This window comes from Streptococcus equinus, from assembly GCF_900104225.1.
Classification (GTDB): domain Bacteria; phylum Bacillota; class Bacilli; order Lactobacillales; family Streptococcaceae; genus Streptococcus; species Streptococcus equinus_D.
Map to the genome: position 1 here is coordinate 115343 of NZ_FNJK01000002.1, position 115343 is coordinate 230685.

A 115343-nucleotide genomic window follows, 5' to 3' on the forward strand; every position below is an offset into this window, starting at 1 on the left:
ATTCTTATTTTGATATGGCTGAGGTTGATTACCAAGATGCTGAGATGGATCTTGAAAGCTTACCGTTTTTTGCAGATCAAAAAGTGGTTATTTTTGATAATCTACTTGATATCACGACGGCTAAGAAGTCTTATTTGTATGATAAGGAACTCAAGCGTTTTGAGGCATATTTGGAAAATCCTTTGGACACGACGCGCTTGATTATTTTTGCACCAGGGAAATTAGACGGCAAACGTCGCTTGGTGAAAATTCTTAAACGTGATGCACAGATTTTTGAAGCGAGTGAATTAAAAGAAGCAGAGCTAAAAACGTATTTTCAAAAATTGGCTCACAAAGAAAATCTGACCTTTGATTCAGGTGTTTTTGAGGCTTTACTTTTGAAATCCAATTATGATTTCAGCGAAATTTTGAAAAATATTGCCTTTTTGAAATCTTATAAAAAAGATGGTCATATTACTTCAGAAGATATTAATCAAGCCATTCCGAAAACACTTCAGGATAATATTTTTGATTTGACGCAGTTTGTCTTGAATGGCAAAATCGACGAGGCGCGTGAGCTGATTCGCGATTTGCGCTTACAAGGTGAAGACGAAATCAAGTTGATTGCTATTATGCTAGGGCAATTTCGTATGTTTTTGCAAGTCAGCATCTTAGCCAGTCAAGGAAAGACAGAGCAGCAGATGGTAGCAACCTTGTCTGATTATCTGGGACGCCGTGTCAATCCTTATCAAGTTAAATTTGCTGTGCGTGATTCACGCACACTGTCAATGACTTTCTTGAAAAAAGCTATTGCTATTTTGATTGAGACAGATTATGCCATTAAGACAGGAACATATGACAAAGATTACCTCTTTGATGTGGCTATTTTAAAAATTGCTCATGAGCATCATTAAGCATACTTAAAAAAGCGGTCAAATAATTTGCTAGTTAGACTTGATTCTTATAAAATGATGATAAGAAATAACGAAAAGAAAGAAGGTAACTAGCATGGCTATTATTTTACCCGAATTACCATACGCATACGATGCGCTTGAACCATACATCGATGCAGAAACAATGACATTGCACCATGATAAACATCATGCCACTTATGTAGCAAACGCCAATGCGGCTCTTGAAAAACACCCTGAACTTGGAGATGATTTGGAAGTTATCTTGGCAGATCTTGACAAGATTCCAGCAGATATTCGTCAAGCGGTGATTAACAATGGTGGTGGTGCTCTTAACCACTCACTTTTCTGGGAATTCCTATCTCCTGAAAAACAAGAGCCGACAGCAGATGTTTTGGATGCGATTGAAGAAGCTTTTGGTTCATTTGATGAGTTTAAAGCTGTCTTTACAAAAGCTGCAACAACACGTTTCGGTTCAGGTTGGGCATGGCTTGTCGTTAACAAAGATGGCAAGCTCGAAGTAACCTCAACAGCTAACCAAGACAATCCAATTTCAGAAGGTAAAAAACCAATTCTTGCTCTTGATGTCTGGGAACATGCCTACTATCTCAAATACCGTAATGTCCGACCAGACTATATCAAAGCTTTCTTTGATATTATCAATTGGGCAAAAGTTGCTGAATTGTACCAAGCAGCAATTGCTGACTAAAAATTAAACATAGTACTCTCTAATCTAGAGGATAGGCATTTGTCTATCCTCTTTTTACGTCTAAATATGATATAATAGCAAGGAATAGGGAGGAATTTTGCATGTCAGGACATAATAAATGGAGCAAAATTAAAAACAAAAAAGGTGAAGCAGATGCTAAACGTGGTGCGATTTTCAATAAATTGTCACGTGAAATTTTTGTAGCTGCTAAAGCTGGTGGTGGCGATCCATCAATGAACGCCAGCCTTCGTATGGTTTTGGATAAAGCGCGTGCGGCTAATATGCCAAAAGATAACATCAATCGTGCGATTAAGAAAGCAACAGATGTTGGCGATACAACAAATTACGACGAAATCACTTATGAAGGTTATGGACCTGGTGGGGTAGCTATCCTCGTTCACACCTTAACTGACAACAAAAAACGTACAGATGCGAACATGCACACTATTTTCACACGTAATGGCGGTAACATGGGCTCAACTGGTTCAGTTGCTTACATGTTTGACCGTAAAGGTTACATTGTCATTGACCGTGAAAATCTAGACTTGGATGAAGATAGCATGCTTGAGTTGATTTTGGATGCTGGGGCAGAAGATTTGAAAACATCAGATGACGCTTTTGAAATCTTCACTGAACCAAAAGAATTTCCAGCCGTTAAAGAAGCTTTGCAAGCACAAAATCTTGAATTCGCGCAAGCTCAACTTAGCATGATTCCACAAAACTATGTTAGCCTTGATCAAGAACAAGCAGACATTTTGGAAACATTGGTCGATAAACTCGAAGATGACGATGATGTTCAAGATGTTTACACAAACATGGCTGACTAATAATGAAAAAAGAACTTCGATTTTTTTCGAAGTTCTTTTTGTGTGTTTATTATTTTACAAACATAGCATCGCCAAAGCTAAAGAAGCGGTAGCGCTCATCGATGGCGTGTTGGTAAGCTTCTAGGACGAATTCACGTCCGGCAAAAGCTGAAACCAACATCACAAGTGTTGATTTTGGTAAGTGGAAGTTTGTTGAAAAGGCATCAACCACTTTAAATTCATAACCTGGTTTGATGAAGATGTTTGTCCAACCGCTGTCAGCTTTGATTTCGCCGTTGAATTTTGAACCGATGGTTTCAAGGGTACGAATTGAAGTTGTTCCAACCGCAACAACACGTCCACCAGCAGCTTTTACGTTGCGAAGGGTTTGGGCAGCTTCTTCAGACAAGCGGTAGAATTCAGAGTGCATTTCGTGTTCTTCAACATTATCAACAGAAACTGGACGGAATGTTCCAAGTCCAACGTGAAGTGTCACGTAGACAAGTTTTACGCCTTTTGCTTCAATTTTTTCAAGCAATTCTTTGGTGAAGTGCAGTCCAGCAGTTGGAGCGGCAGCAGAACCATTTTCTTTGGCATAGACTGTTTGATAACGGTCTGGGTCATCCAATTTTTCGTGAATGTATGGTGGCAATGGCATTTCACCAAGGCTTTCCAAAACTTCAAGGAAGATACCATCGTAGTCGAATTCAACGATACGACCACCGTGATCCAATTCTTCTACAACTGTGGCAGTCAAACGACCATCACCAAATGATACTTTTGCTCCCACGCGCAAGCGTTTAGCTGGTTTTGCCAAAACTTCCCATTGGTCGCCTTCAGTATTTTTCAAGAGAAGCAATTCAACGTGACCGTGTGTATCAGGTTTTTCACCGTAAAGACGAGCTGGAAGAACGCGTGTGTTGTTCATGACAAGAGCGTCACCAGGATTTAGCTCATCAAGAATGTGGTCGAAGTGTGCATCAACCATCTCGTGTGTTTTGTGGTCAATGACTAAAAGTTTAGAACTATCTCGTTTTTCAAGAGGTGTTTGGGCAATTAACTCCTCTGGTAAATTAAAATCAAAATCGTCGGTATGCATAATCTAACATGTTTCCTTAATATTTTATTCTCAACTAATCATTATAACACGATAAGCATTTTCCGTCATCTGGTCGAGTTTTAATTGTAACAATTCTAAAGAGGTGGTATAATGAGAACAACAAAGAAAACGCTTAAAAATTAATGGAAAGTGATGAAAAAAGATGAAAGAAAAAATTGGAGATTACGCGAAATCAATCGTCTATGGCGGTATGGATGGTATTGTTACAACATTTGCGGTCGTTGCTGGAGCGGTCGGTGGTAATTTAGGAGTCACACCGATTGTAATTCTTGGCTTTTCAAATCTTTTAGCTGATGGTTTTTCAATGGCAGTTGGAGATTATCTAAGTTCAACGACAGAAGAATCAGTTGTAAAAGGTAAGGCAGTTAAGAATGCTGGGGCAACTTTCCTTTCATTCATATTTTTTGGCTTGATTCCTCTTTTGTCATATCTTTTGATTAATGTTTTTAGCATTTTCAAAGTCCATACTTTTATGATGGCTTGTATTTTAGTATCGCTAGCGCTAACCTTACTTGGATTTGTCAAAGCTTTGATAACAAAGAAAAGCAAATTCAAAGAAATTTTTAGAACCTTATTGATTGGTTTAATCGCTGCTTTATTTGCTTATTATGTTGGTGACTTTTTAGGGCAGTTAGCTGGAACTAGATAAGGAGCTTCCACTCATCTCAGATGGGTGGATTTTTTTAATGTTGCACTATTTACTCATTAAAAAGTAATTTAGATAATGTAAACTAAAAAGAGTATGAATCTCATCCATTTTATGAGTATTATAATTCAATATTGAAATACAATATATTAGAGAGTGACTTGATTAAAAGTCTGAAAAATACTGACTTGGAATATGTTTTTGTTGATGGCTTGAAGAATCAACTATTTGAAACTATTATTTATTTATCACTCAAGTCACTTGTTTTGGACATAAACTATTTTTCTAAGAATTTTTCTGATAAAGAAGAAGCATATAAGAAATATATTTCCTATCCAAAGCAAAAGAGTGGTATCGATAATTTTTTGTGTGCCATAATTGTGTATATGATGGATTCAGGAAAAATTGTTGATTGTGGAAATCATAATAATTTGTACAACAAAAATATGTCATATAGACAAATGTACGATTCATACATGAATAAATACCAAAAAAGGAGTGAATAAACATGGTACAATTAGAACTAAAAAATGTTTGTAAAAAATATACTGGTCAATCTCGCTATGCGTTAGATCATATTAATTTAGCAGTTGAAAAAGGTGATTTTGTAGCCATTATGGGGAGAAGTGGAAGCGGTAAAACAACATTTTTAAATGCTGCTTCAACTATTGATAGTATTGATAGTGGTGATATTTTTTGTGGTGGTAAAAATATTAGTCACCTTAATGATAATGAGGCAACTGAATTTAGAAAAAATAATGTTGGGTTTGTTTTTCAAGATTACATGTTATTAGATAGTTTAACTATTAGAGAAAATATCGCAGTTGCTTTATCTCTTCAAAATGTTGATAGGGCAAAAATAGACAGTAGAATTGATGACTATGCAATGGAGTTAAACTTATATGACCAGTTAGAAAAATATCCATATCAATTGTCAGGGGGACAGAAACAGAGAGCAAGTATTATTAGAGCAGTTATAAAAAATCCGGATATCGTCTTTGCTGATGAGCCGACAGGAGCATTAGATTTAAAATCATCAGAAGATACAATGAAGTTATTGAGTAAAATTAATCGAGTATTTAATGTCACTATCTTAATGGTTACTCATGATGTTTTATCAGCTTCTTATGCTAACCGAGTGGTTGTTTTAAAAGATGGTCAATTTGATAAAGAAATCATAAAATCAGAATGTGGTTCTTCATATCATGATGAAATTAGCCAAGCATTATCAAAAGTAGGTGAATAATATGATTTGGACAATAACAAAAGCAAATATTATAAAAAATTTTTCACTTTATCGAGTCTATTTTTTAGCTACCATTGGACTTTTAAGTGTATTTACAGCATTTTTAACGTTTACTTCTGATAAGATGACTCTGGCAAAAATAGCAGAGAGCGGGCAGGCTTCAGCGATAGCGAATATTTCGCTTGTTTTTTTGATTGTTTTTTTAACTATTTTTTTGATGTATTTCAATAATTTTTTCATCAAAAGAAGAAGTCATGAATTAGGAGCTATGGCTATTTTAGGATTTTCTAAACAAAAGTTAGTTACCCTACTAACTATGGAGAATCTTGTTATTTTATCGGTGAGTTATCTTATTAGTCTTATTGTTGGGCCGACTTTGTACTCAGTGGTAGTATCTCTTATTATTAATGTTTTAGGAATTGAAATATCAAATCAGTGGTTTATATCATCAGAGATGATTGTAAAATCTTTTGGAATTGTATTAATCATTTTTGTTATTAATTTTTTGATTAACATTAGTATTATCAAAGGTCAATCTTTGATTGAGTTTGTTAATTATTCTAAAAAAGCTGAAAAACAAATTAAGGTGAAAAGGATTCGTTCAATTTTAGCAATTATGGCTTTAGGAGCTGCATATTGTTTGTGTTTAACAAGCATGTTTAGTGTGACACAGCGTATCTGGTTGAAAATAGGGATTATGCCAATTTCATTTTTAGTGATTATTCTTATTTCACTAGGAAGTATTTTTACAATTCGTTATGGTCTAGTTTTTATACTATCCCTTTTAAAGAAAAATCGAAAAAAACTCTATCAACCGGTAGCTAATGTTGTATATCCTAAACTTAGTTTTAGAATTGCAACAAAAAGTAAATTATTAATCATTTTAAGTGGGCTTTTAACATTGACGATTGTTATTAGTGGTATGATGGTAATGCTTATTACTTATAGTGTGAATGGTATTAGCCGTTTAAACCCATCAGTTATTGAATATAATTTACAGGATGAAAATGAATCGGTTAACATTGATAAAATTCTTAGTAAGTATCAAGTAAGTCAATTAGATATTCACCTTTTAAGACTTAATAGCAATCCTGAAATAACTATTACAGATAGTGGACAAACAATACCATATTTTGACTTGGTAAAATATAGTGATTATGAGCATCTTGCTAAAGTTCAAGGAAAAAAAGTATTGGCTGATACATCAGCTCCTCTGTTAATTAACTATTATCCTACTAAAAAAAGTTTAGGAAAAACATTTAAATTTGAAAATGGTAGTGAAGTAACTGTAAAAAAAGTAACAACTGATAATATTTTTAGTTTTGCAACTAGTGTGACTACTCTGGTTGTGAGTGATAAATTTTATGATAATTTGAGAGAAAGTTATCCAAGTAAGGAAATGATAATTAGAACTTTTAATGGGAATGATATTCGTCATAGTAAAACTTTTTATGAAAAATTTAAGAATCTAGATGATGTTAAGAGTAGCTATGAGCGTGAATATCTAGTTAAAACGGGAAATATTTCAACTTATATCTTTATTTCATTTTTATCAATACTGTTTGTTATTTGTACAGGAAGTATTTTGTACTTTACAAGTTTGGTTGAGATTATGGAAAATAAAGATGAATATTCTTATCTAAGTAAATTAGGATATAATGGACAGATGATTGATAAAATTCTTAAATGTGAAATTGGAGTATTGTTTGTTGTGCCTGTTTTAGTAGGTATTCTTAACGGAGGACTATTACTTATTTTTTACAAATATTTATTTACAGACAGTCTAGTAGCAAATCAAATTATTTTTGCTTCAATAGGGACTTGTTTATTAGTATTTTTATTACTTTATTTCATTGTTTTCTTTTTGACAAATCGTTCAGCACGTTCTATAGTTAGAGTTTAAAATATGATACAATGAAGAAAATTATATTTTAGTGGGAATGAGATATGGAACAACTGATTAAAAATGGGAGTAAAAAATACTTAGGGGTCTTTGTTGTACTTTTTCAACAATTAATCACTTTGTTATTGTTGTTTTATGACGAAAAAATTGATGGATTAATCTTTTCTGAAAAATTTGCTATTATTACGATTTTACTTGATGGTATTTTTGTATGGTTAGCTTCAGTTTTACGTCAAGATAAAGATAGTATTTTTAAAAAGATTATTTTTATTATTTCTTTGACTATATGGCAATACTATTTTACAATATCAAATCATGATGTTTTCAATATAGTAGGAATTCTTTTTCAGCCGTTGCTGATGTATGGATATACTGTAGAAATTATTAACTTGATACTATATAATCAAAAAGATTTTAAAAGAAAATTTGATACAGTACTTATTAGTAGTATTTTAGTAACTATATTATGTTATTTTATTAATCCCTCTCTGTTTAATTTGTTATATTTCTTTATATTTGTTTTATTACATTTCTACCCATTGTTATTATTGGTAGTTTATCATTCACATTTTAAGCAGGTTATTAGTCCAGTAAAAAAATCATGCCTCTATTTTGCAATTCTTCTACTGTTCATATTAAGTACTGAGTTTTACGGAGATGTACATGGTGTTAGTCCAATTTATACTAATTTAGGTTGGTATTTATTTCCTTCTATATTGGGAGTAATTTATTATTTTAGAACGATTCATGATAAACTTCGCTTGGAAATAAAGCGATGCTGGGGTGACTATCGACCAAGAGTTGAAGTATCACTGATATTTTTTATAATTGTATGGATAATAGTTATTCGCTTTTTTATCACAGATTTTCTCTTATTTTTTGTTGTTACAAGTATCAATGTATTATTCATTTTGATGGTGCTATCATGGTCGATTTATTATATATCTAAAATGAATGAGCGGGTAATGCTAATCGATGGACAGCGTTTGTCACGTTTTATGAAAACAGAAGAAAGTGTTCGACAGGATTTTTCGAATTACCTTCATGATGATATTTTGCAAAATATTATAGCCGTTAAAAATTTACTAGCCTTGGAAAATCAAAAGCTTGCTAGTCAATATGTTGTTGAGGAATTAAATGATTTAGTTGTTAGTATTCGAAATGAAATTGATTCCTATCATCCTATATTATTGCCAGAGAAAAATTTAAAGGATAATTATCAGATGCTTTTAGCTGAGTTAGTGCAAAAACGTAAGAGCAGTAGACAAATCATTTTTAATTGCTCTGATGACTTGTATTTGCTTCCTCCATATGATGTTATGGTATATCGATTTTTAAAAGAATTGACTAATAACGCAATTAAATATGCAACAAATGACAGTATTGATTTATCTTTAGATATTCAATCAGATACGATAGTAATTAAGCAATGGAATGAATGTTTATGTCATAGAGAATCAATAACTTTTGGACGAGGGTTTAAATCAATTGAAGAAACCTTGTCAGCTTTTGGAGGAAATATTAGTGTTCGGATTAGTGACAACATCTTTGTAGTAAAAATTTTATTACCAGTAGATTGGAAATTATGTTATGAAAATTTTATTGATTGATGATCATAAGCTTTTTGCAAAGAGTATTCAATTGATGTGTGAACAATTTGATGAAATTGATGTTTTGGATACTTTAACGATAAATTTTGATAATCTTGACATTAATTCAGCCTATTATGATATTGTTTTACTTGATATTAATTTAACAAATATTTCTAAGGAAAATGGCTTGGATTTAGCTGAAAAATTAATTCAGAAAAATCCTGAAATGAAGATTGCTATGTTAACAGGTTATGTAAAATCAGTTTATGAGGAACGAGCTAAAAAAATTGGTGCCTATGGATTTATTGACAAAAATATTGAGCCAGATAAACTTTTGAGGGTTTTGAAAATAATTTATTCTGGAAGGAAATATTTTGAGTCTTACCAATGTAAAGAGTATCTAGAAGAATTAACCAAGCAAGAGGTTGTCATTTTAGATTTAAGTCGAAAAGGACATACTATAAAAGAAATTGAGGAGAAGCTTTACATAAGTCGTAGAACAGTATTTAACCATTTGAGTCATATCTATGAGAAATTGTCAGTGAACAATAAGCAAGAAGCTATTTATAAAGCTGAGCAATTAGGCTACTTTATGGATTTTTAACTGTAAAAAGGGTTTGGAATTTAAGTTTCAAACTCTTTTTTTATTTCTCAAAACATTTTCCTTGACACGGATTGGTATATACCATATAATAATTTTAGATAAATGGTATATACCAAAAAAAACAAAAGTAAGAATGAGGAAGTTGTTATGAAAGTGATTAGTGTTAATGATCAAATTGAAGGTGGAAAAGTGGCATTTGCTTTGTTAAAAGGAGCTTTGGAAAATGGTGCTAAAACTTTAGGGCTTGCAACAGGCAGCACACCTCTTAGTTTTTATAAAGAATTGGCAAATAGTGACCTTGATTTTTCAGAAATGACAAGCATTAATCTTGATGAATATGTCGGCTTAGCAGCAGATAACGCACAAAGTTATCATCATTTTATGAAGGAAAATCTTTTCCAATATAAACCTTTCAAAAAAAGTTTTTTACCAAATGGTTTAGCAACTGACTTGCAAGCAGAAGCTCGCCGTTATAATCAAGTGATAGCTGAGCACCCAATTGATTTTCAAATTTTGGGGATTGGTCGAAATGGTCATATTGGTTTCAATGAACCTGGCACACCATTTGATATGACGACTCATATCGTCGATTTGGCTGAAGATACGATTGAGGCTAATAGCCGTTTCTTTGATAGCATGGATGATGTTCCAAAACAAGCTATCTCAATGGGAATTAAATCTATTATGCAATCTAAAATGGTTGTTTTAATGGCTTATGGTAAGGACAAAGCTTATGCTATTAACCAAATGATTAATGGACCGGTTAGTGAAGATTTGCCAGCAAGTGTTCTTCAACAACACTCAAATCTTGTGGTTATTGTGGATGAAGCAGCAGCGAGCGAATTAGACTAAAAAAATGCTTCAGAACATGGTAAAATAGGAGCATGCGTTTAGATAAATTATTAGGTCAAGCTGGTTTCGGTTCACGTAATCAAGTTAAAAAATTAATCAGAAGTCGTCAGGTTTATGTTGATGGTCGCTTAGCTGAGGCTGATAACCTTAATGTTGAGCCAAGTTTGCAGGAAATAACGGTATCAGGTAAACGAGTAGAGCAGTCGACTGAAAAATATTTTATTCTTAATAAACCAGCTGGTGTGGTTTCTGCGGTTTCTGATAAGGAACATCAGACGGTCATTGATTTGATTGATGAGGCTGACCGAGTTCCTAAGCTCTACCCTGTTGGGCGTTTAGACCGTGATACTGAGGGATTTTTATTGATTACTAATAATGGTCCCCTAGGCTTTCGCATGTTGCATCCAAAGTATCATGTCACAAAAACTTATTATGTGGAAGTTAATGGATTGTTAGCTGAAGATGCGCCAGCATTTTTTGAAAACGGGGTGACTTTTGATGATGGGACAGTTTGTAAACCAGCAAGGCTAGAGATAATTGAGACAAGTCTTGAAAAAAGCTCTGCTAATATTAGTATCTCAGAAGGAAAATTTCATCAGGTTAAGAAAATGTTTTTAGCTTACGGGGTTAAGGTTACTTACTTGAAACGATTGAGTTTTGGACAGTTTCATTTGGGAGATTTGCCAGTTGGCCACTATCGTGAATTAACAAGTGAAGAAAAAGAAATCTTGAAAGATTATTTGGATTAATGCCAATGATTTTTCAGGATTTTTTTCGAATAAAAAGGTAAGGAGGTTTACTATGCTATCAGCTCTTGATGAAAATGGACGCTTGATTTCACTCTTAGATGGTATTCCTAAAAAGCAGGCTTTTACTTGCCCAGCTTGCCATATGCCAGTGCGCTTAAAAAATGGCAGTATTATGCGTCCACATTTTGCTCATGTGTCTTTGGAGAATTGTGATTTTTATAGTGAAAATGAAAGTGACGAACATCTTGGGTTAAAGGCGGCGCTCTACCAGTCTCTTTCGCAGACTGAGAAAGTAACTGTTGAAGCTGTTTTACCAGATTTGCATCAGGTGGCTGATCTTTTAGTAAATGACAATTTGGTTTTGGAAGTGCAGTGTTCACGTTTGTCAGAAAAACGTCTTAAGCAAAGGACAGCAGCCTATCATCAGGCAGGTTTTAAGGTTTTATGGCTTTTGGGAGAAAAGCTGTGGCTTGGAAGGCGCTTGACGCCATTGCATCGACATTTTTTGTATTTTTCACAAAATATGGGATTTCACTTGTGGGAGCTTGATGTTAAGCAAGGTCTTATTAGATTACGTTATTTGATTTATGAGGATAGGCGTGGAAATCTTCATTACCTGACAAAGACTTGTCCTTTTTCGGGTAATGTCATGGCATTTCTTCGCTTGCCTTATCAAAAGCAGAAGCTTTCAATGTATGAAGTCAAACAAGATCAAGCTTTATTATGCTATATTCAGAGGCAATTGCTAGCTAGAAATGCTTCTTGGTTGAAAAGGCAGGAAGAGGCTTATTTGCAAGGGAAAAATCTTCTCACACTGCCTTTGTCAGCTTTTTTTCCGCAAGTTAGGCCCCCAGAAACTAAGGCTGGTTTTTGTCAAATTTTACAAGATTTATCAGACTTTTATGAGACCTTCAGGTGTTATTATCAAAATCAAAGTGAAAAAGGTGTTCAAAAACTTTACCCACCAGCTTATTATGGTAGAATGGTTAATAATATCAAGAAAAGGAGAACATAATGTCAGATAATCGTAGTCATATTGATGAAAAATACAAATGGGATTTGAGCACAGTCTTTGCGACAGATGAGGATTGGGAAGCAGAATTAGCAGAGCTTGATAGTGCTTTAGAAGACGCTAAAAAATACAAAGGTCACTTGACACAATCAAGTCAAGAATTGCTAGCAATTACGGAAGATTATCTTGCTTTGTCACGTCGTTTGGAAAAAGTTTATGTTTATGCGTCGATGAAAAACGACCAAGATACCACTGTAGCAAAATACCAAGAATATCAAGCAAAAGCGACAGCCCTTTATGCTAAATATAGTGAGGTATTCGCATTTTACGAACCAGAATTAATGCAATTATCATCTGAAGATTTTGCTACTTTTGTATCTGAGACCCCTGCTTTGTCAGCTTATGCGCATTTCTTTGAACAACTTTTTAAACGTCAAGCGCATGTCTTGTCTCAAAAAGAAGAAGAGCTCTTAGCTGGTGCACACGAAATCTTTGGTGCTGCTGGTGAAACCTTTGAGATTTTAGATAACGCGGACATTGTTTTTCCAGTCGTTTTAGATGATGAAGGTAATGAAGTTCAGTTAACGCATGGTAATTTCATCAGTCTTTTGGAATCAAAAAATCGTGATGTTCGAAAAGCTGCTTACGAGGCAATGTATGCGACTTATGAACAATTCCAACACACTTACGCTAAAACTTTGCAAACAAATGTTAAAGTTCACAATTATGATGCGCGTGTCCATCATTTCAAATCAGCTCGCGAAGCGGCTCTTTCAGCTAATTTCATCCCTGAATCAGTTTATGATACTTTGATTGACCGCGTAAATGCGCATTTACCATTGCTTCATCGTTATGTTGAACTTCGTAAGAAAATCCTTAAATTAGATGATTTGAAAATGTATGATATTCACACTCCGTTATCTGAAATGGATATGAGTTTCACTTATGAAGAAGCATTGAAAAAAGCAGAAGAAGTATTGGCTGTTTTTGGTAAAGATTATTCTGATCGTGTTCACCGTGCTTTTACAGAACGTTGGATTGACGTTCATGTCAATAAAGGAAAACGCTCTGGAGCTTATTCAGGTGGAGCTTATGATACTAACGCCTTTATGTTATTGAACTGGCAAGATACACTTGATAACCTGTTTACTTTGGTACATGAAACAGGTCACAGCCTTCATTCGACATTTACACGTGAAAACCAGCCATATGTGTATGGTGATTACAGTATTTTCTTAGCTGAAATTGCTTCAACAACTAATGAAAATATTTTGACAGAAACATTGTTGAAAGAAGTAAATGATGACAAGGCTCGTTTTGCAATTTTGAATCATTACTTAGATGGTTTCAAAGGGACTATTTTCCGTCAAGCGCAGTTTGCTGAATTCGAAGATATTATCCATAAAGCAGACCAAAATGGTGACGTCTTGACTAGCGAATATCTTAATAATCTTTACGCAGAGTTGAATGAGAAATATTACGGGCTTAGCAAAGAAGATAACCCAGAAATCCAATATGAGTGGGCACGTATCCCGCATTTCTACTATAATTACTATGTTTACCAGTACGCTACAGGCTTTGCAGCAGCAAGCTATTTAGCTGATAAAGTGGTTCATGGCACTCAAGCTGATATTGATCGTTATCTTGATTATCTTAAAGCAGGAAATTCTGACTATCCACTAAACGTCATTGCAAAAGCAGGTGTGGATATGACAAGTAGTGATTATTTGGATGCAGCCTTCAAAATTTTTGAAGAACGTTTAAATGAATTGGAAGCTTTGGTCGAAAAAGGAGCACACCTTTAAAATGCTTTATGAGGTTGGATATTCCAGCCTCGTTTTTTATGTTATAATGGAAAAAAATTTGGAGGTGCTAGTATGGAAATTAGGAATCTAGATGTTAATGATGAAGCGGCTTACCGAGCTTATCAAACAGCTTTAGAAAATGACGATAACCCCTTTATCACGACACGTGAGATTGGTGATTTTAAAACCTTTGTGGAAAATAGCAGAGCGCAAGAAACACAAGCTACTAATCCTGATTATTCAACGATGACTACCTATTATGCCTTTGTGAATGGAAAAATTGCTGCGCGTATATCTTGTCGATGGCAGCTGGAAAAGGGTAATCTTGCGACGATTGGTGGACATATCGGCTATCAAACCTTACCAGAATTTAGACGACAAGGTATCATGACCAGGCTTCTCAGCTTTGCTCTTGAGCAATATGACAGACGTGGCATCAATCCTGTACTTATCACAGCGCGTGAGGACAATATTGCCAGTCGTAGAACCATTGAAAAAGCTGGCGGTATTTTGGAAAATATTATTGACCTAGAAGATGGGTATCGTCTAGCGCGTTATTGGATTACCTTGGACTTGGAGAATTCAGATTAATATTGAAATGAGGAGATAGAAGTGACAACTTTGATTTGGGATTTTGACGGAACTTTAGTGGATTCATATGAAGCGATTGGAGAGGCTTTGAAAGTCACTTATGCGCATTATGATTTGGTTTTTGATGAAGAATGGGTCATGGATTTTATCATTAAAGAATCCGTAAAAGCTTTGCTTTTTCAAGTGGCGAAAGAGCAAGAATTAGATTTTGCGGAGTTATCAGCCTTTTTTAAAAAAGAGCAGGAAGCGCGTGACCACATGATAAAACCAATGCCACATTTGGCAGAGGTGCTTAAACAGACAAAACAAATGGGCATGACTCATTTTGTCTATACGCATAAAGGAATTACAGCCAATGATGTTTTAGAAAGACTTGGGGTGCGTCAGTATTTCACAGAAGTAGTGACTTCAGCAAACGGTTTTGCTCGTAAACCAGAACCAGAGGCTATTAATTATCTTATTAAAAAATACGCCTTAGACAAAGCAGACACTTTTTATGTTGGTGACCGTCGAATTGATGTTGAAGCGGCTGAGAATGCTGGTATTAAGTCCATTAATCTTGGACAACCATCATCAAAAATGAATCAAAATATTGCTGATTTGTCAGATATTATCACCCTTTTTAAAGGGTAAAATAAAATGCTGCCTATTCACATCGGCTTTATTTTGCTATATAATAAGAGTTATGGTTAAATCATATTCAAAAACAGCAAATCACAATATGCGACGTCCCGTTGTTAAAGAGGGAGTCGTGCGTTATATGCGAACACGTCAAAAGCAAAATGAAGGCTTTTTAGCTGAATTGGAAGCTTTTGCACACCAAGAAAATATTCCAATTATTCAACACGAAGTGGTAGCTTATTTCCGTTTCTTATTGCAAACTTTGCAGCCTAAGAATATCTTGGAAATTGGAACTGCAATCGGCTTTTCAGCTCTTTTGATGGCAGAAAATGCACCGGAAGCTAAAATCACAACTCTGGACCGTAATCCAGAAATGATTGCTTTTGCTAAGGAAAACTTTGCCAAGTACGATACACGTAAGCAAATCACTTTGGTTGAAGGAGATGCAGTTGATACCCTATCAACCCTTGAGGGAGAGTATGACTTTGTTTTCATGGATTCAGCAAAATCAAAATATATTGTCTTTTTACCAGAAGTGTTAAAACACTTAAAAGTTGGTGGTGTTGTTATCTTTGATGATGTTTTCCAAGGTGGCGATATTGTCAAACCAATTGAGGAAGTACGTCGTGGACAACGTACCATTTATCGTGGACTTCAACGACTTTTTGACTCAACTCTTGACAATCCAAACTTAACGGCAAGTCTTTTACCACTTAGTGACGGATTGCTAATGATTCGCAAAAATGCTGAGGATGTCACACTTTAAAATTAAGCAACATTTAAGTTAATATGGTATACTAATGGAGTTAAAGACAAATTAAGGAGTTTAATATCAATGGCAAAAAAAGAAAAATCTGGATTTACAAAAATGATCCAAAGCAAGGCCTTTAAAGGCGTTTCTATTGCCGTAGCATCAGCACTTATTGGTGCAGGCGTTACTTACCTTGCGACAAACAGCAACTCTGAAACTAAAGCTCTTGTTACTATGAAAGGTAACACAATTACAGTTTCTGATTTCTACAGCGCAGCTAAAAGTACATCATCATCTCAACAAACAATGTTGAATTTGATTTTGTCACGTGTCTTTGAAGACCAATATGGTGATAAAGTTTCTGATAAAGACGTTACAAAAGCTTATAACACAACAGCTTCATCATATGGTTCATCATTCTCAAGTGCTCTTCAAGCAGCTGGTTTGACAACTGACACTTACAAACAACAAATCCGTACATCAATGCTTGTAGAATATGCTGTTAAAGAAGCTGCCAAAGATAAATTGACAACTAAAAACTACAAAGAAGCTTACAAAGATTACAATCCTGATACAACAGCTACAGTTATTGCATTGACTGATGAAGACAAAGCTAACTCAGTTCATGATCAAGCGACAGCAGAAGGTGCTGATTTCGATAAAATTGCTAAAGATAACACAACAGCTAAGAAAACTGAATACACATTTGATTCTGCAGATACAAAACTTCCAACAGATGTTATGAATGCAGCCTTCAAACAAGATGAAGGGTCAGTATCAGATGTAATCAAAGTGATGAACTCATCTACATATTCATACACTTACTACATCGTTAAAACAACTAAGAAAACAGAAAAAAATGCTGACTGGAAAACTTATAAAAAACGTTTGAAGAAAATCATTATGGCTAAATACCAAAATGACACAAACTTCCAAAACCAAGTTATCGGTAAAGCCCTTGATAAAGCTAATGTGAAAATTAAAGATCGTAGCTTTGCAAGCATCCTTTCACAATATGCTACAAGCTCATCATCATCTTCAAAAGCTTCATCAAGTTCTTCTGCAGCAAGTTCATCAAGCTCAACAGAAGCATCTTCAATAGAAGAATCAAGTTCTACAGATTCAGCTGAATAAGTTACTTGACCAGTCGCTTAAAATACAGTACAATTAAAAGGATTGAGAATCGTTTTTAAAAATTCAGATTCAGAAAAGTGGCGGTTGCTGCGAGCCATGGATGAAGTTAAAAATGTGCTACTCATGATTTCTAGTTTTTGAATTTTGGTGACAAGGTCACTAACAAAGAATGTCAGAAAAACAATTTAACAATAAATGAAGAATGACAAGTTCATTGAAAAGAGGTGGTACCGTGGCGAATGTCACCCTCTGTAAGATGGACTTGTCGTTTTTTTGCCCTTGTTTAAGTAGCATTAAAGAAGATGATGTCAATCTATGGCAAGCGTTAAAATCGCTTAGTAAGAAGAAAAGGAAAGATGTAATGAAACAATTGACTAGTGCGCAAGTGCGCCAAATGTGGTTAGACTTCTGGAAATCAAAAGGTCACTCTGTTGAACCTTCTGCAAACTTGGTCCCTGTAAATGACCCAACTTTGTTGTGGATTAACTCAGGTGTTGCCACACTTAAAAAATATTTTGACGGATCAGTAATTCCAGAAAATCCACGTATCACAAATGCTCAAAAAGCTATCCGTACAAACGATATTGAAAACGTTGGTAAAACAGCTCGTCACCACACAATGTTTGAAATGTTGGGTAACTTCTCTGTTGGTGATTACTTCCGTGATGAAGCTATTACTTGGGGATTCGAATTGTTGACAAGCCCAGAATGGTTTGACTTCCCTAAAGATAAACTTTACATGACTTATTACCCAGATGATAAAGATACTTACAACCGTTGGATTTCACTTGGTGTTGAACCAAGCCACTTGATTCCAATCGAAGACAACTTCTGGGAAATCGGTGCTGGACCTTCAGGACCAGATACTGAAATCTTCTTTGACCGTGGAGAAGACTTTGACCCAGATCACGTAGGTATCAAACTTCTTGCTGAAGACATTGAAAACGACCGTTATATTGAAATTTGGAACATCGTGTTGTCACAATTCAACGCTGATCCAGCTGTTCCACGTTCAGAATATAAAGAATTACCACACAAAAACATTGATACGGGTGCTGGTTTGGAACGTTTGGTTGCCGTTATGCAAGGGGCTAAAACAAACTTTGAAACTGACCTCTTCATGCCAATCATTCGTGAAATCGAAAAATTATCTGGTAAAACTTATGATCCAGATGGCGACAACATGAGCTTTAAAGTTATTGCTGACCACATTCGCTCACTTTCATTTGCTATCGGTGATGGTGCTCTTCCAGGTAATGAAGGTCGTGGATACGTGCTTCGTCGTTTGCTTCGTCGCGCAGTTATGCACGGTCGTCGCCTTGGCATCAACGAAACATTCTTGTATAAATTGGTTCCAACTGTTGGTAAAATCATGGAATCATACTACCCAGAAGTACTTGAAAAACGTGAATTTATCGAAAAAATCGTACGCCGCGAAGAAGAAACATTTGCCCGTACAATCGATGCTGGTTCAAACATGCTTGATCAATTGTTGGCTGATTTGAAAGCAGCTGGTAAAGATACTGTTGAAGGTAAAGATATCTTCAAATTGTACGATACATATGGATTCCCAGTTGAATTGACTGAAGAATTGGCTGAAGACAAAGGATTCAAGATTGACCACGCTGGCTTTGAAGCTGCTATGAAAGAACAACAAGAACGTGCTCGTGCAAGTGTTGTTAAAGGTGGTTCAATGGGTATGCAAAACGAAACATTGTCAAGCATCACTGAAGAATCAGTCTTTAGCTATGAAGAAGAAGTTCTTGAATCTACATTGTCAGTTATTATCGCTGATAACGAACGTACTGAAGCTGTTTCAGAAGGTCAAGCTTTGCTTGTCTTCGCTAAAACACCATTTTATGCTGAAATGGGTGGTCAAGTAGCTGACCACGGTGTTATCAAAAACGATAAAGGCGACATCGTTGCTCGTGTGATTGATGTTCAAAAAGCACCAAATGGTCAAGCTCTTCACACAGTTGAAGTACTTGCAAGCTTGTCAGTTGGTACAACATACACACTTGAAATTGACGCTAAACGTCGTCACAGTGTTATTAAAAACCACACTGCAACTCACTTGCTTCACGCAGCTCTTCATCACGTTATCGGTGACCACGCTACTCAAGCTGGTTCTCTTAACGAAGAAGGATTTTTGCGCTTTGACTTCACTCACTTTGAAGCAGTAACTGCTGATGAATTGCGTCAAATCGAAGAAGAAGTTAACCAACAAATCTGGAACGCTATCCCTGTTGTTACTGTCGAAACTGATATTGATACAGCTAAATCAATGGGTGCTATGGCCTTGTTCGGTGAAAAATACGGTAAAAACGTACGTGTCGTAACAATCGGTGACTACTCAATCGAACTTTGTGGTGGTACACACGTTTCAAATACAGCAGAAATTGGAATCTTCAAGATTGTCAAAGAAGAAGGTATCGGTTCAGGAACTCGTCGTATCCTTGCTGTAACTGGTAAAGAAGCCTTTGAAGCATACCGTCAAGAAGAAGAAGACCTTAAAGCAATTGCTGAAACTCTTAAAGTGCCTCAATTGAAAGAAGTTACTAAGAAAGTAGTAAGCCTGCAAGAACAATTGCACAAATTGCAAAAAGAAAATGCTGAATTGAAAGAAAAAGCAGCAGCAGCACAAGCTGGTGACGTCTTCAAAGATGTTAAAGAAGCAAACGGTCTTCGCTTTATCGCTAGCCAAGTAACTGTTTCTGATGCAGGTGCCCTTCGTACATTTGCTGACAACTGGAAACAAAAAGATTATTCTGACGTTCTTGTATTGGCAGCAGCTATTGGTGAAAAAGTCAATGTTCTTGTAGCAAGCAAATCAAAAGATGTCCATGCTGGTAACTTGATTAAAGCTTTGGCACCAATCGTATCAGGTCGTGGTGGTGGTAAACCAGACATGGCTATGGCCGGTGGTTCAGATGCTGCTAAAATCGCTGACCTTCTTGCAGCAGTAGCAGAAAATCTTTAAGATGACATCAAAAAATATCTTTCTAAAACTCGCTATTGCTTTAATCAGTATGACTATAGCAATTCTTATCTGTGTTCTTATTTCTGATAGTTTACAAAAGCAAGTGAATTGGCCACTTTTGGTTATTCTCTTTGCAGAATGTAGCCTACTAAATAGTTTGATTAAAGCATTGCGAGAAAGAAAATAAACAAAAGAAAGCTCACCTGGAGGTGGGCTTTTTTGGTTAATGATGATATGGTAAAATATTGGTATATTTTTAGAAATTTGGGAGCTGGAGATTTACGATATGAGAAAACTATATTCGCCATTTTTTCTAACGATTTTAGGGTTATCTTTTTTATTATTACTATTTCCAACTGCACGAAAAGATGTGATGGTTAGCTACTTTAGTATCATGGTTGCGAATGTTTTTCATGAATTAGGGCATCTGATAGTTGGCTACTTAAATGGAATTAAACCTTCTTATTTGATAGTTGGCTTTATCAAATTTGATTTTGAAAATGGATTTCGTGTGAGATTTAATGATAACTGGATGTATTATGGTGGTATTTATCGCTACAAGGTTACAAATTATCCAGAAAGAGCCATTCTAAAATTATTAGTTGGTGGTCCATTATTTAGTTTGATTGGTTCTTTGGTTTTATTTTTGAAACTAGATATACTAACAGTCTTTGGCTATTGTAGTTTTTTACTCTTTTTAATAACTGCACTTCCTCTGAATTTTTTTGGTCTGTGTAATGATGGTTTTAAAAGTTATAAGTTGTTAGTGAGAGATAATTTATTTCTTTTATATCAAAACGTCTCTAACCAATTATTGCAAGAATATAGTGATGAGACTTTTGATGAAGTTTCAAAAGTTTGTAGCATTCTAGAGAGTCAAAACGTTCCTGATTATATGATCAATACATTTTTATTGTATCTGATTTATGCGTGGTTATTACAAGGAGAAGTAGCGCAGGTTAGAAATCTTTACCAAAGATTGACTGAGATGGAGCCAAGTAATCAGTTTAACCGAAATTATTACTATTGCTTACTAGTAACTTTAGAATCCTTAATGTACAAAAGGATGTCCAGAGATTTATTTGCTAAAGTTAATCTGGATAAATTGGATAAGATTAGCCAAAAGCGTCTGCGTTATTTATCATGTCTTTATCTGGAAAGAGGACAAGGTATAAGTGAAAGTAAGTTAGTATTTCAAGAAGTTTTGGCATTGTATAATAAACCAAATTCAATTTTAGTTCAAGCAGAACAATGTTTTTTAGCATAAAATATCCCGAAAGCTCACCTGGAGGTGGGCTTTTTTGGTTATAGTTTTTAACTATCAAGTCCATTTAAAATAACTATTTTACGAGGGCTTAGCAGACTGTTATAATAGTCACTAAGATTTCAGAAAATTTTCATAGCAGATAGAATCGAGGAAATCATGAAAGTTTCACTAATTCAGATGTCTATTCAGGAGGCCAAGCCAAAGCAGAATATCCAAAATGTCTTGGCATTATTGGAAAAAGCTCTGCTTGATGAGCCAGATGTGATTGTTTTGCCGGAAATGTGGAATACAGGCTACGCATTGGACCAATTGTTAAGTGTAGCTGATGAGGATGGACAAGAAACAAAAGCTGTATTAGCTGCCTTTGCTAAACAGCATCGTGTAAATCTGGTAGCAGGGTCTGTTGCAACAAAGAAAGAAACAGGCTTTTTTAATACGACCTATGTTTTTAATCGGGATGGAAAGATACTGACTGAATACGATAAGGTACATTTGTTTGGCTTAATGTCAGAAGATGAGTATTTACAATCAGGCAGTAAAGAGAGTGCTTTTGACTTAGATGGTGTCAAAGCTGCTAGTGTCATTTGTTATGATATTCGTTTTCCAGAATGGGTGAGAACCTTGATGGCAAGTGGAGCTAAGCTTTTATTTGTCGTTGCTGAATGGCCAGAAGCGCGTGTAGAACAATGGGAAATTTTACTGCGTGCGCGTGCGGTTGAAAATCAAGCTTTTGTTGTTGCGGTCAATCGTGTGGGTGATGGTCTTGCTGATCATTTTTCAGGGCATTCTTTGGTGATTGATCCTTTAGGGAAGGTGATTTTGCAGGCGCCAGACAATCAAGAAGGTATTTTTACGGCTGACCTTGATTTAACAGAGGTTGAAAAAATTCGAGGTCACATTCCAGTTTTTGAAGACCGCAAACCAGATTTGTATCATTAAAAGGGGGCATTAGGGTGTTTTCACAATCAAATATTTTACAAGAATTACCAGAACAGTTTTTTGCTAGTCTTGTCGCAAAAGTCAATGCTAAGGTGGCTGAAGGTTATGACGTTATCAATCTTGGACAAGGAAATCCAGATCAGCCAACTTACGATTACATTGTGGAGGCTTTGATTGAAGCGGCTAAAAATCCAGCTTCTCATAAATATTCGCAATTTCGTGGGAATGCAAATTTTAAAGAAGCGGCTAGTCAATTCTACAAGGAAAATTATCAGGTAAGTCTTGACAGTGAAAAGGAAATTTGTGTTCTTGGTGGTGCAAAGATTGGTTTGGTTGAGTTTCCTTTAGCAATGATGAATCCAGGAGACTTGCTATTGTTGCCAGACCCAGGTTATCCAGACTATCTTTCTAGTGTTGCATTAGGGAAAATCGAATATGAAACCTTCCCTTTGAAAGCTGAAAATAACTTCTTGCCAGACTTGTCAGCTATTCCAAAAGAAGTGGCAAAACGTGCTAAATTTATCTATGTTAATTACCCTAATAACCCAACGGGAGCTGTGGCGACAGCAGAATTCTATGAGGAATTGGTTGCTTGGGCGAAAAAATACAAGGTCGGTGTTGTTAGTGACTTTGCATACGGGGCTTTGGGAGCAGACGGTTACCAAAATCCAAGCTTTTTATCAACACCTGGAGCAAAAGAAGTTGGTATTGAACTTTACACATTTTCGAAAACTTTTAACATGGCAGGTTGGCGTTTGGCATTTGCTGCAGGAAATGCTGAGATGATTGAAGCTCTTAATCTCCTACAAGATCACCTCTTTGTTAGTATTTTTCCGGCAATCCAAGACGCTGGCGCTGTAGCCTTACTAGATAAAAAAGCGAAGTCAGCCATCGCTGAGTTAAATCACAAATATGATGAACGTCGTCATGCTTTTGTTCAGGCAGCAGAGAGAATTGGATGGCGTGCCTTTGACTCAAAAGGATCATTTTATGCTTGGATGCCTGTGCCAAAAGGTTATGATAGTGAAAGTTTCGCAGATTTACTGTTAAATGAAGCTCATGTAGCGGTCGCACCAGGAAAAGGTTTTGGTGAAGCAGGAGACGGTTATGTCAGAATCGGTTTATTGGTCGAACCAGAACGTCTCATTGAAGCTGTCGAACGTATCGGTAAATTGGGATTATTTGGCAAATATTAGGGAAGATTAATCTGAAAAGATCTACTAAAAGATAATTGTGATATAATGAAAGCGTTAACTATGAAGTCGAAAAGGAGAGCTTTATATGAAAAGTAGATTCAGAAGCTTGCTTTGGTTACGTTGGCAGTTCATGTTGAGCAACAAACTATTTTTATTTGTTGTTTTATCTCCAGTCTTTGATATGGCTTTATTTGCGAATTTACTTAGTTTTACAGATAATGTGGGTTTCATTGGTATGGGACTCAACATGATATATAGTATTACAGCTGGTTCTTTTGTTGCTACTATGATTTCAGAAGAAAAAGAAAAGAAAAATTTAAAGACTTTGATTTTGTCAGGTGTGAAACAGTGGGAATATATATTATCAGTTATTTTTTTTCCAATACTATTTTCCATGTTTTCTGGTATTTTTATACCAATACTATTTCACGTTAAAAGTATTAATTGGGTAATATTTATTACGATAACCGGATTGACAATTATAGTTTTTATTTTACTTAATTTATTAATTGCACTATTATCGAAGAGTCAGAGTCAAACAATGGTATTGAGTCTTGGTTTATTTTTGTTAGCAACTTTTATGCCAATTTTTGCTATAGAAATAAAAGGAATGGATAAAGTAGTTGATTTATCATTTATCGGGGCAAATGATAGGTATTTAAGGGAGTTGCCTAATTACCAATTATTTGATAAAACCTTTATTGCTTTATTGATATGGATTTTATTGACTTCAATTGCCCTTTATTTTGCTTATAAGAAAAATAGAAAAATTGACTAGTTTTATTAGCCAGTCAATTTTTTTGCAGTTTACGACGGAAAAACGACTGTTTATGACATGAACGTTTGGGCTTGAGGTTTTGTGCTAGAATGGAAATAATATTTAACAAGATTGGGAGAACGTTATGGCTAGGATTACTGTTCAAAACTTATCAAAAAAGTTTAAGGATACTGTAGCATTGGATGATGTGTCATTTAGTGTGGCAGAGGGGGAGATTTTTGGATTTCTCGGTCCCTCGGGTGCTGGTAAAACAACGACGATTAATATTTTAACGAATCAATTAAAAGAAGATAGTGGTATCGTTGAGATACTTGGTAAAAAGCCTGAGGAAATCACGCCTGATGATTATTTGAAAATGGGAATCATGAGTGATACGGTGGGCTTTTATGAAAATATGACTGTTTATAAAAATTTAGAATTTTTCGCTCGTTTCCATGGTGTTCCAATGGTTAAAGTTGATGACTTATTGAAACGTCTTGATTTATATGAAGACCGCAATAAAAAGGCTAAAAAAATCTCAACAGGTATGCGTCAGCGTCTTTTGCTTATCCGTGCGATTTTACATGAACCTGAGATAGTTTTTTTAGATGAGCCAACATCTGGTATGGATCCAACTTTATCTCAAAAAGTACATCAGTTATTGTTGGAACTAAAGGCTAAAGGTATTTCGATTTTCTTGACAACTCATAACATGCAAGAAGCCACAAAATTATGTGATAAGATTTCTTTATTGAATAAAGGCAAGATTTTGGAATATGGTAGCCCTGAAGAGATTATCTCAAAATATCGTGTTGATGATAATGTTCACCTTCTTTACAAAAATGGTGAAGAGAAAGTTGTTCCAAGAGACGAGGTAGCTGGCTATCTTAATTCAAATGTGGTCAGTATGCATACAGCAGAGCCTGATTTGGAAACTATTTTTATTAAATTGACAGGAGAAAAATGGCATGGGGAATAATAGATTTATGAGTTTACTTTGGTTACGCTGGCAGTTCATATGGAGTAACAAGCTTTTTCTTATTTCAATCATATCTCCAGTTTTTTATATGTGGTTATTTGGCGCTTTTTTTGATTCTGATATCAACAAATTCCTTGTTGGAATGGGACTTAATATGGTTTATAGTTTTACAGCGGGTTCTTTTGTCTCTACCATGATTTCAGAAGAGAAAGAAAAGAAAAATTTAAAAAGTTTGATTTTATCGGGTGTTAAACAAGGAGAATATATCACGACAGTTATTATTTTCCCAATTATTTTTTCTTTGCTTGCAAGTATTTTAATTCCAATTTTGATGCAGATTAAAGACATGGAATGGTGGAGCTATTTAGTTGTTGTTAGTCTAACAAGCCTTGTCTTTATTTTATTAAATCTTTTAATTGCTTTTTTGGCTAAGAATCAAACCCAAACAACTGTTTGTAGTCTCACTCTAGTGCTTATTGCAAGTTTTTTGCCAATATTTTCTGAATTTGCTAAGTCTGTTAGGACAGTCATGGAATATTCTTTTATCGGAGCAAATGCCAAATATTTTAAAGAATTATCAGATTACCAATTAACAGATAAAACTATTTTCGTATTATTTGGTTGGATTGTTTTAACTTCGATTGCTCTTTATTTTGCTTACCAGAAAAATAGAAAAATTGATTAATATCCATAAATTTGAAAAATAGTGAAAGCATGAATGAAAATTCGTGCTTTTTTAATATTTTATGCAAAAAACACTTGACTTATGAATAAATATACTATAAAATTGTATACATATTTATTCAAGGAGTGTATATTATGAGAGTGTCGATTGTTGGTATCACTGGATACAGTGGTCTAGAATTAGTTAAATTATTGAATAATCATAAAAAAATTACGATTGCTTCGATTCATGCAACTAAGGAAATCGGTCGACGATTGTCAGAGTTATACCCTTACTTAGTTGGTGTATGTGACTTGGTCATCGAAGAATTTGATGCTCAAAAAATCATGGCAAAATCAGATTTAGTCTTCTTTGCCACTCCAAGTGGTGTGGCTAGTAAATTAGCGCAGCCATTTGTTGAGGCTGATTTTCCAGTCATTGATTTATCGGGAGACCATCGCTTGCCAGCTTACCTTTATGAAAAATGGTATAAAAAAACACCAGCAAGTGATGAGGCTCTGAATAAATTTACATATTCTTTAGCTGAATTCACAGATGTTAAGGATAAGAAATTTATTTCAAACCCAGGGTGTTACGCGACAGCAACAGAATTAGCTTTGATTCCTTTGCTAAAAGCGGGTGTGGTTGAAGAAGATTCAATCATCGTTGATGCTAAAAGTGGTTTGACAGGTGCTGGTAAAGCTCTTTCTGAATCAAGTCACTTTGTTAATGTTCATGATAACTATGTGACATACAAATTAAACCGTCACCAGCACATTCCAGAAATTGTGCAAGAGTTGAAGTTGTTCGATGACAAGGTTAATCACATTCAATTTTCAACATCACTTTTGCCAGTTAATCGCGGTATCATGTCAACGGTTTATGTTAAGTTGAAAAAGCCACTAACAAATGCAAATCTTTTTGCTATCTATGAAGATTCTTACAAAGATACGCCTTTTGTTCGTGTGCAAGATGATTTACCAGAATTGCACAATGTGATTGGCTCAAACTTTACAGACATTGGTTTTCTTTACAATGAAGTGACTAATGTACTGACAGTAGTATCTGTTATTGATAATTTGATTAAAGGTGCTGCTGGTCAAGCTGTACAAAATCTTAACCTCATGAATGGCTGGGATGAAACAGAAGGTTTATTGATTTCACCGAATTATTTATAGAAAGGGAAGGACGCTTAAAGTATTTTTGAAAGAATGAGTTTGCTTTAAGTGTTTCAGGTATAGAAAATGAAAGTTATTGAAGGTAATGTTGCAAGCCCGCTTGGATTTTCAGCAGATGGATTACATGCTGGGTTTAAGAAAAGAAAATTGGATTTTGGTTGGATTGTTTCAGAAGTTCCAGCAAGTGTAGCGGGTGTTTATACTACTAATAAAGTTATCGCAGCGCCATTGATTGTGACACGCCAGTCTGTTAAAAAAGCTAAGAAAATGAAAGCTATCGTTGTTAACTCAGGTGTTGCTAATTCTTGTACTGGTGTCCAAGGGATGGAAGATGCTTACACTATGCAAAAATGGACAGCTGAAAAGCTTGGTGTTGAACCTGATTTGGTCGGTGTGGCATCTACTGGTGTTATTGGTGATTTGTTACCAATGGATACACTTAAAACTGGTCTTTCAAAACTTGTTGTTAATGGAAATTCAGATGATTTTTCAAAAGCTATCCTAACAACAGATACCATGGTTAAAACTGTTGCGGTCACAGAAAGCTTTGGACGTGATGAAGTAACCATGGCAGGTGTGGCAAAAGGTTCAGGAATGATTCATCCTAACATGGCAACCATGCTAGCTTTCATCACTTGTGATGCTAATATTTCAAGTGAAACTTTACAACTAGCCCTTAGTCAAAATGTTGAAACAACCTTCAACCAAATTACAGTTGATGGAGATACATCAACAAATGATATGGTTCTTGTCATGTCAAATGGTTGTACTTTGAACGAAGAAATTTTGCCAAATACACCTGAATTTGATAAATTCTCAGCCATGCTTAATTATGTCATGCAAGAATTGGCTAAAATGATTGCTAAAGATGGTGAAGGGGCAAGCAAACTCATTGAAGTAAAAGTCAAAAATGCTCCAAATGCCCTTGATGCCCGTATGATGGCTAAAAGTGTTGTGGGTTCAAGTCTTGTTAAGACAGCGATTTTTGGTGAAGATCCTAACTGGGGACGTATTTTAGCGGCTGTCGGTTATGCGGGTGTTGATGTACCCGTAGATAACATTGACATTTATCTAGGCGATGTTCCAGTCATGCTAAAATCAAGTCCCGTTGAATTTGAAGCAGAAGAGATGCAAGATGTCATGCACGAAGATGAGATTACTATCACTGTTGATTTGCATGCGGGTGAAGCACAAGGAAAAGCTTGGGGTTGTGATTTGTCATACGATTACGTGAAAATCAATGCCCTCTATCGTACATAAAGGGATAAGACTATGAAAGATACAATTGTGATTAAAATTGGTGGCGTTGCTAGCCAAAACTTGTCGCAAGACTTTTTAGCACAAGTCAAAAAATGGAAAGATGCCCATAAAAATTTGGTCATTGTGCATGGTGGCGGCTATGCTATTAATAGATTAATGGAAGATAACCAAGTACCAGTTAAAAAAATCAATGGTCTTCGTGTAACCAGTCAATCTGATATGAAGTTGGTCAGCTATGCTCTTCTTCACATGGTTGGTGAAAATTTGACTAAAAAATTAAACCAATCATCTATTGATAGTATTCAGTTGCTATCAAATATCAAAAGAGTGGTGACAGCTGATTTTCTTGATAAGGAAACTTATGGTTACGTTGGTGATGTCTCACATATTCAGACACCGATTTTGGAGCAAATGCTTGATAATCAAATGTTGCCAGTACTTGCTTCAATTGGTTATTCAAAAGAAGGCGATATGCTCAACATCAACGCTGATTATTTAGCAACAGCGGTTGCGATTGCCTTGAATGCTGAAAAATTGGTTTTGATGACAGATGTGAAAGGTGTTTTGGAAAATGGTGAAGTGCTTGATAGCCTGACTTCGAAAGAATTTCAAGAAAAGATCGATCAAGGCATTATCACTGGTGGCATGATTCCAAAAATTGAATCAGCTGTCAATACCGTTTTAGCAGGTGTTGGTGAAGTATTGATTGGCGACAATCTTGTAACAGGAACTTCAATCATCAGCTAAAACTTAATGTAAATGGGAGAAAGAAATGACGAAACTATTTCAAAATTATAAACGTGCAGCAATTGAATTTGTCAAAGCTGAGGGAAATTATCTTTTTGACCAAGATGGGAAAAAATATCTAGATTTCTCCACTGGAATTGGTGTCACAAATCTAGGTTTTCACCCACAAGTTAAGGCAGCTTTGCAAAAACAATCTGAAGAAATTTGGCATACACCTAACTTGTACCTTAATTCTTTACAAGAAGAGGTGGCTGGCAAATTAATCGGTGACAAAGACTACCTGGCTTTCTTTGCCAATAGCGGTGCAGAAGCAAATGAAGCAGCCATTAAAATCGCTCGTAAGTCCACTGGTAAGCAAGAAATTATTACCTTTGTCAATTCTTTCCACGGTCGTACCTTTGGTTCCATGTCAGCGACTGGTCAAGATAAAATCAAGACTGGTTTTGGTGATGGTGTGCCACATTTCAGCTACGCTACTTACAATGATTTGGACAGCGTTAAAGCTTTGGTAACGGAAGATACGGCAGCTGTCATGTTAGAATTAGTTCAAGGAGAATCAGGTGTTCGTCCAGCTGACAAAGCCTTTGTGACAGCTTTGAGTCAATTCTGTCAAGAAACAGGAATTTTACTGATTGTTGATGAAGTGCAAACTGGTATGGGACGTACTGGTAAGCTCTTCTCATTTGAGCATTATGGTATTGAACCAGATATTTTCACCTTGGCTAAAGGTCTTGGAAATGGTGTTCCCGTTGGTGCCATGATTGCCAAAGAAAAACTTGGTTCAGCCTTTTCATATGGTAGTCACGGTTCAACTTTCGGTGGTAATAAATTAGTCATGTCAGCAGCCTCAAGCGTACTGGATATTATGCTGGCTGACGGTTTCTTACCACAAGCACTTGAAAATGGTAATTATTTGCAAACGGAATTGAAAAAAGTCTTGGCTGACAATCCTAAAGTGACTGACGTTCGCGGTCTTGGCTACATGATTGGGATTGAAACCGGTGAAAACCTAGCGGACTTGGTTGAAAAAGCGCGTGACAAAGGATTAGTTGTTTTAACAGCTGGTACTAATGTTATCCGTCTTTTGCCTCCATTGACTTTGACAAAAGAAGAAATCGACCAAGGTGTAGCCATTTTGGCAGATGTTTTTGCATAAAATTGTTTGAGGCTGAGACCAAGTTCTCAGCTTTTTTAGGTTGACAAATTGTGTGCAATTGTATAGAATTTTCTAATAATAGAAGAGGTGAAAAAATGGCTAAAAAAGTTCTTGTTGTTTCAGGACACCCTGATTTGAAAAATGATTCTTTGGCAAATAAAACCATTTTAAAAGAAATTAAAAAGCTCTACCCAGAAGTTGAATTGGATATTTTGAGCAATTTGTATCCTGATTATCAGATTGATGTGGCTGCTGAGCAAGATAAGCTTCGTTGGGCGGATGTCATTGTTTTCCAATACCCGCTTTATTGGTACATGACCCCATCTTTGATGAATAAATGGATTGAAAAAGTTTTTGTGCATGGTTTTTCTCACGGGTCAAATGGCAATGCCTTGAAAGATAAATACTTGATTGCATCTTTGACGACTGGTGCAGGAGAAGCAGCATATAGTGCTGAATCTGGTACAACGATTGAAGATCTTTTAGTACCAATTCGTTTGACAGCTAAATTGACACAGCTTAACTTTGTTGGTCATGTTGTCACACATGGTGTGTCTTATTCACTGCGTGAGGACGCTGACAAAACCCAAGAAATGATTGCAAAATCTCAAGCACATGCTAAAAAACTGGTAGAAATGATTGAAAGTTTGTAGGAAATAAGGCTCGGTTTTATTAACCGGGTCTTTTTTTGACAAAAATCATGTTCTTTTTGACAATTATCTTTGTATTTTTGACAAATATCCTTGTCATTTTTAAGAGTTAGTGCTATAATCAATTCATCGAAGGGAGGGGATTAGATGTCTTCTAAAGATGATTGGATTTTTATTTTTCTTGCTATCTTTGGTGCTTATCTTACATCAGAAACTCCCAATCCTAGGAGAAATGAATTATTAAGAAGACGTTTTTTGAAAAAGAAACATCTTTTATCAATTACTAGAATGGAGGAAAATTTGGTTTTAAAAAATCGTCTTAAAGAATTGCGTGCGCGCGATGGCCTAAATCAGACACAGCTAGCCAAAATGGCTAAGGTTTCTAGACAGACCATTAGTCTTCTGGAGCGTAACGAATACACTCCATCAGTGGTTATTGCACTACGTATTGCACACATATTCAATGAATCTGTCGAAAATGTTTTTAGTCTTGATGAAGAGGGAGAAGAATGATGAATAAAACAAAACAATTAACAACTAAACAACGTATTTTATTTTATCTAGGCCTTGTCGCCATTAGTACTCTTGTGGGAGGAATTACTGGTGTCTTAGGTTTAGGATTTGATGGCAAGATTTTAAAATTTAATTTTGATAGTCTAGTCTTTTTAGTTCGTGGACTTGCAATAATTTCTGTTCTGCTTAACTTGTGGTTTATATACCAAGCAAATCATTATTATAATCGCAATGAACAGTTGGATGATAATCTTGATGAAGAGGTAAGTTATGATACTTATCGTAAAACGTTTAAGAATTTAGAATTTGCGAATATTTTTTATAATATTTCTTCTGCTTTGGTTCTTTTTCTATTGCTTGGATGTTTGCTTAAATTTCACGATGCTATTGTAAGTGAAGGGCATATGTTTTGGAAAATTCAAATTGTTGATATTGCCTTATTTATTTTGATGGTAGTTCTCCAAATTATTATTTTTAAACTGAATCAAAAAATTCGTCGCTATAAGATTTCGACATTCCCAACCATTGCTGAAGTAAAAGAATTTTTATATTCTTACGATGAAGGTGAGTTGCAAGCTAATTATGAACAATCTTTCTTGATTGTTTTCAATCTCAATTATCGCATCATTCCAGCTATTTACGTTATTTTGTATTTGTTAGCTTTCTTCACATCATTGAATGTTGTGTCAGGAATTATAGTCGTAGTGGCACTTCATATCTATATCAACCTTGCTAACATTCGGTTCGTTAATAAATATTTCAGAAAATAACAAAAATTATTATTGACAGCTCTTTCAATTCGTGCTAATCTAAGAAAGAATTGAATAGTTTTCTTCGGGGCAGGGTGTGATTCCCGACCGACGGTAATGTTGTCTCGTTGATTGCTATTTGCTTTTATTCATTGTTGACGCCTTTTGCTTAACACCAGTTATGTCTGCGAGGAGTCGCCTAAACTAAAAGCAAATCATCAATCAACTTTGTTTGGTCTGACATGCAGATGAGAGAGCTAAGTCCGTGAGCGCAAGCTGATCTGGTGAGATTCCAGAACCGACAGTATAGTCTGGATGAGAGAAGAAGTTGATAGAGTATCAAAGAGTGAGTCTCTTACTTTTTGGAATACTTTTTTAGTTGTCTTTAATTGCCTCGTAGTGTATTGCTACGAGGTTTTTGATTGCAGTTAATAGTTTTGGTGCCGTTTAATACTGGCACAGGAATGACTAATCCCGGGGAAAAGAGTTTTAGCTAGGTAGCTAAGCTTGTTTTTCTTGGGATTTTTTGTTGGAAAGGAGGCTTATATGCACGAAGCTTATATGGCACAAGCAATTGCAGAAGCTAGAAATGGCTTTAGGCAGACCTATACCAATCCTTTGGTTGGTGCGGTCATCGTTAAAGATAATCGTGTGATTGCTCGTGGAGCGCATTTGCAGTATGGTCATGAACATGCTGAGAAAAATGCAATTTTACATTGTGAAGCCCCTGAAGAACTGCTCAATTCAACACTTTATGTAACGTTAGAACCTTGTCATCATCGAGGAAAACAACCGCCTTGTACACAGGCAATCCTGGATTCTGGCATCAAAAAGGTCGTGGTTGGACAACTTGATCCCAATCCTTTGGTTGCTGGAAAGGGGGTGGCCTTTTTAAGAGAACAAGGGATTGAGGTTATTACTGGTATTTTGGAAAAAGAGGCACGAGCACTTAATCCGCATTATAATTTTTATTACGAACATCAGCGTCCTTATGTGGTTTTGAAGCAAGCGGTGAGTTTAGATGGGAAAATCGCAATGTTAGGTAGCAGAACAGCTTTGACTGATGATGAGACTAGCCGTTTTGTTCATGATGAGCGCGATGATTATCAGGCTATTTTGGTCGGGGCAGATACCGTTTTGATTGATAATCCAAGACTATTGGGAGCTGGGACAAGTTTGTATTCGCCGGTTCGCGTTGTTTTGGACGAAGCAGGACGCATTTTTGAAAAACAAGACCTACAGATTTTTACCAATGGTGCGGCTCCGGTACTCATTTTTAGTAGGCGCAAGGTTTCGGATTTGCCTAGTCATGTTAAGGTGATTGATTTGCCGAAATTTTCGATTGCGAATATCTTACAGGCGCTTTATGATGAAAAAATTCAGTCTGTTTATGTTGAGGGCGGAGCAGGTGTTCATGATGCTTTCTTAGATAGTGGACTTTGGGATGAAATCATATCGTATGTAACCCCTAAACTTATTGGTGGTAATGGCAAAGCAGCGATGTCAAGTTTTCGTTTGGTAGAAGAAGTGCTTGAACTACAAGATTTTTCTGTTCAAACAATTGGCAATAATGTCCGTTTGTCAGCTAAAAGGAGGTCAGAATGTTTACAGGATTAATTCAAGAACAAGGGCGCATTAGTCGAATGGTTAAACACCAGCATAATATTAAATTAACTTGTAAAGCATCTCGAAAATTGCTAGCAAATTATAAAATCGGTGATAGTATGGCAATCAATGGTGTCTGTCTAACTTGCGTTGCAAAAGCAGGTGATCTGTTTACGGTGGATATTATGCCAGAAACCTTTAGAAGAACGATTTTTTCAACTTGTCGTATTGGGGATTTGGTCAATTTAGAGCTGGCAATGTCTGCTAATGCTCGTTTTGAAGGTCATCTTGTGACAGGGCACGTTGATAACCTTGCGACACTTGTTCAAAAACAAAGTGATGAAAATGCTATCGTACTTAGCTTTGCTTTTCCAAAAGAACTGGAAGGTCAAATCGTGGGGCAGGGGTCAATCGCAGTTAATGGTGTTAGTTTGACGGTGGTATCTGTCAAGTCAGGACAATTTAGCGTGTCTTTAATTCCACACACAGCTAAAGCAACGAATCTGGCTCAACTTAAAAAAGGCGACAAGGTCAATATTGAGACTGATATTTTAGCAAAATACATGCAGGCACAAGTAGCAAGGATGAAAGGAGAATAAATGTTTAAGGATGTTGAAAAAGCACTTGCTGATTTAAAAGCAGGTAAATTAATTGTAGTGGTTGATGATGATGACCGCGAAGCAGAAGGAGACTTGGTCGGTTTAGCAGAATTGGTAACTCCAGAAAATGTGAATTTTATGACAGCGCACGCGCGTGGCTTGATTTGCGCACCAGTGTCAAAAAGCATTGCTGAGCGTTTGGAACTTTCTCCAATGTCAGAAGACAATACTGACGCGCATGGTACAGCCTTCACTATTAGTGTCGACCACAAGGAGACATCAACGGGTATTTCAGCATTTGATCGTGCTAAAACGATTCAAGCTTTGGCCTCACAAAGCAGCAAAGCTAGCGATTTTCATCGACCTGGTCACATGTTTCCTTTAGTGGGACGAAGTGGCGGTGTTTTGCAACGTCGAGGGCACACCGAAGCTAGTCTTGATTTGGCGCGTTTGGCTGGTAGCACAGAAGCTGCATATATTTGTGAAATTCTAAAAGAAGATGGCACTATGGCCCGCAAGGCTGATTTGCATGCTTATGCTGAGAAGTGGGATTTGACCATGATTGAAGTGGGCGATATTACACGTTATGTGAGTTTTCAAGATAGCCCAAAGGTAAAGTTACCATCGGCTTACGGTGATTTTGAGTTACGTTTGTTTGAAGATGAAGAACACCGTGAGCATGTTTTGCTGTCAAAGGGTGATTTAACAAGTGATGAACCGCTTTTAGTTCGTCTGCATTCCGAATGTTTGACAGGAGATATTTTTGGTTCTTTACGTTGTGATTGTGGCGAGCAACTACATGCGGCGATGAACCAAATTGATAAAGTAGGTCGCGGAGCTATTCTATACCTTCGACAAGAGGGACGTGGCATTGGACTTAAAAACAAACTTAAGGCTTACCAGTTGCAAGAAGAAGGTATGGATACCTATGATGCCAACCTTGAACTTGGTTTTGCACCAGATGAGCGAGATTATCAAATTGCGGCAGATATTCTATCATTTTTGAACATTAAACAAATCAAGTTATTGACTAACAATCCTGACAAGTTAGAGCAACTTGAAAAATCTGGCGTTGAGATTGTTGAACGCTTGCCTTTGCAGATGCCGGCTCATCAAGAAAATCGTGCTTATTTGCAAACCAAACAAGAAAAATTTCATCATTTACTACATATCGTATAAGGAGAAAAATCATGACAACATTTGAAGGAAAATTTATCGGAAAAGACTTAAAGATTGCTATCGTAGTTGCACGTTTTAATGAATTTATCACCTCAAAATTATTGGGAGGTGCCATGGATGGTTTGATTCGCAACGAAGTGGCTGAAGAAGATATTGATGTTTATTGGGTTCCAGGTGCTTTTGAGATTCCATTCATGACCAAAAAAATTGTTGCGACTAGCAAATACGATGGAGTTATCACACTCGGAAGTGTTATCCGTGGGTCAACTAGTCATTATGACCTTGTTTGTAATGAAGTGGCAAAAGGTGTTGGTCAAATCAATCTTACGAGTGATATTCCAGTCATGTTTGGCGTGATTACGACAGAAGATATCGAACAAGCTATCGAACGCTCAGGTTCAAAAGCTGGAAATAAAGGTAGCGAATGCGCACAAGGTGTGCTTGAAATGATTAATTTGGCAAAACAAATGTAATAGAAAAAAAGCTAAGACGATTTGTCTTAGCTTTTATGGTGTTAAGCTTAGAGGTTTAAAGGATCATTTTTTTACTAAAAACATTTTTCCTTGTGTTGGTATGATGATAGCTAGCGCTAAAATGACGAAGACTAGAGTTAACAGTCCAGCTGTGCCATTAACACTGAGAGAATAAAGGTAAGGTGACATGCCTTTTGGTGCGTAGCTTCCCCAGAAGATAAAGCCAGCGACATAGTGCCAGAAGTAGCGGACAAAAACAGCAAGTGTGGCACCGATAGTAGAGTAAATCAAAGCACGTCCTTTATTGTCTTTAGAAAGAGCATTTTGAAATGGCGCAGATAAAAATCCAGCTAAGCCCATTGAGATAAAGGCAATGATGTATTCAATAATAACTTGTGATAAAGCCAAGTACCAAACTTTTCCTAAAATGAAATGAAGTAATCCCCAAATCAAACCAGCCAAAGTTCCATATTTTGGACCACGTCTTAGAGCAAAGAGAACGACAGGGACAGTACCAAATGAAGGGGTGAACCAGCTAGCAAAATCTGGAATATAAGATAAGGCCATGGCAAAAGCAGCAACAAGTGCAGTCTCAATTAAAGCAGACAATTGAGAATTCTTCGACGACATAAAAAAGCTCCTTCTAACACAAAGGAGCTTTTCTGATAATATGTTCAATGCTATTTTAATCACGTTTAAAAAAGTCATATCACAATCCCTACGCTCGTCCTAACGAGATCAGGTTATCAGGATTTCGCAAATGCGATCTCAGCCGATGGCACTCCTTTGTGAATTCAATTTGTTTATAGTCTAGCATGAAAGAAACTTTCTTGTCAAGACAGTTCGAAAATATTTTTTGAAAATTCTAATCAAGGCCATAATTGTAATCATCATCTTGCATAGCTTCAACAGAACCAAGAAGGTATCCGTTTCCGACCTGACTAAAGAAGTCGTGGTTTGAAGTTCCTGTTGAAATACCATTCATGACGATTGGGTTGACATCATTTGCAGTATCAGGGAAAAGCGGGTCTTGCCCTAAGTTCATGAGAGCTTTGTTGGCGTTATAGCGTAAGAAAGTCAGAACTTCCTCAGTCCAGCCAACTTGGTCATAAAGTGTTTTAGTATAATTTTCTTCATTTTCATAGAGTTGGTAAAGCAAATCATACATCCAATCACGTAATTCGTCTTGTTCTTCTTCGGATAATTCATTGAAACCAAGCTGGAATTTATAGCCAATGTAAGTGCCATGAACAGATTCATCACGGATAATTAATTTGATAATTTCAGCGACATTTGCCAATTTATTGTTACCAAGATAATAAAGAGGGGTGAAAAATCCAGAATAGAAGAGGAAGGTTTCAAGGAAAGTTGAAGCAACTTTTTTTTGCAGAGCAGTACCATTTTCATAAATATCATTAATGATTTTAGCTTTTTTCTGCAAATATTCGTTGTTATTTGTCCATTCAAAAATGGCTTCAATCTCTGATTTTGTATTTAGGGTTGAAAAAATAGAAGAGTAAGATTTGGCATGGACTGACTCCATGAATTGAATATTGTTGAGAACAGCTTCTTCATGAGGTGTTCTGACATCTGCACGAATAGCTTCAACACCAGATTCTGATTGCATGGTATCAAGAAGAGTTAAGCCACCAAATACCTTACCAACCAAATCTTTTTCTTGGTCTGAGAGTTTACGCCAGTCATCTAAATCATTTGAGAGAGGAATACGTGTATCTAGCCAGAATTGTTCTGTTAATTTTTCCCAAGTTGATTTATCAATGACATCTTCAATCTCATTCCAATTAATGGCTTTATAATATGTAGTCATGTTTCTGATTTCTCCTAAGAGTAGTTATAAGAAAGCCAGCCAGAAGACTGGCGCTTCAATTGAAGTTCTTTAAGTTGTACCGGTTCAAGTCGTCACATAGCAGTTATCACACAAAACCAAATGACTCGATACTAGTCATTTGATGAAGTTAGTAAGTGAACTAGGGAATCCGCCATAGCGGTTGCCGTCTTGTTATTAGGTCCTTTAGGACCAATAACAAGTGTTCAGTTAAATCACACAGCTTTCACATTGGTTTGAACCGACTTCTTCACCGTCATCAGTGAAGGTACGGATGTAATAAATAGATTTAAGGCCTTTATTAAAAGCGTAATGACGCAAGATAGACAGGTCACGAGTGGTTTGTTTACTTTGTGTTTTCCATTCATAGAGTCCTTCTGGAATATCGCTGCGCAAGAACAAGGTGAGTGATAATCCTTGATCGACGTGTTCAGTAGCTGCAGCATAAACATCAATCACTTTTCGCATATCCATATCATAAGCAGACGTGTAGTAAGGAATTGTATCTGTCGACAAACCAGCAGCAGGGTAATATATCTTACCAATTTTCTTTTCTTGACGTTCTTCAATACGTTGTGTAATTGGATGAAGTGAAGCAGAGACATCGTTGATGTAAGAAATAGAACCATTTGGGGCAACAGCTAAGCGATTTTGGTGATAGAGCCCGTCTGCTATGATAGCATCACGAAGCTCAGCCCAATCTTTACCACTAGGGATAAAATGATCTGCAAAAAGTTCTTTCACGCGATCAGATTTTGGTACAAATTCACCTGTGATGTATTTATCAAAGTAACTTCCGTCCTCGTATTTTGACTTTTCAAATCCTACAAATGTCTGCTTGCGTTCGCGGGCAATCTGATTAGATTCGACTAATGTCCAGTAATTGAGCAACATGAAATAGATGTTTGTAAATTCAATAGATTCCGGACTTCCATAGTGAATATGGTTTTGAGCTAGGTAGGTGTGAAGTCCCATGGCACCAAGCCCAAAAGTATGAGCTTGTTCATTACCATGCTTGATTGTTGGCACAGCTTCAATTGATGACGTATCTGAAACAAAAGTTAGAGCGCGTGTCATAGCTTTAATAGAGCGACCAAAATCTGGAGAAGTCATCATATTAACCACGTTAGTTGATCCTAAATTACATGAAATATCTGTTCCCATTTTGACAAATTCTTGGGCATCATTGATAATGCTTGGTTTTTGAACCTGAAGAACTTCAGAACATAGGTTTGACATGATGATTTTACCATCGATTGGATTAGTATGGTTAGCTGTGTCAATGTTAATTACATAAGGATAACCAGATTCTTGTTGGAGTTTTGAAATTTCCGTTTCCAAATCACGCGCTTTAATCTTAGTTTTAACAATGTTAGGATTAGCAACCATTTTGTCGTATTCTGCTGTGATGTCTACATAGCTGTAAGGAACACCGTACTCACGCTCAACACTATATGGACTGAAGAGGTACATGTCTTCATTTTTACGTGCTAGTTCGTAGAATTTATCTGGCACAGTGATTCCAAGTGACAGTGTTTTGACACGCACTTTTTCATCAGCGTTTTCTTTTTTAGTAGATAAGAAAGCCATGATATCTGGGTGGAAAACATCCAGGTAAACCGCACCAGCACCTTGGCGCTGCCCCAGTTGGTTAGAATACGAAAAGCTATCTTCAAAGAGCTTCATGACTGGCACCACACCAGATGCTGCGCCTTCGTAACCTTTGATAGGAGCACCAGCCTCACGTAGATTTGAAAGGCTAATACCAACACCGCCTCCGATACGTGACAATTGCAAAGCTGAGTTGATAGAACGTCCGATAGCATTCATGTCATCAGTAACTGAAATTAAAAAACACGATACAAATTCTCCACGTCGACTACGACCAGCATTCAAAAAAGAAGGCGTAGCTGGTTGGTAACGTTGGTTAATCATTTCAGTGGCTAAATCACGCGCCAACTCCTCATTACCGTCAGCAAAATAGAGAGCATTAAAAAGGACACGGTCTTCGATATTTTCAAGGTATTGGTTGCCGTCATTTGTTTTTAAAGCATATTGCTGGTAAAACTTGTAGGCTGCCATGAATGATTTGAAGCGGAAGTTGTGAGCTTGTAAATCTTTTGCCAGTGTCTCGATAAACTCTAGCGAATATTTAGCGATGAATTCAGCTTCAATGTAGTCATTTGTGATTAAGTAGCTGATTTTTTCTGAAATATTTTTAAAAGTCATTGTATTTGGAATGACATTTTCAGAAAAGAAAGCTTTCATAGCTTCTTTATCCTTATTTAAGGGGATTTGTCCATTGACTGGACGGTTAATTTCATTATTAAGGCGAAAGTAGGATACATCGCCGAGATTTTTAAGACTCATAAAATATGGCACCAAGCCCATTAATCGGGCCAGGTAATTCCTTTCTAATTAAAGATGGAAGTAATGTAATTAAACAATTTCTTTTAACTTACTTGGTTGAAAGCCTGAGAATACGATATCACCGGCTTTGATAACTGGAGCAGCAGTGAAGCCAAGACTTTTAACGTAATCAATCATATCTGGGCGTTCGTCGATATTAATTTCTTGGAAATCAGCCCCTTCTTTTTCCAAAAGTTTTTTAGTCATTTTACATTGCATGCAATTATTTTTTGAAAATAGTGTAATTTTATTAGCCATTAGGCTTTCCTCCATAAATCGTTATCTTTTTTTAATTCAATGTTTAATTAGAATAGCCAAAATTTGACTAAAAAGCAAACAAAAAGGCTTACAAAAACACTATATGTAGTATCTACATTCTGCAAACGGTACAAAATATAGTAATATCAAGACTTTTGCAGATTCAACAAATAAGGTAACAAGTGGTGTCAGAAAAGCTGACACGCTCTTGTGAATTAATGTTGACAAAATTTTCTGAATTTTGTATAATTAAAACACTATAATTAAAATCGGGGGTCCGTACATGACAGAGTTCTTATCTAAATTTTCTTTCAAAGAGAATGACTATTCTTACCTAAATCTTGAAGAAGCCGTTTCTCATTATGGAGGAAATATCAAAAGAATCCCTTACACTATTCGTATATTACTTGAAAGTTTACTCAGAAAGTATGATGGAGTAGATGTTACAAAAAGTCACATTAAAAATTTAGCAACTTACAATCCTAAAAACATTCAAGGCGAAGTGCCATTCAAACCAAGTCGTGTTATCCTACAAGACTTCACTGGTGTACCAGTTGTGGTTGACCTTGCCTCAATGCGCGATGCCATTGTTTCAAACGGTGGTGATGCAGAACTTATTAACCCTGAAATCCCAGTTGATTTGGTTATTGACCACAGTGTTCAAGTCGACTTCTTTGGCTGTGACACAGCTTTAGAAGATAACATCAACATGGAATTTAAACGTAACAATGAACGTTATGAATTTTTGAAATGGGCTGAGAAATCATTTGATAACTACCGTGCTGTTCCACCAGCAACAGGAATTATCCACCAAGTTAACATTGAATATTTAAGTGATGTTGTCATTGAAAAAGATGGCATGCTTTACCCTGATTCAATGTTTGGTACTGATAGCCACACAACAATGATTAATGGTATTGGTGTACTTGGTTGGGGTGTCGGAGGTATCGAAGCCGAAGCAGCAATGCTTGGTGAAGCGTCATTCTTCCCGATTCCAGAAGTCATCGGTGTGCGTTTGACTGGTAAATTACCAAAAATTGCTACTGCGACTGATTTGGCACTTAAAGTAACACAAGTCCTTCGTCAAGAAAAAGTCGTTGGTAAATTCGTTGAGTACTTCGGTGATGGTTTGTCAAATCTTAGTCTTGCAGAACGTGCGACAATTGCTAATATGGCACCTGAATACGGTGCTACATGTGGTTATTTCCCAATCGATGATGAAACACTTAACTACATGCGTTTGACAAACCGTGATGAAACTCACATCGAATTGACAAAAGAATATGCTAAACGTAACAATCTTTTCTACGATCCAGAACATCAAGCTGAATACACTAAAGTCGTTGAAATTGATTTGTCTACTATTTCACCAAGTATCTCTGGACCAAAACGTCCACAAGATTTGATTGATTTGACACAAGCTAAACAAACTTTCCAAGAAAGCTTGGTACGTGAAGCAGGTGTTCAAGGATTTGGTCTTACAGCTGATGAAATTAATAAAACAGCAACTGTTCATTTTGAAGATCAAGATGTTGAGATTAAGACTGGACATGTGGCAATTGCAGCTATCACGTCATGTACGAATACCTCAAATCCTTACGTGTTGATGTCAGCTGGACTTCTTGCCAAAAATGCTGTTGAACGTGGTCTACGCGTAGCTCCAACAGTTAAAACATCACTTGCCCCAGGTTCAAAAGTGGTGACAGGTTATCTTCGCAACTCTGGTTTGCAAACTTATCTAGATACACTTGGCTTTAACATTGTTGGTTACGGTTGTACAACATGTATCGGTAACTCAGGTAGCCTTCGTCCAGAAGTAGCTGAGGCAATTACAGATACTGATTTGTTAGCGTCAGCAGTTTTATCAGGTAACCGTAACTTTGAAGGACGTGTTAATCCACTTGTCAAAGCTAATTTCCTTGCTAGCCCACCGCTTGTTGTGGCCTATGCACTTGCTGGAAATACTAACATTGATTTGACAACTGAACCACTTGGTTTTGATCAAAATAACGAGCCAGTTTATCTTAAAGACATTATGCCAACAAATGATGAAGTGGCAAAATATGTTGACAAATTTGTCACACGCGAATTGTTCGAACATGAGTATGAACATGTCTTTACAGATAGTGAAAAATGGAACCAAATTCCAACAGAAGAAAGTAAAATTTACCATTGGAATGAAGCGTCAACATACATCCAAAATCCACCATACTTTGATCACTTGGGTGATGATTTGGCTATCAAACCACTTAAAAACCTTAAACCATTGGCTAAATTTGGTGATAGTGTTACAACTGACCATATTTCACCAGCTGGTAACATCGCTAAAAATAGCCCTGCCGCTAAATACTTGACTGAACACGGTGTAGATTACCTAGATTTCAACTCATACGGTAGCCGTCGTGGTAATCACGAAGTCATGATGCGCGGAACATTTGCCAATATCCGTATTCAAAACCAATTAGCCGATGGTAAAATTGGTGGTTATACAAAATATAACGGTGAATTGATGCCAATTTATGACGCAGCAATGCATTATAAAGAAGATAATGTTGATACTTTAGTTATTGCTGGTAAAGATTACGGTATGGGATCAAGTCGTGACTGGGCTGCTAAAGGTTCAAATCTTCTCGGTGTTAAGGCTGTTCTTGCTGAAAGTTTTGAACGTATTCACCGCTCAAACCTTGTTATGATGGGTGTGTTGCCATTGCAATTCTTAGAAGGTGAAACAGCAGAAAGCCTTGGATTAACAGGTTACGAAACATACGATATTAACCTTTCAGAAAATCCTGGTATTCACGATATTATTGATGTGATTGCACGTGATGACTCAGGTGAAAAACACTTTAAAGCCATGGTACGTTTTGATGCGGATGCTGACATCCGTTACTACAAAAACGGCGGAATTCTACCAATGGTTGTTAGAAAGAAATTAGGGGGTGCTTAATATATGACAGGATCAAGTGGATTAAAAGACTTAATCGCCTGTAATACCCGTATTAGCTCGATTATTAATGATAATCTATCTTACGCAGGTTATAATATTTCAGAATTGATGGACAATGACGCAAGTTTCGAAGAAGTGATTTACCTTCTTTGGAACCTTCATTTGCCAAATAAAACACAACTTGATGATTTTGTAAAATTACTTCGTGATAATTACGCTATCAGTGACGCTGTTGTGCAATGTATTATGATTCAATCACGTAATCATTTACATCCAATGAGTGTTCTTCGTTCAACAGTTAGCCTACTCGGAGTTTACAATGTTAATGCGGAAGATAACTCAGAAGAAGCAACTTACGAACAATCTATTCAATTGATGGCAAAAATGCCAACCATCATTGCAACTTTTGCTCGTTTGCGTGAAGGAAAAACACCTGTAGCACCACGTAAGGATTTGTGCTTTGCGGCTAATTTCCTTTATATGCTAAATGGTGAAGAACCAACAGAATTGCAAGTTAAAGCTTTAAATCGAGCTTTGGTTCTACATGCTGACCATGAATTAAATGCCTCAACATTTGCCGCACGTGTTTGTGCGTCAACATTGGCTGATATTTATTCTTGTGTAACGACAGCGATTGGTACTCTTAAAGGCCCTCTTCACGGTGGTGCTAATGAACGTGTCTTTGACATGCTAACTGAAATCCGTGAAATGGGTGATACTAAAGCTTATCTAAAAGAAAAACTTGATTCACAAGAAAAAATCATGGGATTTGGTCACCGTGTTTATAAAACACAAGACCCACGTGAAAAATACCTTCGTGAAATGGCTCAAGCTTTGACAGAAGGAACAGAAAATGAAGTTTGGTTTAATTTGTCTCGTGAAATTGAAGATTACATGAAACATACTAAAGGTTTGATTCCAAACGTCGATTTCTATTCAGCAACAGTTTATCACGTGCTTGGTATTGATAGTTCAATCTTTACGTTGATTTTTGCCATGAGTCGTGTTGCTGGTTGGATTGCTCATATTCAAGAACAACAAAAACATAATAAATTGATTCGTCCACGTTCTCGTTATAAAGGTGAACTTGGTTTGAAATATGTTCCACTTGAAGATCGTTAAGAAAGATTACGAAAGGAAAAAAGGAAAATTATGGCTGATAAAATCACTTTAGAAAATGGCCAATTGGTCGTTTCTAATCATCCAATTATCCCTTTTATTGAAGGGGATGGTGTTGGACGTGACATTTGGAAAAATGCGCGTGCTGTCTTTGATGCTGCTGTTGAAAAAGCTTATCAAGGTCAAAAGAAAGTTGAGTGGCATGAACTTTTAGCTGGTAAAAAAGCGCATGAAGCAACTGGCAAATGGTTACCAGAAGAAACGCTTGATACGATTAAAGAAGATTTGATTGCTATCAAAGGCCCTCTAGAAACACCAGTTGGTGGCGGAATCCGTTCACTAAATGTAACGCTTCGCCAAGAATTGGATTTGTATGCTTGTGTTCGTCCAGTTCGTTATTTTAAAGGAATTGAAAGTCCACTTAAAGAACCAGAAAAAACAAGTATTACTATTTTCCGTGAAAATACCGAAGATATTTATGCTGGTATTGAATGGGAAGCTGGCACTCCTGAAGTGAAAAAAGTCATCGAATTCTTGCAAAATGACATGTCTGTCAGCAAGATTCGTTTTCCTGAAACAAGTAGCATTGGTATTAAACCAATTTCAAAAGAAGGCAGTGAACGTTTGATTCGCTCTGCTATTGAATATGCTCTTGCTAATCAATTAACAAATGTCACAATCGTTCACAAAGGAAACATCCAAAAATTCACTGAAGGTGGCTTCCGAAAATGGGGTTATGAATTAGCAGAACGCGAATACGCAGATGAATTGGCAAGTGGAAAATTGGTTATGAATGACATTATTGCCGATAACTTCTTGCAACAAATTTTGCTTAATCCTGAAAGATTTGATGTTGTGGCTTTGACAAACCTTAATGGTGACTATGCAAGTGATGCTCTTGCTGCTCAAGTTGGTGGTATCGGCATTTCACCAGGTGCTAATATCAACTATGTGACTGGCCACGCTATCTTCGAAGCAACTCACGGAACAGCACCAGATATTGCTGGTAAAGATATCGCTAATCCTTGTTCAGTTCTTTTATCTGGATGCATGTTGTTTGATTACATTGGATGGACTGAAGTTGCTAGCTTGATTTCTCAAGCAATTGAAAAAACATTTGCAAAAGGTCAATTCACAGCAGATTTAGCACAAGGCGGAAAAGCTTGCTCAACAAGTGAATTTGCTGCAAAACTTATTGAAAATATGTAAAACATAACCTAGGACAAGTCTTGTTCTAGGTTTTTTGCTATAATGAGAATAGTTTAAATTTTAGAGGTTGGAGTTTTATGGGCTATTCTGTGACGGATGTCGTTTTTCTATTTTTTATCTATTCATTCATTGGTTGGCTTTGGGAGACCATCTATTGTTCTATAAAAGATAAAAAGTTTGCTTATCGTGGCTTTTTGGTCGGACCGTATTGCCCAGTTTATGGCTTTGCGGTGACAACTGTTTTGTTAGCAACACAGCCCTTTCAGCATAATCTTTTAGGTCTCTTTGTTAGTGGTATGCTTGTGGCAACGATATTTGAATTTATTGCAGCTTGGTTGCTGGAGACCTTTTTCCACATGAAACTTTGGGATTACACCAATGAAGTTGGAAATATTAAAGGTTGGATTGCCCCAAGAATCTCTCTTTTTTGGGGATTTAGCATTGTTATTCTTGTTAAATTTATTCAGCCTGGTGTGATGCGTTTGATAAATCATTTGAATCAATGGATAGCATTAGGGATTGTTTGTCTTATGACAGCTGATTTGATTTGGACAGTCCTTGATACGGTGAAATTCCAACAAGCAGCGCAAGCTTTTGAAAAATATGTTCGTGCAGAGCAAGAAAAATTACGAGAAACGGTTAAAAATGAAGTGGGAGACTTGTCAAAACAAGCCGAAGTCTTCAGTAAGCGTTTGGATAATCTGCGACTTCATATTAACGATACATTAAAAGCAAAAGGAGTACAGCCATTTCGTTTTAACCAACGTCGTATGCTTCGAAACTATAAAAACTTCAGTTTGACTACGGCACCATTCTTTAATGAGCTTCGAAAACAAACAGCGGCTTTGAAAAGAAAAAAGGTTGAGAAAAAAGATTAATCAATAAATGGAAGCGAGTTCAACTTGTTTCTATTTATTTTTGAAAAAAACAGGTAATTTTACAGCTAAAAAATGTCGATTTTCCTTAATTTTTCAAAAAAGAAGGCGCATACAAGTTACCTAACTATTGAAATAAAAAAGGGTTTATGCTATAATCATAGCTTGTAAGGGTTATCATAAGGTAATCCGAAAAAACACAAATAAAAGGAGAACCATAATATGGCTTCAAAAGATTTTCACATTGTTGCAGAAACAGGTATTCACGCACGTCCAGCTACTTTGCTTGTTCAAACAGCTAGCAAATTTGCTTCAGACATCACTCTTGACTACAAAGGTAAAGCAGTAAACCTTAAATCAATCATGGGTGTTATGAGTCTTGGTGTTGGTCAAGGTGCTGACGTAACTATCTCTGCTGAAGGTGCTGACGCTGATGACGCACTTGCAGCAATCGAAGAAACAATGACAAAAGAAGGATTGGCTTAAGAAAATGACAGAAATGCTTAAAGGAATTGCCGCATCTGATGGTGTTGCTGTTGCTAAAGCGTATCTACTTGTTCAACCTGATTTGTCATTTGAAACTGTTACAGTTGAAGATACAAGTGCAGAGGAAGCTCGCCTAGATGCCGCATTGAAAGCATCACAAGACGAGCTTTCTATTATACGTGAAAAAGCAGTAGAAACACTTGGTGAAGAAGCAGCTGCCGTATTTGACGCACATTTAATGGTTCTTGCTGACCCAGAAATGATCAGCCAAATTAAAGAAACTATTCGTGCAAAACAAACTAACGCAGAAGCAGGACTTAAAGAAGTGACTGACATGTTCATCACTATCTTTGAAGGAATGGAAGATAACCCATACATGCAAGAACGTGCCGCAGATATCCGCGACGTTGCTAAACGTGTATTGGCTCACCTTCTTGGTGCTAAACTTCCTAACCCTGCCGCAATTGATGAAGAATCAATCGTTATCGCACACGATTTGACACCTTCTGATACAGCCCAATTGAACAAAAAATTCGTTAAAGCCTTTGTTACTAACATTGGTGGACGTACAAGTCACTCAGCTATCATGGCTCGTACTCTTGAAATTGCCGCTGTTCTTGGGACAAACGATATCACTAGTCGCGTTAAAGATGGCGATATCGTAGCTGTAAATGGTATCACTGGTGATGTTATCATCAATCCAACAGATGAAGAAATTGCTGAATTTAAAGCTGCTGGTGAAGCATATGCTAAACAAAAAGCTGAATGGGCTCTTCTTAAAGATGCTGAAACAGTAACAGCTGATGGTAAACACTTTGAATTGGCAGCTAACATTGGTACACCTAAAGACGTTGAAGGTGTTAACGCTAATGGTGCTGAAGCAGTTGGTCTTTACCGTACAGAATTCTTGTACATGGATTCACAAGATTTCCCAACTGAAGACGAACAATATGAAGCATACAAGGCTGTTCTTGAAGGCATGAATGGTAAACCAGTTGTGGTTCGTACTATGGATATCGGTGGAGATAAAGAACTTCCTTACTTCGACCTTCCAAAAGAAATGAACCCATTCCTTGGATTCCGTGCACTTCGTATTTCTATCTCAGAAACAGGAAATGCAATGTTCCGTACACAAATCCGTGCACTTCTTCGTGCATCTGTACACGGACAACTTCGTATCATGTTCCCAATGGTTGCCCTTCTTAAAGAATTCCGTGCTGCTAAAGCAATCTTTGATGAAGAAAAAGCTAACCTTAAAGCTGAAGGTGTTGCTGTTTCAGACAACATCCAAGTTGGTATCATGATCGAAATTCCAGCTGCAGCAATGCTTGCAGACCAATTTGCGAAAGAAGTTGACTTCTTCTCAATCGGAACAAACGACCTTATCCAATACACAATGGCTGCTGACCGTATGAACGAACAAGTTTCATACCTTTACCAACCATACAACCCATCAATCCTTCGTTTGATTAACAACGTTATCAAAGCAGCTCACGCTGAAGGTAAATGGGCTGGTATGTGTGGTGAAATGGCCGGCGACCAAAAAGCTGTTCCACTTCTTGTCGGAATGGGACTTGATGAGTTCTCTATGTCAGCTACATCAGTTCTTCGTACACGTAGCTTGATGAAGAAACTTGATACTGCTAAAATGCAAGAATACGCTAACCGTGCTCTTACAGAATGCTCAACAATGGAAGAAGTTCTTGAGCTTAGCAAAGAATATGTTAATGTTGACTAATTAACATGAGGAAGCTTTTAACGTTTTTGTTAAAAGCTTTTTTTAATGTTAAAATTTTAAAACTTTTATCGGATTTGATTTAAGTGTCTAGTATTTTTTATAATGGAAAAATATTCAAGAAAGTTATAAAATACAAATAATTGATTAATTGAAAAATTCTCTAAATTCTGATTATACCAAAACATAAGCGGTAATGAGAGAAGTTTTCTCATTTTGTTAGATATTTTATAATTATAACTATTTGACGATACAAAGTTTTTGTCTAAATTTTCAGACTTTTTTCGTGTTTAAATATTGAAAAAAGTTAAAAAAGTGATAAAATGGAGTTATCACATTTAAAAGGAGATATCACTTGACTAAACAATATAAAAATTACGTCAACGGTGAGTGGAAACTTTCTAAAGAAGAAATCAAAATTTACGCTCCCGCAACTGGTGAAGAACTTGGTTCTGTTCCAGCAATGAGCCAAGAAGAAGTAGACTATGTTTATGCATCTGCTAAAGCAGCTCAAAAAGCATGGCGTGCACTTTCATACGTAGAGCGTGCTGAATACCTTCACAAAGCAGCAGATATTTTGATGCGTGATGCTGAAAAAATCGGTGCAGTTCTTTCAAAAGAAATTGCTAAAGGTTACAAATCAGCCGTTGGTGAAGTTATCCGTACTGCTGAAATCATTAACTATGCCGCTGAAGAAGGTGTACGTCTTGAAGGTGAAGTTCTTGAAGGTGGAAGCTTTGATCCAGCAAGCAAGAAAAAAATCGCTATTGTTCGTCGCGAACCAGTAGGATTGGTACTTGCTATTTCACCATTTAACTATCCAATCAACCTTGCAGGTTCTAAGATTGCTCCTGCCCTTATTTCAGGGAACGTTGTTGCCCTTAAACCACCTACGCAAGGTTCTATCTCAGGTCTTCTTTTGGCTGAAGCATTTGCTGAAGCTGGACTTCCTGCAGGTGTCTTCAATACAATCACAGGACGTGGTTCAGTTATCGGTGATTACATTGTAGAACACGAAGCTGTTAACTACATCAACTTTACAGGATCTACACCAGTTGGTGAACACATTGGTCACTTGGCTGGTATGCGTCCAATCATGCTTGAACTTGGTGGTAAAGACTCAGCTATCATCCTTGAAGATGCTGATCTTGACTTGGCTGCTAAAAACATCGTTGCTGGTGCTTATGGATACTCAGGACAACGTTGTACAGCTGTAAAACGTGTTCTTGTTATGGATAGCATTGCTGACAAATTGGTTGAAAAAGTATCTGCACTTGTTAACAACTTGACTGTTGGTATGCCAGAAGATAACGCTGATATCACTCCACTTATTGATACAAAAGCTGCTGATTACGTTGAAGGTCTTATCAAAGATGCTCAAGAAAAAGGTGCTAAAGAAGTTATTTCATTCAAACGTGAAGGTAACCTCATCAGCCCAGTATTGTTTGATAACGTTACAACTGACATGCGTTTAGCTTGGGAAGAACCATTTGGTCCAGTCCTTCCATTTATCCGTGTAAACTCAGTTGAAGAAGCTATCGAAATTTCAAACAAATCTGAATACGGTCTTCAAGCTTCTGTATTTACAAACAACTTCCCATTAGCATTCAAGATTGCTGAACAACTTGAAGTGGGTACTGTTCACATTAACAACAAAACACAACGTGGTACAGATAACTTCCCATTCCTTGGTGCTAAAAAATCTGGTGCTGGAACACAAGGTGTGAAATATTCAATTGAAGCTATGACAACTGTCAAATCTACTGTATTTGATATTGCCAAATAATAGATAAAAGGTTAGAACTTTGTTCTAGCCTTTTTTATTTTTCAGAAATAGAAGTAATGAAAGTTGTTCTTTTTTTGAAAATTTTTAGAAATTATTTCTTTTTTCTAATATTTTTACACTTTTAATTATGAAAACGCATACTTTTTTGGTAGAATGAAATTAACCATACAATAGGAGGTAGAAAATGGTAACACGTAATCAATTTTCAACTTTAGAAATGCGCAAATCAAGTCCGTATTTTTCTGCATTAAAAACTATTGTCGAAACAGCATTTTATGAAAACCAGGTTCACCCAATTAAAACCTTAGAAGAGGCATATCAACTGGCTTCAAATGCTGCAGGTACAGTGATTTTAGACATGCCTGTCATTCATACTAAGGAATTGGGACTGCCTTCCTATGCTCGTGTGTTGTTAACAAATTCTGGTGCAGTCGTTGGACGAACAGCTAAAGCACGTCGAATTTTTGGTCAAGACGAAGATGAAGATGAACGTTTGCTATCCATTGTTAGAAGTGCAGTTTATCAAGCGCATCGTCGTCAATTTTACAAAGCTGATGCTATTGTAGGGTTAGATGAAAAATTCATGGTACGTGCACATTTGATGGTACCTGAAGAAGAAATTAACAATCTTTATTCATGGTTATTGAATTTCCAAATTTTGGATGAAGAGTTTAAGAATCGCTTGAAAGTCTCTAAATCTTACGATGAAGATGACATTTTTGTTTTCTTTGATCCTAAATGGTCTCATCCAGCTTATCCAGATGGTCTAGTTTATTTTGATACTAACCATAACTGTGTTGCTATTTTGGGACTTAATTACTTTGGTGAGTTGAAAAAAGCTACCTTGACACTTGCTTGGGGGACAGCGGCCCGTAATGGCTACGTTTCTTGCCATGGTGGTTTGAAGATTTTCCAAGGTAAGGAAGATGGAAATGACTATGTGGCATCATTCTTTGGTTTATCTGGTTCAGGAAAATCTACTCTAACTCATGCTAAGCACAATGGTAAATATGATATCAAAGTTTTGCATGATGATGCTTTTGTCATTTCAGAGAAAGATGGTTCATCTATTGCACTAGAACCATCCTATTTTGATAAAACCAATGATTACCCAACAGGACACCCAGAACAAGATTTCTTTGTAACAGTACAAAATTGTGGGGTGACTTTGGATGAAAATGGTCGTAAGAAATTGATGACAGAAGATATTCGAAATGGTAATGGTCGAACGGTTAAGTCTCGTTTCGCAACACCAAATCGTGTTGACCATATTGAAGAGCCAATTAATGCTATCTTCTGGATTATGAAAGACGATTCACTACCTCCATTGATTAAGGTTAATGATCCTCTGATGGCAGCTACAATGGGTTGTACTTTGATGACCAAACGCTCAAGTGCTGAAAATATTGAAGGTAATAGACAAACGCTTGTTATTGAGCCGTTTGCTAATCCATTTAGAGTTTATCCTTTGGTTGAGGATTATCAAAAATTCCGTTCATTATTTGAAGGAGATGTTGATTGTTATATCATTAATACCGGAACTTATATGGGACAAAGTATTCCAAAAGAAGTTTCTCTTGGCATAATTGAAAAAATTGTCGATGGCGATACAGAATTTAAAGATTTTGGTCCAATCGAAGGCTTTGAATACTTAGCTTTACCGGAATACCCTGTTCACAATTTTGATAATAAGTACAAACAACTCATCCGCTCTCGTATGCAGTTCCGCTTGAATTATTTGTTATCATTCAACCAAAATAATCCAAAACTTGCTTTGCCAGTTGAAGCTATCTCACGTTTGGAAAGAGTTATTAATAATTTGAAATAAGAAAAGGGAGTGAGACAAATAAAGTCTCCAGTGGAGATTTTATTCATGAGCCTAAAAATTAAAAAGCGAATTAGTAATTTCGTAGAAATTCGATTTCTCAGCAAGTCTTAATTTCTTGTTGCTGACCTAAAACGGTCTATTCCCAGACCGTTTTTGACACTTACTCCGTAAGTTTTATTTCCCGATTAAAAAGGTTCACCGAACCTTTTTAACTCACCCCCGCAAGGCTCAAAAGGTTTGGGGAACCTTTTGAGGTTGGAAATGAAGTCAAGCGTAGCTTGATGTCAAAAGGATTGTAAAATCTGATTTATCAGCGTATTAGAACCCACTCAACTACTGCGTCTTGTAAACAACAACTATATAAATAAAGAAGCTGAGGACTTTTGTCTCAGCTTCTTTAGCTTACTATTTTATTTTTTTAAATGAATTTCTTGTTTCTTGAGGTAAACTTCTGAGACAGGAGCGTATTTTTTCAGTTTTTTCAATTCTTCTTTGTGTGTGATAAAGGTAATCACGACACCAGCTTTCCCCATACGTCCTGTTCGTCCAGCACGGTGTGTGTAAGTTTCTTTGTCACGAGCAAGGTCGAAGTTGATAACATATTCAAGATTATCGATGTCAATACCGCGTGCGACAAGATCAGTAGCAAGAAGTAATGAGAGTTCGTGGTTTTTGAATTTTTCAAGAATAACTTTACGGAACTTCACGTTAATATCAGAAGCTAGTGAAACAGCTTGGACATTGTTAAATTGAAGACGTTCCTCAGTGGCTCCTAAATCAGACAAACTGTTGAAGAAGACTAAGCCACGAAATTCTGGAATATTTGAGAATTTACGAAGTAATTCTAGACGATCACGCTTATCAACAGAGATGTAGTAGTGAGCAATTTGATCTAAAGTCTGATCAGAAAGGTCAATGGTTAAAGTATTTTCAGCAAGAACCTCAGGATCAACTTTATCTGTTGCACTCATGTAAATCATTTGGTGGTCACGTGGAACACGGTGAATGATGTTTTCAACAAAGTGGTACTGTGAATCACTAAGCAATTCGTCAAATTCATCCAAGATGATGGTATCAACATTCATCATCTTAATTTTTTTGAGTTTAACTAATTCAAAGACACGCCCTGGTGTTCCGATAAGAATTTCAGGACCTTTTTTCAAACGTTCGATTTGACGTTTTTGACTAGAACCAGAGATGAAGAGTTGAGTTGACAGATTGAGAAGTTCAGCCCATGTTTTTGTAACCTCAAAAATTTGCCCAGCTAATTCTGTATTTGGTGCTAAAATCAATAATTGTTGAGATTTTTTAGGTTTTAGTTTTAATAATGCTGGAAATAGATAAGCCAAGGTTTTACCAGTCCCTGTTGGACTGATACCAAGTAAATTGTCTCCTTGTGAAATAGGTTCAAAAACTTGTTTTTGAATGTCTGTTAATTCTGTAAAACCAGCATTTTTTAGTTGGTCTTGCCAGACAGATGGAAATTGTGAAATCATAAGTTTCCTTTTCTATGTTTTAAATCTTTATTTCATTATAACATAGAAAAAGCTAAGTTTTTTTATTTAAAAGGCAAGTAAGGGATTTCAATGTTTGAAAAATTTGGAAAAAGTAGTAGAATAGATAGGAAATATTTTTTATTTGGAGTAATAAATGCGTAAAAAACCTATTATTATTGGTGTGACTGGTGGTTCTGGAGGCGGAAAAACCAGCGTTTCTAAAGCAATTTTGGCAAATTTCCAAGATCAAAAAATTGCTATGATTCAACACGATTCTTACTATAAAGATCAAAGCCACTTGACTTTTGAAGAACGTGTATCAACTAACTATGACCACCCACTTGCTTTTGATACTGATTTGATGATTGAACACATCAATGAATTGATTGCAGGTCGCCCAGTAGATATTCCAATTTACGATTACACACTACACACACGTAGTGAAAAAACATATCGCCAAGAACCTCAAGATGTTATCATCGTTGAAGGTATCTTGGTTCTTGAAGACAAACGTCTTCGTGATTTGATGGATATCAAACTTTTTGTTGATACTGATGATGATATCCGTATTATCCGCCGTATCAAACGTGATATGGAAGAACGCGGACGTAGCCTTGATAGTGTTATTGAACAATACACTTCAGTGGTTAAACCAATGTTCCATCAATTCATCGAACCAACAAAACGTTATGCAGACATCATCATCCCAGAAGGTGCTTCAAATGTTGTCGCAATCGACCTTATCAATACTAAAATTGCTGCAATTTTGAAAGATAACGAAGAATAAGTGAAGGGCTGGAAAACCAGCTCTTTTACTTTTTTGAAATTATTTTCAGAAAATTTGTTTTATTTAGATTATTCTGTTGACTTTTACCTTAGAAAGGGGTATTATGTTAAAAAACGAAAAACATCGAAGGGAAAATAAGTCAATGACATTCGCAACAATGACAGTCTTGCTATTGCGTAATGAGGGCTAGTGCAGAAAGAGCATTAGTCCTGTTTGGCTTACCAAGCGGGATAAAAACATCTCGCTTGGCCGTGAGATGTTTTTATTTTTATTTTAATGTTTTTGCTAGAATTAGAAAGAGGTTACTATGCGTAAAGTTGAATTTCTTGATACCACTCTTCGTGATGGCGAACAAACGCCAGGGGTGAATTTTTCAGTTAAAGAAAAAGTTGCGATTGCTAAGCAACTTGAAAAATGGGGCATTGCTTCTATTGAAGCGGGATTCCCAGCAGCAAGTCCCGATTCTTTTGAAGCTGTTCGTCAAATTTCAGAAGCTATGACAACAACAGCGGTATCAGGTTTGGCACGTTCTGTGAAATCTGATATTGATGCTTGTTATGAAGCTTTGAAGGATGCTAAATACCCACAATGTCACGTTTTCATTGCTACAAGCCCTATTCACCGTGAATACAAACTGAAAAAATCAAAAGAAGAAATTCTTGATATTATCAAGGAACATGTTACTTATGCGCGTAGTAAATTTGATGTAGTAGAGTTTTCTCCTGAAGATGCCACTCGTACAGAACTTGATTACTTGCTTGAAGTAGTTCAGACGGCAGTAGACGCAGGTGCTACCTATATTAATATTCCAGATACTGTAGGATTTACAACACCTGAAGAATTCGGTAATATTTTTAAATACCTCATTGAAAATGTAAAATCTGACCGTGATATTATTTTCAGTCCACACTGCCATGATGACCTTGGTATGGCTACTGCTAATACCCTTGCAGCTATTAAAAATGGTGCAGGCCGTGTAGAAGGTACTGTTAATGGCATTGGTGAACGTGCTGGTAACGTTGCTCTTGAAGAAATCGCAGTGGCTCTTAACATTCGTGAAGATTACTACCAAGCAACATCAGATATTATTCTTAACGAAACAGTTAATACGTCAGAATTGATTTCTCGTTTCTCAGGTATTCCAATTCCTAAAAATAAAGCTGTGGTCGGCGGTAATGCCTTCTCGCACGAATCAGGTATTCACCAAGATGGTGTGCTTAAAAATCCACTTACTTACGAAATTATTACTCCAGAACTAGTTGGTGTTAAGCATAACTCACTTCCACTTGGTAAACTTTCAGGTCGTCATGCCTTTGTTGAAAAACTAAAAGAGTTGGAAATTGCTTTTGAAGAAAATGAAATCAAACCGCTCTTTAGCAAATTCAAAAAATTGGCTGATAAGAAAACAGAAATTACAGATGCTGATATTCGTGCCTTGGTTGCGGGTACAGAAATTGAAAATCCTGAAGGTTTCCACTTTGGTGATTTGAAATTAACTTCTAATCCAGATGAAACAGTGACTGCTGAAGTGGTGATGATTAATGCTGAGGATGAAGAAGTTGATGTAGCAGCTGATGGTAAAGGTTCTGTAGAAGCTATTTATAATGCCGTCGATAAATTCTTTAATCAAAAAGTTCGTCTTCTTAGCTATACTATGGATGCTGTAACAGATGGTATTGATTCACAAGCTCGTGTGTCTGTTTCTATTGAAAACATCGATACGGGTACTATTTTCAATGCATCAGGTATTGATTTTGATGTTTTAAAAGCAGGTGCCATTGCTTATGTTAATGCTAATGCTTTGGTTCAAAAAGAAAATGCGGGAGAAATTGGAAAAGCTGTTTCATTCCGTGATGTGCCTACAAATGATTAAGAAAGGATAGAGCGTGAAGAACAGTTTGTTTTCTCGCAAGTGATGATTATGACTAAAAAGATTGTGACTTTGGCTGGTGATGGTATTGGCCCAGAAATTATGGCAGCTGGTTTAGAAGTTCTTGAAGCTGTTGCTGATAAAATTGGATTTGATTACGATATTAATGCTAAACCTTTTGGTGGTGCAGGGATTGACGCTTGTGGTCATCCCCTACCAAAAGATACCTTAGATGCCGCTAAAGCAGCGGATGCTATTTTGCTAGCAGCTATTGGTGGACCAAAATACGATAATGCAACAGTTCGTCCTGAGCAAGGTTTGCTTGCTATTCGTAAAGAATTGAACTTGTTTGCTAATATTCGTCCAGTTCGTATCTTTGATGCCCTTAAACACTTGTCACCATTGAAACCTGAACGCATTGAAGGGGTTGATTTTGTGGTGGTTCGTGAATTGACTGGTGGTATCTACTTTGGTGAACATAAGTTGGAAGATGAAGCGGCACGTGATATTAATGATTATTCTGCTCAAGAAATTCGTCGAATCATTCGCAAAGCCTTTGAATTGGCTCAAGTTCGTGGCAAAAAAGTAACTAGCATTGATAAACAAAATGTTCTAGCAACTTCAAAATTATGGCGAAAAGTGGCTGAAGAAGTTGCTCTAGAATTTCCAGATGTGACATTGGAACATCAATTAGTGGATAGTGCAGCTATGATTATGATTACAAATCCATCACGTTTTGATGTTGTGGTGACTGAAAATCTATTTGGTGATATTCTCTCTGATGAGTCAAGTGTTCTTCCTGGTACTCTTGGGGTTATGCCTTCAGCTAGTCATTCAGAAAACGGACCAAGTCTTTATGAACCAATCCATGGTTCAGCACCTGATATTGCTGGAAAAGGGATTGCCAATCCGGTTAGTATGATTTTGTCAGTAGCTATGATGCTTCGCGAAAGTTTTGGAGAGCTTGCTGGAGCAGAAATGATTGAAGAAGCTGTTGATAAAACCTTTAATCAAGGTATTTTGACGCGTGATTTAGGTGGTCAAGCTTCAACAACAGAAATGACAGCAGCAATTATTGCAAATCTATGAGTTTAAAAGATTATACAGTCCTTGTTTTTATTCTATGGAATGTCTTTGTCTTTATCACTTATGGTGTTGATAAACAAAAGGCTAAGTCTGGCCATTGGCGAATTCCAGAAAAGACATTATTGTGGGAAAGTATTTTACTTGGTGGAGTGGGAGCTTTACTTGGCGGTAAGTTTTTTCACCATAAAACCTTAAAATGGTATTTTAAAGTATGTTGGTATTTAGGGATTATTATTGACATTGCTTTTGTTTATTGGCTTTTAGTCATGTGGCATTGATGGTTAAGGAATAAATAAGAAGACAGTGGAGGAAAATATGAGCGGAAAATCGATTTTTGATAAGCTTTGGGAACGTCACGTGATTACAGGTGAAGAAGGTGAACCTCAGCTTATGTATGTGGATCAGCATTATATTCATGAAGTAACAAGTCCGCAGGCTTTTCAAGGTCTTAGAGATGCTGGTCGTAAAGTGCGTCGTCCAGAGTTAACATTTGGAACAACTGACCATAATGTTCCAACGGTTGATATTTTCAATATTCGTGATTTGATTTCAAAAAATCAAATTGACACTCTTGCCCGAAATGTTGAAGAATTTGGCATTGATGCGGCAACACATGGTACAGAACGTCAAGGAATTGTGCACATGGTAGGTCCAGAAACAGGACGCAGTCAACCTGGTAAATTTATTGTCTGCGGGGACAGCCATACAGCAACTCATGGTGCTTTTGGAGCAATTGCTTTTGGTATCGGAACATCAGAAGTTGAACATGTGTTTGCTACACAATGTATCTGGCAAGTAAAACCGAAAAAAATGAAGGTTGAATTTGTCGGAAAACCACAAAAAGGTGTGTACTCAAAAGACTTTATCCTTGCTCTGATTGCTCAATATGGCGTTGATGCTGGTGTTGGTTATGCGGTTGAGTATTGTGGTGAAGCCATTGATGCTCTTTCAATGGATGAACGCATGACTATTGCTAATATGTCTATTGAATTTGGTGCAAAAATGGGCTTGATGAATCCAGACCAAAAAACTTTTGATTATGTTAAAGGTCGCGAAGCAGCACCAAAAGGTGAAAAATTTGAGCAGGCCGTAGAAGATTGGAAAACATTGGTTTCTGATCCAGATGCTGAATATGACAAGGTTATTACCATTGATGTTTCTGAATTGGCACCGATGGTGACTTGGGGAACAAACCCAGAAATGGGTGTTGAATTTGGTAAACCATTCCCAGAAATTAAAGATATGAATGATGAACGTGCCTATCATTATATGGATATCAAACCTGGTGATAAAGCTGAAGATATTGATCTTGGCTATGTTTTCATTGGATCTTGTACTAATGCTCGCCTTTCAGATCTTCAATTGGCAGCTAAGATTGTTGAAGGCAAACACATTTCGCCAAAACTAACAGCTATTGTTGTTCCAGGATCTCGTCCAGTTAAGAAAGAGGCAGAGCGTCTTGGCCTTGATAAAATTTTTATGGATGCTGGTTTTGAATGGCGTGAACCAGGATGCTCAATGTGTCTTGGAATGAATCCAGACCACGTGCCAGAGGGGGTTCATTGTGCCTCAACAAGTAACCGTAACTTTGAAGGACGTCAAGGTTTCGGAGCAAGAACTCACCTTTGTAGCCCAGCTATGGCAGCAGCGGCAGCTATTGCAGGTAAGTTCGTTGATGTTCGTCAACTATCAGAAGTTCAGTAAAGGAGAGAGATAATGGAAAAATTTACTGTTTACACAGGGAAATCTGTCCCTTTGATGAATGATAATATTGATACTGACCAACTCATTCCTAAGCAATTCTTAAAAGCAGTTGATAAAAAAGGTTTTGGTAAGAATCTCTTGTTTGAGTGGCGTTATCTTAATGATAATTATGATGAAAATCCTGATTTTATCTTTAACCAACCTGAATATCGTGATGCAACTATCTTGATTTCTGGAGATAACTTTGGATCAGGGTCATCACGTGAGCATGCGGCTTGGGCTTTGGAAGATTATGGTTTCCGATGTGTCATTGCTGGTTCATTTTCAGATATTCATTATAATAACGAATTGAAAAATGGAATGCTTCCAATTGTTCAACCTTTGGAAGTTCGTCAGAAATTAGCAGCTCTACCAGCAGGAGAAGAAATTACTATTGATTTGCCAAATCAAGTCATTAAATCATCAGCTGGAGAATTTCCGTTTGACATTGATGGTGAGTGGAAGCGTAAATTGGTTCTTGGCCTTGATGATATTGGAATTACCCTTCAATACGAAGATTTAATTTCAGCCTACGAAAACAATCGACCAAGTTACTGGCAATAAGTTAAAAATCAGTAGGTAAACAAACGAAGCAGTCATTTTAATATAAATTGAGTTGAGATGCCATTGTCTCAGCTCTTTTTTACTCAAATATCATTTTTCAAAGTATGACGAAGTGGCGTTTTTTTGCTATAATTAACCTTATGGAAAATACTAAGAAAATTGAGAATTATGAAATCATGTTAGCGCAAGCAAATGCTTTATTTGCTAACGAGAAGAACTTGTTGTCAAACCTTTCAAATGCCAGTGCGCTTTTAAAAATGACTTTGCCAAATTCTGTTTTTACAGGATTTTACCTTTATAATGGTGAAGAGTTGCTTTTAGGGCCATTCCAAGGTGGTGTATCTTGTGTGCACATTAAGCTTGGTAAAGGTGTTTGTGGAGAATCGGCTGCTAATCGTGAAACAATGATTGTCGCAGATGTCACAAAACACGCTAATTATATCGCTTGTGATTCAGCTGCCATGAGTGAAATCGTTGTTCCTATGGTCAAAGATGGTAAATTAGTTGGTGTTTTAGACTTGGACTCACGTTTGACGGATGATTACGATGCTATTGACCAAGAATACCTTGAAAAATTAGCAGCGATTCTTGTTGAAAAATCATATTGGAATTTAGATATGTTTGGAGTTGAATAATAATGTATCAAGCCCTCTATCGAAAATACCGTAGTCAAACCTTTGACGAAATGGTTGGACAAACGGTTATTTCAACGACTTTAAAACAAGCAGTGGCATCTGGAAAGATTAGCCATGCTTACTTGTTTTCAGGTCCACGAGGAACTGGTAAAACCAGTGCCGCTAAAATTTTTGCTAAGGCTATGAACTGTCCTCACCAAGTTAATGGTGAACCTTGTAATCAATGTGATATTTGTCGCGATATTACTAATGGTAGTCTTGAAGATGTCATTGAAATTGATGCGGCTTCTAATAATGGGGTTGATGAAATTCGTGAAATTCGTGATAAATCAACCTATGCCCCAAGTCGTGCTACCTATAAAGTTTACATCATTGATGAAGTGCATATGTTATCAACTGGAGCTTTTAATGCACTTTTGAAAACTTTGGAAGAGCCAACTGAAAATGTTGTCTTTATTTTAGCGACGACAGAACTACACAAAATTCCAGCGACGATTTTGTCACGTGTTCAACGTTTTGAGTTTAAAGCTATTAAATTAGCAGCTATCCGTGATCATTTGGCTAGCATTTTAGACAAAGAAGGTATTTCTTATGAAGAAGACGCCTTGACCTTGATTGCACGCTGTGCAGAAGGTGGAATGCGTGATGCACTTTCTATTCTTGATCAAGCATTGAGCTTGACAGCTGATAATCACGTATCATTAGCTATTGCAGAAGAAATCACTGGCAGCATTTCAATGACGGCTTTAGATGATTTTGTGGCAAATGTTTTAGCAAATCAAACAAGTCAAGCGTTGGCAAATCTTGAGACGATTTTCGATAGCGGTAAGAGTATGAGTCGTTTCGCAACGGATTTATTGAATTATCTTCGTGATTTATTGGTTGTTCAAAGTGGTGGTGAAAATACTCACACTAGTCAAACCTTCCAAGAAAATCTAGCTGGCCTTCAACAAGAACGCATTTTTGCTATGATTGACCTTGTGACTAAAGCCTTACCTGAAATTAAAAATGGTGTTCAGCCTAAAATTTATGCTGAAATGTTAACCATTCAATTATCAGAATCAGGTAAGCAAGCAGCTCTAGCCCAAGTACCAGAAGGTTTATCAGATGAACTTGCAAGACTACAGTCAGAAATCAAGGACTTGAAAGATGAACTAGCTAAACTAGATAGCTCTGCCATTTCACAAAAAACGCCAAATCGTAAAAAATCTAAGGCAAGTTATCAATACAAGGTTGATCGTGTTAAGATTTTGACGATTATGGAAGAGACAATTGTAGATAGTCAGAAATCAAGAGAGTATCTTGAAGCTCTTAAAGGAGCTTGGAATGAAATCTTAGACAGTATTTCTGCTCAAGATCGTGCTCTTTTGCTTGGTTCAGAACCTGTTCTTGCTAATAGTGAAAATGCTATTTTGGCCTTTGATGCAGCTTTTAATGCTGAGCAAGCCATGAAGCGAACGGACCTCAATGATATGTTTGGAAACATCATGAGTAAAGCTGCTGGCTTTTCACCAAATATTTTGGCTGTCCCGCGAAAAGACTTTAACAGTATCCGAACAGAATTTGCTCAAAATTTGAAAAAACAAAAACAAGCACCCGTTCAAGAAGAAGTTAAAGATGATTCCTTTATTCCTGAAGGGTTTGACTTTCTAGCAGATAAAATTAATAAAGTAGAAGATTAAAAAGAATCCGAGTCATAACTCGGATTCTTTTACTATCGAAAACATGATAATAACTGATAAAAGCAAGTATCTATGCTATAATAAACGTATGACTAAGAGACGTTTTATATTAATGGCACTAATGTGTGCTTTTGAAACTTACTTTTTTAATGAATGTTTATTTGATGGTGACTATTTCTTTGCTTTCTTTTGGGGGCTATTGTTGCTTCGTGATATTCAGCGTGCTTACACAGTTGATAAACTGTTGCAGACCCTGACATCAACTACCAAGAAGAAAGACTGATTTCACCACTGCGGAGTAATTTCTCTTGACCATCGTCAAGTTTAACAATCAGGTGCCCTTGATTAGTAATATCTTGGGCAAGGCCTGTATATAGACAATCATTTTCCATAAAGGTCACTTGTTTGTTGAGAACAAGTGATTTTTCTTTATAGACTTTGATTAAATCCTTTTCTGGAATGGTAAAGAAGAGATTCCAGATTTCGGTAATGAGTTGGTTTCGTGTAATACTTGGTTGAGTAGAAAAAAGTGAGCCGGCTTTTTCAGAAATGTTATCTGGAAAGTCTGTGATGTGGAAATTAATACCAACTCCGATAATAACATCAGTAATCAATCCTGTTTCAACGGATGAAATGGCCTCAGTTAAAATGCCAGCGATTTTTTTACCATTGTAGTAGATATCGTTAACCCACTTGATTTCTGTTTCGATGCCTGTTAGTCGAGAAATGGCTTTTACGATACTTGAAGCAACCATGAGAGTATATGGTTTGACGTCTTCAAAGGGAACATTTGGTTTAAGGTGAAGTGACATGTAAATGCCACCTTGTTTTGAAGCAAAAAATTGTCTGCCAAAGCGTCCCTTAGCTTGTTCTTGGCTAGGAGCTAAGTAGAGATGCGTTTGTTTATCTATATCCATGTTATTTTTAGCATCTAATTGAGTTGATTCGCTTTTTTCATTAAGGGTGACAGCAATTTTAAGATCTTTAGAAATAACTTCTGGAAGAAGTAAATCGCCTGAGATGATTTTGTAGCCACGTTTTTTGATTGAATCAATTTGGATGCCTTTTTCTTCTAAAGCTTTGATAGCTTTCCAAATAGCGGTGCGGGACAGTTCAAATTCATTTGCCAAAGCCTCTCCACTAGTATAATCACTTTGGTCTTGCAAGTAGTAATAGATTTTTTCGTAGGTTTTCATACTCATAGTATAATATATTTTTTCTAAATATTCTTAATAAAACTAGAAATTGTTACGAAATGGTAAGAATTTTTCTATAGGCAATTTAGGTAAAATGTGATACACTATTCTAGTCAATGAGTCCCGATAAGACAATCTAGCGGTTTAATAGTGTGTTATTCTTCGTTAGCTCATCTTGATATACTTCAGTATTATCTGCGATTTCGCTGCCTTGACTAACACGCTATTAACCGCGCCATCTCTTTTTAGATGATTTAGATTGGTACTTTGTAACTCATTAGAAATGTCTGCTTTTGATGCAGGGATTTCGAGAGGGAAAATTCCCGACATTTTAATACTTAGAGGTATTGAAATGAAAAATTAATGATATGGGGGGACATTTTTATGTCAGAACGTAAACTTTTCACGTCTGAATCAGTTTCTGAGGGGCATCCAGATAAGATTGCAGACCAAATTTCAGATGCTATTTTAGATGCTGTGTTGGAACAAGATCCTGATGCGCACGTTGCAGCCGAAACAGCTGTATATACTGGATCAGTTCATGTTTTTGGTGAAATTTCAACAACAGCATATGTCGATATTAACCGCATTGTTCGTGATACCATCGCAGAAATCGGTTATACTAACGCTGAGTACGGTTTTGCTGCCGAATCAGTTGGAGTTCATCCATCATTGGTTGAACAATCACCTGATATTGCACAAGGGGTTAATGAAGCGTTAGAAGTTCGTGGAAATGCCGACCAAGATCCGCTTGATTTGATTGGTGCAGGTGACCAAGGATTGATGTTTGGTTTTGCAGTTGATGAAACACCTGAATTGATGCCATTACCAATTTCACTTTCTCACAAATTGGTTAAAAAATTGGCAGACTTACGTAAATCTGGGGAAATTTCTTACCTTCGTCCAGATGCCAAATCGCAAGTAACTGTTGAATACGATGAAAATGATAAACCAGCTCGTGTAGATACTGTTGTTATTTCAACACAACATGATCCAGAAGCGACAAATGAACAAATTCACCATGATGTGATTGAAAAAGTTATCAAAGCAGTTATCCCTGCTAAATATCTTGATGACAAGACTAAATTCTTTATCAATCCAACTGGACGTTTTGTTATCGGTGGTCCTCAAGGGGATTCTGGTCTAACAGGACGTAAAATCATCGTTGATACTTATGGTGGTTATGCTCGCCATGGTGGTGGTGCTTTCTCTGGTAAGGATGCGACAAAAGTTGACCGTTCTGCCTCATACGCTGCACGCTACATTGCTAAAAATATTGTTGCTGCTGGTTTTGCAACAAAAGCCGAAGTTCAATTGGCTTACGCAATTGGTGTAGCACATCCTGTATCAGTTCGTGTTGATACTTTTGGTACAAATACTGTACCAGAAAGTAAATTGGAAGCTGCTGTACGTCAAGTCTTTGACCTACGCCCAGCAGGTATCATTCAAATGCTTGATTTGAAACGTCCAATTTATCGTCAAACAGCTGCATACGGACACATGGGACGTACAGATATTGATCTCCCATGGGAAAAACTTGATAAAGTTGATGCTTTGAAAGAAGCTGTAAAATAGAAATTGAATCGTTGTACTATTGGTACAGCGATTTTTTTATCTTAGATTTTTTGTTTCTAAAATCTAGGGTAAGTTTTCCTCAATTTTGATAAACTATAAATAGGAGGTGACTTCCATGATCAATCGATTTAACCAAACCTTGACTTATCTTGAAAGTGTTTTAGATTCAGAAATTGATAAGAAAAAAATTCAACAGCTGTCAGGTTATTCCTATCCTATGTTTTCTCGGCTTTTCTCTGTTTTAGCAGAGATGACTTTGTCAGAGTATTTGCGTAAGCGTAGATTGTCAGAAGCGGTGCAGGATTTGAAAGTAAGTTCTGATAAAGTTGTTGATATTGCTATGAAATATGGTTATGATTCAGCCGACAGCTTTAGCGCAGCTTTTAAAAAATTTCATGGAGCAACGCCATCTGAGGTTAGAAATGGCAGGCCTTATAAGGTGTTTCCGAAAGTTCAGTTATCTCTAAAAATTAGCGGAGGAAAGAAGATGAATATTACTATCGAAAATAAAGCAGCTTTTGCTGTTGCAGGCGTCTTGGCAGCGGGAATTGAAAGCGAGGATTGTCCGAAGGTTTGGGATAAATTGTATGCTACTTATGATTCTGACTGCTTGAAAAAATTGGGAAACGCTCAGCTATTTGGAGTTTGTTCAGAACTCTCAGCAGGTAAAGGAATTAGTTATTTGGCTGGAGTTGATGTTACGGATAAAAAACAAGCGCAAAAATTGGGGTTGACCATTTTAGAAGTTGAAGAAGCAGAGTATGCTGTTGTGCCAGTAAGAGGGAATGTTCCCGATTCCATTCATGAAGCTTGGAAGTACGTTCTTGAAGTTTTCTTTCCTGAGAATGGTTACCGTCATTCTGGTGCTCCAGATTTTGAAGTTTATGCTGAAGGCGATATCCATGCTGATGATTACGAAATGGCGTTATGGATACCAATTGTAAAAGAAGGCTGATCTTAAATTCTACCTTGAACCACATAGTTTTAATAAAATCTATATTTCTGTTACACTTGCCATAAAATAGTCATTAAACAAGTTAAAACTCCTGATTTTAAAAGGCTTTTGCTGATAAAGTTTGAAAAAACAAAGTAATAGTTTGAAGCTATAATATTCAAATCCGAAAAAATATGACAAAATCTTAACAAAGTGTCAAAATATTCCCCATAATCAGTTTGTCAAATTGCATAATCTATGATAAAATGAAAAGGTTGAATTCTAGCAGAAAGTTTTGAATGTATGCGTAAAATTGTTATTAATGGTGGCAAACCTTTAAAGGGAGAGGTTGCTATTTCAGGTGCTAAGAATAGTGTAGTAGCGTTGATTCCTGCAGCTATTCTATCTGATGATATTGTTATTTTGGATGGAGTTCCTGCCATTTCCGATGTTGATAGTTTGATTGAGATTATGGAAGTGATGGGAGCTAAGATTAAGAGAGAAGGCGAAACGCTTGAAATCGATCCACGTGGTGTTAAAAATCAACCAATGCCATATGGTAAAATCAATAGCTTGCGTGCTTCTTATTATTTCTATGGTAGTTTACTTAGCCGTTTTGGTGAAGCAACTGTAGGTCTTCCGGGTGGTTGTGACCTTGGACCTCGTCCGATTGACCTTCACTTAAAAGCTTTTGAAGCTATGGGAGCTAAAGTATCTTATGAAGGCGAAGCAATGCGCTTGGCAACAGAAGGTGAACCAATTCATGGCGCTCACATCTATATGGATACTGTTAGTGTTGGTGCAACGATCAACACAATGCTTGCAGCTACAAAAGCAAAAGGGCGTACAATTATTGAAAATGCAGCTCGTGAACCAGAAATCATTGATGTTGCGACATTGTTAAATAATATGGGTGCTCACGTCCGAGGTGCAGGTACTGATATGATTACGATTGAAGGTGTTGACAGCCTTCATGGAACGCGTCATCAAGTTATTCCTGACCGTATTGAAGCTGGTACTTATATTGCTATGGCTGCAGCGATTGGTGAAGGGGTTCGCATCACTAACGTTCTTTATGAACACTTAGAGAGTTATATTGCAAAACTCGAAGAGATGGGTGTTCGCATGACAGTTGAAGAGGACGCTATCTTCGTTGAAAAACAATCAGTATTAAAAGCTGTGTCAGTTAAAACATCACCATACCCTGGTTTTGCGACTGACTTGCAACAACCAATTACGCCGTTGTTGCTAGTGGCTGAAGGTCGTGGTACGATTTTGGATACAATCTATGAAAAACGTACAAATCACGTTGCTGAATTGGTAAGAATGGGTGCGGATATCTCAATTGTTGGCGGACGTATTGCTTATCAAGGCCCTAATAAATTAACAGGTGCACCTGTTAAAGCATCAGACTTGCGTGCTGGTGCGGCACTTGTAACAGCTGGTTTGATGGCAGAAGGTCAAACAGAAATTACCAACGTTGAATTTATTTTACGTGGTTACTCAAATATTATTGAAAAATTAACAGCTCTTGGTGCTGATATTAAATTAATTGAAGAATAAAAAGAGGCCTTAAAGGCTTCTTTTTTTACTCTAAAGGTGCTAAGGTATATCAAACTAATTTTCGAAGTCATGTGTTATAATTAAGTCATGGATATTTGGACGCGTTTAGGACGATATGCTTTTTTTGAAACAGAACGCATGTATTTTCGTCCTTTTACATATAAGGATAGTCAGGACTTTTTTGAAATTTGTAGCAATCCTGATAATCTTCGCTTTATTTTCCCGAGTCGTGCAACGCGTGAAGAAAGTGATTTTCTCATGGTTCATTATTTTATGAAAGAACCTCTTGGGGTTTGGGCAATAGAAGATAAAAAAACTCATAAAATGATTGGCTGTATTCGTTTTGAAAAATTAGATGTTAATCATTTAAAAACAGAAATTGGTTATTTTATGAATCAAGCATTCTGGGGAAATGGGTTAATGACTGAAAGCTTAAAAACACTTGCATTTTTGAGTTTCCAAGAGTTAGGGTTGCAGGAGCTGCATGTGATTGCTCATGCAGAAAATATAGCGAGTCAGCGAGTAGCGCAAAAATCAGGTTTCACTTTGAAACATCAATTTAAGGGAAGTGACCGCTATAGTCGAAAAATGCGCGATTATGTTGATTATCAATTGAGTAAAGGTGACCATCGTTATGAGTAAACATCAGAAAATATTAGATTATCTGGAAAATTTAGCTGTTGGTAAGCGCGTGAGTGTGCGCAGCATCTCGAATCATTTAAATGTTAGTGATGGGACAGCCTACCGCGCTATCAAAGAAGCTGAAAATCGAGGAATTGTTGAGACAAGGCCTCGAAGTGGTACGGTTCGCATCGAGAAAAAACCAGCGGTTCGTATCGAGCGACTAACCTATTCAGAAATTGCTCGCATTAGTGACTCAGAAGTTTTAGCTGGTAAAGCTGGGCTTAGCCGAGAATTTAGCAAGTTTTCAATTGGAGCAATGACGCAAGAAAATATTTTGCGTTATTTGGTCAAGGGTGGCCTATTAATTGTTGGAGACCGAGAAAACATTCAGTTACTAGCGCTTGAAAAGCACAACGCTATTTTGGTAACAGGAGGTTTCTCAGTTTCAGAAGCTGTTATTCGTTTGGCTGATGAACTTGGTATACCTGTTATGGTAACTAACTATGACACCTTCACTGTTGCGACAATGATTAACCATGCGTTATCTAATCTTCGTATTAAAACGGATTTAACAACCGTTGAACAAGTTTATCAAGTTAAAGCAGACTATGGCTTTTTACGCGAAGGTGATACCGTCCGTGACTTTAATACTTTGATTAAGCAAACCAAAAACGTGCGTTTTCCAGTTGTTAATAGTAAGAATGTGGTGATCGGTGTGGTTAGTATGTTGGATGTTGTTGATCAGGAAAATAACGTTGACATCACAAGTATCATGTCTCGAAATCTGATTGTCGCAAAGCCACAGGCAAGTCTAGCCAATATTAGTCAAAAGATGATTTTTGAAGATCTCAATATGCTTCCAGTTGTTGCAGAAGATCTGACATTACTTGGGGTCATTACAAGACGTCAAGCAGTTGAGAATTTGCAGAATCTACAGCATTCTAGTTCATATACATATAGTGACCAGATGTTGTCTAATTTGAAGCAAGAAGACGGTGTTTACCAGTTTATTGTTGAGCCAGCTATGATTGATCATGCTGGGAATTTTGCGCAGGGTGTTCTGACAGAATTTATTAAGGAAATCAGTGTTCGTGTTTTAACTAAAAAACATCAAAAGAATATCATTATTGAACAATTAATGCTTTATTTCTTGCAGGCTGTTCAAATTGATGACCGCTTGATTATTCAACCACGTATTATTACTGAAAAACGTCGTAGCTCAGTGATTGATTTTGAGATTCTTTTAGATGATCAGATTGTTGCCAAAGCTTTAGTAACGACGAAAATCAATTAATAAAGCTTTCGATTCTTGATTTAAGCTATTGAAACAGTGATATTTTTGACAGTTTAGTGATTATCGGTGTATAATTAAGGGTACTGAATTATTTACAGAGTTTATTATAGGAGTATATATTTATATGATTACATTGAAATCAGCGCGTGAAATTGAAGCAATGGATCGTGCAGGGGATTTTCTTGCCTCTGTTCACACTGGCTTGCGCGAAGTGATTAAACCCGGAGTTGATATGTGGGAAGTTGAAGAATATGTTCGTCGTCGTTGTAAAGAAGCGAATGCTCTTCCTCTTCAAATTGGTGTTGATGGATCAATCATGGATTACCCATATGCAACTTGCTGTGGTCTTAACGATGAAGTAGCTCACGCTTTCCCACGTCACTATATTCTAAAAGAAGGTGACTTACTTAAAGTTGATATGGTCTTAACTGAACCACTTAATAAGTCAGTTGTTGACGTGTCAAAACTAGACTTTGACAATGTTGAACAGGTTAAAAAATATACCCAATCATATTCTGGTGGTTTGGCTGACTCATGTTGGGCATATGCTGTTGGTGAAGTTTCAGAAGAAGTTAAAAATCTGATGGATGTTACCAAAGAATGTCTTTATATTGGTATTGAAAAGGCTGTTGTTGGCAATCGTATCGGTGATATCGGTGCTGCTATTCAAGAATATGCTGAAAGCCGCGGATACGGTGTTGTTCGTGATTTGGTAGGTCACGGTGTCGGTCCTACAATGCACGAAGAACCAATGGTACCTCACTACGGTAAAGCTGGCCGTGGTCTTCGCCTCCGTGAAGGTATGGTGTTGACTGTTGAACCAATGATTAACACAGGAACATGGGAAATCGATACTGATATGGAAACTGGTTGGGCACATAAAACCCTTGACGGTGGTCTCTCATGTCAATATGAACACCAATTTGTTATTACTAAAGACGGTCCTGTAATTCTAACAAGCCAAGGAGAAGAAAGAACTTACTAAGATGAAGCGAAAGCAATTCTTAGACAATTTATGGTCTAAATTAGAGTGGCAACCGCTGCAAGTTTATCTAAAACATTATCGCAGTGCTGAGATTGATTTATCAGCAATTGCTGTTGCTTATTATTTGCTGCTGACAGCCTTTCCTTTGATTGTCATTGCAGCTAATATTTTCCCATATTTGAATATTGATATTGATGTTTTGTTGGCATTTATGAAAAAAAATCTACCAACAAATCTTTACCCATCAGTGTCAGCGATTACCATTGATATTTTTTCAAAACCTTCTGGTAGTATTTTGGGAGTTGCCACTTTGACAGCATTTTGGACTATGTCTAAATCACTGACCTCTCTTCAAAAAGCAATCAATAAAGCATATGGTGTTGCACAACACAGGGATTTTGTCATTGGTCGACTAGTAGGTGTTATCGGAAGTCTTTTGATTCTTTTCTTGCTGACTTTCGTTTTAATCTTTTCGACTTTTTCAAAAGCTGTACTGCAAGTTATCAGTTCTTATTATGACATGAGCCATACGGTGGCAACGGTCATTTTGAACTTATCTCAGCCGGTAACTGTGTTGACCATTGTTATTGGATTAATGTTACTATATTTTATTCTACCTAATGTCAAAATTAAACGTATTCGTTATATTTTGCCAGGGACAATTTTTACGTCAATTGTTATCTTGTTCTTGAATAATTTGTTCAGTAGTTATATTCTACGAACATTTGAACGAATGGTAGATATTAAAACGTTTGGATCAGTCGTGATTTTTGTTTTAATGTTGTGGTTCATCTTTCTTGCTCATATCTTGATTTTAGGAGCTATCTTTAATGCGACTTATCAAGAATTAAGACAAGGAAAAATGGAAAGCAGACGAGGTGATTTGCTGTCTATCTTAACACAACGAGGCAAAAAAAAATAACACCTTTTTAGGTGTTATTTTTTATCTTTGAAAACAAGTAATTTACTAAAGACATAGTTTAAAACAATAATTAACACTTGTGAAAAAAGTGTTTCAATAGCATTGACCATTGAGAGCTTATCATTAACAAATTGTCCGATAATGTGTGGGAATTTTGTTACCAAGAAGTAAGCTAACGCTAAATCAAGAACAAGTGTTGATAGGCGAGCAAGAGTGAATTTGACCAAGCGTTCAAACCAACCTTTACGAACTTGATTAAAAACAAAATAATCGTTAGTAAAGAAGGCAAATAAAATGGCAACAATATTGGCAATAACAGCTGAGAAAGTTGCAGAACTTGTCAGTGAAAAGATAACTAAACGTGTTCCCATGTAGACAAGAGTTGTTAGAACACCAAAAAAGAGATACTTAAAAACTTCGCTTGTGATTAATTTTTTCATAGGTCTACTATATCAAATTTTATGAATTTGTGCTATACTTTTAAGCGTTGTCTAGACAACCCTTGGCGCTTATTTCCCTTTCGCCAAGCATATTATAAACGTAGAAGGGTACTTCTAACGTTAAAGGAGAAGATTAATTATGAAAAATTTCACGATTCGTGATTTTGTCCAAGTTGCTCTTGTCGCAGCTCTTTATATTGTTTTAACAATCACACCGCCATTAAATGCTATTTCTTATGGTGCTTATCAATTTCGAGTGTCAGAAATGCTAGTCTTTTTAGCATTCTACAACCGAAAATATATCATTGGTTTGACAGCTGGTTGTATGATTGCTAACCTTTATAGTTTTGGTTTGATTGATGTTCTTGTTGGCGGTAGTCAAACATTTATCTTTTTGACTTTAGGGGTTATGCTATTTAGTCGTTACAAAGATCAATATGTGTTTAATGGTTTGTTTAACAAAGCATTTTTCTATTTTTCACTCTTATTTGCAGCCTCAATGTTTACAATCGCTTTAGAATTGTATGTTGTTGCTGATGCGCCATTCTTGATGACATGGTTTACGTCAGCAGTAGGAGAACTTGCCTCTCTTCTCATTGGCTCACTTATCATGGATAAATTAGGAAAACGCCTTGATTTAACAGCATAATAGAAAAAATGAGCTTCCATTTTTGGAAGTTTTTTTCTATACATAATAAAAAATATAATTCAAAAAAAAGATAAGTTTTAAAAGGTATTTTTTTACAGATGTGATAAAATAGTATATATGAAAGAACGTATTCAAAAATTGGTTGACGAACTCAACCAGTATCGAAAAGAGTATTATACACAAGACCAACCAACGGTCTCTGATAGTGAGTATGACAAGCTCTATCGTGAATTGGTAGAGCTTGAAAAGGCTAATCCAGACTTGATTTTGCCGGATAGTCCGACACAAGCAGTTGGGGGTCTTATTTTAGATGGCTTTGAAAAATATCAACATGAAACACCACTGTATAGTTTACAAGATGCTTTTTCACGTGAGGAATTAGATGATTTTGATCGTCGCGTCAAGGCAGAATTTCCAAATGCATCTTACATGGCTGAGCTTAAGATTGATGGACTTTCAGTATCATTAGTCTACGTAGACGGTGTACTTCAAGTTGGTGCAACACGTGGTGATGGTTCAATCGGTGAAAATATCACTGAAAATGTCAAACGCATCAAAGACATTCCACACAAATTGGAAGAGTCTTTGACAATCACGGTTCGAGGCGAAGCTTATTTGCCGAGAGAATCTTTTGATAAGATTAACGAAGAACGTCGGGAAAGTGGTCAGTCAGAATTTGCCAATCCTCGTAATGCCGCAGCTGGAACACTACGTCAGTTGAATACTGCAGTTGTTGCAAAGCGTAATCTGGCAACTTTCTTGTACCAAGAAGTGGCGTCAACAAGTATGACCACACAAAATGACGTTTTAGAAGAATTGTCTCGTTATGGTTTTTCAGTTAATCCAAAACGCATTACAACATCTTCAATGGAAGATATCTGGGCATTTATTCAAGAAGTGGCTGCAGAGCGTGATAGCCTTCCGTATGATATTGACGGTATCGTTATTAAGGTTAATAGCCTTGCTATGCAAGAAGAACTTGGATTTACAGTTAAGGCACCACGTTGGGCGATTGCTTATAAATTCCCAGCTGAAGAAAAAGAAGCTGAGATTTTGTCAGTAGATTGGACGGTTGGACGTACAGGTGTTGTTACCCCAACAGCTAATTTGACGCCTGTTCAACTTGCAGGAACAACTGTTAGTCGTGCGACTTTGCACAATGTGGATTATATTGCTGAAAAAGATATCCGAATCGGAGATACCGTTATTGTCTACAAGGCGGGAGATATTATTCCAGCGGTACTTCACGTGGTTGAAAGTAAGCGTGATAAGCAAGTCCCAATGCCAATTCCTGAGACGTGTCCGTCATGTGGCAGTGAGCTGATTCACTATGAGGATGAAGTGGCGCTTCGCTGTATTAACCCACTTTGCCCAAGCCAGATTCAAGAGCGCTTAACGCATTTTGCCAGTCGAGATGCCATGAATATTACTGGTCTTGGACCTTCAATTGTTAAGAAACTCTTTACAGCGGATTTGGTTCATGACGTTGCAGATATTTATCGACTAAGTGTCGAAGATTTGCTGACGCTTGATGGCTTTAAAGAAAAATCAGCTGAAAAACTTTACAATGCTATCCAAGCATCAAAAGCTAATTCAGCAGAAAAATTATTATTTGGTTTAGGAATCCGTCATGTTGGTGCTAAAGCAAGTCGTCAGCTCCTAGAAGTTTTTGAAAGTATCGAAAACCTTGTGGCAGCAGATGAAGAAGCTATTGCTAATATTGATGGTCTTGGAACAGTTATTGCTAAGTCACTGCGCAGCTATTTTGCAAAAAAAGAAGCCGAAGAACTTTTGGCAGAATTGAAAAATGCTGGTGTTAATTTTGCTTATCTTGGAAAGAAAGTTTCCAAAGATGCTCAATTAGCTGGTTTGACAGTGGTTCTAACTGGAAAACTCCAACGCTTAACGCGAAATGAAGCTAAAGAAAAGTTGCAGGATTTAGGAGCTAAGGTTACAGGCAGTGTTTCTAAAAAGACAGATATTGTCGTTGCAGGAGCAGATGCAGGATCAAAATTGACAAAAGCCCAAGCTCTTGGAATTGACGTTCGTGATGAAGCTTGGTTAGAAAGTTTATAATCTTTTTGAGGTAATATAATATGGTCAAAAAACAAAAACGAGCACGTTTAATCTATAATCCGACCTCTGGCCAGGAAATTATGAAGAAAAATGTTGCCGAAGTTCTAGATATTTTAGAAGGCTTTGGTTATGAAACTTCTGCCTTTCAAACAACACCTGAAGAAAATTCAGCTCGCAATGAAGCTGAGAGAGCAGCAAAGGCTGGTTTTGATTTAGTCATCGCTGCAGGTGGTGACGGAACGATTAATGAGGTTGTTAATGGAATTGCTCCGCTAGAAAAACGACCAAAAATGGCAATCATTCCAACAGGTACGACAAATGACTTTGCGCGTGCCCTTAAGATTCCTCGTGGAAATCCCGTTGAAGCTGCAAAAATTATTGGTAAAAACCAACTGATTCACATGGATATTGGTCAAGCGCGTGAGGATACGTATTTTATCAATATCGCTGCTGCAGGTTCATTCACAGAATTGACTTACAGTGTGCCCAGTCAGTTGAAAACCATGTTTGGTTACCTAGCTTATTTGGCAAAAGGGGTTGAGCTTCTACCAGGAATTCGTACGGTTCCAGTTCGCATCAAACATGAAAAAGGTGTCTTTGAAGGTGATGTGTCAATGATTTTTGCAGCCATCACTAATTCAGTAGGTGGCTTTGAACAAATCGCTCCAGATGCTAAACTTGATGATGGTAAGTTCACTTTGATTTTAGTGAAAACAGCTAACTTGATTGAGATTTTACACTTGATTCGTTTGGTACTTGATGGTGGTAAACATATTGGTGATAAACGTATTGAATATATCAAGACAGATTCCTTGGAAATTGAACCATTATCAGATAAGAAGATGATGATTAATCTGGATGGTGAATACGGTGGAGATGCTCCAATCAAACTTCGTAACCTTAAAAATCACATTACTTTCTTTGCTAATACAGATGAAATTTCAGATGATGCCTTGGTTTGGGATCAAGAAGATTTGGCACTAGAAGCGATCGCTCAAAAATTCGCTCATGAAGTTGAAGATTTAGACGATTCAATGGATAAATAATTCACGTTAGATAAAGTTATTTTCTTCTATAATAATAGTAGAAAAGGCTTTCAGTTTGGTGTGAAAACGAAGTGAAAAAGTAGTTTTTGGACATTATGTCTAGTTTTGTATTTTCCAACATGGTTTGTATAGAAAATCTACCATAAAATGTTAGTAAATAAGGCTTAAAAAGCCTAAAGGGAAGCGGATTTAGCCGTTTCTCTTTTTGTATCGCAAAAAAACTAAACAAAGGTTAAGTATAGTTCGAGAAAACGTTTCCGAAAATGGTGATTTCGTTGACAATTCACCAAAATAGGACTAAAATAACGAGGTAAAAAATTTTAAAAGGAGATTCATATCATGTTGAATTTAAAAATCTTAGCACTTGGTCTTGCCGTACTAGGAGTTAGTCTTGGTGAAGGTATCCTCGTTGCCAACATTGCAAAATCTGCAGCACGTCAACCTGAAATGTTCAGTAAATTGCAAACAATTATGTTCCTTGGAGTAGCCTTCATCGAAGGTACATTCTTCGTCCTTCTTGCATCTACATTCTTCGTTGGATAAGTCTAACTAAGAACTTTTAAAAAGAAGGAGGGATAAAGTTGGAAACACCTGTAAATCCAACAGCGCATGTCTTTGGTATTGAGTTTGACTTAACCATTTTAGCGATGTCTCTCTTGACGGTGATTATTTCCTTCGGTATCATTTTTTGGGCAACTCGAAAAATGACTTTAAAACCTAAAGGAAAACAAAATTTCATTGAGTATGTCTACGAGTTCGTACAAAATACGATTAAACCTAATCTTGGAGATTACACTCCTAAATACAGCTTGTTGATGTTCACGTTCTTCTTTTTCATTCTGATTGCTAACAACCTTGGGTTGCTAGTAAAATTGGAGTCTGATGATTATAACTTTTGGACATCTCCAACATCAACTTTCATGGTCGATTTTACTTTGTCTTTAATCGTCGCGATTGTTGTCCATGTTGAAGGTATTCGAAAAAAAGGTGTCAAGGCATATTTGAAAGGCTATCTAAGTCCTTTCCCAATGATGCTTCCAATGAACATTTTAGAGCAATTTACTAACGTATTATCACTTGCTCTACGTTTGTTTGGTAACATTTATGCTGGTGAAGTCGTTACTGCTTTGATTGTAGGCTTTGGTACAAAAAGCTTAGTTTTTGCACCATTTGCATTTGCTCTTAACTTGGCTTGGGTTGCTTTCTCAGCCTTTATCGGATGCATTCAAGCATATGTATTCACTATTTTGTCATCTAAATATATCTCAGAAAAACTCCCAGAAGATGAGGATGAATCTTAAGAAAGGAATAATCAATGGAAACACTAATCAATAGTACAAGTATTGGTAATATTATTATTACTGCTGGTTCAGTGATCCTTTTGTTGGTTCTCATCAAACTTTTTGCTTGGGAACAATTGACAGGGATCTTTACCGCTCGTGAAGAAAAAATTGCTAATGATATTGATGGTGCAGAAGCAGCACGTAAAGAAGCAGAAGCTCTTGCTGCTAAACGCCAAGAAGAGTTAGCTGGCGCTCGTACTGAGGCAACACAAATTATTGATGATGCCAAAGAAACTGGTAAAAATCAAGAGGCTAAAATCGTCGCTGAAGCACGCGAAGAAGCTGGCCGCTTGAAAGCTAAAGCTAATCAAGATATTGAACAAAGTAAAGCAGAAGCTCTTTCAAGTGTTAAAAGTGATGTTGCTGATTTGACTGTTCTTTTGGCAGAAAAAATCATGACAACAAACCTTGATAAAGAAGCTCAAAGCAATCTCATTGATAGCTATCTTGACAAGCTAGGAGATGCCTAATGGATAAAAAGACACAAGCTCTTGTTGAGCAATATGCGAAAAGTCTCGTAGAAATTGCTATTGAAAAAGACAGTTTAGCTGAACTCCAATCAGAAACAGAAGCTTTGTTGTCTGTTTTTGAAGAGACAAACTTAGCTGACTTCTTGTCAAGTTTAGTCGTTTCACGTGATGAAAAAGTAAAACTTGTTAGGTTGCTTCAAGAGTCTAGTTCAGTTTACATGAACAATTTTCTTGAGGTAATTTTACAGAATGAACGAGAAGCGTTCTTGAAAGCCATCTTAGAAGGTGTTCAAAAAGATTTTGTTATCGCAACAAACCAACACGATATTGTTGTAACAACTGCGGTAGCTTTAACTGATGAACAAAAGGAACGTATCCTAGCTTTGGTAGCTGATAAATTTGGCGTTAAAGCAGGAAAACTTGTTGAAAACATTGACGAGTCAATCCTTGGTGGATTTGTCATCAATGTTAATAATAAAGTAATTGACACAAGTATTCGTCGTCAATTGCAAGAATTTAAAATGAATTTGAAATAGAAAGTGGTGTGACTTTTGGCAATTAATGCACAAGAAATTAGCGCTTTAATTAAAAAGCAAATTGAAAACTTCCAGCCAAATTTTGACGTCACAGAAACTGGTGTTGTCACTTATATCGGTGATGGTATCGCTCGTGCTCGTGGTCTTGATAATGCCATGAGTGGAGAACTTCTTGAATTTTCAAATGGTGCTTTCGGTATGGCTCAAAACCTTGAGTCAAATGACGTTGGTATCATCATTCTTGGAGACTTCTCTACAATTCGTGAAGGTGATGAAGTTAAACGTACTGGTAAAATCATGGAAGTGCCAGTAGGTGAAGCTCTTATCGGTCGTGTTGTTAACCCACTTGGTCAACCAGTAGATGGTCTTGGTGAAATCAAGACAACTGCTACACGTCCAGTTGAAACACCTGCGCCTGGCGTTATGCAACGTAAATCAGTTTCTGAACCACTCCAAACAGGTCTTAAAGCGATTGACGCTTTGGTTCCAATTGGACGTGGTCAACGTGAATTGATCATTGGTGACCGTCAAACAGGTAAAACATCTGTTGCGATTGACGCAATTTTGAACCAAAAAGGACAAGATATGATTTGTATCTATGTTGCGATTGGTCAAAAAGAATCAACTGTTCGTACACAAGTTGAAACACTTCGTAAATACGGTGCCCTTGATTACACAATCGTTGTGACAGCCTCAGCTTCACAACCTTCTCCATTACTTTACATCGCTCCATATGCTGGTGTTGCAATGGCTGAAGAATTCATGTACAACGGAAAACATGTCTTGATTGTTTATGATGATCTATCAAAACAAGCGGTAGCTTACCGTGAACTGTCACTTCTTCTTCGTCGTCCACCAGGACGTGAAGCTTACCCAGGTGATGTCTTCTATCTTCACAGCCGCTTGCTTGAACGTTCTGCGAAAGTTTCTGATGCTCTTGGTGGTGGTTCAATTACAGCCCTTCCGTTTATCGAAACACAAGCTGGTGATATCTCAGCTTACATCGCAACTAACGTAATCTCAATCACTGACGGACAAATCTTCTTGCAAGAAAATCTTTTCAACTCAGGTATTCGTCCTGCAATCGATGCTGGTTCTTCAGTATCACGTGTTGGTGGTTCAGCACAAATCAAAGCAATGAAGAAAGTTGCTGGTACACTTCGTCTTGACTTGGCTTCTTACCGTGAACTTGAAGCCTTCACTCAATTTGGTTCTGACTTGGATGCCGCAACTCAAGCTAAACTTAACCGTGGACGTCGTACAGTTGAAGTGCTTAAACAACCTGTTCACAAACCACTTCCTGTTGAAAAACAAGTTGTAATTCTTTACGCACTTACTCATGGTTTCTTGGATGATGTGCCAGTAAATGACATCCTAGCATTCGAAGAAGCTTTGTATGATTACTTTGATGCACACTACGAATCAATCTTTGAAACTATCCGTACAACCAAAGATTTACCAGAAGAATCTGTCTTAGATGCAGCTATTCAAGCCTTTAAAGATCAGTCAGAATTCAAATAAGAGGGAGGTAGCATATGGCAGGCTCTCTTAGTGAAATCAAAGGGAAAATTATTTCAACTCAGAAAACAAGTCATATTACTGGTGCCATGCAAATGGTATCAGCTGCAAAATTGACTAAATCTGAGCAAGCAGCAAAAGATTTCCAAGTTTACGCTTCAAAAATTCGTCAAATCACAACTGACTTATTGAAATCAGAACTTGTTAATGGTTCTAAAAATCCAATGTTAGCCGCTCGTCCTGTTAAAAAGACTGGTTATATTGTAATCACATCTGATAAAGGACTTGTTGGCGGTTATAACTCAAAAATCCTTAAAGCAATGATGGATCTTATTGAAGAATATCATGCTAAGGACGATAGTTATGCCATCATTGCCATTGGTGGTATTGGTGCTGATTTCTTTAAAGCTCGTGGAATGAACGTTGTCTTTGAATTGCGTGGTTTGGAAGATCAGCCATCATTTGAACAAGTTGGAAATATCATCGCAAAATCTGTTGAGATGTATAAAAACGAATTGTTCGATGAATTATATGTATGTTACAATCACCACGTGAACAGCTTGACTAGTCAAGTTCGTGTGCAACAAATGCTTCCAATTGCTGAATTGGATGCTGATGAAGCAGCAGAAGAAGGTGTAAGTGGATTTGAATTGGAACCAAATCGTGAAATGATTTTAGAACAACTCTTGCCACAATATACTGAAAGCCTTATTTATGGTGCCATTGTTGATGCTAAAACTGCTGAACATGCCGCTGGTATGACAGCTATGCAAACAGCCACTGATAATGCCAAAAACGTTATTAACGATTTGACTATTCAGTACAACCGTGCACGTCAAGCTGCTATTACACAAGAAATCACAGAAATTGTAGCAGGTGCTAACGCACTAGAATAAAATGTGAGTGCTTTTTAGCCTCATAAAAAAGGGAGAGACTCCCTAAAAAATCTAAAAGGAGAAAAACATGAGCTCAGGCAAAATTGCTCAGGTTGTAGGTCCAGTTGTCGACGTTGCGTTTGCTGCTGGTGATAAACTACCTGAGATTAATAATGCATTGATTGTTTATAAAGATGGCGATAAATCTCAAAAAATCGTGCTCGAAGTTGCTCTTGAACTTGGAGACGGTCTTGTACGTACTATCGCTATGGAATCAACTGATGGGCTTACACGTGGATTAGAAGTTTTTGATACTGGTCGTCCAATCAGTGTACCAGTTGGTAAAGAAACTTTGGGTCGTGTGTTTAACGTTCTCGGGGATACAATTGACCTTGACGAACCATTTGCAGAAGATGCACCACGCGAACCAATTCACAAAAAAGCACCAGCTTTTGATGAATTATCAACATCATCAGAAATCCTTGAAACAGGTATCAAAGTTATTGACCTTCTTGCCCCTTACCTAAAAGGTGGTAAAGTCGGACTATTCGGTGGTGCCGGTGTTGGTAAAACCGTTCTTATCCAAGAATTGATTCACAACATTGCCCAAGAACACGGTGGTATCTCAGTATTTACCGGTGTTGGGGAACGTACACGTGAAGGTAATGACCTTTACTGGGAAATGAAAGAATCCGGCGTTATCGAAAAAACAGCCATGGTCTTCGGTCAAATGAATGAACCACCTGGAGCACGTATGCGTGTTGCCCTTACTGGTTTGACTATCGCTGAATACTTCCGTGATGTTGAAGGACAAGACGTGCTTCTCTTCATCGATAACATCTTCCGTTTCACTCAAGCAGGTTCTGAAGTATCAGCCCTTCTTGGTCGTATGCCATCAGCCGTTGGTTACCAACCAACATTGGCAACTGAAATGGGTCAATTGCAAGAACGTATCACATCAACTAAAAAAGGTTCTGTTACATCAATCCAAGCCATCTATGTGCCAGCCGATGACTATACTGACCCAGCGCCAGCAACAGCATTCGCTCACTTGGATTCAACAACTAACCTTGAACGTAAGTTGACTCAAATGGGTATCTACCCAGCCGTTGACCCTCTTGCTTCAAGTTCACGTGCCCTTGCACCAGAAATTGTTGGTCAAGAACACTACGAAGTAGCAACAGAAGTTCAACGTGTTCTTCAACGTTACCGTGAATTGCAAGATATTATTGCCATCCTTGGTATGGATGAATTGTCAGACGAAGAAAAAACATTGGTTGGACGTGCTCGTCGTATCCAATTCTTCTTGTCACAAAACTTCAACGTTGCTGAACAATTTACAGGTATGCCTGGTTCATACGTACCAGTTGCTGAAACTGTTCGTGGCTTTAAAGAAATCTTGGAAGGTAAATATGATGATCTTCCAGAAGATGCTTTCCGTAACGTAGGTCCAATCGAGGATGTAGTTGAAAAAGCTAAGAAAATGAATTACTAATGAGGTGATACCATGACATTTATGACTGTTCAGGTAGTAACACCAGATGGTATTCGCTATGATCACCATGCTAATTTTATTTCAGTAAAAACACCGGATGGTGAGATGGGGATTTTGCCAGAACACATTAACCTCATTGCTCCGCTAACAGTTCACGAAATGAAAATTCGTCGTACAGATGATGACAATCACGTGGACTGGGTAGCTATCAACGGTGGTATTATTGAGATTAAAGATAATCTTGTGACAATTGTTGCAGATTCTGCAGAACGTGAACGCGATATCGATGTTAGCCGTGCAGAACGTGCTAAACTTCGTGCAGAACGTAAATTGGAACAAGCTCAAAGTACTCACGATATCGACGAAGTACGTCGTGCACAAGTTGCACTTCGTCGTGCTTTGAACCGTATCAGTGTTGGTAACAAATAAACATAAAAAGTCTGAGATTTTATCTCAGGCTTTTTTGTTTTTGCAACTAGTTATTTTGATGTTTTTTTGATGATAGTTTGCTGAAGAAGTTTTAGACTTGTGAACTTTTTTGTTGTCAAAAATGAAATCTGATATAATAGTTTTATGGAAATTTTAAATAGTTCAGTGACTTTAATTAGTCATCTTGTTTTTATTGCAATGACGCATCAAATACTCCGTCAGTTATTTGATTGGTCAAAACTTATTAAGAACACACCTGAAAATATTGGTCGACTTAAAGTATTTATTCTTTTATTGAGTATTGCGATTGGTTACATGGTCAGCCATTTTATTTTAGAAATTATTACTGTAAGTCAGAGTTTTTTCTTTGGTTTTCAATAAAAGCAATAATTGATAAACTATGATATAATTTTGATATTATAATATAAGAATGGAGTTCATTTTGGATAAAATTATTATTGAAGGCGGTAATACACGCCTAGAAGGAGAAGTAATCATTGAAGGAGCTAAGAATGCGGTTCTTCCTCTTCTTGCAGCGACAATTTTACCGAAGGAAGGAAAAACAGTTTTAACAAATGTTCCAATCCTTTCAGATGTCTTTACGATGAATAATGTTGTCCGTGGTTTAGATATTCAAGTCGATTTTGATGAAGCTAACAATACTATTGAAGTTGATGCTTCTGGAGATATTTTGGATATTGCCCCATATGAATATGTTAGCAAGATGCGTGCTTCAATCGTTGTTTTAGGACCAATTTTAGCACGTAAAGGTCATGCCAAAGTTTCAATGCCTGGTGGTTGCACTATTGGAAGTCGTCCAATCGACCTTCACCTTAAAGGTTTGGAAGCTATGGGGGCAAAAATCACACAAGCTGGTGGTGATATTACAGCCACAGTTGATGGTAAACTTAAAGGGACAACAATTTATATGGATTTCCCATCAGTTGGTGCGACACAAAACTTGATGATGGCAGCAACTTTGGCAGATGGTGTGACCGTTATTGAAAATGTTGCACGTGAACCAGAAATTGTTGATTTGGCAATGTTGCTTAATAAGATGGGGGCTATTGTTAAAGGTGCCGGTACTGAAACCCTAACAATTACTGGTGTTGATAGTCTTCACGGTGTTGAACACGATGTTGTTCAAGACCGTATCGAAGCTGGGACATTTATGGTAGCAGCAGCGATGACATCAGGAAATGTTCTTGTTAGAGATGCAATCTGGGAACACAATCGTCCTTTGATTTCTAAATTGATTGAAATGGGTGTTACGGTTATTGATGAACCTGAAGGAATTCGTGTAATTGCTGATACGGCAAAATTAAAACCAGTAACGGTTAAAACACTTCCTCATCCAGGTTTCCCTACGGATATGCAAGCTCAATTTACAGCTTTGATGGCAGTTGTTAATGGTGAGTCAACAATGATTGAAACTGTTTTTGAGAATCGTTTCCAACATTTGGAAGAAATGCGTCGTATGGGATTGCAATCAGAAATTATGCGTGATACTGCAATGATTCACGGTGGTTATGAATTGCAAGGTGCGCCTGTAATGTCTACAGACCTTCGCGCTAGTGCAGCTTTAATTTTAACAGGGATGGTTGCTAAAGGAACAACAACAGTTGGTCGTTTGAATCACCTTGATCGTGGTTACTACAAATTCCATGAAAAATTAGCTAAACTCGGAGCAAATATTAAACGTGTAAGTGAGGCGTAAAAATGACAAGTGGCTGGAAATACGTAGCAAAACAATTAGGATTAGTTCTAGTGGTTGCTCTTTTGGCTTGTTTATTCTTAGCAGTTGGGTTGATGGTAGGATATGGCGTCATTGGTGACGGTAAAAATCCACTTTCTATTTTATCGCTTGATAAATGGCAATCCATTATTGGTAAGTTTACAGGGCAATAAGATATAGTATTTTAGAGCAGCTTTATGGCACCTTTGAAGGTGTGTGAATATCGAAGTGGGATAATCGACTTTATGATTTTGATAAAGTACGATGTTCCACTTTTTTGGTGAAAGGATTTTATGGCTAAGAAATCAAAACTGTCTAAACAGACGAAATCATTTATTTCTTTAATCGTTTTATTAATTAGTATTGGCGCTGGTTGGCTGACAACATCGGATTCAAGTGATCCAGTTAATCAGCTGGTTTCCATGATTACAGGCGAATCAGCTACAAAAGTATCATCAAATCATTCTAGTTCGAATCAAGCAACGCCAAGTCAAGAATTGGCTGAAACAGTTTTGACAGATAATGTTAAGGTTCAGCTTGGTTCAAATTTAGAATGGAATGGGGCAGGTGCTTATTTAGTTAATGGAAACAAAACGTCTTTGAATGCAAGAGTATCAAGTAAGCCTTATGCCAATAATAAGACAAAACTTGTTCAAGGGCAGACAGTTCCGACCGTCGCAAATGCTTTGTTAAGCAAGTCAACACGACAATATCGAAGTCGTGAGGAAACAGGAAATGGTTCAACTTCATGGACACCAGCTGGGTGGCATCAAGTGCAAAATCTTTCAGGGACATATAGTCATGCGGTAGATCGTGGTCATTTGCTTGGCTATGCTCTAGTTGGAGGATTAAAAAGTTTTGATGCTTCAACTAGTAACCCTGATAATGTAGCCACACAAACAGCTTGGGCAAATGAAGCGAGTTCAGAAGATTCAACAGGTCAAAACTATTATGAAGGTCTTGTCAGAAGAGCACTTGATCAGAATAAACGTGTTCGCTACCGTGTGACATTAATCTATGATGGTGATAATATTCTCTCAAGTGGAACGCATCTGGAAGCTAAATCATCTGATGGCAGTTTAGAGTTTAATGTCTTTATTCCAAATGTGCAAAGTGGCTTGACCATTGATTATTATTCAGGTCAGATTAGTGTGAATTAGTCAATGATATTCAACCTTGTCAAATGACAAAAAATTTGCTAGAATGGGTTGTAAATTGAATAGTGTCTTATGAGACTAGTAACCTTATGGCAGTTTAACAGGGAATGGAAGTCGTGACTGGAAGCTTCCTAGATGAAAGTTTGGCGAATTCACTCATGTTAAAGACGATGAATTAAGGTCTGCTAGTCAGATAAAAAACGGATGGTACCGCGTGTCAACGCTCCGCTATGGGAGTGTGGCACGCTTTTTTCGTTTAAAAACATTAGGGGTTTACCCAAGGAAGGAATTTTAATGGATTTACAAGCGCAGTTAGAGGAATTGAAATCATCTACGCAAGCTAAATTAGCTGAAATGCGTGGAAACAATGCAAAAGAACTTCAAGAATTACGTGTGCAAGTTCTTGGTAAAAAAGGATCATTGACAGAATTGTTGAAAGGTTTGAAAGATCTTTCTAAAGAAATGCGTCCAGTTGTCGGAAAACAAGTTAACGAAGTGCGTGATGTTTTGACAAAAGCTTTCGAAGAACAAGCTAAAATTGTTGAAGCTGCTAAAATCAAAGCACAATTGGAATCAGAAAGCTTGGATGTCACTCTTCCAGGACGTCAAGTCAACCTTGGTAACCGTCATGTTTTGACACAAACAAGTGAAGAAATTGAAGATATTTTCCTTGGTATGGGATTCCAAGTTGTTGATGGTTATGAAGTTGAATCTGACTATTACAACTTTGAACGTATGAACTTGCCAAAAGATCACCCAGCACGTGATATGCAAGATACTTTCTACATTACTGAAGAAATCTTGCTTCGTACTCACACAAGTCCAGTACAAGCACGTACTCTTGATAAACACGACTTTTCTAAAGGTCCTTTGAAAATGATCTCACCAGGACGTGTTTTCCGTCGTGATACTGATGATGCTACTCACAGCCACCAATTCCACCAAATTGAAGGTCTTGTTGTTGGTGAAAACATTTCTATGGGTGACCTAAAAGGAACGCTTGAAATGATTATCAAGAAAATGTTTGGTGAAGATCGTAAAATCCGTCTTCGTCCATCATACTTCCCATTCACTGAACCATCAGTAGAAGTTGACGTTTCATGCTTCAAATGCGGTGGTAAAGGATGTAACGTATGTAAGAAAACTGGTTGGATTGAAATCCTTGGTGCCGGTATGGTACACCCACGCGTCTTGGAAATGTCTGGCGTTGACTCAGAAAAATATTCTGGCTTTGCTTTTGGTCTTGGTCAAGAACGTATTGCAATGCTTCGTTATGGTATCAATGATATCCGTGGCTTCTATCAAGGCGATGTCCGTTTCTCAGATCAATTTAAATAATAACTGATTAATGAAAAACGCTTGGAGAAAAGATATGTCAGAAATAAAAGTTGAAAAAGTCACTTTGGATAAATTAGCAATCTTACGAGAACTTAGTATCCAGACTTTTCGTGAAACCTTTGCTTTTGATAATACCGAAGAAGAACTTCAACAGTTTTTCAATGACAATTACACTTTAGAGCAACTTGAAAAAGAAGTTACAGATTCAGAATCTGATGTTCGATTTGTCTTAGTTGATGGGCGTGAGGTTGGTTTTTTGAAGGTCAATTGGGGCGCTGCACAGACAGAACACAAACTTGATAATGCTTTTGAAATTCAACGCATCTATATTCTTAGCGAGTGTCAAGGGCTCGGATTAGGCAAGAAATTATTTGAGCTGGCGCTTGATATGGCTAAGGCAGGCGGATTTGATTGGGCTTGGTTAGGTGTCTGGGAAGGCAATGTCAAAGCTCAAGGTTTCTACCGTAAATACGGCTTTGAAAAATTTTCAGAGCACTCATTTAAAGTTGGCGATAAAGTAGACACAGATTGGCTTATGCGAAAAGCCTTAAAAGAATAAGAGTAGAAAGGGATAAAGAAGCTTACCTGTCAAACGTATTTTGACTGCGAAAAGCTTTTAACACATATTATGTTAGTAAGTTATAAATGGTTAAAAGAGCTTGTTGATGTTGATGTAACAACACATGAGCTTTCTGAAAAAATGTCAACAACAGGGATTGAGGTTGAAGGAGTTTCATCACCATCTGAAGGATTGACAAAATTGGTTGTTGGTCACGTTGTTTCTTGTGAAGATGTTCCAGAAACTCATTTGCACCTTTGCCAAGTAGATACTGGTGATGATGAATTGCGCCAAATCGTTTGTGGTGCTCCAAACGTTACTGCAGGTATCAAAGTTATCGTAGCTGTACCAGGTGCACGTATTGCTGATAACTACAAAATCAAAAAAGGTAAAATCCGTGGTATGGAATCACTTGGTATGATTTGCTCACTCCAAGAACTTGGTTTGCCAGAATCAATCATTCCAAAAGAATTTTCAGACGGTATTCAAATCTTGCCAGAAGATGCTAAACCAGGTGACAGCATTTTCCCATACCTTGATTTGGATGATGAAATTGTTGAGTTGTCAATCACACCAAACCGTGCAGATGCCCTTTCAATGCGTGGGGTTGCACATGAAGTAGCTGCTATCTACGGAAAAGAAGTTCACTTCCCAGAAAAAGAACTTAAAGAAGTTTCTAAAGCTGCAAAAGACGTTATCGATGTTGCTATCGAGTCTGACAAAGTCTTGACTTACAAAGCACGTGTCGTTGAAAACGTGACTGTTAAACCAAGTCCACAATGGTTGCAAAACCTTTTGATGAACGCTGGTATTCGTCCAATCAACAATGTTGTCGACGTGACAAACTACGTGCTATTGTACTTCGGTCAACCAATGCATGCTTTTGATTTGAATAAATTTGAAGACAATAAAATCGTCGCTCGCAATGCGCGTGCTGGTGAAAAATTGGTTACACTTGACGGTGAAGAACGTGAATTAACAGAAGAAGATCTTGTTATCACAGTTGCTGACAAACCAGTTGCTCTTGCTGGTGTGATGGGTGGACAAGACACTGAAATTGATAACAACTCTAAAAATGTTGTTCTTGAAGCTGCTGTCTTTGATGGAACTTCAATCCGTCGTACTGGAGCACGTTTGAACCTTCGTTCAGAAAGCTCAGCTCGTTTTGAAAAAGGTATTAACTATGCAACGGTTGATGAAGCTCTTGATTTTGCAGCTGCAATGCTTACAGAATTAGCTGAAGGTGATGTTCTTTCAGGTCGTGTTGAAGCTGGTTCAGTTCCAACTGATGATGTTGAAGTTTCAACAACCCTTGATTATGTTAACGTTCGCTTGGGAACTGAATTGACATATGCTGATATTGAAGATGTCTTTGCTAAACTTGGCTTTGGATTGTCAGGAAATGCTGATAAATTCACAGTTTCAGTACCACGTCGTCGTTGGGATATTGCTATCCAAGCTGACTTGGTTGAAGAAATTGCTCGTATTTACGGTTACGAAAACCTTCCAACAACACTTCCAGAAGCTGCTGGTACTGCAGGTGAATTGACAGCAACACAAAAATTACGTCGTAAAATGCGTTCTATCGCTGAAGGTGCTGGATTGACTGAAATCGTATCATACGCTTTGACAACACCTGAAAAAGCAACTGAATTCACATTGCAACCAAGCAACTTGACTGAATTGATGTGGCCAATGTCAGTAGAACGTTCAGTTCTTCGTCAAAACGTTGTTTCTGGTATGCTTGATACGATTGCTTATAACGTTGCTCGTAAAAACAGTAACATGGCAATCTACGAAATTGGTAAAGTCTTTGAACAAAAAGGTAATCCAAAAGAAGATCTACCAAATGAAGTTAGCACATTTGCCTTTGCTATTTCTGGTTTGGTAGCTGAAAAAGATTTCCAAACAAAAGCAATTCCAGTTGATTTCTTCTATGCTAAAGGTATCGTTGAAGCAATCTTTAATAAACTTGATTTGACAGTTGATTATGTTGCCGAAAAAGGTCTTGAAAGCATGCACCCAGGTCGCACAGCAAGTATTTACTTGGACGGTCAATTAGTTGGTTTTGTTGGTCAAGTTCACCCACAAACTGCTAAAAACTACAATGTTCCAGAAACTTATGTTGCTGAATTGAACTTGGATGTTATCGAAGCTGCTCTTCAAGCTGATAAAGCATTCGTAGAAATTACTAAATTCCCAGCAGTTTCTCGTGATATTGCTTTGCTATTGCCAAAAGCAACTACTCATAAAGATATTGTCACTGCAATCGAATCAGCTAAAGTGAAACGTTTAACAGACATCAAACTCTTTGACGTGTATGCTGGTGCAAACATTGCTGAAGGAATGAAATCAATGGCATACAGCTTAACATTCCAAAATCCAAATGATAACTTGACAGATGAAGAAGTTACAAAATACATGGATAAAATCACTAAAGTCCTTGTTGAACAACTTGGAGCAGAAGTTCGTTAATCAGTAGATCTAAGATTAGGCTATTTGGGTTAATATAAATAAAACCACCGCTACGAAAGTAGTGGTGGTTTTTGGGTGTTTATCAAAAGTCCAAACCTATACCAGAATTTGGTATAATAAGATTATCTATTGACTTGACGAAGGATTATTATGAAATTATTATATACAGATATTCAGTTTGATATGACTGAAATTTTGGCAAGAGAAGCTGCTAAGCAAGCTGAAGCTGGAAAGCGTGTCTTCTATATTGCTCCCAACTCTTTGTCTTTTGAAAAAGAAAGGGCTGTTTTAGAGCTTCTGTCTGATCAGGCGTCTTTTGCGATTACGATTACCCGTTTTGCTCAAATGGCGCGCTATTTTGTCTTAAATGAACCACAGACGAAGGAGTCTATTGATGACAATGGCTTGTCCATGATTTTTTATCGTGCACTGTCCCATTTTTCGGATACGGATTTGAAAGTTTTTGGGCGTTTGAAGCAGGATACTAATTTTATCAAGCAATTGGTTGATTTGTATAAAGAATTAAAAACGGACAATATGACCGTGCTTGATTTGACGGAATTGCATTCAGCTGAGAAACAGGAAGATTTGGTGAAAATCTTTTTGGCTGTGAATGATATTTTGCTGGCTAATCAATACGATAATCAAAGTAAGATTGCTTTTTTTGCTAAACAGGTGGCTGCTGGGCATTTAGATGCTGCGCTTGAGAATGTGGTTCTTGTTATTGATGGCTTTACCCGTTTTTCAGCAGAAGAAGAGCATTTAGTGAGCCTTTTAGAAGAAAAATGTGCTCAAGTTATTATCGGAACTTACAGTAGTCAGAAGGCTTATAAGGCTAATTTTTCAACGGGCAATGTCTATCAAGCCAGTTTGGATTTTCTGCGTTCCTTGGCAGCAAAATTTCAAACACAACCACAGTATGTTGAGAGTTCGCAAAAATCACAAGAAGCTTTTGCTAAATTATCAAAATTATTTGAAGCTAAACATGACTTCACAACATCAGATATCACATTGACAGATGATGATAAAAAACATTATGCGATTTGGGATGTGATTAATCAAAAAGAAGAAGTTGAACATGTGGCAAAAGCCATCCGTCATAAGCTTTATCAAGGGTATCGCTATAAGGATATTTTAGTTCTTTTGGGAGATGTGGATAGCTATCGTCTTCAAATTGGTAAAATTTTTGATAAATATGATATTCCTTATTATTTTGGTAAAGCTGAGTCAATGAGTGATCATCCTTTGGTGCATTTTATTGATTCTTTGGAGCGCGTGAAGCGTTATCGTTTTCGTACTGAAGATGTCGTCAACCTCCTGAAAACTGGTCTTTATGGTTCCTTCAAGCAAGATGATTTGGATCTTTTTGAGCAGTATTTGATTTATGCAGATATCAAGGGGCAAAGTAAATTTGCTAAAGAGTTTACCATTGCTTATAAAGGTGAGGAGCATTTAGATTTTGTTAATGGTATGCGTGAGCAAATCATGTTACCTTTGTTAACCTTATTTAAGGCGCAAAAACAGCTTGGTTCAAGTTTGCTTGAAAAGCTGATGACTTTCTTGCGTACGATTTCTTTGCCAAATAATTTGGAAAATATGGTAGCTACTTTCTCAGAAAATGAGCAAGAAAAGCACGAGCAAGTGTGGCGAACATTTACAGGGATTTTAAGGCAGTTTCAAACTATTTTTGGCCAAGAAAAATTATCTTTAGATGAATTTCTATCGCTTCTAAGGAGCGGTATGTTGGCTGCGCAGTACCGTGTGGTACCAGCAAGCGTTGATGTGGTTTCGGTGAAATCATATGATTTGGTAGAACCGCATACCAATAAATTTGTCTTTGCTTTGGGGATGACACAGTCTCATTTTCCAAAAATTGCTCAAAACCGTAGTTTGATCTCTGATGAAGAACGTGCTAAGGTCAATGAAAGTACAAATGAACACCAGCGCTTTGATATCATCAGTCGCGAGAACATTAAGAAAAATCATTTTGCTGCTTTGTCACTATTTAATTCAGCAACCGAAGAATTGGTCTTAAGTTTACCTCAAATTGTTAACGAATCTGAAGACAAGGAATCTTCTTATCTTGCGGAATTAGCTAGCTTTGGTGTGCCTGTTTTGGTTAAGGGACGAAATCGCTTGTCGACAGATGCTGAAGACATTGGAAATTACAAAGCGCTCTTATCTCGTGTGATTGAGGTTAATCGCTTGGCTATTGAAGAAGACCGCGAGCTTAGCAAAGAAGAGCAAACCTTCTGGTCAGTAGCTGTACGTTATCTTCGTAAAAAACTGGCTAACGAAGGTGTTGAATTGCCACTGATTAAGGATAATATGCAGACCAAACCAGTTTCTGCCGAAGTGATTGAGACACGTTTTCCAAGTGATCAACCGATTAATTTATCTTCTTCTGCGGTGACAACTTTTTATAATAACCAATACAAGTATTTCTTGCAGTATGTCCTTGGGTTACAGGAAGTTGAGACAATCCATCCGGATGCTAGAAATCACGGGACTTATCTTCACCGTGTCTTTGAATTGGTCATGAAAGATGGTTCAAATCAACCATTTGATCATAAACTCAATCGTGCTATCCAAGCAACGAATTCAGAAGATGCTTTCAAATTTGTCTACGAAGAAGATGAGGAAAGTCGTTATTCATTGACGGTCTTGGAAGATATCGCAAGAAGTACTGCAACAGTTTTACAGCAAGATGCTCAGATTCAGGTAGAAAGTGAAGAAGAACCATTTGAATTAATGATTGCAAATGCTATTCGTATCCGAGGTATTATTGACCGTGTTGACCGTTTGTCAGATGGTAGTCTTGGTGTCGTTGATTACAAGTCAAGTCATAATACATTTGATATTCAAAAGTTCTACAATGGCCTTAATCCACAATTAGTGACTTACATGCAAGCTCTTCGTGATAAGAAGGAGAGAAGTGAGTCTGATAAGATTTTTGGTGCCATGTATCTACACATGCAAGAACCTAAGGTAGATTTGTCATCGGTGGCTACAACCGATAAGATTTTGGAGAATTTGTCTAAAGAGTTGCGCTACCGTGGCTTGTTCTTAGAAGATGAAAAAGGCTATTTATCAAATGGAAATTATCATCTTAATGATTCTGTTTACACGCAAGAAGAGTTAGATATTTTACTAGCTTACAACCAAAAATTATTCCTTCAAGCAGCTGAGCAGATTAGACAAGGACACTTTTTGATTAATCCTTACAGTGAGGATGGTAAGACGGTTAAGGGTGATCAATTAAAAGCTATTACTCGTTTTGAAGCTGATCGTCATATGCCATATGCTCGCAAGTGGTTTAAATTACCAAGAAAAGACAGACGTCAAGGCTTTTTGAACTTGATGCAAGAAGAGGAGGAGAAAGATGACCTTTAAACCTTTTTTAACGGCTGAAGACATTTCTTCTCTACAACAAGAAGAGGCTCAGTCGTCTAAAACACAAAAACGAACTCCTGAACAAATTGAAGCCATCTACAGCTATGGCAATAATATTCTAGTATCAGCGTCTGCTGGTTCAGGGAAAACCTTTGTTATGGTCGAACGCATTATTGATAAAATTTTGCGTGGGATTACTGTAGATCAATTGTTCATCTCAACCTTTACAGTTAAGGCTGCAGGAGAATTGAAAGAGCGTCTTGAGAAAAAAATTAGCCAAGCGCTACAAGCAACAAAGGATAATGATTTAAAAACCTATCTTAATGAGCAGTTGCTAGGCTTGCAAACAGCTGATATTGGGACCATGGATGCTTTTACGCAGAAGTTGGTCAACCAGTATGGTTACACTTTAGGAATTTCACCAACTTTTCGCATCATGACGGATAAAAGTGAACAAGATATTGTTAAAAATGATGTCTTTTCAGATCTTTTCTCTGATTACATGACAGGAAAGAATAAGGATGTTTTCCGTAAATTAGTTCGTAATTTTTCAGGCAATCGCAAAGACAGTTCAGCTTTTCGAGGAATTGTCTACAAGATTTATGATTTCAGTCAAGCAACTGACAATCCGAAAAAATGGTTAGCAGAAGTCTTTTTAAAGGGTGCTAAGACCTACACAGACTTTTCAGCTATTCCTGATCAAGAAGTTTCAGATTTTTTAACTTGCTTACATGACACAGCTAATCAGTTGCAAGACGTAACGGATTTAGAAGATTATAAGCAAAAAACGGCTAAGGGTACACCAACAGCGGCTTATAAAAAGCATTTGAACATGATAGAGCATTTGCATGAATGGGCTATGCATTTTGAGACTTTGTATGGCCGTGATGGTCTTGGTCGTTTGGCTGCTGACGTAGCTGATTTAATTCCGTCAGGTCCAGCAGTGACTGTGGCAGGAGTGAAATACCCCGTTTTTAAAACTCTTCAGGGACGTTTGAATGGATTGAAACATTTAGAAACTATTTTCAACTATCAATCGGAAAGTCTTCCCTTGTTGGAGCTCTTGCAAGCATTTATGCAAGATTTCTCAGAGCAGTATTTGCAAGCTAAAATTCAAGAAAATGCTTTTGAGTTTTCAGACATTGCGCATTTTGCTATTCAAATTTTGGAAGAAAACCCTGATATTCGAGAACTGTATCAAGAAAAATATCATGAAGTCATGGTCGATGAGTACCAAGATAATAACCACACGCAAGAACGTATGCTTGAATTATTATCAAACGGTCATAATCGTTTCATGGTGGGAGATATTAAGCAATCGATTTATCGTTTTCGCCAGGCTGATCCGCAAATTTTTAACCAAAAATTCAAGGATTTCCAAGAACATCCTGAACACGGACAACTGATTTTACTTAAAGAAAATTTCCGTAGTCAATCAGAGGTTTTAGATGCAACAAATAGTGTTTTCACACATTTAATGGACGAAGCTGTTGGGGAAATTTTGTATGATGGCATGCATCAATTGGTAGCTGGTAGCCCCGCACAAAAAGAAGTTCATCCAGAAAATGAGACTCAGGTTCTGATTTACGATACTGATGATAGTAGCGATTTACCAGAAAATGCTGAAGATGAGCAAATCAATCCTAATGAAGTGAAATTGGTGGCTAAAGAAATCATTCGTTTGCATAATGAGGAAGATGTTGCCTTTGAAGATATTACCTTGTTAGTATCATCACGCACACGTAATGATAGCATTTTACAGACCTTTGAGCATTATGGTATCCCTTTGGTAACTGATGGCGGTGAGCAAAATTACCTCAAATCAGTTGAAGTAATGGTGATGCTTGATACGCTTAGAGCATTGGATAATCCGCTCAATGACTACGCTTTGGTAGCTCTTATGCGCTCACCGATGTTTTCTTTCAACGAAGATGACCTTGCTCGTCTGGCACTTCAAACGATAGAAGATGAGCACAAAGTTAATTTGTACCAAAAACTAGAACATGCTTTGGCTAATCAAGGTCAGCATGCAGAATTGGTAACACCAGCTTTACGTGAAAAATTAAAAGATTTCATGACTTGCTTTAGCAAGTGGCGTGATTTTGCCAAATGGCATTCGCTATATGATTTAATCTGGAAGATTTATAATGAGCGTTTTTATTATGATTATGTGGGGAATTTACCACGCGCTGAACAGCGTCAAGCTAACTTATATGCTCTAGCACTTCGTGCCAATAATTTTGAAAAGACAGGCTTTAAAGGTCTATCACGCTTTATTCGCATGATTGATAAGGTTCTTGAAAGCGAAAACGACCTTGCTGATGTTGAAGTGGCACTTCCTAAGCATGCGGTTAATTTGATGACCATCCATAAAAGTAAAGGTCTTGAGTTTAAGTATGTCTTTATTTTGAATATTGATAAGAAATTCAGCATTCAAGATATGATGTCACCTTTGATTTTGTCACGTCAAAATGGTGCCGGTATCAAATATTTAGCTGACATGCGAGAAGAGTTGGATACCGATGCTTTTCCAACTGTCAAAGTTAGCATGGATACATTACCTTATCAGCTCAATAAACGTGAGCTTCGCTTAGCGACTTTATCTGAACAAATGCGACTTTTCTATGTTGCCATGACGCGTGCAGAAAAGAAACTTTATCTGGTTGGTAAGGCTAGCTCTGAAAAACTGGTTGATAAATACAGCGGCAAATCCGAAAATAACCACTTACCAGTAGCAGAGCGCGAAGCCTTTATGACTTTCCAAGATTGGATGCTAGCCATTCATGAGGCCTATAAGGAATTACCATTTACGGTTGAATTCGTCACAGATGACGATCTTACCGAGGAAAAGATGGGGCAGATTGAAGTCAAGTCAGCTATCACACCAGATGATTTGAAAGATAATCGTCAGTCTGAAGATATTGCTGAAGCTTTAGATAGACTAGAGGCTGTTGAAAAGCTAAATACTAAATATCAAGCGGCGATTAATCTTCCAAGTTTGAGAACACCAAGTCAGGTTAAGAAGCTATACGAGCCAGTTATGGATGCAGATGGTGTTGATGTCATGACAAAATCTTATCAGGCTAAACTTACATTTGATCTTCCAGACTTTTCAAAGAAAACAAAAGTAGAAGCGACAGCGATTGGTTCTGCCATGCACGAACTTATGCAGCGTATCGCTTTATCTTCTCAAGTGACTTTAGAGGATATTACGACGGCTTTGACACAAGTCTCAGCTGAAGATGAGGTGAAGTCACGTATTCATCTTGAAAATGTTTTAGATTTCTTTGAAACTTCTGACCTTGGTCAGTTGATTCAGAAAAATATTGACAAGATTTATCGTGAAGCACCTTTTGCCATGCTAAAAGAAGACCCTGAAAGTGGCGAAAGCTTCGTTGTCCGTGGGATTGTCGATGCTTATCTAGTTCTAGAAGATCGTATCATTCTTTTGGATTATAAAACTGATAAATACACAAATAGCCAAGAAATCAAGGAACGCTATCAAGGGCAAATGGCATTATATGCTGAGGCTCTTAGCAAGTCATATCATATTGAACAAGTTGATAAATACCTTGTTTTACTTGGTGGAGAACGTTTAGAAGTTGTAAAACTGTAACATAAAAAAGTGACCGTAAGCATTGTGCCTGCGGTCGCTTTTAGTATAGTATATTGTATTATTGTATATTGAAAAAAATAAAGATGAGTTGGACGAATTAGTTCCAGAATTTAGCAGCAATTTCTTGCCCTTGTTTAATTTTAGCCCATTGTTGTGGGATAGCCAATTCATTTCCTGAATCACATGAGGCAAAACCACATTGATGAGAAAGGAAAAGACGATCTTTAGGGATGATGTGACTAGCTTCTTCAAGCATTTTAAGAGCGCGTTCTTCATCATCAAGGTCAGTTGTTTTACTTGAAAGGAGTCCAAGAACAACTTCAGCGTCTTTATCTTTCAAGCTTTCAAGAGCTTTAAGATCACCAGCTACTTCACTATCCCATTCAAGGAAGAAACGGTCATAGTGTTGGTCTTTCAAGAATTTTGTAGCGATAGCTTCATAAGTACCACCAGCAGCAGAACGGCTTTCGTAGTTACCGCGGCAGTTATGAGTCCAAACTTTTAAACCAAGTTCGTGTCCGTAGTCAGCAACTTCGTTATTAACTGCGATAAATTCATCAGCAAGATCAGCAAGGGCGCTGTTTCCTTCAGCGAAGAATCCAGCAGGGTTTGATTCATCAAAAAGTTCCCAAAGACAGTCGTCAAATTGGATAATTTCACCACCGACTTCTTTGTATTCTTTCAAGAATTCTTTGTAAGCATTGATAAGACCAGCTTTAAGTTCTTCGTTTGTTTTATAAACTTGATCTTCACCAGCAAGTTTATTGAAGACAGTGAATTCTGTATAGGCGTGTGCAGGTCCCCAAATTGTTAGTTTAGTATCAGTATCGCCAGCTTCTTCTTTAACTAGTTTATAGATATCAAGGAAGTGGTGGTTTTTACCTGAAAGTGGTTCAGTGATACGGATACCGATATCTTTACGTGTTTCAAAGTGTCCACCATCGTGGTCTTGGAATGTGTAACCATGGTCAGCAATGTAGCGTTCAATTCCTTTAAGACCCCAGACAAAGTCAAGGTGCCACATAGATTTTGAATATTCACCATCGGTTAAGACATCAATGCCGTTTGCTTTTTCTTCAGCGATAACTTTTTTAATATCAGCTGTTTCAGTTTCTTTATAGCCATCAAAAGCATCGTAGAATGGGTATTTGATATCATCACGATGTTCGATGGCTGTTTTGTATTCACGTAAGTCAGCTGGGCGTAGAAGAGACCCAACTAGTTGAAATTTTGATTTAGCCATGTTATGTACCTCATTTGTTTTTGTGATTTCTATTGTAGCTGAGCTTTTCCATTTTGAAAAATAGTTATTTTTTTAGGACTATGTATAGTTTTAAACTATAACTAAATTTTTCAAAATTTCTGTCTAATTAACTGAAAATTTGATATACTAAGAAAATACAGACGATTTAAAAGGAGATTTGTGATGGATATTTGGGAAAAATTGTATGAAGCAGCTAAAAAGGACTATAATCCTCATTATGTGACACCTTTTATCTATTCAAATCATGTTGTCGCAGCAATTGAGGCTGAAGATGGTCAGATTTTTACGGGATACTGCTTTGAAGCAACATCAGGTGTTTTTCACTTATGTGCTGAACGTGCGGCTGCCTTCAATATGTTTCAACAATCAGGTCAAACCACCATCAAACGTATTATTGCATTTCGGGATAAGCCGCCTTATGGTGAAGGTTCAGGGATGCCTTGTGGTGCTTGCCGTGAATTTTTGATGCAATTGTCGCCTAAAAACAAAGATTTGGAATTTATGCTGGACTATGAAAAGCGTGAAACCATCACTTTGGGGGAACTTATGCCATTATGGTGGGGTGAAGAACGTATGGCAGCAGGCATTGATGATTTAGACTAATAATATAAATACAGCGAGGTTGAGGATGCGAGATAATCACTTACATACACATTTTTCTTACGATTCAGATGCACAGTTTGAAGACTATTTAGACCATTATACTGGTGATATTGTGACAACTGAGCACTATGATTTGTCAAATCCTTATACTAAACAAGATGACATTCCAGATTATGAAGCTTATTCACAAGAAATTGCTGAGCTCAATAAAAAGTATGGTAACCGCATTAAAAAAGGTATTGAAATTGGATATTACCAACCGCGTGAAGCTGACATTTTAGCCTATTTGGCAGATAAGGAGTTTGATTTAAAACTTTTATCTGTTCATCATAATGGGACTAATGACTATCTTGATGACGAAGTGGCTGATATGGATAAAGATGTCATTATTCAAGAGTATCTGGACAAATTAGAATATGCCATTGGTCGTGTGGAGGCTGATGTTTTAGCTCACTTTGACTATGGTTTTCGTATTTTTGATTTGACTGTTGATGACTTAAAAGCTTACGAGCCACAATTAAAACGTATTTTCCAAAAGATGATTGATTATGATTTAGCTTTTGAACTAAACAGTAAATCAATGTATTTATATGGAAAAGAACCTATTTATCGTTATGCCCTAGGTTTAGTTAAAGATTTAGGCTGTCATAAGTATTCGATTGGTTCTGATGGTCACAAGTTAGAACATTTCCGACTAGCCTTTGATAAAATCCAAGATTTACTAGATGAATTTGGCATTGAAGAGTGGGAGATTTTATAAAATCTCTATTAGGTTTAATTTTTAACAAAAAATCCCCTGAGCATAAAGCTCAAGGGACTTTTTATTTAACAATTAGTGAGAAATACGTTTGCGAGCTGCTTTTTTACGATTTTCTTGAATGAAAGCAGCTTTTTCTTCTTCAGGATCAATGATTTTTTTCTTAACTGCGAAAATAGCACCAGCAACAGTAGCAGCTGTGGCTACAACACCAGTAGCAAGACCTTTAGCAAATGCAAATTTTTTAGCCATAATAAATTCCTCCTCACTGATAAGAACAGGGAGTATAAAGAACTTTTATACTCTTTTACAGCAGTAGGATTTGTTTTCTTGTCCTACCACCTTATGTTATAATAATGGTAACGAAAATTGCCTAAAAATTCAAGTGAAAACGTTATATTTACTAAAAAAATCAGGCTTAGGACGGATAAAAAATAGATGTCAAAAAAACTAAAATTGCTAGCCGTGGTAGGACCAACGGCTGTTGGAAAAACAGCTCTTGGAATTGAGTTAGCAAAACAATTTAACGGAGAGATTATCAGCGGTGATAGTCAGCAAGTCTACCGTCATTTAGATATTGGAACGGCAAAGGCAACGCCTGAAGAACAGGCAGCTGCTGTTCATCATTTGATTGATGTACGCGAAGTTGATGAGACTTATTCTGTTTATGATTTTGTTCAAGAGGCAAGTGTAGCTATCCAAGATATTGTCAGCCGTGGCAAACTGCCAATTATTGTCGGAGGAACAGGGCTTTATCTTCAAAGTCTTTTAGAAGGTTACCACTTAGGGGGCCAAGTTGATCAGGAGCAGGTTCTAGCCTATCGTAAAGAATTGGAGCTTTTATCTGATGAGCTTCTTTTTGAAAAAGTGGCAGAGCTTGGTAAGGAAATTCCAGAAATCAATCGTCGACGTGCTATTCGTGCTTTAGAGTTGGCTAAATTTGGTAAAGATTTAGAAAACAAAGAAACAAATTATAATGCTTTTTTGATTGGTTTAAATGATGACCGTCAAGTCTTGTATGATCGTATTAATCACCGTGTTGACCTCATGGTTGAAAATGGTGTTTTGGATGAAGCTAAATGGCTTTATGATAATTACCGTGATGTTCAAGCAGCGCGAGCTATTGGTTATAAAGAACTCTTTCCGTATTTTGCAGGAGAAGAGTCAATTGAAACTTGTGTTGAAAAATTGAAACAAAACACACGTCGCTTTGCTAAACGCCAATTAACATGGTTTAGAAACCGTATGGCAGTTCAATTTTATAATGTTTCAGAAGCGGATTTTAAAGCAAAAGTAAGTGCCGATGTTGATTGTTTTTTAAATGAAAAGAAAATGTAAGGGAGTAAAACGCTCCCTTTCACTTTTGAAAAGAAAATATGATATAATGAGATTTACGGATTAATTAAGAAAAGGGGTGAGTACATGATTGAAACAAGCGAACATCAAGAGCGCGTGATTTTACTAGGTGTTGAGCTACCGGATACAGAAAATTTTGAAATGTCTATGGAAGAACTGGCTTCTCTAGCTAAGACAGCAGGAGCTGAGGTAATCTCTTCATATCGTCAAAAACGTGAAAAATATGATAGTAAATCATTGATTGGTTCAGGGAAATTAGCTGAAATCAAGGCGGTTGTTGACGCTGATGAGATTGATACTGTCATTGTTAATGACCGTTTGACTCCACGTCAAAATGTTAATTTAGAATCAGAACTTGGTGTTAAAGTGATTGACCGCATGCAGTTAATTTTAGATATTTTTGCCATGCGTGCTCGCAGTCATGAAGGTAAATTGCAAGTTCATCTGGCTCAGCTCAAGTATATGTTACCTCGCCTTGTCGGACAAGGGGTTATGCTTAGCCGACAAGCAGGTGGAATTGGTAGTCGTGGACCAGGTGAAAGTCAATTGGAGCTTAATCGTCGTTCTATTCGCAATCAAATTGCAGACATTGAACGTCAATTAAAAGTGGTTGAAAAAAATCGTGAGACTGGACGTGAAAAAAGAACAGAATCGCAAGTCTTTAAAATTGGGCTCATCGGTTACACCAACGCTGGTAAATCAACTATTATGAATGTGTTAACAAATGATAAGCAGTATGAAGCTGATGAGTTATTTGCGACTTTGGATGCCACAACCAAGCAAATTTACCTGCAAAATCAATTTCAGGTGACGTTGACGGATACTGTTGGTTTTATTCAAAATTTACCGACAGAATTGGTCGCTGCCTTTAAATCAACGTTAGAGGAAAGTCGTCACGTTGATTTACTTTTACATGTGATTGATGCTAGTGATCCAAATCATGCTGAACACGAAAAAGTGGTTTTGAATTTGTTAAAAGAGTTAGATATGTTGGACATTCCACGTTTAGCTGTTTATAACAAAATGGATGTTGCTGAGCATTTTGCAGCGACAGCTTTCCCAAATGTGCGTATTTCAGCGCGTGATAAAGAGGCTCGTTCACTGTTACGTCGTTTGATTATCAATGAAATTCGTGAGATTTTTGAACCCTTTAGTATTCGTGTTCACCAAAATCAAGCCTACAAGCTTTACGATTTGAATAAATTGGCTCTTCTTGACCGTTATGATTTTGCAGAAGAGTATGAAACGATTACAGGCTACATTAATCCTAAAAATAAATGGAGACTAGAAGAATTCTATGACTGATTATATAAGCTTAGCTTTAAAATATGGTGGTTTTACATCACTAGATAAAGTGTATTTGCAAAATACTTTAGAAGGTTTGACTAATGAACAAAAATTAAGTTTCATCACGCCACCTCCAAGTGTTATCAATGCTTATTTTGCAGAAATGTATCAAAAGCAATCTCCGCAAGCCGCAACGGATTATTACTTTGAATTATCAAAAGAATTGCATTTGTTAAATGATAAGCCTTCTTTTGATGAACATAAACCGTTTATTCGCTTGAATTTATCAGGAAAATCATATGGTTTTACCTATGAAAATGACAAAGAAGTCGCTCGCGTTTTTTCTGAAAAGAATGAGGCCTTGACGACTGATGTCTTGTTTGAATTGGCACAGGTTTTTCCTCAATATAAGATTTTTGTTGAAGAAAGCAATATTAAAATGTCAAAAATGACTTTTGATGATCAAGAATTAGAAGACTTAACGCCAGAAAAAAGTCTGCTCAGCCATGTTTCAAAATTAAAAGGAAATATGGTTAAGCTAAAAAGTTTTAATCGCGATGAATTGTCAGACTTGCTAGCTCACTATCAAGGGCAAGTTTATTATACGTTTGATCAACGTGAATTTATCGCTTATGTAAAAGTATCGTAAATAGGAAGGATAAGTAAAAACTTCGGTTTTTATAGGTATATATGGAATTACAATTTTTGGGAACAGGAGCGGGTCAGCCCTCAAAGTCACGTAATGTGTCAAGCTTAGTGTTAAAGTTACTTGACGAGATTAATGAGGTGTGGATGTTTGACTGTGGCGAAGGCACACAACGTCAGATTTTAGAAACAACTATCCGTCCTCGTAAAGTGAAACGCATTTTTATCACGCACTTGCACGGTGATCACATTTTTGGTCTTCCTGGCTTTTTGGCAAGTCGTGCTTTCCAAGCAAATGAAGAACAAACTGACCTTGATATTTATGGTCCTGTTGGTATTCGTTCATACGTTTTGAGCAGTTTGCGCTTGTCTGGTGCTCGTTTGCCATACCGTATTCATTTTCATGAATTTGACGAAAACAGTCTGGGCAAAATCATGGAAACTGATAAATTTGTGGTGTATGCTGAAAAACTTGACCATACTATTTTCTGTATTGGCTACCGTGTGATGCAAAAAGACTTGGAAGGAACACTTGATGCAGAAGCCTTGAAGGCTGCTGGTGTGCCATTTGGTCCATTGTTTGGAAAAATCAAGAGCGGTCAAGATGTTGTTTTAGAAGATGGCACAAAAATCATCGCTAAAGATTACATTTCAGCACCTAAAAAAGGAAAAGTTATCACTATTTTAGGCGATACTCGTAAGACTGATGCTAGTGTTCGTCTTGGTTTAGGAGCTGACATTTTGGTTCATGAGTCAACTTACGGTAAGGGTGATGAAAAAATCGCTCGTAAACACGGGCACTCAACAGGAACTCAAGCGGCTCAAATTGCTAAAGAAGCATCAGCTAAAATGCTTTTACTCAATCACGTTAGTGCACGTTTCTTGGGACGCGAATGTAGGCAAATTGAAAACGATGCACAAGCAATCTTTGAAAATACACACTTGGTTAAAGATTTGGAAGAAATTAGCTTATGAGAATAATTGCTATTACGGGAGCAAGTGGTGGACTTGCTCAGGAAATTGTTAAACAGTTACCAGCTGAAGATTTTGTTATTGCTTTAGGGCGTAATCAACAAAAACTTGAAGCTTGTTATGCTAGCCGTCCGAATACTGTTTGGGACACATTAGATATGACAAGTGATCAAGCGATTGCTGATATGGTTGAAAAGCTTTATGTAAAACATGGTCATATTGATGTTTTTATCAATAATGCTGGTTATGGTGATTTCAGTGAGTTTGATGCCTACACGACTGCTCAAATTCGTGACATGTTTGATATCAATACTTTTGCTACGATGACATTTTCACGTTTGGTTGGGCACAAGATGAAAGAAGCAGGGCACGGGCACATCGTCAATATCGCTAGCATCGCTGGTTTGATTGCGTCAGCCAAATCATCTGTTTATTCTGCAACAAAATTTGCGGTTATTGGCTTTTCAAATGCTCTTCGTTTGGAATTAGCTGGTAGCAAGGTCTACGTGACAACGATTAATCCAGGGCCTATTGCAACAACGTTTTTTGATAAAGCAGACCCGTCTGGAGACTATCTAAAAAGTGTTGGACGTTTTGTTTTACAACCTGAAGAAGTGGCTAGACGTACAGTTGCTATCTTAGGTAAAAATAAGCGAGAAGTGAATATGCCCTTGTCAATGGCAGCAGCTCACAAGTTCTACACACTTTTCCCGAAAATTGCTGATTTCTTAGCGAGAAAAGTTTTTAATTACAAATAACCAACTTTCAATTCTACGTAAGAAGTGAGAAGTGAATGATAACAAGTAAATACCAATGGAAAAATATTGAAAAAGAGCCAGATGATGGCTTTTTTGAACTGACAAAAAAAGAAAATATCACTGCCTTAGCTAGTAAGATTCTTTATAGCAGAGGCGTTGATAATGAAGAAAAACTAACACAATTTTTATCAAATGATTTGTCTCGATTGCATGATCCGTATCTTTTACATGATATGGATAAGGCAGTTGCTCGTATTCGTCAAGCAATTGAGAATTATGAACAGATTTTGGTTTACGGTGACTATGATGCCGATGGCATGACAAGTGCCAGCATTATGAAAGAAGCTCTTGAAATGTTGGGAGCAGAAGTTCAAGTTTACCTTCCTAATCGTTTTGTTGACGGTTATGGTCCCAATGAATCTGTTTATAAATACTTTATTGAACAACAAGAGGTTTCTTTAATCATCACAGTGGACAATGGTGTCGCTGGGCATGAGGCGATTAGCTATGCACAAAGCCAAGGAGTGGATGTTATTGTTACTGATCACCATGGCCTTCCAGCAGAGCTTCCAGATGCTTTTGCTATTGTGCATCCCGAACATCCAGATGCTAACTATCCTTTTAAATACTTAGCTGGCTGTGGGGTGGCTTTCAAAGTGGCTTGCGCCTTGCTTGAGTCAATCCCAACTGAAATGTTAGATTTAGTAGCAATTGGAACCATTGCAGATATGGTTAGTCTAACGGATGAAAACCGAATTATGGTTAAAGTTGGTCTTGAAATGCTCAAACAGACAGAACGCATTGGTTTAATGGAGTTGATGAAGGTATCTGATATTGAAATTTCAGATGTCAGCGAAGAAACTGTTGGTTTCAAAATTGCTCCCCAATTAAATGCGCTAGGTCGCCTCGATGATCCTAATCCAGCTGTTGAATTATTGACTGGATTTGATGATGAGGAAGCTCTTAGCATTGCTCAGATGATTAATGCTAAGAACGAAGAGCGTAAAGAAATCGTTCAAAAAATTTATGATGAAGCGATGAGCATGGTTGATTTAGACAAACCAGTTCAAGTTTTGGCTAAAGAAGGTTGGCACCCAGGCGTCCTAGGAATTGTTGCTGGACGTATTTTAGAGCATATTGCGCAGCCTGTCATTGTTCTAAATATTGAAGATGGTATGGCAAAGGGTTCAGCAAGAAGTATTGAAGCTATCAATATTTTCCATGCTCTTGATGAGCACCGAGATTTGTTTGAGGCTTTTGGTGGACATGCTGGTGCAGCTGGTATGACCTTGCCAATTGAAAATCTTGAACAATTGTCACAAGTTCTATGTGATTATATTGCTGAAAACGACATTGATTTGTCTCAGAAAAAGACTTTAGTCATTGATGAAGTACTGGAACTTTCAGAAATTGATTTAGACACTGTAAAAAGTCTTGAGAAAATTGCACCATTTGGTATGGATAATGCAAAACCAGTCTTTGAAATCAAGGATTTTACAGTCAAACAAGCACGTACTATGGGACAAAACGGGGCTCATTTGAAGCTAAAAATTGCTCAAGGCTCAACAAATGTTGATCTTGTTGCTTTCAATCAAGGACATTTAGTACAGGAATTTCAACAAGCGCAAAATCTTTGCCTTGCAGTAACCTTATCTATAAACAAATGGAATGGTCAGACAACTGTCCAGTTGATGTTAGAAGATGCTCGTGTAGATGGTATTCAACTAATTGATATTCGTTCAAAAAATGCGAGCCTTCCAGAACGTGTGCCTGTTTTGAGTCAAGATACCAGCGCTAGTGAAGTCGTTGTTTTAGATATTCCAGAGAATGCTGATGAACTCAAATCGCTTTTTGTGGGACGCCAATTTGATGCTGTGTACTTTAAAAATCACATCAAACGCGCCTATTATTTGACAGGTTACGGGACACGTGATCAATTTGCTAAATTATACAAAACCATTTACCAGTTTCCAGAGTTTGATGTACGATATAAATTAAAAGAGCTAAGTCAATACCTCAATATCCCTGATATTCTTTTGGTAAAAATGATTCAAATTTTCGATGAACTTGATTTTGTAACCATTACTGACGGTGTTATGGTCGTTAATAAAGATGCTCAAAAACGCAGCATCTCAGATAGTCAAATTTACCAACAACTTAAAAAAGAAGTGAAGTATCAAGAATTAATGGCTTTAGGCACTCCACAAGAAATTTACGATTGGTTGATGGATAAGAATTAAGAAAAAACTCCTTTGGATAGCATTAAAATCCAAGGAGTTTTTAAATACTTTTTAGATTCAAACTAAATTAGAAATTAAGAAAATTTAATAAAAATGTTAAACAAGGGTTTATTTTAAGCTTTATTTAAGGTATAATGGTAAGCGTAACCAAAATGGAAAAAGGAGATTGTAATGGATTCAAAGAATTCGAATCAAAATGAAAAGGGAACAAATCAGTTTTCAAACTTTACTGGTAAAGTAAAATCACAATGGAGTAGTTTGAGTAAAACGAAAAAAATTATTGCAGCCGCAGCTGGCGTAGTTGTCATCGGTGGTATTGGTTTTGGCATTTCTCAAGCTTCAACAGGAACATCTGTCGTTAGTGCAGTGACTGGTAGTCCATTAAAAATCACAGTTAATTCAGCAGATGTCATTGTGCCAGAGGATGCTGAAAAAGGTAGTACTTATGTAGCCTATAATATTACTTTTGAAAATAAGAGCAGTCAAAAAATTGAACTTAATTCAGCAGACGTGCAACTTGTTGATGAAGATGGCGAAACAATTTCAAATGAATCTATCTATTCATCAACTGATGATTTTAAAGATATGAATCTGATTGGTACTAGTTTAGGTAAAGGTAAGAAACGAACTGGTTACCTTGTTTATAAAGTTGATCCTAAGAAAAGTAAAGACTATTCTATCGAAGCTGAGTGCACTGTAACAGGTGATGACAGTTATGATAGAAAAGAATCAGAACAATCACTTGAAAAAGTTACCGTTACAGATAATCGAGATAAAATTGAAAAATTGGCATCTGATTATATTAATAAAGTCTTTTTGGCTTCACAGTCAACATCGATTAGTGGTTCAGAGTCAGTAGGATTTAACGCATCGGATGATGTTCAAGTGACAACATTGTCAAATAAGAAAAAAGATGATGAATTCCAACTTGCAAACAACATCGAAGCAGATAAAGCTTTGTTTGTAAAACGTTTTAAAGATGAATTGGGTTCAGAATTTGATTATTTCACACCAAGTGACAGTGAAATGGAAGCATTCGTCAAACAATATATGGAAGCTAATGGTAAACGTGCTCAAGTCGGTGTTTCAATCGAAGAACTTTATCCAACGTCTGCAAAAGTAAAAGTTGAATCAAAATCAATTGACCTTAGTAAGATTGATATGGATGATTTGGTTGATGGTTATCTTGAACAAGCAACTGGTAAAGATTTCTCAGATGATGATGCGGTCATGCAAGATGCTGAAAAATACGTTTTTGCTAGCGTACCAAGTCATTTCGGCTCAACTGAATTAGCGACTGAAACAGATGAAAATACTATCTCTATCTCATTAAAAGATAAAAAATGGTTAGTGGATTCATCTGATAAAGAAAACAACTACGGTTATTCAGGGTTGCAACGTTCAATGTCAGGACAATTTTTCTATTAATAATGATTTAAAAGCTATGATAAGTTGAAGCTTATCATAGCTTTTTTTACTACATTTAGTAAGCGTTTACTAAATGTTTGATATTTAAGAAAAATGGAACTATAATGAACTTGTGAAAACCTTGTTCTTGGGAAATAAATACTTTAAATTCCCAACTTGTTCTTATAAAGAGGAGGTTACTATGTGTACAGCGATAACTTATACAACTAAAGATAGTTACTTTGGTCGAAATCTGGATTTGGATTTTTCATACAATGAAACGGTGACCGTTTGTCCTAGAAATTACCCATTTTCCTTCAAACATCAAGGGGAAAATAATGCTCACTATGCTATGATTGGTATGGCAACAGTAGTGGCTGATTATCCACTTTTTTATGAAGCTGTAAATGAAAAAGGTCTTGGTATGGCAGGGTTGAATTTCCCAGAAAATGCTGATTACAAAGAAGTAGCAAAAGGTAAAGACAATGTTGCTTCCTTTGAATTGATTCCATGGCTTTTATCTCAGTGTGATTCTGTTGCACAAGTTAAAGAACTTTGTCAAAATCTTAATGTCACTAATGAAGCATTTAGTGCGGATTTTCAGCCAAGTCCTCTGCACTGGTTGATTGCAGACCGTCATGAAGCTATTGTATTGGAATCAGTAGCAAGCGGACTCAAGGTTTATGACAACCCAACGGGTGTTTTGACTAATAATCCAACCTTTGATAAACAATTATTTAATTTGAATAACTATCGTCACCTATCACCAAAAGTTTCCGACAATCTTTTCTCAACAGAAATTGAGTTAGATACCTATAGTCGAGGAATGGGTGGCTTAGGTTTACCTGGTGACTTGTCATCAATGTCACGCTACGTTAAAGTAGCATTTACCAAATTAAACTCTGTAGCAGAAGATAGTGAATCAAGTAGTGTCAATCAATTCTTCCATATCTTAAAATCAGTTGAACAACAAAAAGGATTGTGTTATGTGGATGAAAGTGGTAAATACGAATACACTATCTACAGTTCATGTATCAATACAGATAAAGGAATTTATTACTACACAACTTATGATAATTCACAAATCACTGTTGTAGATATGCATAAGGAAAATTTGGATGACAGCAAGTTGGTAACTTATCCATTGGTTAAAGAATGGCAAGTAAATTATCAAAATTGAGTTTAAAAAAATTATCTTCTAAATTCTATTCCTTTTTCTAAAAAATATGCTATAATGAAATGTAAAACATTTTTTGGCAAAAAGCCCATAGAAAGAAGAAAATGGATTTAAAAAATTATATCGCTACAATTGAAAACTATCCTAAAGAAGGAGTCACTTTCCGTGATATTTCTCCTTTGATGGCAGATGGAAATGCTTATAGCTATGCTGTTCGCGAAATTGTACAGTATGCTACTGACAAAAAGATTGACATGATTGTTGGTCCTGAGGCTCGCGGATTTATCGTAGGTTGCCCAGTTGCATTCGAACTTGGAATTGGTTTCGCACCAGTTCGTAAACCTGGTAAATTACCACGTGAAGTAATCTCAGCAGATTACGAAAAAGAGTACGGTATTGATACACTATGTATGCATGCTGATGCTATTAAACCTGGACAACGTGTCCTTATCGTTGATGACCTTTTGGCAACAGGTGGTACTGTGAAAGCTACTATCGAAATGGTAGAACGCCTTGGTGGTATCGTTGCTGGATGTGCTTTCCTTGTTGAATTGGACGGACTAAACGGACGTAAAGCCCTTGAAGGTTATGATACGAAAGTTTTGATGAATTTCCCTGGATAATTATAGTCTAAAACTATAACTACCTAAAGAAATTATATAATTGAAAACTATATCTCCATCTTTTATAATATTACTTAAATATAATATTATAGAGTGGAGATATTTTCATGCCAATAAAACTTGATAAAGAATTACCGGCCTTAGACATTTTGCGCAAAGAGAATGTCTTCATCATGGATAATAAACGGGCAAAACATCAGGATATTAGACCGATGGACTTTCTCATCGTTAATCTAATGCCGACTAAAGAAGTGACAGAGACGCAACTTTTGCGTCTTTTAGCTAATACGCCTTTGCAAATCAATGTTGAATTTCTTTATATGACTAGCCATGAGTCGAAGAATACAACGGCTGAGCATCTAGAAACTTTCTATAAAACATTTGATGATGTCAAGCACAAATACTATGATGGCCTGATTATTACTGGAGCACCTGTTGAAACCTTGGCTTATGAGGAAGTAGATTATTGGGAGGAATTGTGCCAAATTTTTGATTGGGCTAAATCTCATGTTTATTCAACATTGCATCTATGTTGGGGAGCGCAAGCAGGTCTTTATTACAAATATGGGATTAAAAAAGTTTTGTTAGAAGAAAAACTGTCAGGTATCTTTTCTCAAACTGTCAAACAACCTTCTAATCCGATTGTTCGTGGCTTTGATGATTGCTTCATGGCACCGCATTCTCGTTATACAGAGGTTAAGCATGAGGATGTTGATAAGGTGGATAGGTTAGAAGTTATTGCTGAAGGACCGACAGTTGGTTTATCCATTGTGGCTAGTAAAGATTTGCGTGAAGTCTACAGTTTTGGACATTTGGAATATGACCGTGAGACTTTAGATCGTGAGTATAAACGTGATGTTAAAGTTGGAAAAAATCCTAATGTACCAGCGCATTATTATCTAAATGATGATCCTGAGCAAGAGGTTCCAATGAAATGGAACTTGGCTGCAACAACTTTCTTTAGCAATTGGATTAATTACGCTGTTTACCAAGAAACACCTTATCAGATTGAGGAATTGGAAAAGGAACCTTGGTTTTACGGTTATTTGTAATTCACTGATGTATTCATTCGATGTCGTTTAATCTTTGTCAGGTATAGTTTTATAGATGTGATAATCTTTTAGGAATAATATTATGAGTTATTTAGAAAATTACAAATCAGGTAATCTTGTATTACCGAGCGCTTTGCTCTTTCATTACAAAGACATCTTTAAGTGTTCTGATGATTTTTTGATTTGGCAGTTTATTTACTTGCAAAACACGACTAAAATGGATGATTTAGCGCCTAGTCAAATTGCTAGCGCTTTAGACAAAACGGTTGCAGAAGTGAATCGTTCTATTTCTGACTTGACCGCTCAAGGTTTGCTTGATATGAAAACCATTGAGCTGGGCAGTGAGATTGAGGTGATTTTTGATGCCAGTCCTGTTTTAGCCCTATTGGATAAATTACTTGCTGAACCAAAACAAGCACCTGAAAAACAATCTTCAAATCCAGTAAAAGAGTTGGTTGAGGATTTTGAGCGTGAATTGGGACGAATGCTTAGTCCGTTTGAATTGGAAGATTTGCAAAAAACAATCCGTGAGGACAAAACAGATCCAGATTTGGTACGCGCAGCCCTTCGTGAGGCAGTCTTTAATGGCAAGACAAATTGGAATTACATTAATGCGATTTTGCGTAACTGGCGTCGTGAGGGGATTACAACCATGCGTCAAGTTGAGGAACGTCGCAAAGAACATGAAAATTCAAAAGCTGGCAAGGTTTCGGTGTCAGATGACTTTTTGGCAGCGATGGATTTGTGGAGTGACTAATGAGAGTTGGACGTGATCGTTTAAAGAAAATCTTAGCTATTATTGGTGACATGTACCCTGAAGCGCATGGTGAGTTGGAATGGCAAACGCCATTTCAGCTGCTTATTGCGGTGATTTTGTCTGCTCAGACGACTGACAAGGCTGTCAATAAGGTAACCCCAACTCTTTGGAAGCATTATCCTGAAATTGAAGATTTGGCTAAGGCTAATTTAGCTGATGTTGAGGACTGTCTTCGTACGATTGGGCTTTATAAAAACAAAGCTCGAAATATTATCAAGACAGCAAGAGCCATTTTACAAGACTTTGATGGTCAAGTTCCTAAAACTCACAAAGAGCTTGAAACTTTGCCAGGAGTTGGACGTAAAACGGCTAATGTTGTCTTGGCAGAAGTTTATGGTATTCCTTCAATTGCCGTTGATACTCATGTGTCTCGAATCGCCAAACGTCTCAATATTTCAGCGCCAGATGCCGATGTTAAAGAAATTGAGCAGGATTTGATGAAGAAAATTCCTAAGAAAGATTGGATTCTGACGCACCATCGCTTGATTTTCTTTGGACGTTATCATTGTTTAGCTAAGAAGCCAAAATGTGATATTTGTCCTCTTCAAACTTATTGCAAGTATTATAAAGACAATGTGAAAATTAACTAAGCAGCTCGTTTGAGTTGCTTTTGTTGTTTTGTAAGGAGAAGTTGTTTTTGATATAATTAAACTGAATGATATTTTAGAAGGAAGAATTATGCAAACAGTATTATCTCAGCGTTTAGCTGCTGTGGCTGAATTTGTGCCACAAGGAGCACGCTTGCTGGATGTCGGAAGTGACCATGCTTACTTGCCGATTGCTTTAATGGAAGATGGAAAAATAGAGTTCGCCATTGCTGGTGAAGTTGTCAAAGGGCCTTATGAATCAGCTCTTCATAATGTTTCTGGGGCTGGGTTAGCCGATAAAATTACTGTCCGTTTGGCTGATGGTTTGGCAGCATTTGAAGCGTCAGACCAAGTGACAACTATTACGATTTGTGGTATGGGTGGAGGCTTAATTGCAGATATTTTAGCTGCTGGCGCTGATAAATTAGCTTCTGTTGATCGTCTTATTTTGCAACCCAATAACCGTGAAGATGAGCTTCGTGCTTGGTTGATGAACAATGGCTTTAAATTGATTACTGAACAAATCATGACTGAAAATGATAAGTTCTATGAAATCATGGTTGTTGAGCACGGTCAAATGACGCTCTCTGCGACTGACTTGCGTTTTGGACCTTTCTTGAACAAAGAAAAATCAGATGTTTTTAAAGCACGTTGGCAACGAGAATTGAAAAAATTGGAAATTGCTCTTCCTCACGTTCCAGAAAATCGCGTTGACGACCGCGCAGCTATTTCACAAAAAATGACAGCTATCAAGGAGGCTATCGATGAAGGCAAGTGATATTATTGCCCGCTACGAAGCTTATTGCCCACGCGAGCTTTCAATGGATGGAGATATTTCAGGTTTACAAATCGGAACGCTTGATAAGGAAGTTAAGCGTGTGATGATTGCTCTAGATGTGCGAGAAACAACAGTTGCTGAAGCTATTGAGGAGCAAGTTGATTTGATTATTGTCAAACACGCACCGATTTTTCGTCCGCTTAAAGACCTTGTGGCAACGCCTCAAAATCAGATTTACCTTGACTTGGTCAAACACGATATTGCCGTTTATGTGAGCCATACTAATATTGACATTGTCCCTGATGGCTTAAATGATTGGTTCTGTGAGCTTTTAGAAATTACAGATACTGAAATTTTAAGTCCAACAGTTGATGGCTATGGAATTGGTCGTGTTGGAAATATCAAGGAACAAACTTTCTCAGAATTTGCTCTTAAAGTAAAAGACCGTTTCCAATTGGATAGTGTTCGTTTGGTTGCTTATGGCAATCAGGATAAAATGATTAATCGTGTGGCTATTTGCGGCGGTAGTGGTCAAAGTTTTTATCGAGATGCAATGGCAAAAGGAGCCCAAGTTTACATCACAGGTGATATTTACTATCATACGGCTCAAGAAATGATTACAAATGGTATGTTAGCAATCGATCCAGGCCATCATATCGAAGTACTTATGGTCGATAAGTTGCTTGAAAAATTCAATGCTTGGAAAAGGGAAAATCAATGGTCAGTTGAGTTTGTAGCTAGCAAAGCACAAACAAATCCTTTTTATCACTTATAAAAGATTATCTAGATTGAAGAAAAAGTTCAGCTTGGAACAGTCTTCAATCTTTTTTGTTATTGAGAATAAAAAACTTAATCAGGATAAATTCGGCTATTATTCAGAAAGTTCCTTGATGTTCTAAAAAAATGCTGACATTTGTCAGTAAATTTTGTTAAAACCTTGTAAAATCAGGAAATTTAGTGACAGCATTTGCAAAAAATGATAAAATAGTTTCTGATAGTTAATATTGATATTTAATAATAAAGAGGGAGACCTAACTATGAAAGGTATTATTCTTGCAGGAGGATCAGGAACACGTTTGTATCCTTTGACTCGTGCGGCTTCAAAACAACTTATGCCAGTGTATGATAAACCAATGATTTATTATCCACTATCAACATTGATGTTGGCTGGTATCCGAGACATCTTGATTATCTCAACACCAACTGATATTCATCGTTTTGAAGAACTACTTGGAGACGGTTCAGAATTTGGTATTTCACTTTCTTACGCTGTTCAACCAAGTCCAGATGGATTGGCACAAGCCTTTATCATCGGTGAAGAATTTATCGGAGATGACAATGTTGCTCTTGTTTTGGGAGATAACATTTACCATGGAGCAGGTCTAAGTAAAATGCTTCAAAAAGCAGCTAGCAAAGAAAAAGGTGCTACTGTCTTTGGTTATCAAGTAAAAGATCCAGAACGTTTTGGTGTTGTTGAGTTTGATGAAGATTTCAACGCCATCTCAATCGAAGAAAAACCAGAACATCCAAAATCACACTACGCTGTAACAGGTCTTTATTTCTACGATAACGATGTTGTGGAAATTGCTAAAAACATCAAACCAAGTGCACGTGGTGAACTTGAAATCACAGATGTAAACAAAGCTTATCTTGAACGTGGCGATCTTTCTGTAGAAGTTATGGGTCGTGGATTTGCATGGCTTGATACAGGAACACACGAAAGCCTTCTTGAAGCAGCTCAATACATTGAAACAGTACAACGTATGCAAAACCTTCAAGTAGCAAACTTGGAAGAAATTGCATACCGCATGGGTTACATCACAAAAGAAGATGTTTACAACCTTGCACAACCACTTAAGAAAAACGAATACGGAAAATACTTGCTCCGTTTGATTGGAGAAGACTAATGACAGAACAGTTTTTTGGTAAAGAATTAGCAGCACGTAAAATCGAAGCTATCCCAGGAATGATTGAATTTGATATTCCTGTTCACGGTGACAACCGCGGATGGTTTAAAGAAAACTTCCAAAAAGAAAAAATGCTTCCACTTGGTTTCCCGGAATCATTCTTTGCAGAAGGTAAATTGCAAAATAACGTCAGCTTTTCACATAAAAATGTTTTGCGTGGACTTCATGCTGAACCATGGGATAAATACATCTCAGTTGCTGACGAAGGTAAAGTCCTAGGTTCATGGGTTGACTTACGTGAAGGTGACAGCTTTGGTCATGTATACCAAACTGTTATCGATGCTTCAAAAGGTATCTTTGTCCCACGTGGTGTCGCTAATGGGTTCCAAGTATTGTCTGATAAAGTATCATACAGCTACTTGGTTAACGATTACTGGGCACTTGAACTTAAACCAAAATACGCTTTTGTAAACTATGCTGATCCAACTCTTGGTATCAAATGGGAAAACTTGGAAGCAGCAGAAGTTTCTGAAGCAGATAAAAATCACCCAATGCTTAAAGATGTTAAACCATTAAGCAAAGAAGAT

The 115343-nt window shown here is 37.0% G+C and carries 108 protein-coding genes and 3 riboswitches (2 of these 111 running past the window's edge); of the genes, 98 read left to right on the top strand and 10 right to left on the bottom strand.

Annotated features, from left to right (window positions below; all coding sequences use genetic code 11):
• The 3 genes from holA to BLP98_RS03370 all read left to right on the top strand — a co-directional run.
• Positions 1–893: the 3' portion of a DNA polymerase III subunit delta gene (gene holA, locus BLP98_RS03360; protein WP_074482231.1), read on the top strand. 145 nt of this gene lie to the left of the window's left edge; the window shows 893 of its 1038 coding nt (coding positions 146–1038); its start codon lies beyond the left edge, outside the window; its stop codon occupies positions 891–893.
• A 94-nt stretch (positions 894–987) separates the two neighbouring features.
• A complete protein-coding gene (gene sodA / locus BLP98_RS03365) occupies positions 988–1599 on the top strand; it encodes a superoxide dismutase SodA (protein ID WP_074481916.1) in 612 nt (203 codons plus the stop codon).
• Positions 1600–1700: 101 nt separating this feature from the next.
• On the top strand, positions 1701–2426 hold the full coding sequence (locus tag BLP98_RS03370) for a YebC/PmpR family DNA-binding transcriptional regulator (protein ID WP_039697215.1): 726 nt from the start codon (positions 1701–1703) through the stop codon (positions 2424–2426).
• A 49-nt stretch (positions 2427–2475) separates the two neighbouring features.
• Here the strand turns inward: BLP98_RS03370 and queA are convergent, their stop codons facing one another.
• A complete protein-coding gene (gene queA / locus BLP98_RS03375; RefSeq protein WP_074481917.1) occupies positions 2476–3504 on the bottom strand; it encodes a tRNA preQ1(34) S-adenosylmethionine ribosyltransferase-isomerase QueA in 1029 nt (342 codons plus the stop codon).
• A gap of 163 nt (positions 3505–3667) precedes the next feature.
• Between queA and BLP98_RS03380 the strand changes: the two genes are divergently transcribed.
• From BLP98_RS03380 to ribE, 33 genes are all read left to right on the top strand, one after another.
• Positions 3668–4174 (top strand): VIT1/CCC1 transporter family protein, encoded by a 507-nt coding sequence (locus BLP98_RS03380; RefSeq protein WP_074481918.1) that lies wholly within the window; start codon positions 3668–3670, stop codon positions 4172–4174.
• A gap of 158 nt (positions 4175–4332) precedes the next feature.
• Entirely contained in the window at positions 4333–4677 is a 345-nt protein-coding gene (locus BLP98_RS09390; protein WP_074481919.1) for a hypothetical protein, read from the top strand.
• Positions 4678–4679: 2 nt separating this feature from the next.
• Positions 4680–5417, top strand: coding sequence for an ABC transporter ATP-binding protein (locus BLP98_RS03390; protein WP_027967951.1), 738 nt, complete (start codon positions 4680–4682; stop codon positions 5415–5417).
• Between the two features lies 1 nt (position 5418).
• Complete coding sequence (locus tag BLP98_RS03395; RefSeq protein ID WP_074481920.1) at positions 5419–7320, top strand: FtsX-like permease family protein; 1902 nt, start codon at positions 5419–5421, stop codon at positions 7318–7320.
• A gap of 44 nt (positions 7321–7364) precedes the next feature.
• Entirely contained in the window at positions 7365–8930 is a 1566-nt protein-coding gene (locus BLP98_RS03400; RefSeq protein WP_074481921.1) for a sensor histidine kinase, read from the top strand.
• Positions 8911–9516: a response regulator gene (locus BLP98_RS03405; RefSeq protein WP_074481922.1), complete on the top strand. Its 606-nt coding sequence runs from the start codon at positions 8911–8913 to the stop codon at positions 9514–9516. The genes BLP98_RS03400 and BLP98_RS03405 overlap by 20 nt, the downstream gene beginning before the upstream one ends.
• A 147-nt stretch (positions 9517–9663) precedes the next feature.
• Positions 9664–10368 (top strand): glucosamine-6-phosphate deaminase, encoded by a 705-nt coding sequence (nagB, locus tag BLP98_RS03410; protein WP_074481923.1) that lies wholly within the window; start codon positions 9664–9666, stop codon positions 10366–10368.
• Between the two features lie 32 nt (positions 10369–10400).
• A complete protein-coding gene (locus BLP98_RS03415; RefSeq protein ID WP_074481924.1) occupies positions 10401–11117 on the top strand; it encodes a pseudouridine synthase in 717 nt (238 codons plus the stop codon).
• Between the two features lie 52 nt (positions 11118–11169).
• On the top strand, positions 11170–12132 hold the full coding sequence (locus tag BLP98_RS03420; protein ID WP_074481925.1) for a competence protein CoiA: 963 nt from the start codon (positions 11170–11172) through the stop codon (positions 12130–12132).
• Positions 12132–13934, top strand: coding sequence for an oligoendopeptidase F (gene pepF, locus BLP98_RS03425; protein WP_074481926.1), 1803 nt, complete (start codon positions 12132–12134; stop codon positions 13932–13934). The genes BLP98_RS03420 and pepF overlap by 1 nt, the downstream gene beginning before the upstream one ends.
• Before the next feature lie 72 nt (positions 13935–14006).
• Positions 14007–14525: a GNAT family N-acetyltransferase gene (locus BLP98_RS03430; RefSeq protein WP_074481927.1), complete on the top strand. Its 519-nt coding sequence runs from the start codon at positions 14007–14009 to the stop codon at positions 14523–14525.
• 21 nt (positions 14526–14546) lie between these two features.
• Entirely contained in the window at positions 14547–15158 is a 612-nt protein-coding gene (locus BLP98_RS03435) for an HAD-IA family hydrolase (protein WP_074481928.1), read from the top strand.
• 52 nt (positions 15159–15210) lie between these two features.
• Positions 15211–15912: an O-methyltransferase gene (locus tag BLP98_RS03440; protein WP_074481929.1), complete on the top strand. Its 702-nt coding sequence runs from the start codon at positions 15211–15213 to the stop codon at positions 15910–15912.
• Between the two features lie 69 nt (positions 15913–15981).
• Entirely contained in the window at positions 15982–17031 is a 1050-nt protein-coding gene (locus tag BLP98_RS03445; RefSeq protein WP_074481930.1) for a peptidyl-prolyl cis-trans isomerase, read from the top strand.
• A gap of 361 nt (positions 17032–17392) precedes the next feature.
• A complete protein-coding gene (alaS, locus tag BLP98_RS03450) occupies positions 17393–20011 on the top strand; it encodes an alanine--tRNA ligase (RefSeq protein WP_074481931.1) in 2619 nt (872 codons plus the stop codon).
• Positions 20012–20060: 49 nt separating this feature from the next.
• Entirely contained in the window at positions 20061–20198 is a 138-nt protein-coding gene (locus tag BLP98_RS03455; protein ID WP_234792782.1) for a peptidase, read from the top strand.
• Positions 20199–20297: 99 nt separating this feature from the next.
• Positions 20298–21278 carry a site-2 protease family protein gene (locus BLP98_RS03460; RefSeq protein WP_200795909.1) on the top strand — a complete coding sequence of 327 codons (981 nt, stop codon included), beginning with the start codon at positions 20298–20300 and terminating at the stop codon, positions 21276–21278.
• A gap of 156 nt (positions 21279–21434) precedes the next feature.
• The gene (locus BLP98_RS03465) at positions 21435–22217 is read left to right on the top strand and encodes a carbon-nitrogen family hydrolase (protein ID WP_074481933.1); all 783 of its coding nucleotides are present in this window, start codon (positions 21435–21437) and stop codon (positions 22215–22217) included.
• A 14-nt stretch (positions 22218–22231) separates the two neighbouring features.
• Positions 22232–23413, top strand: a complete 1182-nt coding sequence (locus tag BLP98_RS03470) for a pyridoxal phosphate-dependent aminotransferase (RefSeq protein WP_074481934.1) — start codon at positions 22232–22234, stop codon at positions 23411–23413.
• Positions 23414–23498: 85 nt separating this feature from the next.
• Positions 23499–24191 (top strand): ABC transporter permease, encoded by a 693-nt coding sequence (locus BLP98_RS03475; protein WP_074481935.1) that lies wholly within the window; start codon positions 23499–23501, stop codon positions 24189–24191.
• A 124-nt stretch (positions 24192–24315) separates the two neighbouring features.
• Complete coding sequence (locus tag BLP98_RS03480) at positions 24316–25149, top strand: ABC transporter ATP-binding protein (RefSeq protein ID WP_074481936.1); 834 nt, start codon at positions 24316–24318, stop codon at positions 25147–25149.
• Between the two features lie 88 nt (positions 25150–25237).
• Positions 25238–25834: an ABC transporter permease gene (locus BLP98_RS03485; protein ID WP_327084536.1), complete on the top strand. Its 597-nt coding sequence runs from the start codon at positions 25238–25240 to the stop codon at positions 25832–25834.
• A gap of 134 nt (positions 25835–25968) precedes the next feature.
• Positions 25969–26991, top strand: a complete 1023-nt coding sequence (gene argC / locus BLP98_RS03490) for an N-acetyl-gamma-glutamyl-phosphate reductase (protein WP_074481938.1) — start codon at positions 25969–25971, stop codon at positions 26989–26991.
• 66 nt (positions 26992–27057) lie between these two features.
• Positions 27058–28251, top strand: a complete 1194-nt coding sequence (gene argJ, locus BLP98_RS03495; RefSeq protein ID WP_074481939.1) for a bifunctional ornithine acetyltransferase/N-acetylglutamate synthase — start codon at positions 27058–27060, stop codon at positions 28249–28251.
• A 12-nt stretch (positions 28252–28263) separates the two neighbouring features.
• Positions 28264–28998, top strand: coding sequence for an acetylglutamate kinase (gene argB / locus BLP98_RS03500; protein ID WP_074481940.1), 735 nt, complete (start codon positions 28264–28266; stop codon positions 28996–28998).
• Positions 28999–29023: 25 nt separating this feature from the next.
• Complete coding sequence (locus BLP98_RS03505) at positions 29024–30154, top strand: acetylornithine transaminase (protein ID WP_074481941.1); 1131 nt, start codon at positions 29024–29026, stop codon at positions 30152–30154.
• A 95-nt stretch (positions 30155–30249) separates the two neighbouring features.
• A complete protein-coding gene (locus tag BLP98_RS03510) occupies positions 30250–30807 on the top strand; it encodes an NAD(P)H-dependent oxidoreductase (RefSeq protein ID WP_074481942.1) in 558 nt (185 codons plus the stop codon).
• Positions 30808–30951: 144 nt separating this feature from the next.
• Positions 30952–31317, top strand: coding sequence for a helix-turn-helix transcriptional regulator (locus BLP98_RS09530; protein ID WP_234792783.1), 366 nt, complete (start codon positions 30952–30954; stop codon positions 31315–31317).
• Positions 31314–32087, top strand: a complete 774-nt coding sequence (locus BLP98_RS03520; RefSeq protein WP_234792784.1) for a DUF3169 family protein — start codon at positions 31314–31316, stop codon at positions 32085–32087. Before BLP98_RS09530 ends, BLP98_RS03520 begins: the two co-directional genes overlap by 4 nt.
• A gap of 56 nt (positions 32088–32143) precedes the next feature.
• Positions 32144–32397, top strand: a riboswitch (FMN riboswitch).
• Between the two features lie 215 nt (positions 32398–32612).
• Positions 32613–33683, top strand: a complete 1071-nt coding sequence (ribD, locus tag BLP98_RS03525; protein ID WP_074481944.1) for a bifunctional diaminohydroxyphosphoribosylaminopyrimidine deaminase/5-amino-6-(5-phosphoribosylamino)uracil reductase RibD — start codon at positions 32613–32615, stop codon at positions 33681–33683.
• Positions 33668–34270 carry a riboflavin synthase gene (locus BLP98_RS03530; protein ID WP_074481945.1) on the top strand — a complete coding sequence of 201 codons (603 nt, stop codon included), beginning with the start codon at positions 33668–33670 and terminating at the stop codon, positions 34268–34270. The genes ribD and BLP98_RS03530 overlap by 16 nt, the downstream gene beginning before the upstream one ends.
• A complete protein-coding gene (locus tag BLP98_RS03535; protein WP_074481946.1) occupies positions 34271–35449 on the top strand; it encodes a bifunctional 3,4-dihydroxy-2-butanone-4-phosphate synthase/GTP cyclohydrolase II in 1179 nt (392 codons plus the stop codon).
• An 11-nt stretch (positions 35450–35460) separates the two neighbouring features.
• The gene (ribE, locus tag BLP98_RS03540) at positions 35461–35922 is read left to right on the top strand and encodes a 6,7-dimethyl-8-ribityllumazine synthase (protein WP_074481947.1); all 462 of its coding nucleotides are present in this window, start codon (positions 35461–35463) and stop codon (positions 35920–35922) included.
• 63 nt (positions 35923–35985) lie between these two features.
• Here ribE and thiT read toward each other — a convergent pair whose 3' ends face one another.
• The 4 genes from thiT to nrdH form a co-directional block, all read right to left on the bottom strand.
• A complete protein-coding gene (gene thiT / locus BLP98_RS03545; RefSeq protein WP_074481948.1) occupies positions 35986–36552 on the bottom strand; it encodes an energy-coupled thiamine transporter ThiT in 567 nt (188 codons plus the stop codon).
• Between the two features lie 68 nt (positions 36553–36620).
• Positions 36621–36718, bottom strand: a riboswitch (TPP riboswitch).
• 69 nt (positions 36719–36787) lie between these two features.
• Complete coding sequence (gene nrdF / locus BLP98_RS03550; RefSeq protein ID WP_074481949.1) at positions 36788–37750, bottom strand: class 1b ribonucleoside-diphosphate reductase subunit beta; 963 nt, start codon at positions 37748–37750, stop codon at positions 36788–36790.
• A gap of 228 nt (positions 37751–37978) precedes the next feature.
• The gene (nrdE, locus tag BLP98_RS03555; protein ID WP_074482233.1) at positions 37979–40138 is read right to left on the bottom strand and encodes a class 1b ribonucleoside-diphosphate reductase subunit alpha; all 2160 of its coding nucleotides are present in this window, start codon (positions 40136–40138) and stop codon (positions 37979–37981) included.
• A gap of 69 nt (positions 40139–40207) precedes the next feature.
• Complete coding sequence (gene nrdH, locus BLP98_RS03560) at positions 40208–40435, bottom strand: glutaredoxin-like protein NrdH (RefSeq protein WP_074481950.1); 228 nt, start codon at positions 40433–40435, stop codon at positions 40208–40210.
• Between the two features lie 283 nt (positions 40436–40718).
• Between nrdH and acnA the strand changes: the two genes are divergently transcribed.
• From acnA to BLP98_RS03600, 8 genes are all read left to right on the top strand, one after another.
• Entirely contained in the window at positions 40719–43382 is a 2664-nt protein-coding gene (gene acnA / locus BLP98_RS03565; RefSeq protein ID WP_074481951.1) for an aconitate hydratase AcnA, read from the top strand.
• Positions 43383–43385: 3 nt separating this feature from the next.
• Complete coding sequence (locus tag BLP98_RS03570; protein ID WP_074481952.1) at positions 43386–44504, top strand: citrate synthase; 1119 nt, start codon at positions 43386–43388, stop codon at positions 44502–44504.
• 30 nt (positions 44505–44534) lie between these two features.
• Positions 44535–45710, top strand: a complete 1176-nt coding sequence (icd, locus tag BLP98_RS03575; protein WP_074481953.1) for an NADP-dependent isocitrate dehydrogenase — start codon at positions 44535–44537, stop codon at positions 45708–45710.
• A gap of 77 nt (positions 45711–45787) precedes the next feature.
• Positions 45788–46588 carry a putative ABC transporter permease gene (locus tag BLP98_RS03580; RefSeq protein ID WP_074481954.1) on the top strand — a complete coding sequence of 267 codons (801 nt, stop codon included), beginning with the start codon at positions 45788–45790 and terminating at the stop codon, positions 46586–46588.
• 219 nt (positions 46589–46807) lie between these two features.
• Entirely contained in the window at positions 46808–47071 is a 264-nt protein-coding gene (locus BLP98_RS03585) for a phosphocarrier protein HPr (protein ID WP_003064009.1), read from the top strand.
• Between the two features lie 4 nt (positions 47072–47075).
• Positions 47076–48809, top strand: a complete 1734-nt coding sequence (gene ptsP / locus BLP98_RS03590) for a phosphoenolpyruvate--protein phosphotransferase (protein ID WP_074481955.1) — start codon at positions 47076–47078, stop codon at positions 48807–48809.
• 352 nt (positions 48810–49161) lie between these two features.
• A complete protein-coding gene (locus BLP98_RS03595; RefSeq protein ID WP_074481956.1) occupies positions 49162–50592 on the top strand; it encodes an NADP-dependent glyceraldehyde-3-phosphate dehydrogenase in 1431 nt (476 codons plus the stop codon).
• 184 nt (positions 50593–50776) lie between these two features.
• The gene (locus tag BLP98_RS03600; protein WP_074481957.1) at positions 50777–52420 is read left to right on the top strand and encodes a phosphoenolpyruvate carboxykinase (ATP); all 1644 of its coding nucleotides are present in this window, start codon (positions 50777–50779) and stop codon (positions 52418–52420) included.
• Positions 52421–52830: 410 nt separating this feature from the next.
• Here BLP98_RS03600 and BLP98_RS03605 read toward each other — a convergent pair whose 3' ends face one another.
• The gene (locus BLP98_RS03605) at positions 52831–53916 is read right to left on the bottom strand and encodes a DEAD/DEAH box helicase (RefSeq protein ID WP_074481958.1); all 1086 of its coding nucleotides are present in this window, start codon (positions 53914–53916) and stop codon (positions 52831–52833) included.
• A 154-nt stretch (positions 53917–54070) separates the two neighbouring features.
• On the opposite strand from BLP98_RS03605, the gene udk reads away from it, so the two are divergent.
• From udk to BLP98_RS03650, 9 genes are all read left to right on the top strand, one after another.
• Positions 54071–54703, top strand: coding sequence for a uridine kinase (gene udk, locus BLP98_RS03610; RefSeq protein ID WP_074481959.1), 633 nt, complete (start codon positions 54071–54073; stop codon positions 54701–54703).
• Between the two features lie 307 nt (positions 54704–55010).
• Complete coding sequence (locus BLP98_RS03615; protein ID WP_074481960.1) at positions 55011–56576, top strand: 2-isopropylmalate synthase; 1566 nt, start codon at positions 55011–55013, stop codon at positions 56574–56576.
• A 48-nt stretch (positions 56577–56624) separates the two neighbouring features.
• On the top strand, positions 56625–57662 hold the full coding sequence (leuB, locus tag BLP98_RS03620; protein WP_074482234.1) for a 3-isopropylmalate dehydrogenase: 1038 nt from the start codon (positions 56625–56627) through the stop codon (positions 57660–57662).
• Complete coding sequence (locus tag BLP98_RS03625) at positions 57659–57937, top strand: DUF1294 domain-containing protein (RefSeq protein WP_074481961.1); 279 nt, start codon at positions 57659–57661, stop codon at positions 57935–57937. The genes leuB and BLP98_RS03625 overlap by 4 nt, the downstream gene beginning before the upstream one ends.
• Positions 57938–57974: 37 nt before the next feature.
• Positions 57975–59363, top strand: coding sequence for a 3-isopropylmalate dehydratase large subunit (leuC, locus tag BLP98_RS03630; protein WP_074481962.1), 1389 nt, complete (start codon positions 57975–57977; stop codon positions 59361–59363).
• Between the two features lie 12 nt (positions 59364–59375).
• The gene (gene leuD, locus BLP98_RS03635; RefSeq protein WP_074481963.1) at positions 59376–59966 is read left to right on the top strand and encodes a 3-isopropylmalate dehydratase small subunit; all 591 of its coding nucleotides are present in this window, start codon (positions 59376–59378) and stop codon (positions 59964–59966) included.
• A 140-nt stretch (positions 59967–60106) separates the two neighbouring features.
• The gene (locus BLP98_RS03640) at positions 60107–60601 is read left to right on the top strand and encodes a GAF domain-containing protein (RefSeq protein ID WP_074481964.1); all 495 of its coding nucleotides are present in this window, start codon (positions 60107–60109) and stop codon (positions 60599–60601) included.
• 2 nt (positions 60602–60603) lie between these two features.
• Entirely contained in the window at positions 60604–62283 is a 1680-nt protein-coding gene (gene dnaX, locus BLP98_RS03645) for a DNA polymerase III subunit gamma/tau (protein WP_074481965.1), read from the top strand.
• Positions 62284–62371: 88 nt separating this feature from the next.
• Positions 62372–62566 carry a DUF3272 family protein gene (locus BLP98_RS03650; protein ID WP_074481966.1) on the top strand — a complete coding sequence of 65 codons (195 nt, stop codon included), beginning with the start codon at positions 62372–62374 and terminating at the stop codon, positions 62564–62566.
• Here the strand turns inward: BLP98_RS03650 and birA are convergent.
• Positions 62547–63479 (bottom strand): bifunctional biotin--[acetyl-CoA-carboxylase] ligase/biotin operon repressor BirA, encoded by a 933-nt coding sequence (birA, locus tag BLP98_RS03655; protein WP_074481967.1) that lies wholly within the window; start codon positions 63477–63479, stop codon positions 62547–62549. The two genes, BLP98_RS03650 and birA, sit on opposite strands and share 20 nt — an antisense overlap.
• Positions 63480–63863: 384 nt before the next feature.
• On the opposite strand from birA, the gene metK reads away from it, so the two are divergent.
• From metK to BLP98_RS03690, 7 genes are all read left to right on the top strand, one after another.
• Positions 63864–65054 (top strand): methionine adenosyltransferase, encoded by a 1191-nt coding sequence (gene metK, locus BLP98_RS03660; RefSeq protein WP_074481968.1) that lies wholly within the window; start codon positions 63864–63866, stop codon positions 65052–65054.
• A 115-nt stretch (positions 65055–65169) separates the two neighbouring features.
• Complete coding sequence (locus BLP98_RS03665) at positions 65170–66009, top strand: AraC family transcriptional regulator (protein ID WP_074481969.1); 840 nt, start codon at positions 65170–65172, stop codon at positions 66007–66009.
• A 282-nt stretch (positions 66010–66291) separates the two neighbouring features.
• Positions 66292–67551, top strand: coding sequence for a UDP-N-acetylglucosamine 1-carboxyvinyltransferase (locus BLP98_RS03670; protein ID WP_074481970.1), 1260 nt, complete (start codon positions 66292–66294; stop codon positions 67549–67551).
• A gap of 87 nt (positions 67552–67638) precedes the next feature.
• A complete protein-coding gene (locus BLP98_RS03675) occupies positions 67639–68193 on the top strand; it encodes a GNAT family N-acetyltransferase (protein ID WP_074481971.1) in 555 nt (184 codons plus the stop codon).
• Positions 68186–69469, top strand: a complete 1284-nt coding sequence (gene spxR / locus BLP98_RS03680; protein ID WP_074481972.1) for a CBS-HotDog domain-containing transcription factor SpxR — start codon at positions 68186–68188, stop codon at positions 69467–69469. The genes BLP98_RS03675 and spxR overlap by 8 nt, the downstream gene beginning before the upstream one ends.
• A 124-nt stretch (positions 69470–69593) precedes the next feature.
• Positions 69594–70454: a methionyl aminopeptidase gene (locus BLP98_RS03685; protein ID WP_074481973.1), complete on the top strand. Its 861-nt coding sequence runs from the start codon at positions 69594–69596 to the stop codon at positions 70452–70454.
• 1 nt (position 70455) lies between these two features.
• Entirely contained in the window at positions 70456–71376 is a 921-nt protein-coding gene (locus BLP98_RS03690) for a YihY/virulence factor BrkB family protein (protein WP_074481974.1), read from the top strand.
• Positions 71377–71390: 14 nt separating this feature from the next.
• On the opposite strand, the gene BLP98_RS03695 is transcribed toward BLP98_RS03690, so the two are convergent.
• Positions 71391–71816 carry a GtrA family protein gene (locus tag BLP98_RS03695; RefSeq protein WP_074481975.1) on the bottom strand — a complete coding sequence of 142 codons (426 nt, stop codon included), beginning with the start codon at positions 71814–71816 and terminating at the stop codon, positions 71391–71393.
• Positions 71817–71844: 28 nt separating this feature from the next.
• Positions 71845–71953: riboswitch (PreQ1 riboswitch) on the top strand.
• A gap of 2 nt (positions 71954–71955) precedes the next feature.
• Between BLP98_RS03695 and BLP98_RS03700 the strand changes: the two genes are divergently transcribed.
• The 20 genes from BLP98_RS03700 (at position 71956) to addA (ending at position 96526) form a co-directional block, all read left to right on the top strand.
• On the top strand, positions 71956–72465 hold the full coding sequence (locus tag BLP98_RS03700) for a QueT transporter family protein (protein WP_074481976.1): 510 nt from the start codon (positions 71956–71958) through the stop codon (positions 72463–72465).
• Between the two features lie 117 nt (positions 72466–72582).
• A complete protein-coding gene (ligA, locus tag BLP98_RS03705; protein ID WP_074481977.1) occupies positions 72583–74541 on the top strand; it encodes an NAD-dependent DNA ligase LigA in 1959 nt (652 codons plus the stop codon).
• Between the two features lie 20 nt (positions 74542–74561).
• A complete protein-coding gene (locus BLP98_RS03710) occupies positions 74562–75587 on the top strand; it encodes a diacylglycerol kinase family lipid kinase (protein ID WP_074481978.1) in 1026 nt (341 codons plus the stop codon).
• A gap of 339 nt (positions 75588–75926) precedes the next feature.
• Positions 75927–76130 carry a F0F1 ATP synthase subunit C gene (locus tag BLP98_RS03715; RefSeq protein ID WP_021141992.1) on the top strand — a complete coding sequence of 68 codons (204 nt, stop codon included), beginning with the start codon at positions 75927–75929 and terminating at the stop codon, positions 76128–76130.
• Positions 76131–76168: 38 nt separating this feature from the next.
• A complete protein-coding gene (gene atpB / locus BLP98_RS03720; protein ID WP_074481979.1) occupies positions 76169–76888 on the top strand; it encodes a F0F1 ATP synthase subunit A in 720 nt (239 codons plus the stop codon).
• A gap of 14 nt (positions 76889–76902) precedes the next feature.
• Positions 76903–77400, top strand: a complete 498-nt coding sequence (gene atpF / locus BLP98_RS03725) for a F0F1 ATP synthase subunit B (protein ID WP_074481980.1) — start codon at positions 76903–76905, stop codon at positions 77398–77400.
• Positions 77400–77936, top strand: a complete 537-nt coding sequence (locus tag BLP98_RS03730; RefSeq protein WP_074481981.1) for a F0F1 ATP synthase subunit delta — start codon at positions 77400–77402, stop codon at positions 77934–77936. The genes atpF and BLP98_RS03730 overlap by 1 nt, the downstream gene beginning before the upstream one ends.
• 15 nt (positions 77937–77951) lie before the next feature.
• Positions 77952–79457, top strand: coding sequence for a F0F1 ATP synthase subunit alpha (atpA, locus tag BLP98_RS03735; protein ID WP_074481982.1), 1506 nt, complete (start codon positions 77952–77954; stop codon positions 79455–79457).
• A 14-nt stretch (positions 79458–79471) separates the two neighbouring features.
• Entirely contained in the window at positions 79472–80350 is an 879-nt protein-coding gene (locus BLP98_RS03740; protein WP_074481983.1) for a F0F1 ATP synthase subunit gamma, read from the top strand.
• 67 nt (positions 80351–80417) lie between these two features.
• Entirely contained in the window at positions 80418–81824 is a 1407-nt protein-coding gene (atpD, locus tag BLP98_RS03745; RefSeq protein WP_039697146.1) for a F0F1 ATP synthase subunit beta, read from the top strand.
• Between the two features lie 12 nt (positions 81825–81836).
• Complete coding sequence (locus tag BLP98_RS03750; protein ID WP_074481984.1) at positions 81837–82253, top strand: F0F1 ATP synthase subunit epsilon; 417 nt, start codon at positions 81837–81839, stop codon at positions 82251–82253.
• A 144-nt stretch (positions 82254–82397) separates the two neighbouring features.
• The gene (locus BLP98_RS03755) at positions 82398–82634 is read left to right on the top strand and encodes a DUF1146 family protein (RefSeq protein ID WP_074481985.1); all 237 of its coding nucleotides are present in this window, start codon (positions 82398–82400) and stop codon (positions 82632–82634) included.
• Positions 82635–82695: 61 nt separating this feature from the next.
• Complete coding sequence (murA, locus tag BLP98_RS03760) at positions 82696–83970, top strand: UDP-N-acetylglucosamine 1-carboxyvinyltransferase (protein ID WP_281402429.1); 1275 nt, start codon at positions 82696–82698, stop codon at positions 83968–83970.
• A 2-nt stretch (positions 83971–83972) separates the two neighbouring features.
• Positions 83973–84161, top strand: a complete 189-nt coding sequence (locus BLP98_RS03765) for a DNA-directed RNA polymerase subunit beta (protein WP_074481987.1) — start codon at positions 83973–83975, stop codon at positions 84159–84161.
• A 120-nt stretch (positions 84162–84281) separates the two neighbouring features.
• Positions 84282–85148 (top strand): DNA/RNA non-specific endonuclease, encoded by an 867-nt coding sequence (locus BLP98_RS03770; RefSeq protein WP_074481988.1) that lies wholly within the window; start codon positions 84282–84284, stop codon positions 85146–85148.
• Positions 85149–85439: 291 nt separating this feature from the next.
• Positions 85440–86483, top strand: a complete 1044-nt coding sequence (gene pheS / locus BLP98_RS03775) for a phenylalanine--tRNA ligase subunit alpha (protein WP_014334511.1) — start codon at positions 85440–85442, stop codon at positions 86481–86483.
• A 34-nt stretch (positions 86484–86517) separates the two neighbouring features.
• Positions 86518–87042: a GNAT family N-acetyltransferase gene (locus tag BLP98_RS03780; RefSeq protein WP_074481989.1), complete on the top strand. Its 525-nt coding sequence runs from the start codon at positions 86518–86520 to the stop codon at positions 87040–87042.
• 69 nt (positions 87043–87111) lie between these two features.
• Positions 87112–89517, top strand: a complete 2406-nt coding sequence (pheT, locus tag BLP98_RS03785; RefSeq protein WP_074481990.1) for a phenylalanine--tRNA ligase subunit beta — start codon at positions 87112–87114, stop codon at positions 89515–89517.
• A gap of 150 nt (positions 89518–89667) precedes the next feature.
• Positions 89668–92910: an ATP-dependent nuclease subunit B gene (gene rexB, locus BLP98_RS03790; protein ID WP_074481991.1), complete on the top strand. Its 3243-nt coding sequence runs from the start codon at positions 89668–89670 to the stop codon at positions 92908–92910.
• Positions 92900–96526 carry a helicase-exonuclease AddAB subunit AddA gene (gene addA, locus BLP98_RS03795; RefSeq protein WP_074481992.1) on the top strand — a complete coding sequence of 1209 codons (3627 nt, stop codon included), beginning with the start codon at positions 92900–92902 and terminating at the stop codon, positions 96524–96526. The genes rexB and addA overlap by 11 nt, the downstream gene beginning before the upstream one ends.
• Before the next feature lie 97 nt (positions 96527–96623).
• Here addA and BLP98_RS03800 read toward each other — a convergent pair whose 3' ends face one another.
• Entirely contained in the window at positions 96624–97769 is a 1146-nt protein-coding gene (locus BLP98_RS03800; protein ID WP_074481993.1) for a cobalamin-independent methionine synthase II family protein, read from the bottom strand.
• A 183-nt stretch (positions 97770–97952) separates the two neighbouring features.
• On the opposite strand from BLP98_RS03800, the gene BLP98_RS03805 reads away from it, so the two are divergent.
• Positions 97953–98393, top strand: coding sequence for a cytidine deaminase family protein (locus BLP98_RS03805; RefSeq protein ID WP_074481994.1), 441 nt, complete (start codon positions 97953–97955; stop codon positions 98391–98393).
• Between the two features lie 25 nt (positions 98394–98418).
• On the top strand, positions 98419–99153 hold the full coding sequence (locus BLP98_RS03810) for a PHP domain-containing protein (protein ID WP_074481995.1): 735 nt from the start codon (positions 98419–98421) through the stop codon (positions 99151–99153).
• Positions 99154–99225: 72 nt separating this feature from the next.
• On the opposite strand, the gene BLP98_RS03815 is transcribed toward BLP98_RS03810, so the two are convergent.
• Positions 99226–99402, bottom strand: a complete 177-nt coding sequence (locus tag BLP98_RS03815; RefSeq protein WP_074481996.1) for a DUF3042 family protein — start codon at positions 99400–99402, stop codon at positions 99226–99228.
• Between the two features lie 186 nt (positions 99403–99588).
• On the opposite strand from BLP98_RS03815, the gene miaA reads away from it, so the two are divergent.
• The 16 genes from miaA to BLP98_RS03895 form a co-directional block, all read left to right on the top strand.
• Positions 99589–100488, top strand: coding sequence for a tRNA (adenosine(37)-N6)-dimethylallyltransferase MiaA (miaA, locus tag BLP98_RS03820; RefSeq protein WP_074481997.1), 900 nt, complete (start codon positions 99589–99591; stop codon positions 100486–100488).
• An 84-nt stretch (positions 100489–100572) separates the two neighbouring features.
• Positions 100573–101811 (top strand): GTPase HflX, encoded by a 1239-nt coding sequence (gene hflX / locus BLP98_RS03825; protein ID WP_074481998.1) that lies wholly within the window; start codon positions 100573–100575, stop codon positions 101809–101811.
• Positions 101804–102442, top strand: a complete 639-nt coding sequence (locus BLP98_RS03830; protein ID WP_074481999.1) for a cystathionine beta-lyase — start codon at positions 101804–101806, stop codon at positions 102440–102442. The genes hflX and BLP98_RS03830 overlap by 8 nt, the downstream gene beginning before the upstream one ends.
• 41 nt (positions 102443–102483) lie before the next feature.
• Positions 102484–103413, top strand: coding sequence for a ribonuclease Z (gene rnz, locus BLP98_RS03835; RefSeq protein ID WP_074482000.1), 930 nt, complete (start codon positions 102484–102486; stop codon positions 103411–103413).
• Positions 103410–104168, top strand: a complete 759-nt coding sequence (locus BLP98_RS03840) for an SDR family NAD(P)-dependent oxidoreductase (RefSeq protein ID WP_074482001.1) — start codon at positions 103410–103412, stop codon at positions 104166–104168. Before rnz ends, BLP98_RS03840 begins: the two co-directional genes overlap by 4 nt.
• Before the next feature lie 35 nt (positions 104169–104203).
• Entirely contained in the window at positions 104204–106408 is a 2205-nt protein-coding gene (gene recJ, locus BLP98_RS03845; protein ID WP_074482002.1) for a single-stranded-DNA-specific exonuclease RecJ, read from the top strand.
• A 171-nt stretch (positions 106409–106579) separates the two neighbouring features.
• The gene (locus BLP98_RS03850; RefSeq protein WP_074482003.1) at positions 106580–107836 is read left to right on the top strand and encodes a DUF4352 domain-containing protein; all 1257 of its coding nucleotides are present in this window, start codon (positions 106580–106582) and stop codon (positions 107834–107836) included.
• Positions 107837–108017: 181 nt separating this feature from the next.
• Entirely contained in the window at positions 108018–108995 is a 978-nt protein-coding gene (bsh, locus tag BLP98_RS03855) for a choloylglycine hydrolase (protein WP_074482004.1), read from the top strand.
• Positions 108996–109096: 101 nt separating this feature from the next.
• Positions 109097–109615, top strand: coding sequence for an adenine phosphoribosyltransferase (locus BLP98_RS03860; protein ID WP_004231134.1), 519 nt, complete (start codon positions 109097–109099; stop codon positions 109613–109615).
• Between the two features lie 107 nt (positions 109616–109722).
• Positions 109723–110667 (top strand): homoserine O-acetyltransferase MetA, encoded by a 945-nt coding sequence (gene metA / locus BLP98_RS03865; RefSeq protein ID WP_074482005.1) that lies wholly within the window; start codon positions 109723–109725, stop codon positions 110665–110667.
• An 82-nt stretch (positions 110668–110749) separates the two neighbouring features.
• Complete coding sequence (locus BLP98_RS03870; protein ID WP_074482006.1) at positions 110750–111424, top strand: DnaD domain-containing protein; 675 nt, start codon at positions 110750–110752, stop codon at positions 111422–111424.
• Positions 111424–112074, top strand: a complete 651-nt coding sequence (gene nth, locus BLP98_RS03875; RefSeq protein ID WP_074482007.1) for an endonuclease III — start codon at positions 111424–111426, stop codon at positions 112072–112074. Before BLP98_RS03870 ends, nth begins: the two co-directional genes overlap by 1 nt.
• An 88-nt stretch (positions 112075–112162) precedes the next feature.
• A complete protein-coding gene (locus BLP98_RS03880; RefSeq protein ID WP_074482008.1) occupies positions 112163–112849 on the top strand; it encodes a tRNA (adenine(22)-N(1))-methyltransferase in 687 nt (228 codons plus the stop codon).
• A complete protein-coding gene (locus tag BLP98_RS03885) occupies positions 112836–113624 on the top strand; it encodes a Nif3-like dinuclear metal center hexameric protein (RefSeq protein WP_074482009.1) in 789 nt (262 codons plus the stop codon). Before BLP98_RS03880 ends, BLP98_RS03885 begins: the two co-directional genes overlap by 14 nt.
• A 262-nt stretch (positions 113625–113886) precedes the next feature.
• On the top strand, positions 113887–114756 hold the full coding sequence (rfbA, locus tag BLP98_RS03890) for a glucose-1-phosphate thymidylyltransferase RfbA (RefSeq protein WP_074482010.1): 870 nt from the start codon (positions 113887–113889) through the stop codon (positions 114754–114756).
• Positions 114756–115343: the 5' portion of a dTDP-4-dehydrorhamnose 3,5-epimerase family protein gene (locus BLP98_RS03895; RefSeq protein WP_074482011.1), read on the top strand. The gene runs 6 nt beyond the window's last position; 588 of the gene's 594 nt are visible here — the first part of the coding sequence; its start codon is at positions 114756–114758; the stop codon falls past the right edge of the window. The genes rfbA and BLP98_RS03895 overlap by 1 nt, the downstream gene beginning before the upstream one ends.

What these genes read in the sequence shown, in the direction of transcription:
- sodA (WP_074481916.1), top strand. Translation starts at nt 988, where the DNA reads ATGGCTATTATTTTACCCGAATTACCATACGCATACGATGCGCTTGAA.
- BLP98_RS03370 (WP_039697215.1), top strand. Translation starts at nt 1,701, where the DNA reads ATGTCAGGACATAATAAATGGAGCAAAATTAAAAACAAAAAAGGTGAA.
- queA (WP_074481917.1), bottom strand. Translation starts at nt 3,504, where the DNA reads ATGCATACCGACGATTTTGATTTTAATTTACCAGAGGAGTTAATTGCC.
- BLP98_RS03380 (WP_074481918.1), top strand. Translation starts at nt 3,668, where the DNA reads ATGAAAGAAAAAATTGGAGATTACGCGAAATCAATCGTCTATGGCGGT.
- BLP98_RS03390 (WP_027967951.1), top strand. Translation starts at nt 4,680, where the DNA reads ATGGTACAATTAGAACTAAAAAATGTTTGTAAAAAATATACTGGTCAA.
- BLP98_RS03395 (WP_074481920.1), top strand. Translation starts at nt 5,419, where the DNA reads ATGATTTGGACAATAACAAAAGCAAATATTATAAAAAATTTTTCACTT.
- BLP98_RS03400 (WP_074481921.1), top strand. Translation starts at nt 7,365, where the DNA reads ATGGAACAACTGATTAAAAATGGGAGTAAAAAATACTTAGGGGTCTTT.
- BLP98_RS03405 (WP_074481922.1), top strand. Translation starts at nt 8,911, where the DNA reads ATGAAAATTTTATTGATTGATGATCATAAGCTTTTTGCAAAGAGTATT.
- nagB (WP_074481923.1), top strand. Translation starts at nt 9,664, where the DNA reads ATGAAAGTGATTAGTGTTAATGATCAAATTGAAGGTGGAAAAGTGGCA.
- BLP98_RS03415 (WP_074481924.1), top strand. Translation starts at nt 10,401, where the DNA reads ATGCGTTTAGATAAATTATTAGGTCAAGCTGGTTTCGGTTCACGTAAT.
- BLP98_RS03420 (WP_074481925.1), top strand. Translation starts at nt 11,170, where the DNA reads ATGCTATCAGCTCTTGATGAAAATGGACGCTTGATTTCACTCTTAGAT.
- pepF (WP_074481926.1), top strand. Translation starts at nt 12,132, where the DNA reads ATGTCAGATAATCGTAGTCATATTGATGAAAAATACAAATGGGATTTG.
- BLP98_RS03430 (WP_074481927.1), top strand. Translation starts at nt 14,007, where the DNA reads ATGGAAATTAGGAATCTAGATGTTAATGATGAAGCGGCTTACCGAGCT.
- BLP98_RS03440 (WP_074481929.1), top strand. Translation starts at nt 15,211, where the DNA reads ATGGTTAAATCATATTCAAAAACAGCAAATCACAATATGCGACGTCCC.
- BLP98_RS03445 (WP_074481930.1), top strand. Translation starts at nt 15,982, where the DNA reads ATGGCAAAAAAAGAAAAATCTGGATTTACAAAAATGATCCAAAGCAAG.
- alaS (WP_074481931.1), top strand. Translation starts at nt 17,393, where the DNA reads ATGAAACAATTGACTAGTGCGCAAGTGCGCCAAATGTGGTTAGACTTC.
- BLP98_RS03455 (WP_234792782.1), top strand. Translation starts at nt 20,061, where the DNA reads ATGACTATAGCAATTCTTATCTGTGTTCTTATTTCTGATAGTTTACAA.
- BLP98_RS03460 (WP_200795909.1), top strand. Translation starts at nt 20,298, where the DNA reads ATGAGAAAACTATATTCGCCATTTTTTCTAACGATTTTAGGGTTATCT.
- BLP98_RS03465 (WP_074481933.1), top strand. Translation starts at nt 21,435, where the DNA reads ATGAAAGTTTCACTAATTCAGATGTCTATTCAGGAGGCCAAGCCAAAG.
- BLP98_RS03475 (WP_074481935.1), top strand. Translation starts at nt 23,499, where the DNA reads ATGAAAAGTAGATTCAGAAGCTTGCTTTGGTTACGTTGGCAGTTCATG.
- BLP98_RS03480 (WP_074481936.1), top strand. Translation starts at nt 24,316, where the DNA reads ATGGCTAGGATTACTGTTCAAAACTTATCAAAAAAGTTTAAGGATACT.
- BLP98_RS03485 (WP_327084536.1), top strand. Translation starts at nt 25,238, where the DNA reads ATGTGGTTATTTGGCGCTTTTTTTGATTCTGATATCAACAAATTCCTT.
- argC (WP_074481938.1), top strand. Translation starts at nt 25,969, where the DNA reads ATGAGAGTGTCGATTGTTGGTATCACTGGATACAGTGGTCTAGAATTA.
- argJ (WP_074481939.1), top strand. Translation starts at nt 27,058, where the DNA reads ATGAAAGTTATTGAAGGTAATGTTGCAAGCCCGCTTGGATTTTCAGCA.
- argB (WP_074481940.1), top strand. Translation starts at nt 28,264, where the DNA reads ATGAAAGATACAATTGTGATTAAAATTGGTGGCGTTGCTAGCCAAAAC.
- BLP98_RS03505 (WP_074481941.1), top strand. Translation starts at nt 29,024, where the DNA reads ATGACGAAACTATTTCAAAATTATAAACGTGCAGCAATTGAATTTGTC.
- BLP98_RS03510 (WP_074481942.1), top strand. Translation starts at nt 30,250, where the DNA reads ATGGCTAAAAAAGTTCTTGTTGTTTCAGGACACCCTGATTTGAAAAAT.
- BLP98_RS09530 (WP_234792783.1), top strand. Translation starts at nt 30,952, where the DNA reads ATGTCTTCTAAAGATGATTGGATTTTTATTTTTCTTGCTATCTTTGGT.
- BLP98_RS03520 (WP_234792784.1), top strand. Translation starts at nt 31,314, where the DNA reads ATGATGAATAAAACAAAACAATTAACAACTAAACAACGTATTTTATTT.
- ribD (WP_074481944.1), top strand. Translation starts at nt 32,613, where the DNA reads ATGCACGAAGCTTATATGGCACAAGCAATTGCAGAAGCTAGAAATGGC.
- BLP98_RS03530 (WP_074481945.1), top strand. Translation starts at nt 33,668, where the DNA reads ATGTTTACAGGATTAATTCAAGAACAAGGGCGCATTAGTCGAATGGTT.
- BLP98_RS03535 (WP_074481946.1), top strand. Translation starts at nt 34,271, where the DNA reads ATGTTTAAGGATGTTGAAAAAGCACTTGCTGATTTAAAAGCAGGTAAA.
- ribE (WP_074481947.1), top strand. Translation starts at nt 35,461, where the DNA reads ATGACAACATTTGAAGGAAAATTTATCGGAAAAGACTTAAAGATTGCT.
- thiT (WP_074481948.1), bottom strand. Translation starts at nt 36,552, where the DNA reads ATGTCGTCGAAGAATTCTCAATTGTCTGCTTTAATTGAGACTGCACTT.
- nrdF (WP_074481949.1), bottom strand. Translation starts at nt 37,750, where the DNA reads ATGACTACATATTATAAAGCCATTAATTGGAATGAGATTGAAGATGTC.
- nrdE (WP_074482233.1), bottom strand. Translation starts at nt 40,138, where the DNA reads ATGAGTCTTAAAAATCTCGGCGATGTATCCTACTTTCGCCTTAATAAT.
- nrdH (WP_074481950.1), bottom strand. Translation starts at nt 40,435, where the DNA reads ATGGCTAATAAAATTACACTATTTTCAAAAAATAATTGCATGCAATGT.
- acnA (WP_074481951.1), top strand. Translation starts at nt 40,719, where the DNA reads ATGACAGAGTTCTTATCTAAATTTTCTTTCAAAGAGAATGACTATTCT.
- BLP98_RS03570 (WP_074481952.1), top strand. Translation starts at nt 43,386, where the DNA reads ATGACAGGATCAAGTGGATTAAAAGACTTAATCGCCTGTAATACCCGT.
- icd (WP_074481953.1), top strand. Translation starts at nt 44,535, where the DNA reads ATGGCTGATAAAATCACTTTAGAAAATGGCCAATTGGTCGTTTCTAAT.
- BLP98_RS03580 (WP_074481954.1), top strand. Translation starts at nt 45,788, where the DNA reads ATGGGCTATTCTGTGACGGATGTCGTTTTTCTATTTTTTATCTATTCA.
- BLP98_RS03585 (WP_003064009.1), top strand. Translation starts at nt 46,808, where the DNA reads ATGGCTTCAAAAGATTTTCACATTGTTGCAGAAACAGGTATTCACGCA.
- ptsP (WP_074481955.1), top strand. Translation starts at nt 47,076, where the DNA reads ATGACAGAAATGCTTAAAGGAATTGCCGCATCTGATGGTGTTGCTGTT.
- BLP98_RS03600 (WP_074481957.1), top strand. Translation starts at nt 50,777, where the DNA reads ATGGTAACACGTAATCAATTTTCAACTTTAGAAATGCGCAAATCAAGT.
- BLP98_RS03605 (WP_074481958.1), bottom strand. Translation starts at nt 53,916, where the DNA reads ATGATTTCACAATTTCCATCTGTCTGGCAAGACCAACTAAAAAATGCT.
- udk (WP_074481959.1), top strand. Translation starts at nt 54,071, where the DNA reads ATGCGTAAAAAACCTATTATTATTGGTGTGACTGGTGGTTCTGGAGGC.
- BLP98_RS03615 (WP_074481960.1), top strand. Translation starts at nt 55,011, where the DNA reads ATGCGTAAAGTTGAATTTCTTGATACCACTCTTCGTGATGGCGAACAA.
- leuB (WP_074482234.1), top strand. Translation starts at nt 56,625, where the DNA reads ATGACTAAAAAGATTGTGACTTTGGCTGGTGATGGTATTGGCCCAGAA.
- BLP98_RS03625 (WP_074481961.1), top strand. Translation starts at nt 57,659, where the DNA reads ATGAGTTTAAAAGATTATACAGTCCTTGTTTTTATTCTATGGAATGTC.
- leuC (WP_074481962.1), top strand. Translation starts at nt 57,975, where the DNA reads ATGAGCGGAAAATCGATTTTTGATAAGCTTTGGGAACGTCACGTGATT.
- leuD (WP_074481963.1), top strand. Translation starts at nt 59,376, where the DNA reads ATGGAAAAATTTACTGTTTACACAGGGAAATCTGTCCCTTTGATGAAT.
- BLP98_RS03640 (WP_074481964.1), top strand. Translation starts at nt 60,107, where the DNA reads ATGGAAAATACTAAGAAAATTGAGAATTATGAAATCATGTTAGCGCAA.
- dnaX (WP_074481965.1), top strand. Translation starts at nt 60,604, where the DNA reads ATGTATCAAGCCCTCTATCGAAAATACCGTAGTCAAACCTTTGACGAA.
- BLP98_RS03650 (WP_074481966.1), top strand. Translation starts at nt 62,372, where the DNA reads ATGACTAAGAGACGTTTTATATTAATGGCACTAATGTGTGCTTTTGAA.
- birA (WP_074481967.1), bottom strand. Translation starts at nt 63,479, where the DNA reads ATGAAAACCTACGAAAAAATCTATTACTACTTGCAAGACCAAAGTGAT.
- metK (WP_074481968.1), top strand. Translation starts at nt 63,864, where the DNA reads ATGTCAGAACGTAAACTTTTCACGTCTGAATCAGTTTCTGAGGGGCAT.
- BLP98_RS03665 (WP_074481969.1), top strand. Translation starts at nt 65,170, where the DNA reads ATGATCAATCGATTTAACCAAACCTTGACTTATCTTGAAAGTGTTTTA.
- BLP98_RS03670 (WP_074481970.1), top strand. Translation starts at nt 66,292, where the DNA reads ATGCGTAAAATTGTTATTAATGGTGGCAAACCTTTAAAGGGAGAGGTT.
- BLP98_RS03675 (WP_074481971.1), top strand. Translation starts at nt 67,639, where the DNA reads ATGGATATTTGGACGCGTTTAGGACGATATGCTTTTTTTGAAACAGAA.
- spxR (WP_074481972.1), top strand. Translation starts at nt 68,186, where the DNA reads ATGAGTAAACATCAGAAAATATTAGATTATCTGGAAAATTTAGCTGTT.
- BLP98_RS03685 (WP_074481973.1), top strand. Translation starts at nt 69,594, where the DNA reads ATGATTACATTGAAATCAGCGCGTGAAATTGAAGCAATGGATCGTGCA.
- BLP98_RS03690 (WP_074481974.1), top strand. Translation starts at nt 70,456, where the DNA reads ATGAAGCGAAAGCAATTCTTAGACAATTTATGGTCTAAATTAGAGTGG.
- BLP98_RS03695 (WP_074481975.1), bottom strand. Translation starts at nt 71,816, where the DNA reads ATGAAAAAATTAATCACAAGCGAAGTTTTTAAGTATCTCTTTTTTGGT.
- BLP98_RS03700 (WP_074481976.1), top strand. Translation starts at nt 71,956, where the DNA reads ATGAAAAATTTCACGATTCGTGATTTTGTCCAAGTTGCTCTTGTCGCA.
- ligA (WP_074481977.1), top strand. Translation starts at nt 72,583, where the DNA reads ATGAAAGAACGTATTCAAAAATTGGTTGACGAACTCAACCAGTATCGA.
- BLP98_RS03710 (WP_074481978.1), top strand. Translation starts at nt 74,562, where the DNA reads ATGGTCAAAAAACAAAAACGAGCACGTTTAATCTATAATCCGACCTCT.
- BLP98_RS03715 (WP_021141992.1), top strand. Translation starts at nt 75,927, where the DNA reads ATGTTGAATTTAAAAATCTTAGCACTTGGTCTTGCCGTACTAGGAGTT.
- atpF (WP_074481980.1), top strand. Translation starts at nt 76,903, where the DNA reads ATGGAAACACTAATCAATAGTACAAGTATTGGTAATATTATTATTACT.
- BLP98_RS03730 (WP_074481981.1), top strand. Translation starts at nt 77,400, where the DNA reads ATGGATAAAAAGACACAAGCTCTTGTTGAGCAATATGCGAAAAGTCTC.
- BLP98_RS03740 (WP_074481983.1), top strand. Translation starts at nt 79,472, where the DNA reads ATGGCAGGCTCTCTTAGTGAAATCAAAGGGAAAATTATTTCAACTCAG.
- atpD (WP_039697146.1), top strand. Translation starts at nt 80,418, where the DNA reads ATGAGCTCAGGCAAAATTGCTCAGGTTGTAGGTCCAGTTGTCGACGTT.
- BLP98_RS03750 (WP_074481984.1), top strand. Translation starts at nt 81,837, where the DNA reads ATGACATTTATGACTGTTCAGGTAGTAACACCAGATGGTATTCGCTAT.
- BLP98_RS03755 (WP_074481985.1), top strand. Translation starts at nt 82,398, where the DNA reads ATGGAAATTTTAAATAGTTCAGTGACTTTAATTAGTCATCTTGTTTTT.
- BLP98_RS03765 (WP_074481987.1), top strand. Translation starts at nt 83,973, where the DNA reads ATGACAAGTGGCTGGAAATACGTAGCAAAACAATTAGGATTAGTTCTA.
- BLP98_RS03770 (WP_074481988.1), top strand. Translation starts at nt 84,282, where the DNA reads ATGGCTAAGAAATCAAAACTGTCTAAACAGACGAAATCATTTATTTCT.
- pheS (WP_014334511.1), top strand. Translation starts at nt 85,440, where the DNA reads ATGGATTTACAAGCGCAGTTAGAGGAATTGAAATCATCTACGCAAGCT.
- BLP98_RS03780 (WP_074481989.1), top strand. Translation starts at nt 86,518, where the DNA reads ATGTCAGAAATAAAAGTTGAAAAAGTCACTTTGGATAAATTAGCAATC.
- pheT (WP_074481990.1), top strand. Translation starts at nt 87,112, where the DNA reads ATGTTAGTAAGTTATAAATGGTTAAAAGAGCTTGTTGATGTTGATGTA.
- rexB (WP_074481991.1), top strand. Translation starts at nt 89,668, where the DNA reads ATGAAATTATTATATACAGATATTCAGTTTGATATGACTGAAATTTTG.
- addA (WP_074481992.1), top strand. Translation starts at nt 92,900, where the DNA reads ATGACCTTTAAACCTTTTTTAACGGCTGAAGACATTTCTTCTCTACAA.
- BLP98_RS03800 (WP_074481993.1), bottom strand. Translation starts at nt 97,769, where the DNA reads ATGGCTAAATCAAAATTTCAACTAGTTGGGTCTCTTCTACGCCCAGCT.
- BLP98_RS03805 (WP_074481994.1), top strand. Translation starts at nt 97,953, where the DNA reads ATGGATATTTGGGAAAAATTGTATGAAGCAGCTAAAAAGGACTATAAT.
- BLP98_RS03810 (WP_074481995.1), top strand. Translation starts at nt 98,419, where the DNA reads ATGCGAGATAATCACTTACATACACATTTTTCTTACGATTCAGATGCA.
- BLP98_RS03815 (WP_074481996.1), bottom strand. Translation starts at nt 99,402, where the DNA reads ATGGCTAAAAAATTTGCATTTGCTAAAGGTCTTGCTACTGGTGTTGTA.
- miaA (WP_074481997.1), top strand. Translation starts at nt 99,589, where the DNA reads ATGTCAAAAAAACTAAAATTGCTAGCCGTGGTAGGACCAACGGCTGTT.
- hflX (WP_074481998.1), top strand. Translation starts at nt 100,573, where the DNA reads ATGATTGAAACAAGCGAACATCAAGAGCGCGTGATTTTACTAGGTGTT.
- BLP98_RS03830 (WP_074481999.1), top strand. Translation starts at nt 101,804, where the DNA reads ATGACTGATTATATAAGCTTAGCTTTAAAATATGGTGGTTTTACATCA.
- rnz (WP_074482000.1), top strand. Translation starts at nt 102,484, where the DNA reads ATGGAATTACAATTTTTGGGAACAGGAGCGGGTCAGCCCTCAAAGTCA.
- BLP98_RS03840 (WP_074482001.1), top strand. Translation starts at nt 103,410, where the DNA reads ATGAGAATAATTGCTATTACGGGAGCAAGTGGTGGACTTGCTCAGGAA.
- recJ (WP_074482002.1), top strand. Translation starts at nt 104,204, where the DNA reads ATGATAACAAGTAAATACCAATGGAAAAATATTGAAAAAGAGCCAGAT.
- BLP98_RS03850 (WP_074482003.1), top strand. Translation starts at nt 106,580, where the DNA reads ATGGATTCAAAGAATTCGAATCAAAATGAAAAGGGAACAAATCAGTTT.
- bsh (WP_074482004.1), top strand. Translation starts at nt 108,018, where the DNA reads ATGTGTACAGCGATAACTTATACAACTAAAGATAGTTACTTTGGTCGA.
- BLP98_RS03860 (WP_004231134.1), top strand. Translation starts at nt 109,097, where the DNA reads ATGGATTTAAAAAATTATATCGCTACAATTGAAAACTATCCTAAAGAA.
- metA (WP_074482005.1), top strand. Translation starts at nt 109,723, where the DNA reads ATGCCAATAAAACTTGATAAAGAATTACCGGCCTTAGACATTTTGCGC.
- BLP98_RS03870 (WP_074482006.1), top strand. Translation starts at nt 110,750, where the DNA reads ATGAGTTATTTAGAAAATTACAAATCAGGTAATCTTGTATTACCGAGC.
- nth (WP_074482007.1), top strand. Translation starts at nt 111,424, where the DNA reads ATGAGAGTTGGACGTGATCGTTTAAAGAAAATCTTAGCTATTATTGGT.
- BLP98_RS03880 (WP_074482008.1), top strand. Translation starts at nt 112,163, where the DNA reads ATGCAAACAGTATTATCTCAGCGTTTAGCTGCTGTGGCTGAATTTGTG.
- BLP98_RS03885 (WP_074482009.1), top strand. Translation starts at nt 112,836, where the DNA reads ATGAAGGCAAGTGATATTATTGCCCGCTACGAAGCTTATTGCCCACGC.
- rfbA (WP_074482010.1), top strand. Translation starts at nt 113,887, where the DNA reads ATGAAAGGTATTATTCTTGCAGGAGGATCAGGAACACGTTTGTATCCT.